We start from the raw sequence: 80,838 nt of genomic DNA, 5'->3' as shown, positions 1-80,838 counted from the left end.
AGCGTAACCGCCGCTTCCGCCGCGTCCCAGCGCCTCAGCAGCGCCGGTGAAGGGGGTTCTAAGTATAACAAACAAATCCCGCAAGCGGAAAATACACAAAAACAGAAGAAATTCTTGAAAAGTTAATTTATCCAAGAATTACAGATAGTTAATTCAGATCAACCAAGCACACTGCCGCCGATAACTATGTAAAGGCAGGTCAGAATTCCCGGTTCAGCGCGTTATGCACATGATTACCCACAGCCTCACGTCCGAGTCAGGCGGAATCGGCCCTGTTGGACCGGAAAGACAGGTTGGGAATCGGCAGGCGCAGGACAAGCAGGGCGATAATGGCAGCCAGGTAAGCAAGCGGCTCGATCTGAAATCCTTTTGCCAGCAAGAGGTAATGCATCGCCCCCAACAATGCGGCCGCGTAAACGAGGTGGTGCAGCTTGCGCCAGCGCGGTCCCAGTCGGCGCACAGACCAGTTGTTGGAGGTCAACGCCAGCGGAAGCAGAAGAAGAAACCCCGCCATGCCGACTGTTATGTACGGGCGTTTGAGGATATCCGCCCAGATCTGGCTGGGAAGCTGCACATCCAGAACCAGCCACACAAGAAGATGCAACGCGACGTATACAAACGTGAGCACCCCGATCGCGCGCCGAAACTTCATCAGGTTGAGGCCGACATGCCGGCGCAGGGGTGTGACCGCCAGACCGGCAATCAGCAACTGAAGGGCCAGTTCCCCATATCTGTGCTCCAACGCCTCAATCGGTTCGACCCCCAAACCACCGGTCAGGCCAAGATAAAACAGCCAGGGGGCGGGCAACGCCCCCAGCAGATAAACGACCCATACCGGAATACGGCGGAGTGTCTGGTTCATCGCCGACATGGTTTTAATAATTCTTGGCCAGATCCATGCCTTCATAAAGGCTGGCGACCTCTTGTTCATAGCCGTTGAACATCAGGGTCGGCTTACGTGACGCGAAAAGCCCGCCCCCGATCTCGCGCTCTGAAGCCTGAGACCAGCGTGGATGGTCCACGTTGGGGTTCACATTACTGTAGAACCCGTATTCGCGTGGATTGGACATGTTCCAGCTGGTGGGCGGTTCATCCTTTGTGAGCGTGATCCGAACAATCGATTTGATCGATTTGAAGCCGTATTTCCAAGGAACGACCAGACGCAAGGGCGCACCGTTCTGGTTGGGAATCGGGCGGTCGTAAATTCCGGTTGCCATGATTGTCAGGGGGTGCATCGCCTCATCCAGGCGCAATCCCTCTCGGTACGGCCAATCGAGAACGGGAAACCGCGTTCCCGGCATTTCATCCGGGCGATAGGCCGTCTCAAAAGCCACATATTTCGCGCCGTCTTGCACGCCCGCCATATTGAGAAGGTCGGCCAGCTCAAATCCGTTCCACGGAATTACCATCGACCAGGCTTCCACACAGCGAAAGCGGTAGATCCGCTCCTCTATCGTCATCTCGGACAGGATGGCCTGAAAATCATAGTCGCCGGGGTGGTCGACCAGACCATCAATTGTGACGCTCCAGGGTTCGGTCACCAGCGTATGAGCATATTTCGCCGGGTCATCTTTTCCGGTCCCGAACTCATAGTAGTTGTTGTAGGTGGTGATCTCTTCCCACGTGTTCGGCTCCAACCCATCCTGTGCTGCCGCCGGTTTGGCCATCGCAGTCAGGCCGACACCAGCCAGGCCGGCCATAACCTGCCGCCGGTTGAGGAACGCCGCCCGGGGGGTGACGTCTGCATGTGTCAAAGTATTGGTCCAGCGATGCGCCATATGGGTCTCCGTCATCTTCAGTGGTCGCTATTGACGTAGTGTGCTGATAGCACAGAGCCATGGAAACAGGCGTAACGATTGAGCGAAGTGATTGTAACGTTCCATTGTAACAGGGAATTCGAGTAACGTTTTCAGCACCGAAAACCATAGACTCGAGAACTTTTGGAGCCCGGCGGAAAACTGCGGTTTTCGTGGATTACCGTCAGAACTCGGGCACAAAACTTTACAACTGCGGGCGCAAGGCTGCACTCTGTCAGATGGGTGCCACGCCAAGCCGAACGCGAGGCAAGGCTGCAACTGCAGCCTTTTGGCCGCAATGGGAGGAAGAAAAATGTGTGATATCTGCGTAATGAATGCCGTCAAAGACAAGATGCTGTCTCGTCGCGGGTTCTTCAAAGCTGCCGCAGCTTCGGGTGTTGCAGCAGCCGCAACCGGAGCCGTCGCGCCGGCAGCACTGGCGGCCGGGCATGGCGGTGTCGAAGATATGACCCACACGCTGAGCCCGGATTTCCCGACATGGGGCGGCGAACCCGGCATTTCGGCCGAGCAGGCTTTCAACTTTGCTGATCACGGCTTCAATCTGTTCAACCTGTCAATCAACGAACATACGGGCACGCATATCGATGCGCCGCTTCACTTTTCGGCGGATGGGACGTCGGTTGATGAAATCCCCGTCACGGATCTGGTCGCCCCCTTATGCGTCGTGGACATCGCCGCCCGAGCGGCCGAGGACGCTGACACGCGCGTCACCCCGGACGATCTGAAAGCCTGGATTGCGGCCAATGGTGATATTCCTGATGGTGCCTGCGTGGCGATGCATTCCGGATGGGCAGGCAAAACCGCCACGGATGAGTTCCGCAATTTCGACGGCGAAGCGCAGCATTACCCGGGCTTCCACGTTGAAGCCGCGGAGATGCTGATGGAGGAGACCGGAGCACGATCAATTGCCGTTGATACCCTGTCCTTGGATCACGGCATGTCCGCAGATTTCGCGACACATTACGCGTGGTTGCCGTCAGGCCGGTTCGGGATCGAATGTCTGGCTGGGCTGGATCGCGTGCCTGCGTCGGGTGCAACGCTGGTGATCGGCGCACCCAAGCACCAAGGCGGCACCGGCGGGCCGGCGCGGATCTTTGCATTGATCTGACAAATGCCCGGGCGGCCGACCAGCGCCCGCCCGGCCATCTTTCCGGTAGGGCCAAACTTCTGCCACAGTTCCAGACCAAGACGTCGTGCATTCTTGATCTGTTCGGGACACCTGCCTTCATGTTGCTTAGACCCCTTGTTGTTTTTTTGTCTTTGCTGTGCGGATCGGCATTGGCTGATGTGCAATCATGCAAAAAGCTGTTTGAGCGCGCGCCGCAGGTCCTGAGCGATCTGAATCAGATCGGGTCTGAAGTTTATGAAGACAGCCATCCGGGCCTCGGCTATTCCGCCACTTTTGCAGACCCATCTTCCAAGATCACGGTTTTCTTCTATGACCATCAACAAAGGGACGTCTCATCTGAAATGGCCCTTGAAAGCTTTAAACAAGCTGCACGCGATATCGCTGCAATAGCTGCGCGGCGCGGTGCCGAGCTTGGTGAAATCAACGCCTATCAGTTGCGTGATCCGTCGCAGGTGTTGCCGTATCGGGCCGAGGCCAAAGCATCAGATGGCCTGTCCGAACTTCTGGCAGTCGGCGTCGTGGACAATTGTATTGTGAAGCTGAGGTTCACGGCCCAGTTTCCAATGGAGAAAGCGCAGGTCTGGATGAAGGTCCTCAGTGATTATCTGAACAAAGGCTATGGAAAACCGACATGAAAAAGGCCCGCCAAAAAAGCGGGCCTTTCAGTTCACGGTGTCAGATCAATGCACCACGGCATCGTCCGGGCGCGGTCGCTCGGAAGTTCCCAAACGATCACCGATGATCAAACCATCTTGCCCGGCGGTGACCGGAACGACGTCACCATCCTTGATTTCCCCGGCCAGCAGAGCTTCGGCCAACGGGTTCTGCAAGGCGCGCTGGATGACGCGTTTCAGCGGGCGGGCACCGAAGACCGGGTCATAGCCTTCATTGGCCAGCCATTCCTTAGCGCTGTCATCCAGGGCCAGCTCGATCTTGCGGGCGGCCAGACGTTTTTGCAGACGTGCCATCTGAATATCGACGATGCCATCCATATCGGCACGCTTGAGGCGGTCAAAGATGATCGTTTCGTCCAAACGGTTCAGGAACTCGGGCCGGAAATGTGCCCGGACTGCATCCATCACGTCGCGCTTGGCCTGTGAACTGTCCGCACCTTCGGGCAGCTGGCTGAGCGCCTGAGACCCAAGGTTCGACGTCAGGATGATCAGCGTCTGTTTGAAGTCCACGGTGCGGCCCTGACCATCGGTCAGAACGCCATCGTCCAGAACCTGCAACAGCACGTTGAAGACATCCGGGTGCGCCTTTTCGACCTCGTCGAACAGCACGACCTGATAGGGCCTGCGCCGCACGGCTTCGGTCAGCACACCGCCTTCGTCATAACCGACATAGCCCGGAGGGGCACCGATCAGACGGGCGACCGCGTGTTTCTCCATGAACTCGGACATATCGATGCGTACCATCGCGTTGTCGTCGTCAAACAGGAAGTTCGCCACGGCCTTGGTCAGTTCGGTCTTACCCACACCGGTGGGCCCGAGGAACAGGAACGAGCCCAGCGGGCGGCCTTCGTCGTTCAGGCCCGCGCGCGCGCGGCGTACGGCATTGGCCACGGCGGTGACCGCCGCATCCTGCCCGATCACGCGGGAATGCAGTTCTTCTTCCATCCGCAGCAGTTTCTCGCGTTCGCCTTCCAGCATTTTGGCGGTCGGGATGCCCGTCCAGCGTTCGACAACGCTGGCGATCTGTTCCGGACGCACCGTTTCCTCGGCCATCATGGCGTTGCTTTCGGCATTCTCGGCCTCGGACAGCTTTTTCTCAAGCTCGGGGATGATGCCATAGGACAGCTCACCCGCCTTGGCGAGGTTGCCTTCGCGCTTGGCGATTTCCAGATCGGCCCGCGCCTTGTCGAGCTGTTCCTTCAAATCCCGCGCGCCAGCCAGCTTGTCGCGTTCGGCCTGCCACTGCGCAGTCATCTCGGCGGATTTTTCCTGAAGTTCTGCTAGATCCTTCTGCAAGGTTTCCAGGCGATCCTTCGATGCCGCATCGTCTTCCAGCTTCAGCGCCTCTTCCTCGATCTGCATTTGCAGAATCTGGCGATCCAGCTGATCGAGTTCCTCAGGCTTGGAATCCACCTCCATCCGCAACCGCGACGCGGCTTCATCGACCAAGTCGATGGCTTTGTCGGGCAGGAACCGGTCGGTGATATAGCGATGCGACAGGGTCGCCGCCGACACCAACGCCGAATCCGAGATGCGCACGCCGTGGTGCAGCTCGTACTTTTCCTTGATGCCGCGCAGAATGCTGATCGTGTCTTCGACCGTCGGTTCCTGAACCATCACCGGCTGGAACCGGCGCGCAAGGGCCGCGTCTTTTTCGACGTATTTGCGATACTCGTCCAGTGTGGTCGCACCGATACAATGCAGCTCACCCCGGGCGAGCGCGGGCTTGATCAGGTTGGCGGCATCCATCGCACCATCCGATTTGCCCGCGCCAACCAGCGTGTGCATCTCGTCGATGAACAGGATGATCTCACCCGCGGCCTCGGTCACCTCGGTCAGAACAGCCTTGAGGCGTTCTTCGAATTCACCACGGTATTTCGCACCGGCAATCAGCGCACCCATGTCGAGCGCAAGCAGCTTCTTGTCCCTCAGCGATTCCGGTACGTCGCCGTTGACGATGCGCAACGCCATGCCCTCGGCAATCGCGGTTTTACCGACGCCAGGTTCCCCTATCAGAACCGGGTTGTTCTTGGTGCGGCGCGACAGAACCTGCATTGAGCGGCGGATTTCCTCATCCCGCCCGATGATCGGGTCAATCTTGCCTTCAGCCGCAGCTTCAGTCAGATCGCGCGCATATTTCTTGAGCGCGTCATAGCCCTCTTCCGCCGACGCTGTGTCAGCAGTGCGACCCTTGCGGATGTCATTGATCGCTTCATTCAGCTTCTGGGCAGATACCGCACCGGCCTCCAAAGCCTCCTTGGCTTTGGATTTCACCATGCACAGCGCCATCAAAACGCGTTCAACGGGCACAAAGCTGTCGCCCGCCTTGGTGGCGATCTTTTCGGCCTCGTCCAGAACCTTGGCCGTCTGGCCGTCCATGTAAATCTGGCCGGCATCACCGCTGACTTTCGGGATCTTGCCCATGGCAGCGTCAAGCGCCTCGACCACGCGGTTCGGCGCGCCGCCCGCGCGTGTGATCAGATTGCTTGCCAGCCCCTGATCGTCATCCATCAGTGCTTTGAGTATATGTGTGGGCTCCAGCCTCTGGTGCCCCTCGCGCAGCGCAATGGTCTGCGCCGCCTGCACGAACCCCCGTGCCCGTTCAGTGAACTTGTTCAAGTCCATGATATTCTCCTTTTCCAAGCGCCCCGTTTTGATGCGCCCGCCTGGCGGCACGCGTCGGTCGAAGCCTCACATTCAATCTGGGAAATACCTTTGCCGGTTCAAGAGGCTAGAGAGTGAAAAAACGCCTCAACCACGCGGAATCGTATAGACAGTGTAGCCCCCGGTTTCGGCCACCTGCTGGGCATCGTTCGTCTCGACCAGCGACTGCGCGGCGGCGCTGCCCGTGGGGCAGGATACAAGATCGGCGGTGTGGTCGAGGAAATTGCCGGTAAAGGTGGTTTCTCCGGTCAACTGGCACCAGTCATCTTCGGACCGATAGCCCCGAACAAGATACAAATCATCATTGGTCGGGGGCGGCGCGGCGCCGGTTTCGGTCTGTGGCGGCGTGTCGTCGCAGGCGGCCAGCGTGGCGACGACGGCCAGCGGAACAAGGTGCTTCATGGTCTGTCCCTTTGATGCAATTTTCGTTTCAGAGTGGCAGCACCATAGCACAGTTGGGACAAAGCGAGGACACCGCTGGCTCCTTTGTCAGCTGTGGGCGTCAACCGCCTTCGATCTGCCGGATCAGCTTTTGCGCCTCGTCATCGCCCTGCTCGGCCGCGAGGCGAAGAAACCTCAGCGCCTCTTCGACATCGCCGATTTCATAGAGCAACCGGCCGAATTTGCGCTGCGATTTCACATCGCCAAGCTTTGCGGCCCTGCCCCAGAACAACACGGTCGCTTCCGTGTCCTGAGGCACACCGTCCCGCCCGTGATAGGTCAAAGACCCGAGATTGTGCAGCGCCACGACATTGTCCTGCTTGGCGGCCTGGAAATAATAATCCAGCGCCTGTTCGATGTCTTTGGAGTAGCCGTTCTCGCCGATCTCGTAGATGTAGCCCAATCGCGCCGCGGCATCGGCGCTGCCGTTTCGGGCCGCCATCTTCAGATAGTCGACCGCGCGCTGCATATCGCGCGGGACATGCGTTCCTTCGCGATAGATTACGCCGAGGTGCAGCAGAGACGGCTCATATCCGAAGAACGCAGCCCTTTCATAATAGTAAAGCGCCTTGTCGATGTCGGGCGCAACACCTTTCCCGTTCTCGAAGCCATACGCGACGTTGTGCATGCCCATCGGCAGAGCGCTTTCTGCAGCCGCCATGTACCAGGCAAACGCGGTCTCGTGGTCCTCGGGAACGATCTCGCCATCACTATAGAGCGAAGCGAGCGTGTTCATCGCCAGCCCGCTGCCCTCCATCGCGGCCAGTTCCGAAAACTCGAGCGCCATTTCCAGCTTGCCGCCCTTCATGAGCGCCCGGCCAAAGGCGGCCACGACCTCGGCATCGACATCCTGGTCTTTCAGCAGCAGATCGGCGCAGATCGCCATCGCATTCTCGGCGTCCATGTCGGCCCATTTCACCCCGTCGAAATAGGGCGACTGCCCCGGAGCGGCAGCGGCCATCAGGCAGTCATACTCTCCGTCCGAATAGTCGGGGTCCTGCGGTGGATCGTCGGGGTTGGGTTCCGGCCGGGGGCGCAGGTCGGAAACCCGCAGGCGCCGTTGCGGTTCCTTGGGGTCGTCGGCCTTTGCCGGCGCAGAGGCCTCGCCGGTCAGCCCGACCAGCAGATCGCGCGCCAGCTGCGAATAGATCGGGCAATCGGCGTAGATCCGTGAAAAACTCTCGATCGCCGTCGCCGACCCGCTGTCCTTGACGTCCGCCCAGACCAGTCGGGCCTCGCCGCAATCCGTTTCATCGGCCCAGACCGCGCCCGCCCCGACCAGAACAGCCGCCGAGGCCACCACACCCAACCGTATCATCCCGTATTTTCCTGCGTCTTTTCTTGTCTCAATGCGTCACACGCTCTACAGAAGCGCCGATCCCGTCAAGCTTGAAAGGTCGATACAATGCTCCAAACCGCCGATGACCGCCTGATCGTCGCCCTCGACGTCCCCAACGCGCTGGAAGGGCTGAAGCTGGCCGAGACGCTAGGCGACGCCGTTTCGTTCTACAAGATCGGCCTGGGCATGCTGACAGGCGGCGGGCTGGCACTGGCCAATGAGCTCAAGCAGGAACACGGCAAGCGCATCTTCCTGGACATGAAGCTGTTCGACATCGGCAACACGGTGGAAAACGCGGTGCGGGGGCTGGCGCAGTTCGATCTGGATTTCCTGACCGTGCATGGCGACCCGCATGTGGTGCGCGCCGCCAAGGAAGGCGCGGCGGGCAAGGATCTGAAAATCCTGGCGGTGACCATCCTGACCTCGCTGAACCGCGACGACCTGGATGCCTGCATGATGAAGGCCGGCGACGTTCAGGACATGGTGGTGGAACGCGCCGCCCACGCCTTCGAGGCCGGGGCCGACGGCGTGATCGCCAGCCCGCAGGAGGCCGCCCTGATCCGCGCCCTGCCCCAGGCGACGGGCCGGCTGATCGTAACCCCCGGCGTGCGTCCGGCAGGCGCGGCACTGGGCGATCAAAAACGTGTGGCCACACCTGCCAGCGCCATCCAGGACGGGGCGGATCATATCGTAGTTGGCCGCCCCATTTATCAGGCCGAAGATCCAAAATCCGCGGCCGCGGCCGTTTTGACCGAGTTAAATTCTCTGAAAACGTGATGAGCAGGATCATCGTTTCAACAGGGATTCACGCTGAAAAAACCGCCGCAACAGGTTGACCTTACGTCAGTTTTTCGCGAATCCGCGCCAAATCGTCCCTGTGCCAGAAAACACACATTCAAAAAGCGAGTTTCTGAAAAGCGCGCCAAACCCTATCTCAACCGGAAAATCTTAGCGATTCTCAACGGGATTTACTCCCCAACGAACCTACTCTTCCTGAGGTTCGTTACTTCCCCCCCGCGAAGCGCGGGGGGTTCTTTTCTCTGAATGATCTTTGATCGATATCACTGGATGATATAAGGGACCCCCAAGACAACTGCGGAACACATGAGGACGCAGATGCCCGGTCTTTGCCGAGATTGCCTGACCCCTTTGACGAACGAACGGCGCTGCACGGCCTGCGGCAGCCCCAGGGTAAAGTCTCATCCCGAACTGTTTGATCTGTCCATCGCACATATGGATTGCGATGCCTTCTATGCTTCGGTGGAAAAGCGGGACAATCCGGAACTGGCAGACAAGCCTGTCATCATCGGCGGCGGCAAACGCGGTGTTGTATCCACGGCATGCTACGTGGCCCGAATTCGCGGTGTGCGATCCGCCATGCCCATGTTCAAAGCGCTGCAACTGTGCCCCGATGCCGTCGTGATCAAACCACGCATGTCCGTGTATGCCCAGGTGTCACGGGACATCCGCGCCATGATGGACGAACTGACACCAGTGGTCGAACCCCTGTCCCTGGACGAAGCTTTCATGGACCTGTCCGGCACCGAACGCCTGCACGGAGCCCCCCCGGCCGTCATGCTGGCGCGCCTGGTCAAACGCATGAAGGATGAACTGGGTGTGACAGGATCCATCGGGCTGAGTCACAATAAGTTTCTGGCCAAGGTTGCCTCGGACCTCGACAAGCCCCGTGGGTTTTCGGTGATCGGCAAGGCCGAGACGGCTGAGTTTCTGAATGACAAACCCGTACGATTGATCTGGGGTATTGGCCCCGCTGCGCAGGAATCTCTGGACCGGGCAGGGATTCGAACCTTCAACGACCTGCTGCGTTGGGATCAGGAGGCTTTGACTGTGCGTTTCGGCTCGATGGGGTATCGCCTGTGGCATTTGGCACGGGGTCAGGACAAACGACGCGTTTCAGCCCATGAACCGATGAAATCCATCAGCAATGAGACCACGTTTTTCGAGGACACCGCCAATATTGATATTCTGGACGGACATTTGTGGCGCATGGCCCTGAAGGTCTCGGACCGGGCCAAGGCCAAGGATCTGGCTGGCCGGGTCGTTACGCTGAAGCTGAAGAAAGCCAATCACAAGATTCTGACACGGCGCGTGTCATTGCGGGACGCAACGCAGATCGCGGACAAAATCTATCGCACCGCAAAAGGGCTTTTCGATCAGGTGGGGGATCAGGGGCCATACCGCCTGTTGGGGTGTGGCCTGTCTGACCTGTGCCCGGCGGATCAGGCTGACATCTCCGGCGACCTGCTTGATCCCGGCGCCGTCCGCAGATCACAGGCCGAGCGGGCCACCGACCAGATCCGCCAGAGATTCGGCCCGGAAGCAATCGTGAAGGGCCGCGCTTTGCGCTAGTTTCATTCCGCCGCCAGACGGAGAGGTTTTGAACCGATTCTGGATATGTCGCGCACCACCTGCCGAAGGAGTTTCGAAAACGTCATGAAATTGGCGTTCGGCGCAATCTTTTCTTCGTCCATATACAAGGCCCGGTCGATTTCAATCTGGATCGCGTGTTGCTGGCGGGTGGGGCGGCCGTAAGTCTGTGTCACATAGGCCCCGGCAAACGGGGCGTTGCGCACCACATTCAGACCTGCCGCAGCAAACGCCGATTCGATGAGGTCCACGATTTCAGACGAGGCCGACGCACCGAACCGATCACCCAGCACGATCTCGGGCCGTTTGTTTCGGGTCGTACCAGCCATGGCCACCGCCTCATGCGGCATGGAGTGGCAATCCACCAGTATGGCCTGGCCGAATTTCTCGTGTGATTCGGCCAGCAGGGATTTCAAACGTGCATGATAGGGGCGCCAATAGGTGTCGATGCGCAGCCGCGCCTCGTCCATGGTCAGCTTGCCGCTGTAGATTGCCCGTCCATTGGCCACAACGCGGGGAATCACACCCAACCCGGATGCGACTCTGGGGTTGTGCCCATGCCTGCGGGCACCGCTGATCAGCGCCGGGTCCAGTTCGTCCAGACTGCGATTCAGGTCCAGATAGGCGCGTGGCATGGTCGCTTTGATCAAAGGCGCGCCATTCTCGGCCGCGGCAGCAAACAATTGATCCACGAAGGCGTCTTCCGAGGATCGAATCACGCTTTGATTCAGAACGGACCGCTTCAAAAACGCTTCGGGATAATTCCGCCCGCTATGAGGAGATGAAAAAACCACGCATGAACTGCGGTTTTCCGGCATATCCAATACAAAGGCTGCGTTCTGCATGATCCCTCCATGTTCGCAATCAACATAGACCGGAAAATAGTTCTACCAAACCCCTTGAACCCCTTTGCGACTCCTTTTATAGACCCCGCTACCGGCGCGGGGTTCCGCGCCCCATTTCGTTATGGGGCTGGGCACGCAAAGGGAAAGTGGGCGGTTAGCTCAGCGGTAGAGCACTTCGTTGACATCGAAGGGGTCACAAGTTCGATCCTTGTACCGCCCACCATGATTTCACTGTTCCGGAGATCCGGGACACCCGAGTAACCCAGGCGCTGGCCACGTCCTTGATGAAGGCGCCGCAGATTGGAGACAGACCATGAAGGTCAAGAACTCGCTCCGCTCGCTCAAGAATCGGCACCGCGACTGCCGTGTTGTGCGTCGCAAAGGCCGCGTCTACGTTATCAACAAGACGCAGCGCAAGTTCAAAGCTCGCCAGGGCTGAGAACAGCAAAACACCGTTTTAGAAAACCGCGCTCTTGAGCGCGGTTTTTTTGTTTTCTGCACCTGTGCGCCCGACGTGCTACCCTTGCTTCGACATTGCGGAGTGTGAAACCCATGCGCGAACACGGCATCGACGTACTGGTGGGAACGACCAAGGGAACGTTCATTATCTCTGGTGATCAGAACAGGTCAGATTGGAAAGTGACGGGCCCGCATTGTGAAGGATGGCCGATCAACCACGTCATCGGCGACAAGGAAACGGGCACGATTTGGGCCGGGGGCGGTGGTGACTGGCATGGCGCCGGAGTCTGGTGTTCCGAAGACGGCGGTGTGACTTGGCAGGTCGCAAAACTCACCAAGGGTCAAATGGACGAGTGGGCCGCCAACGACCAGGATTTTGCCCAGATGATCGGCTGGACCGGAGAACCCGCACCATTCGCCGATGAGTTTTCGCAGGTCTGGTCTTTGCGTTATCAACATGGAACGTTGTACGCAGGCACAAAACCGGCCCGCCTGCTAGCCAGCCACGATAATGGTCGGACATGGGACACGCTTAAGGGCCTGACAAACCACCCCTCGGCACCCGATTGGAATCCCGGCGGTGCGGGGCTGGTCCTGCATACAATCGTGACTGACCCAAATGATTCGAAAAAGCTCTGGGTCGGCATTTCCGCTGCGGGTGTGTTTGCAACCGAGGATGGTGGCGCAAGCTGGGAGCGGCGCAACAGATTGTCCAACGCCGAATCTTGCACGCATCATGATCATCCCGCTGCCCCCAGGGATGGTGAAACCGGTCATTGCGTCCACAACATGGTTCAAGCTCCGGGAACCGCGGATTTGCTGTACCAGCAAAACCATCACGGTGTTTGGCGCTCGGCCGACGGAGGGCGCAGTTGGGATGACATCACCGAAGGCCTGCCATCCACCTTTGGATTTCCGATTCATGTGCACCCACGTGATCCGGACACGATCTGGACATTGCCTTTGAACGGAGACAGCATCGGGCGCTATCCACCGGATGCCGCCGCGGCAGTTTGGAAATCCACAAACGGAGGCGCAACATGGCAAGACCAGCGACGTGGCTTGCCGCAAGAAAGCTGTTTTTTCACTGTTCTGCGACAGGCCATGGCCGGAGACCGCCGAGACCCCGCCGGTATCTATTTCGGGACCAACAGCGGCTCGGTTTTTGCCAGTGTTGATGAAGGGGACACATGGACGGAAGTCGCGCGCCATTTACCCACGATCCTTGCAGTTGAGGTGCTTGATCGTGAGTGATCCAGACACTGCCGTGTGACGCGGATCTTTCCGTTCAACACAACTCGCGCCCGCCCCCAACAAGGCTCGCAAGGGTGCCTGCGCTCATTTGACCGAGTAAATCTGTCGGATTTTCTTGCATCTCGCTGAGAATCGTATAATTGAGCAAATCAGTCGGGTTATCAACCGACGCGAAATTCAATTGTTGGGGCAAACTATGCTGAAATCCACAACCTGCCTGGCCGCCGCTCTGTCGGCATTGATCGCAACATCAGCCGCAGCTGAAGGCGAGCTGAACCTTTATTCGTCGCGCCACTATGACACTGACGAACGTCTTTACACGGACTTCGAAGAAGCGACCGGCATCAAGATCAACCGGATCGAAGGCAAGGCGGATGAATTGATCGCGCGCATGGAAGCCGAAGGCGCGAACTCTCCGGCGGATATCATGCTGACGGTCGACACGTCTCGCCTGGCGCGTGCCAAAGATGCGGGCATTCTGCAAGCCATCGACAGCGAAACCCTGGAGGAGCGCATCCCCGCCAACCTTCAGGACGAAGACAACCAGTGGTTCGGCTTCTCACAGCGCGGTCGGATCATCTTTTACAACAAAGAAAACGTTGCCAATCCGCCGGCCACTTACGCAGACCTCGCCAAGCCGGAATACAAGGGCCTGATCTGCATCCGGTCCTCGACCAACACCTACAACCAGACCCTGCTCGCCTCGATCATCACACATGAAGGTACCGAAGCTGCAAAATCCTGGGCGGAAGGCGTTGTCGCCAACATGGCCCGAGACCCGCAGGGAGGTGACACCGACCAGCTGCGTGGCATCGTTTCGGGTGAATGCGACATCGCTGTATCGAACACCTATTACTATGCACGGGCTATCCGCAAAGACGTCAAAGGCCTGTCCTCTGACCTCGACAAGATCGGCTGGGTCTTCCCCAATCAGGACAGCTATGGTGCGCATATGAACCTGTCGGGCGGTGGCGTCGCGGCACACGCGCCGAACAAGGAAAACGCAATCCTGTTCCTCGAGTATCTGGCAAGCGATCAGGCGCAGAAGTACTTCTCGGCGGGCAATGACGAATTCCCGGCAGTACAGAGTGTTGAGCTGGCGGAATCGGTAAAGGCCCTGGGTGAGTTCAAAGCTGACGACGTGAACCTGTCGGAGGTCGCAAAGAACATCCCGGAAGCACAGAAAATCTTTAACGAAGTCGGCTGGAAATAATCCACCACCTCATCAAGAGCTTGCGAAGGGCGCGGAGTTTCTGCGCCTTTTTCATTTACAAAATCGAATTTTGTATTTAACTTTTCCCCAAATTGAAAATTTTTCTCATTTGTGACCCATGCTCGACAACCTCTCAAACCGCCTTGCCGTCCGTTTGAACGATCTCCGCCACGGGCGCGGGTGGTCCCTGGATCAACTGGCCGCCCACAGCGGAATCAGCCGCGCCACGCTGTCCCGCATGGAGAAAGGAGAGGTCAGCCCCACCGCTGAGAATCTTGGCCGCCTCTGTGCCGCTTATGACCTGCCGATGTCCCGGCTTTTGATGATGGTCGAAGACAGCTTTGACCCCAAGGTGGCGTTTGAACGCCAGACCGAATGGCGTGATCCCGAAACCGGCTTTACCCGCCGTGCAGTTTCACCGCCAGCAAACGGCTTGAACGCCGAGGTCGTGGAATGCCACCTGCCGCGCGATACGGTCATCACTTACGAGGCGCCGCCCAAATCCGGGCAGGAACACCATCTGATCCTGATCGACGGCGCACTGACACTGACAGTTGACGGAACCCCCCATGCGCTGAGCGCCGGAGATTGCCTGCGCTATCACCTGTCGGGCCCAACCCGGTTCGAAACCGGGGCATCTCGCGGTGCGCGTTATCTTTTGGTGCTGATATGATCTCGCGTCTGACCGATCTCGATTTCAGCGCGGCAGTGGATGATCTGGCGGAAATCCTCCACGCCTGTGTGCATGACGGGGCCAGCATAGGCTTTGTCCTTCCGTTTACCGAGAGTGACGCACGAAATTACTGGCTGCAAAATGTTCCGCCTGAGCTGAAATCCGGTGCGTTGGAGCTGTTTGCCCTCCACGACAACGGGCGCATTCAGGGCACGGTGCAACTGATCCCCGCGACCATGCCCAATCAACCGCACCGCGCTGATGTTGCGAAACTTCTGGTGCACCCGAACGCCAGACGGCGCGGTTTTGGCCGCGCCTTGATGGAAGCCCTCTTTCAACGAGCGACAGAGTTGGAGCGCACGATGCTGGTTCTTGATACCCGCAGCACCGATCCTTCTCGATTGCTTTATCTGGACCTGGGGTTTCAGATCGCCGGGGAAATTCCGAACTATTGCCGGAACCCGTTCGAAACCAGACTGGAACCCACGACTTACATGTATAAAGAGCTGTCAGCCTGACGCCAAACAGCGACCGCATGACCGTGGATCATGGATTTTCCCCAGCAGTCCACGCGAAGTCGTGCGAAAGGTCCGGGGCATTCCCATGCCGCGCTTTTTCGCGGCGTGCGCTGCAACCAGGCCTGAACACAGCGGAACTCAATCGCCCGGCCACCTGAAGGGATGACCGGGCAATCAACTTTGTGCCTTGCGTTTAGAAATGCGCTGACTTCGTAACTGCGGGCTTTTCCATCGGAGGCGCAAATTTGGTCAGGTCGATACCTTTCACGGCCGATTTGTATTCCTCGGCGGTCGGCATTCGGCCCAAAACAGCCGACAGCACGACCACCGGGGTCGATGCCAGCAGGGATTCGCCTTTCTTGTCCGCCGCGTCCTCAACAACACGGCCTTGGAACAGTCGTGTGGACGTGGCCAGCACAGTGTCACCCTTTGCCGCTTTCTCCTGGTTGCCCATGCAGAGGTTACATCCCGGACGCTCCAGATACAGGATGTTCTCGTATTCCGTCCGCGCTTTGCTTTTTGGGAACAGATCGTCGAATTCAAAGCCTGAATACTTCTGAAGAATGCTCCACTCGCCTTCTTCTTTCAGCTCATCGATGATGTTGTAGGTGGGCGCAGCAACGACCAGCGGGGCCTTGAATTCTACTGTGCCCTTCTCCTGCTCGATGTTTTTCAGCATCTGCGAGACGATGACCAGATCGCCCTTGTGCACCATGCACGATCCAACAAATCCCAGATCGACCTTCTTTTCCCCTTTGTAGTGGGAAACCGGCCGGATCGTATCGTGGGTGTAACGTTTTGATACATCGGCGTTATTGACATCCGGGTCGGCGATCATGGGTTCGCTGATTTCATCTAGGTCAACCACCAACTCGGCAAAATACTTGGCGTTTTCATCCGGTTTCAGGGCCGGCTTTTCACCCGACTTGATTTCCGCGATCCGAGCGTTGGCCTTGTCGATCAGACCTTGCAGTGTCCGGGCTTCGTTATCCATTCCCTTGTCGATCATGATCTGAATACGGCTTCTCGCGATTTCCAGAGATTCGATCAACGTGTCATCCGCTGAGATGCAGATCGACGCCTTGGCCTTCATCTCGGCCGTCCAGTCAGTAAAGGTGAATGCCTGATCCGCCAGCAATGTGCCGATGTGAACTTCGATGATCCGCCCCTGGAACACGTTGTCGCCGAATTTCTTCAGCATCTGCGCCTGGGTGGCGTGAACCACATCGCGGAAATCCATGTGATCCGCCATCTGGCCCTTGAACGTCACCTTGACGGATTCCGGGATCGGCATGGTAGCTTCGCCAGTGGCCAGCGCCAGTGCAACAGTACCCGAGTCTGCACCAAACGCGACGCCTTTGGACATACGTGTATGCGAGTCGCCACCGATGATGATCGCCCAGTCATCCACGGTGATGTCATTCAGAACCTTGTGGATGACGTCTGTCATCGAGTGATAAACACCTTTGGGGTCACGCGCGGTGATCAGGCCAAAGTTGTTCATGAATTTCATCAGTTTTGGGATATTTGCCTGCGCCTTGGAATCCCAAACCGAAGCAGTATGACAGCCAGACTGATAGGCACCGTCAACCGTGGGCGATATCACTGTCGCCGCCATGGCTTCCAGTTCCTGCGCCGTCATCAGGCCGGTGGTGTCTTGCGAACCGACGATGTTGACCTTCACCCGAACGTCCGAGCCCGCATGCAGAACTTTGCTTTCGGCCACGCCAACCGCGTTTTTGTTGAATATCTTTTCAACCGCCGTCAGGCCCTGCCCTTCATGCGAAATCTCCTTGGACGGCGCGAAAGCGGATTTCACCTCGAGACCGAGCGTCTCGGCCGCGAATGTCTGAAGCTTTTTGCCAAAGACAATGGCATAAGATCCTCCGGCCTTTATGAACTCGGTCTTTTGCGGCGTGAAGGATGATGACAGATCGACCAGCTCTTTGTCGCCTGCGTCATTGTACAGCTTTTTGTCCTTGGTGTTGATGGTCAGTACCGTTCCTGTCTCGACGGAATATTTCTGCTCGAGGATAGGATTGCCGTCATTGTTCAGGATCGGATTGCCGTCGGCATCCACTTTCTTAACCCAGTTCTTGAGATCGATGCCGATCCCGCCGGTGACGCCGACGGTGGTCAGAAAGATCGGTGAAATCCCGTTTGTACCGGCAACAACCGGCGCGATGTTCACGAAAGGAACATAAGGGCTGGCTTGCTTTCCGGTCCACAATGCAACGTTGTTGACACCGGACATGCGCGACGATCCAACGCCCATCGTGCCTTTTTCAGCAACCAGCATGACGCGCTTGTCCGGGTGCTGTTTTTGCAAGTCCTGAATCTCGGCCTGTGCTTCGGGTGAGATCATGCACTTGCCGTGCAATTCACGGTCTGACCTCGAATGCGCCTGATTGCCGGGCGACAGAAGATCGGTCGAAATATCCCCTTCGGCCGCCACATAGGTCACAACCTTGATTTCTTCTTCGATGTCGGGAAGCCGGGTAAAGAACTCGGCCTTGGCATAGCTTTCCAGAATGTCACTGGCAAAGGCGTTCCCGGCCTCAAAGGCTGTTTTCAGACGGTTGGTATCTGCGTCGTACAGGAACACCTGGGTTTTCAGAACTGCCGCCGCTTTCTGCGCAATCTCTGCGTCATCGCCCAGCGCCAGATCAAGCAGAACCTCTACCGATGGGCCGCCCTTCATATGCGACAGCAATTCAAACGCGAAATCCTGCGAGATTTCTTCAACCGTCGCTTCACCCAGGATGATCTCTTTCAGAAAGCGCGCCTTTTCACCTGCGGCGCTGGTTGTGCCCGGAAGCGTGTTGTAGATGAAGTAGTTCAGTGAATCGGCGCGATGAGCGTGACCCGTATCTTTGATCTGCCCGATGATTTCCTGCAAAAGGGCACCGTCTTCGATGGGTTTGGGGTGCAGACCCTGTTCTTTGCGCGTCTCGATTTCGTTCAGGTATTCTGTGTAAAGGCTCATGACGGTTCCGACCATTTAGCTGATGCACCGGGCCACGTGAAAGCCCGGCACCTTGAATTTGTATGCGGCGGTATACCAAAGCGTACCGACGTGCAAGATGCCGATCTGCGACCCAGTGTCCTGCCCTACGGGCGATGCCCGCCGCAATGTCGGGCGGTGCGTCGATGGGAATGTTCGATCCCCTACCCCCCGAAAGCCGCAATAAGCGCTTTCGCCAAGGGCAAAGAAGAATAGCCCACCCGTGAAGGTGTAAGCCCCATCCGCACGACGACCATGTCACGCGACGGGAAAATTCCGATGGACTGACCGTCATGCCCTTGCAACCAAACCGCGTCTTCAAACGGTGGCAGGTCGCCCGGCGATTTCAACCAGAGATGACCCTTGGCATATTCACCGCCAGACGCCGCAACGGGTCCGAACATCCAGTCCACAAAACCTGTGGGCAAAATCTGTGCGCCGTCCCAAACCCCTTTTTGCAGCAGAAACTGGCCATACCTCGCCCAGTCTCGGGCCGTGGCGTACATATAGCTGGATCCGATGAATGTATCGGCGACATCTGTCTCGATGATCGCCGAAGCCATGCCAAGCGGTTCAAAAAGCGCATCCCGAGGATAGCTCAAACCGCCATCGGGCAGCTTGTCCTGCCACACCCGGGACAACACGGTGGACGTGCCGGAGGAATAGTTGAAGTCGGTTCCAATGCCGGCTTCCAGTGCACGGTCGGCAGCGAAACCGGCCATGTCATCGCTGAGATACAGCATCCTGGTCACGTCTGACACGTCTCCGTATTCTTCATTCCATTGCAGACCGCTTGTCATTGCCAGCATGTCCGCAACAGTAATGTCTCGCCTTGCGTCTTCTGCCCATTCGGGAAAACTGTCGACGAGGGTGTCCGATACATTCATCTGACCCGCTTTGATCAACGTTCCGATCAGCCCGGCCGTCACCGTCTTGGTCATGGACCAGCCCAGCAACGGTGTGTCGGCGTCAAACCCTTCCGCATAGCGTTCGGCCACGATACGCCCGCCTTGAACCACCACTACGGCGCGGTATCCTTCGCCAAGCAGCGTATCATCCGACAAGACGGCCTGAAATTTGGAATCATGAGACTGCGCAACGTCGTTTCCGCTTGGCCAAAGCCCTGTCGGCGCGGGCTTGGCAGCCTCAAGCCCTTGCGCACTCAGGGATGTAGCATGCACGTTGGTGCAGCCAAGCCCCTGCCGGAACTGCGACCTGGCGGGCGCGAAGAACCGAAAGAGCCGCGCATGAACAGTCTGCGCCTCTCGATCGACCTCAATCGAAACATGTTTGAGCAGCGGATGCCCCGGGGCCTGCACATCCACCGCAAGGACCTCTTCCGGATCACGTCCGGCAATGAAAACGTTTGAACAGACAATCTTAGCCGAGTAATTCGTGCCCACTTTCAACAAATCGGGCGGGGCGATCAGCAGATAACCAAGCAGCCCCACGATGCCCAGAACCACGACACCTAGACCCGTTTTCAATACCTTACTGAACATCCGCTGACCTGCCCTTTTGCTGTCTTTTCAGCACAGGTTAGATACATCCAGCTCGGTTTTGCCACTATTCCGTTGCGTATTCTTTCGATGCTGATCGCAAACTCGGCGCCTTTCTCGGTGAACTGCTCAAGTCGCCTCGTCGCTTTGATCCGGCGACAACCAAAAGCTTTGCGATTGCCCGGCAAGACGTTGCCAAATCTGTTCACTGAACTCTGGCTTCGCTTCGGTCAAACGGACCATTCTTATTGTCAGCGCCTGCGCAGGCAGAACCTCTTCAACGCTTACAAGCTGCCCCTGAGCAAGCGGCGTGGCGACCAAAGAATAGGGCAACCAGGCAACGCCGATTTCATTCACGGCATATTGCAGCATCGCCAGCGTCAGGGCCGTCTCGGCCTTGGCCACGAGTCTGGTTTCGTCGGGCAAACGCGGTGCAATCAATCGGGAAAACACTTGCCCAAGAAAAACATCAGGCGGGTAGACAATCGCAGAAATAGTCTTGCCATCCAATTCCCCGCGCATTGCCGGTGCGCATACCGGGATCAATGTGTCGGCACCAAGCGTCCTCGCCTCGAACGCACTTTCGAGGTTCTGCACCCCACCGTCCGATGCCGCGTACATGATCGCGAAATCGACTTCTTTCGAGATCAGTTGCAACAGGCATTCGTCCTGATTCCCCGATCGCACCTGAACCGAGATATCGCTGTTTTCGGTCAACATCCGGACCACTTTCGGCGAGACGGTTGTCGTCAACGCATGCTGGCACACGAGCGACAAAGACTGGCTGGCCTGATCGCTTTCTGTTTTCAAACTGTGACGCAGTTTGTGCAGACGCGCGCTCAGCTCGCGCAGTTCAGGTTCCAACGCCTGAACGCCCGGCATTAGGGATACGGGTTTGCGGCGACGATCAAACAGGGTCGCTCCGATACTGCCTTCGATGAGCCGCACCCGACGGGTAAAGGCAGATTGGGTCAGCAGCCGTTTTTCCGCGGCGCGCGTCAGCGATCCGCTGTCCAGCACGGCCAATATGTCATCGATCCATTCCAAACGCATGTGAATCAGATAGCCCAGACCTCACTAATATGCAATTTTTGCAACATACTCACTGAATTTCGAATTGGAAGAGCGGCAACACACAGCGTAAATTGACGAAAATAAATATTAGGAATTGTGACATGCATCTTGCGCGCTTTCCCCGCCTTCACCTCGCCCATCTTCCGACACCGCTTGAACCGATGAAGCGGCTTTCCAAAGAACTGGGGGTGGAAATCTGGATCAAGCGCGACGATTGCACCGGCATGTCAACCGGCGGCAACAAGACCCGCAAGCTGGAATTTCTGATGGCCGAAGCGGAAGCGCAGGGCGCCGACATGGTGATGACGCAAGGTGCCACTCAAACCAACCACGGTCGACAAACCGCAGCGTTTGCCGCCAAGCTGGGCCTTGATTGCCATATTCTTCTGGAAGATCGCACCGGCTATCAAGATGGCAACTACAATACAAATGGCAATGTCCTGCTGGACCACTTGCACGGCGCGACCACCCAGAAGTTTCCCGGGGGTCACGATATGCCGGGCGAAATGGAAAAGGCTGCCGCGAAGAAACGGGCAAAAGGCCGCAATGTCTATGTCATTCCTGGCGGCGGCTCGAACCCGACCGGGGCGCTGGGCTATGTAAACGCGGCCTTTGAACTGTTGGGTCAGGCCAATGACAGCGGATTGCGGATTGACCGGCTGGTACATGCAACCGGGTCGTCCGGTACGCAGGCAGGTTTGGTGACGGGAATGTGCGCCATGAATGCGCAGGTGCCGGTGCTTGGCATCGGGACAAGGGCACCTCGGCCAAAGCAGGAACAGATGGTGTACGACCTCGCCTGCAAGACCGCCGAAAAGCTGGGGTGCGCGGGCGTGGTAAAGCGTGAAGATGTCATGGCCAATACCGACTATGTCGGCGAAGGCTATGGCCTGCCCACTGAAAGCGGCATCGAAGCGATCCAGATGTTTGCCGAATTGGAAGGTATCCTTCTGGATCCCTGCTACTCGGCCAAGGGTGCGGCGGGCCTGATCGATCTGGCGCGCAAAGGCGAATTCAAAGACCAGCGGGTCGTTTTCCTTCACACGGGTGGCGCGGCGGCCTTGGCGGGGTATGACTTTGCCTTCGATCACAAATACCGCTGGGTGAATATCTGAGCAATGACACTGCGCCCCATCGGCATTCTTGGCGGCATGGGCCCTGAGGCAACGATCCTCCTCCAGCGCAAGCTGGTCGAGGCTGTGCCGGTGAGCGACGACCGGGACCACATTCCGCTTTTGATCGACATGAACACTCAGGTCCCGTCACGGATCGCGCATTTGATCGAAGGGGCGGGCGAAGATCCGGGGCCGACACTGGCGGCGATGGCGCGACGTCTTCAGGATGCCGGCGCCGTGGCGCTGGCAATGCCCTGCAACACGGCGCATCACTATGCCAAGGCGATCACCGATGCCGTGACCGTTCCGCTGTTGAACATGGTTGAACTGGCCGCGGATCACGCCGTCGGGACACTCGGGAAGGGTGGGTGCGTTGGTGTGCTCGCTTCTCCGGCGGTGCGCCGTACTTGTCTTTTCGAAACAGCCCTGCACGCGCGCGGGCTGTCAACCGTTTGGCCAACGGATGACAACGCGATGCTGGCGGCGATCCGCGCGATCAAGGTCAACGGCCAAAGCGACAAGGCGCGCGAAACGTTGCGAGCGTCCTCAAGGGCCTTGGTCAAGGCGGGGGCGGGCTTGCAGTTTGTCGCTTGCTCAGAGTTCTCTCTCATTGCCGACAGCGTCGCGGATGACGCCAATGCAGTGGATACGATCGATCTGCTGGTCCGCGCGATCGTCAATTTTTCTCAGACGGGCCGGCATACGAGGTAAAGGCGCATTTTCCGTTCAACGGCCGGTCGGTGCTCCAAAACGAATCCGTCCGGTCACAAACGCTGCCAAAGCTGGTGCGCGATCTGATCCAAGCTGGCCGGATTGGAAAAGGCTGAAATCGTCAACGTTGCACACCATGCATCGTCACCGATCGGCACCAGCAACCCCTGATCCAGCTCCGCCGAGATCGACGTTTCGGGCATCCAGGCAAATCCGCTGCCGGTCATCAATCTTCGCTTGATCGTTTCGACGAGGCTATCGACATATATCGTTTCGGTATTCTGGGGTTTCCGGTCAACGGTGTTTTCAACGACCATGCCCAAGAAGGACGATCGGTCATAGGCCAGATAAGGGATCGGCGGGCCATCCTGCCGGGACAAATCCCAACCCAGTGTCCGAACCGGCTGTGCGGCAGCCACCGGTATCAGACGGTCCTTCAACAGATCCTTACGCTCGAACGCGGTTTCGTCGATCATGGGCGAGACAGTATGGTGATAGTAGCACAGCAGGATATCCACCGCGCCTTCGACCAAAAGATCACAGCAGGTGCTCAGAGAATCGGACAGGACGCGCGTGCGCAATTCCGGGATCTGCTTCTGCAACTCTTCTATGCGGGTCGCCAAAAAATTAACCGCAATGGTGTGCAGAACCGAAAACCGGATGAACCGACTGTCGCCCCGGTCGGCGTCCCGCAGGGATTGGCGGGATTCAGACAGCTGTGAAATTGCCGCCTGGGCAACAGGCAGGAATTGTTTGCCGGCCTCGGTCAATTGCACCGGATAGGTTGCCCGATTGACCAAAGGCAGCCCCACCCAGCTTTCCAACGCTTTGATTCTGCGACTGAATGCGGATTGCGTGATGTTACGTTCATCAGACGCACGGGTGAAGTTCAAGGTCCGGGCGAGGCATTCAAAATCGCGTAACCAATTCAGATCCAATGCGTATCCCCGCTTGTGAAAGAGCATCTTCAGCAAGGATACAGAAAATTATGCAGAAAAAGAATAGTTTGATGAAATGTTCGAATTGGCTCTCGGAAAAGCTCCTGTTCTAGACTTCCGGGCAGGGTCTGGCGGTTGGTCTTGTTTCAGCCTTCCGTCCGAATGTGTCGCCAAAGGCATGTTGGCGCCCCCCTATTGCGCGACGGGAAAATCGAACGACGGAAAGAACGACGCCGAACCACGGCGCAATTCAACAGAGGAGAAGACCATGAGAACCAATCTGAAAAAGCTGGGGATGGCTGCTGTGGTCAGCGTCTGCGCTGTACCGGCTTTCGCAGCCGAAGAGGTGAAAATCGGCGTGCCATCCTGGACCGGTGCACAAGCGATTGCCCATGTGCTGGGCGCGGTAGTGGAAATGCGCATCGGGGGCAAAGTGGAATATGTGCCCGGCAACAACGCCACGATCTTTCAGGCGATGGATCAGGGCAAGGGCGATATCGACGTTCATCCCGACGTTTGGCTGCCCAACCAGGAAAGCTTCACCAAGAAATATGTGGACGAAGCGGGCACCGTCACTCTGTCATCGAACCCCTACGAGGGTAATCAGGGTTTCTGCGTCAGCAAAGACTTTGGTGAAGCCAACAACATCACCGACATCGCCGATCTGGGCCGCCCGGATGTGGCCGCATTGATGGACAGTGACGGCAATGGCAAAGGTGAAATGTGGATTGGCGCGCCAGGTTGGGCTTCGGCCAACGTGAACGAAGTCAAAACCCGCGATTACGGCCTGCTTGATTTCATTGAGCCGATACGCGCCGAGGAAAGCGTGAAAACCGCGCGGATCAAGGACAGCATCGCCAAGGGCGAAGGCTACGCCTTTTATTGCTACAAGCCGCATGCTGTCTGGTACATGTTCGACGTCCAGATGTTGACCGAGCCACAATTCGACCCGGCAAAATACGTGATGGTCCAACCGTCTGATGACCCGGACTGGTACAACAAATCCAATGTTGCGACCAAGGACGCGCTCAAGAACGTGCAGATTGCGTGGTCCAACACGCTGCCAGAGCGTTCTCCGGCGATTGCCGATTTCTTGGCGAATTTCGCATTGACGGCGGATGATGTCAGCGGGTTCGCCTATGAGATCAGCGGCAAGGGCCGCGACCCGGCGGACGTTGCCCGTGAATGGGTCGAAGCAAACCCGGATCGTGTCGACGCCTGGCTGGGTCTCTGATCTTTCGTCCCAAAACAGGGTGGCGGCAATGGACGGCGCCACCCAAATGCGCACCTCTGGGGGACTTATGAGCGACGACACCGTTATTGAAATCTCAAATGTCTGGAAGATTTTCGGGGGCAGGCCCGAGGTGGCGCTGCAGGCAATCCGCGACCGTGGATTGGACAAGGCCCAGGTGCTGGCGGAATACAACTGCGTTGTCGGCGTCGCGGATGTCAGTCTTTCGGTCAACCGGGGCGAGATATTCTGCATCATGGGCCTGTCAGGCAGCGGGAAGTCCACTCTGGTTCGCCATTTCAACCGGCTGTTGGAACCCACCGCAGGCAAGATCGAAATCGAAGGCACTGACGTGATGGCCCTGGGCCCGAAAGAGCTTCAGCAGTTTCGCAACAACAAGATTGGCATGGTGTTTCAGAACTTTGCGCTGATGCCGCATCGGTCTGTGCTGGACAATGTCGCAATGCCGCTGGAGATCCGGCAGGTCAGCAAAAATGAACGCATGCGTCAGGCCGCGGCTATTCTGGATATCGTCGAACTCGGAGCCTGGGGATCGAAATTCGCACACGAGCTGTCCGGGGGTATGCAGCAACGTGTGGGCCTTGCCCGGGCACTGGCAGCGAACCCGGATGTGTTGTTGATGGACGAACCGTTCTCGGCGTTGGACCCGTTGATCCGTCGGCAATTGCAGGATGAGTTCATTCGACTGAGCAAAATCCTGAAAAAGACGACGATCTTCATCACCCATGATTTGGATGAAGCCGTCCGCATCGGGAACCGGATCGCAATCATGCGCGACGGCAAGGTGGTGCAGATCGGGACGGCCGAAGACATCGTCATGAACCCCGCCGACGACTATGTCGCCGATTTCGTGGCGGGTATCTCAAGGCTCAAGGTGGTGCGTGCCCACGCGGTCATGCGGCCCATACCGGAATATGTCGCGACCCACGGTCCTCTGCCCTCGGATGCCCCGCGTGTGAATGAAGGCGAAAACCTGAGCACGCTGATCAATCTGGCAATCGACACCGACAGCGCGATCCTTGTGGAGGACGGCGGCGAGGATGTTGGCGTCATAACCCGTGCCGATCTGTTGCGCACCGTGATCGAAGGAACCGAAGTGTCATGAGGTCTTCAGATGTGAACCCGCTGGAAGATACCGAGAGCGAAGCAGCCCAGGCATATGCCGAAGAGCGGCGCGAAAACATCCGGGCCTTTGTTCGCACCAGCCCCGACTATTACATCCGCAACTTCGACAAGATCGGCGCGTCGTCCCGCTTTACGCCGACTTTCAATCTGATGGCCGGGTTGTTTGGCCCGGTCTGGTTCGGTGCGCGGGGCTTGTGGTCATGGGCGTTGCCATTTCTGATCCTGGAAACAATAGCCTATGTGCAGATCGCGCGCGGGTTGTTCGGCGACCTGGCGGCCGAGGCAATGGAACGCATCGCGTCAATTGAAGGGACGCTTGAGCTGCGCCGTCAGCAGTTGGCCGCTGCCATCGAAAACAACTCGGACAAGATCGATGTCTATCAGCGAACGGTGGACTCGCTCGAGGAAAACATAGGCGGCATCCGCGCCGAAGCCGAAGCAATGGCCGCTGAAGGTCCTTACATTGTTCTGACCGGCCTGATCATTCTGATCATCGTCAAGCTTGTTCAGTCTCAGGTGGCAAATTGGGCGCTCGAGTCGCGTTTCTCGGAATGGCTGTCAGATCGTTTAATCCGATCTGCAATGCCGGTATCGCAGATCGTGTTCAGCGCGATCTTCATGGCGCTGATCGTTGCTGCGGCGATGATGCATTACAGCTTTCCTGGGCGTTTCTCGTTGCTCAGCCATTTCCCGACAGACCCCAATATCCGCCTGACCAGCATCACCTGGGTGGAAGATTTCATCGCCTGGTGCGTGCGCAACAGCGAAGCGTTCTTTGACGGGCTGACATTCGGCATCCGTACCCTGCTGGACGCGCTTGAGGTCATCTTGGTGCAGACGCCTTGGATCGTGATCGCCAGTCTCATCATTCTGCTGACATGGCTGACTGCGGGTGTCAGCACGGCAATCTATTCGGGCGCGTTTCTGGCCTATATGGGGCTGTTGGGCTTTTGGGAGGGCGCAATGACCACGCTGGCCTTGTTGGGGACAGCGGCATGCCTGTCGATTGTCATCGGAATTCCACTGGGCATGTTCGCGGCGCGTCGCCCTCGGTTCTACGCTTTCATCCAGCCGATCATGGATTTCATGCAAACCATGCCCGCCTTTGTTTTCATGGTCCCCGTGATCGCGTTTTTTGGTGTCGGCAAGCCGGCGGCGGTTGTGGTCACGATGATTTTCGGTGGTACGCCCGTGGTGCGCCTGACCGTTCTCGGCTTGCGTGGCGTGCCCGAAAGCGTGCGCGAGGCGGCGATCAGTTTCGGCGCCAACAAATGGTACCTGCTCACCAAAGTCGACTTGCCGCTGGCAAGCCCGTCGATCCGGGCGGGGATCAATCAGACAATCATGTTGTCACTGGCAATGGTTGTTGTTGCGTCTCTGATCGGTGCCAAAGGGCTGGGCGAGGATGTTCTTGAAGCGTTGCAATACGCGAATGTGGGCCAGGGTATTCTTGCGGGGTTCTCAATCCTGTTCTGTGCCATGATCCTCGATCGGATTGTACAGGGCGGCCGGAAATGACACCCATCGTGTTTGTTCACGGGTTCCTGGGCGGCAGTCGGCAATGGCAGCGGCAGGTCGAGGCCCTGAAAGGTTACGATGTCATCACGCTGGATCTGCCGGGTTTTGGCGAAAATGCGCAACGTGACGCGTTTTGCAGCATCTCGGGATTCGCGGACTGGGCTCTGAATGAGCTGACGATGCGCGACATCGAGACATTCCACCTGGTTGGTCACTCGATGGGTGGAATGGTCGCGCAGGAAATGGTTGCCCGTGCGCCCGAGCGTATTGACCGTTTGGTTCTTTATGGCACCGGCTCCGTCGGTGTGCTGCCCGGGCGGTTTGAGACCATCGACACCTCGAAAACCCGTGCCTGTGCAGACGGGCCGAAAGTGACGGCGCGGCGGATTGCGGCAACCTGGTTTCTCGAACGCGAAAATGCTTTGGAATATGAACTTTGCGCCACGATAGCCCAGAAAAGCAACCTGAAGGCCATGCTCGCTGGATTGGATGCGATGCACTCCTGGAGCGGCGCTGAAAACCTGCCGGCAATCAAGACCAAGACGCTGATTATCTGGGGGGATCGTGATCGCACCTACCCATGGAGTCAGACGGAACAGTTGTGGCAATCCATCCCGAATGCAAACCTCGCGGTGATACCAAACTCTGCACATGCGACGCATCTGGAAAAAGCCGAGCTGTTCAACGGGATATTGCGAGACTACTTTGCTGCCTGATGAATTGCGCCAAACAATTGAACCGGTCAGATGTTGCCATTCCGCGGCAAACCGGATGATCGATTTGGTCGAACGCCATGGTCCGTCAGATTAATCCGTTGATCGGCCGGATTTTACATATCAACGCGTCGCCGCAAGACCACCAGTTCCTGGCCTGATATTCGGCAGGGCCTCAAATTGGCATGCGTTCCTGCCCTCACGCTTGAATCGTCGAAAAAGTTTCCTTCGCGCAGTTGTGCACCCAATCCAACGGCACTGCGCAAATCGATCAGATTTGCAAAACACGGACGTCCGGCATGGACCGGATCGTGGCCAGATCTTGCTCGTAAAGCTCTGTGAACGCTTCAACTATATCGGAATTCCAGCCCGGCAAGTCGAGCTCTTCTTCGATCTGCTCCGGTCGGGCGTATTCGTCCAGAATATTTGCCATCTCTTCACGTCGGCGGCCGGGATCGATGGCGTCCCCTTTTCTCACGATGTCCAATACATGACGTTGTCCGGCTTCTGTCAAAAGTGAGGACAGGAATGCAAACTCTTCATGAAGCACAGCCTCATCAGGCAATCCCGCTATGGCGCGGATGATATCGCCCCAGATAAGCGGCGAATTCTCGTGTTCCCACAAGGTGAGCTGAACCTGAGGCGCAAGATCCCGCAGGTCTTCGATCATGCCAAGCCAGCTGAGGCAGCTTAAATCGGTGCTGGCCAGAATGTCCCGCCGATGGTCCTCATGGATCGAGGCCAGAATCTTTGGAATAAAAACCCCGGGGTTCACCAGCCCTGCAAACACTTGAACCTGCACGCCGTCCAGCAGAGTGTCCGCATGGGCCGTTCTATTCCCCGCAAACGGATAGATCTGGCCGTCTTGCAGCGCGGTGCGCCTGGGGCCAAAGAACTTGTCGCTCGACACAACAACGCGGTCCAGATTCTGGTTTCCGGCAACAAGCTCGGACAATCTGTTCCGTGCGTCTGCATCAGATACATCCTGCAAAATCGATTCAGACATCACTTTGACGAATAGCCGGGACCGACGCGGCCCCAGAACCGCAGTTCGGTACTTGGCCAGTACGCTCCTGTTCGCACCAAGCGAGGACATCACCAGCCCTTCATCCGAAAAGGCAACACCGGCGTGGATGGCAACCTGCATTTTTTCCTTTACCCCTTGGCTTTTCTGCATAGCCGCGTCCGTTACCACACGCGAGATATTTGCAACGGATGAATTCAGCGTTTTTTGCACGTTCTCAGGAAATCGGGCAATGTCTAAGTTTGGGCTAAAATTCAGGCTTGCAGTCCACTGCCAGAGGAAGTAATCGACAGCCAGTGCCCCTATAGCTCAGCTGGTAGAGCAACTGATTTGTAATCAGTAGGTCCGCGGTTCGAGTCCGTGTGGGGGCACCACTTGAAATCATTGAAAATGAACAAATAATTTCGCATCGCCGGCGATGTGCGTTTCGAATTTTCAAACGTTTTTCTAACGTTCGCGGTTTCGTTGCCCCGTCGTTTAAACGTGCCGGCGACTCAGTGAAAAATTTCCAGGGTGCGCCAAAATCCCGCTACATCAGGGCTTTAGCGTTCCGCCGTACAGGGGGCATCTTTGCTCAGTAGGTGGGAAAACACGATTCCGTACTCTCAGCCTGTCCAGTCGATTTGACTGGGAGAAGAGAGGTTTCCCTTGCCGTCGGATTTGATCAAGGGCCTCAGCTTCTTGCTCCCTTTTTGTGAAGCGAAAAGGGAATCCCGTCGAGGAATGGGTTCATCTGATCAACGGTAAGCTGCTTGTCGTCACCAACAGTTTGATTGTCGACTATGAGATTTCGGCCGAAACTCTTCTTGATCTCAAGTTCGACGCCAAAGTAATCCGAGCTTTGTCAGCCTTTGGGTCAGCCCCATCATATCTGATCAACGACCAAGAAGACTTTTGTCAGAAGTGGGACGACGGCCAACGGTTTTTCATATCCAGAAAGGGCGCATTGAAACCCACATGGTTTCCCGGATCACCACGCGACTTGGCTGGTCGAAAAAGCGTTGAACGACGACTATGTTCCCAAGAGCCCACGGCGATCCAGAAAGGCAGGAAGCCGCGAAAGAACATCGAACGACGGCGACGATTCTTCACTGATCGAAGATTGATGGATTGGCCGCTTCAGAAAGATCAAGTGGCCTCGGAACAGCCCCGCGCCGAACGTTCAAGAGTCATGGGCGATGCTGCGATCCAGATGTTCGGTCAAGGGACTTCTTTGAGCGTATTTCGACAAGCGCAAAACACGGTCGACGCGGAATACCGACCTTCTCAAAATCGGTATTTGATTGGCAACAAACCAGAAGAACAGACTTTCGGCGCTGATGTTTCGACACCGCCCGGTCCAAAATACAGGTCTCGGAACTTGTTTCGGTTAAGGAAGTCCCGAGATTTATCTGGACGGCGCTCCTGATGGGGTGGACGTCGATGCCCTGGTCAGCACTTTCAGGTCGCACTTGGTCGTCGTGATCTTTTCGGAATGCTCTGCGACAATGCTTGTGATCAATTCTGCGGACAGGGCGCCAATGCGCTTGGCTGGGATGCGAATGGTCGAGAGGGACGGTTCGATTTCGCTTGAGCCTTTGAAATCTCCGATTCCCATGACGGACAGGTCTTCAGGAACACGCACACCGCAGTGTTTTGCTGCGTACAGCACGCCCTGAGCGATAATGTCATTGCCGCATAAAATAGCGGTAGGACGTGGTGAATGATCCAACAAGCTTATGCAGGCGCGTTTGGCTTCCAAAATGCTATAGGGGGCTTCCAGGCGCCATTGTTCGGGAACCTCAATCCGTTCCAATCCCAATTCTTCCAAGGCGCCGTGCAACCGGTCATATGCGCGATCATTCCCGGCAGGGTCGGGAAAGATCAAACCTATGTCGCGGTGTCCCAAATCCAGCAAGTGGCGTGCGGACAAACGGCCAGCTTCAGAATTCTGAACACCCACGCAAGACAATCGCGCTTCATCGTCATAGTTCCAGATTGCAATCGTCGGAACACCCTGTTGTTCGATCAATTGATACGTCGATTCCGAGTGTTCAAGCCCGATAAGCGCAAGCCCGTCAACGCGATGCTCCATCAGTTTGCGCAGCATCTTGTATTCGCGCTCCAGATCGAACCCGTGCGAAGCAATCAACATCGTGAAACCATGCTGGTCCAGCCCATCCGAAAAGGATTGGATCAGTTCAGCGAAGATGGCGTTGTCGATTGTCGGCACCACCAGCCCGACAGTTCCGCTGCGTCGGCCGTGCATGACTTGCGCGGCTCGGTTGCGAATATAACCAAGCTTCTGCACCGCCCGGTCAATCTTTTTCCGAGTCGCCGGCTTGAGCAATTCCGGGTGATTGAAGCTTCTCGAAACCGTCGAGATGGAAACACCGGCAGCCTTTGCGACAGCGACAATATCCGGCTTATCCATATGTTTTTTATTCACAACTTTCATTCGATCGAGGCTATTTATGAAAACATTTGCAAAACTATTTTCATCTCTTAGCCTAAAATGTCAACGCGCAAACAAACACAGGGATGCAACGTGGAATTTCTGTATTACTTCGGAGATGTCTTCACACCGGTCTCGTTCGGGCTGTTGCTCTTGGGAACGATTGGCGGGCTGATTTTGGGGGCAACCCCCGGACTGTCACCCACCATGGCCGTGGCCCTGCTGATCCCATTCACGTTTCATCTGGCACCCGTTCAGGGGCTGATCCTTCTTGGCGCGGCCTATACCTCGACGGTCGCCGGCGGCGCGGTCAGCGCCATCCTTCTGAAAATTCCCGGAGCGCCCGCAAACATCGCCACGACGTTGGATGGGCATACGATGGCCAAGCAGGGCAAGGGCGCACAGGCGTTGCAGCTGAGCTTTCTGGCGTCTGCCGTTGGGGGGGTGATCGGAGTGCTTCTGCTCATCTTCCTGACACCGGTTCTTGCGCAATGGGCGTTGGCCTTTGGACCAAGCCACCTGTTCTGGCTCGCCATCCTGGGCGTAACCGTCATTGGATCGCTGGATAGTGCATCCGTTGTCAAAGGGTTGCTGTCGGGATGCATCGGTCTTTGGCTTGCGACCATTGGGTTCGATGACATCATGGGCGCGCAACGGTTCATCTTCCACCCGGCGCTTGGTGGCGGCATCAACATCATCGCCGCGCTCATCGGGCTTTTTGCAATTCCTCAGGTCCTGACCATGTTCGCCAAGGGCCGCAACACGGCAAATGCCGAAGTGATCGAAGTCGAAAAGCACTCGATCATGGATGCGGTGCGTGAGCTTCTGCGCCGCCCGAGGGCGCTGAGCATCGGCACCATTACCGGCTCGGTCATCGGGCTGATCCCGGGCGTCGGTGGACAGATCGCGGGTTTGGTCGCCTATGACCAGACCAAGAAGTTCAGTCCCGAGCGCGAGAAATTCGGAAAGGGCCACAGCGAAGGCGTGATCGCAGCGGAAAGCGCGAACAACGCCATGGTCGGCCCCAGCCTTGTTCCGCTTTTGACGCTCTCGATCCCGGGGTCGCCGACTGCGGCGGTGCTGCTGGGCGGCCTGTTGATCCACGGGATTTTTCCCGGCACGGACCTTTTCGACAACCACCCGGATGTTGCCTGGACCTTCATAAATTCGATGCTGATCGGGCAGGTGTTGATGTGCATCTTCGGTCTTTATGTCGCGGGCCTTGCCGCCCGGGTGGCGCAGGTACCGCAGAGCGTCATGGCCGCAGTTGTTCTGGGCCTGGCTGTCTTCGGAAGCTATTCGGTACAGTCCAGCATGGGCGACGTCTATGTCATGGCGGCACTTGGCATCATGATGTACTTTCTTGAGCGTTTTGGCTTTTCAGCTGCGCCACTGGTGCTTGGCCTGATCCTTGGCCCGATTGCCGAGGCGAACTTCATTCAAGGTTCGATGATTGCAGGGGCCAGCGAAGGGATGGCCAGCTATTTCCTGACCGGAACGCTGAATATCGTTCTGATCGCAATCGTCATCGCTTCGATCGCCTATTCGGTCTGGATGGAGCTTCGCAATCGTCGCTACACATCAAAAGAGGAGATCATGGCATGAGTTCCGTCAGTCTTCCACGCGCGCAACATATTGTGGCGTCCGGCGTCATTGCTGCCGTCGGGATCTGGGTGGCATGGGTCAGCTATACCCAGCAACCGGCCGAAGCTTTCTTGTTCCCACGCCTGATTTCGACTGTGTTTGTCGTTCTGGCCCTGTGGACGTTTGCCAAGGCGCTTCTGGGCTGGACCAAGGTGGGCAACGGCGTCTCGCGCAAGGATTTCATTTGGCTTCTGCCAGGACTGATTATCGCGCTCATCTACATCTTTTGGGCCGCCAAGGCGCTTGGGTTTTACACCGCCGGAACGATCACATTCTTCTTGCTGCTCAGCTTCTATGACCCTGCACCGCATGGCGAAATCAAAACCTGGACTAGGCGTGTGATCATCACGATCGGGTATTTGGCCGTAATGTATGGGCTCTTCGCCATGCTCCTCAAAGTTTACACGCCACGAGAAGTATTTTTCTGAAAAAGACCGCGCGAAAAGCGGCTTACGCAAATCCAAGGGAGGATCTGAAATGAAACATCTACTGGCAGGCGCTGCACTGGCGCTGATGTCCCTGACCGGTGGCGCGGCCGTCGCGCAGGACTACCCCGAACGCCCGATCATGATGATGGTCAGTTACGGTGCGGGTGGCGCCACCGACTTTCAGGCGCGCATCGTCACCATGACTGCGGGAAATGAAGACGCGCTTGGAATGCCCATCGCGATCATCAACAAGCCGGGGGCCGGTGGCCGTGTCGGCTGGAACTGGTTTGCGACACAGGCCGAGGCTGATGGCTATACGCTGGCGGCTTACAACATCCCGCATTTCATCGCCCAGTCGATCAAGGGCGGCGTTGAATATTCGGCAGACAGCTTTGAGCCCATCGCCAACTGGGGGGCGGATCCTGCGGTATTCGTCGTGGCCAAGGACAGCCCCTTCAATTCCATGCAGGAGGTGGTGAACTATGCCAAGGAAAACCCGGGGAAGCTGACCTTTTCGGGTGCGGGCCTGTTCGTCGGGCACCACATCGCCGCTTTGCAGCTTGAGAAGGAAGCCGGGGTCAAAATGGCGTACATCCCGACCAAGGGCGGCGGTGCGGCGGCCATGAAAGCCGTGATTGCAGGCGACGTCATGGGCGGCGTGAACAACCTGTCCGATGCGTTCCGCGCACAGGAAGCCGGAAATGTCAAAATCCTTGGCGTGTTCGATCTGGAACGCAGCGCGTTCCTGCCGGACGTCCCCACACTGAAAGAGCAAGGCTTTGACATCGACAATGCCAGCGTGAATTTCCGCGGCGTCATGGTCCCCAAGGGCACCCCGCCAGAGGTCATCGACAAACTGGCCGCTACAGTCCCGGAAATGTTCAAAAACGCGCGGGTGGCAGGAAAAATGAAAGCCGGTGGATCACCCATGCACGTCATGTCCCGCGAAGAGGTTCAACAGATGTGGGCCGCACGTCAGGAAACCCTGCAAGAGCTTCTGGCGGGTCTGTAACGATTTGAGCAGTGGCACAGGATGGGGCGGTTTCCGCCCTGTCCCCACCAATAGGAATTCAATGATGAATGCACATGATGACATCGCCCAAGTCAGTTTGATCATGACCCGTGCGCGCACCGCTCAGAAAGAATACGAAACCGGCGCCACCCAGACGCGCTATGACCGCGCAGCAGCTGCCGCCGCCTGGGCGATCATGGAGCCTTCACGCAACAGGGCTTTGGCCGAACTTGCGGTCAAGACGACAGGACTGGGCAACGTGCCGGACAAGGTGATCAAGAACCATCGCAAGACCCTTGGCCTGATGCGCGACATAAAAGACGTCAGAACCCATGGGATCATCCATGAGGATGCAAGTACCGGCATCACCGAGATTGCGCGCCCAATCGGGGTGATTGGCGCCGTGGTGCCGTCGACGAACCCGGCAGCCACACCCGCCAACAACATCATCAACGCGTTGAAATGCGGCAACTCGGTTGTTGTCGCCCCGTCACCCAAAGGCGTTGCAAGCTGCGAGCTGCTTTTGCGTTACATTCATGCCGAGTTCGACAAACTGGGGCTGGATCACGATCTGGTCCAGATGATTCCCCCGCCGGGTTCCAAGGCCAAGACTCAGGCGATGATGGAGCTCTGCGACCGGGTGATCTGCACCGGCAGTCAAAACAATGTGCACCGCGCACAGACATGCGGCACCCCTGCGGTGGCCGTCGGTGCGGGCAATGTCACCGTGATCGTCGATGAGACAGCTGACCTGAAGGCCGCTGCCCGGAAGATCACGGCCTCCAAGACTTTCGACAATGCGACCTCCTGTTCGTCCGAGAACGCAATCATCGCCGTCGACGCAATCTATGATGATTTCGTCGCAGCCCTTGCCGATGAAGGAGGCACATTGGTGAAGGACGAAAACCAGATCGTCTCAAAGCTTTGGCCGGATGGGCATCTGAGCCGCGAAGTGATCGCACAGGACGCCGACAAGATGATCAAGGCACTGGGCATGGTTGGTCAGGTGCCTGAAAACACAAGGTTCCTTGCAGTTGAAACCAAGGGGATCGGTCCGGATCATCCGCTTTCGGGTGAGAAACTAAGCCGCGTGGCTGCGCTCTATCGTGCAAACGATTTCGAGGACGCCCAAGCCATAGCCGCTCAAATCTTGCGGTATCAGGGCGCGGGGCATTCCATCGGGATACACACCGCCGATGATGCCCGTGCGGTGGCGTTGGGTGCCTCGATGCCCACCTGCCGCGTAATCGTCAATCAGGCTCACACCTTTGCGACCGGAGGGTCATTCAACAACGGCATGCCTTTCTCGCTTTCGATGGGGTGTGGCAGCTGGGGTGGCAATGCGATTGATGAGAACCTGCATTGGAAACACTTTGTCCAAAGCACCAAAGTCATCCGTGAAATCCCGGCAATCGAACCTTCCGTCGAAGATATCTTCGCGGATTATTGGGCTGATGCGGGGACATGAGTATGGACGATCAGACGCCCCCAGGAGGGACAATCCGCAGCTGGCTGGACGAACGCGCAAGCACCATCGGTGATCGTGATGCTTATCTGTTTTTCGACGGAGAAGCTGCGCTAACCTGGTCATCCCTGAGGGATCGGGCACGAAAACTGGCCGAAAATCTGACCGCGCAGGGATTGGACAAGGGGGCCAGCGTTGCCATCCTTCAACCAAATGGGCGCGAGGCGATCGAATGCCTTTACGGCGTGCTCTATGGCGGGTTCCGCGCAACGGTCATCAACCTTGTCGCCGGGGACGAGGCCATTGGATATGCGCTGGGCCATTGCGACGCACGAATTGCGTTTGTCGGCGACGCGCAGGCCGATCTGTTCGACAGAGTTCGCCCCAAAGAGATGACGCGGTATTCAGCCTCTCGTTTCGATAAGGCCCCTGATCTCCATGCGCTTGGTCCCGATGACGACGCGCTGCTCATGTATACCTCAGGGACAACCGGTCGCCCGAAGGGGGTCGTGCACAGTCACTTCAGCCTGCTGGCAGGCGGATGGACCCCTACCGTTGCGCACAAGCTGACACCGGCGGATCGTGGTCTTTGCGTGCTTCCGATCTATCACATCAACGGGCTCTGCGTGACCGTGCTGAGCGCGCTTGTTTCCGGCGGTTCCCTGGCCGTGGCCGAAAAGTTTTCAACGCGCAAATTCTGGGACCAGTGCCAGAGCGCCAAAACCACGTGGTTTTCGGTGGTGCCGACCATCATTTCGCACTTGCTGCATTCCGAATTGACACCCGCGCAGGAAACCAGAGCACGCCTTCGTTTCGGCCGCTCGGCATCCTCGCCGCTTGCACCAGATGTACAAACCGCGTTTGAAACCCGTTTTGAAGTCCCCATCGTCGAAACAATGGGCCTGACGGAAACAGCCGCACAGATCTTGTCCAACCCGCTGCCGCCGGGCGTCCGCAAGATTGGGTCGCCGGGCAAAGCTTACGGCAACGAGGCATGTATCCTGTCGGCAGATCTGACCCCCCTGCCGCCAAACACCAAGGGCGAAATCGCCGTACGCGGCCCCAATTTGATGAGAGAATATCTGAAGAACCCGGATGCCACGCGCGCGACATTCACGCCCGATGGCTGGCTGCGCACCGGAGACCTAGGGCATATGGACGAAGACGGGTACTTCTTCGTGACCGGCCGTTTGAAAGAGCTGATCATAAAGGGCGGAGAAAACATCGCCCCTCGTGAAATCGACGAAGCTCTATATTCGCACCCTGACGTGATCGAGGCTGCCGCATTTGCACGCCCTTGCAAAACCTACGGTGAACGCGTCGAGGCCGCCGTCAAATTGCGAACCGGGTCAAGCGTTTCATCCGACCAACTCATCGCGATATGCGTCCAACGGCTGGGTGCCTTCAAATCACCTGATAAGGTGCACTTGTTGCAAGACTTGCCAAAGGGTCCATCTGGAAAGATCCAAAGGATTAAGCTGCCTGTTTTGACACAGTGACCGATTGCAGCCCATAGAGGCCCCGCAAGCAGGCTTGCAATTTCCGATATGCAAACCAGACGGGCGTTCGCAAGGCATTGACCAATAACGGCATTCCCGAGGCTTGGGCCGGAACCAGAGCTTAAAACGATTTGAGCCATTTCATGAAAATTCTCACCGTGACCCTGTCTTGATCGCCGGGGCGGCAGGAGAAGTAGAGCCCACGATCCAATGGAACCCGGCTTTCATCAAGACGATCAACCGACCAAGTTCCAGATCCCACTCTGCCAGAAGATGCCTGGCCAGTGCCTCGCCCTTGGGCGAGTTCTTTGTTTTCCTCAAGCGCCATTCCAGCTTCACACCGAGCTTGCTTCCCATGAAGAACGGCGGGCGATGTACCATCAGGTAGATATCGGGTGGCTTCCCTGTAGCCACTTTTCGATTTGAGCAGGCCCGCCTGCATGACAGTATGGCCGATTCGATGAAGACACGCCAACGCCGAGCCACCCGTTCAAAACCAACCAACTAACCCGCAGAACTATGGGCGGATACCGCAAAACTATGGGGTATCCGCAGTGCTATGCGCGCATCTAAGCATGTGTAGGTCCGCTCATTACGCTGCATTCCCAACATTTATTTCATTGAAGAAAATCTTGGAAGATTGCCCATAACTCTGCGCTTTGTCTATGCATAACTTTGCACGATTTGCCCATAAGTTTGCGTGCCACAGAGAACCCATCGAACAAACCGGCTCCTGTGGCTTAAGGTCGGTGACAAGATCGGCGACGTAACAGAGATCAAACTGATGGAAACACTCATCAAATCGATCAAAAACGAGATGATATGTATTCCAAAGGCCAGCTGCTCAATTCCGAAGTTGTGAACTACTCACGAAAAGTGGATGGTCGGGGGCTATTGGTGCATACGACGGTGGGGATTGGCTACGAGGAGCCTCCCAAGAAAATCAAAGCGATGCTGATTGAGGCGGCACACCGAACGCGAGGGTTGAGAAAGAGCCCAGAGCCATTTTTGCTTTGGACCCAGTTGGCAGATTACGCGATCAACTATGAAATCAACGCGTACACTTCTCGTGGATCGAGTTTACCAAAATTTTGTCGGATCTTCGCGAGAACATTGTCGATGTTTTTAATGAAAACGAAACTCAAATAATGACTCCGTCTTACATCGCTGACCCACCGGAACCCAAAATACCTTCAGCTGCTTGAGTGTGAGCTTGCTCACATATCTGACTAACAACTCGTCAGGGTCATCTATGAAACTTCAAAAACGCAACACCGCCGTCGTCGGATTGGATTGATTGATATTGAGCAATGATTAGAATCAAACAAGAAATCTTCAGAACTCAGCGAGGCTCCGGATGATCAAGTGGGTACTTTCCGCAACTGTAGTGCTTCTGCCTGGGTTTGTTCACGCAGCCGGGATGGAACAGTGGGGTAAGTCCGGCGACTGGGCAATTCTCATCGATCCAGAAAAAGGCAACGGTTGTCTCGCGTGGAGAGCCTTTGAAGACGATATGACAGTAGAAATTGGCGCTGCACCAAACCAGGCTGGCGGCTTTTTTGCCGCCTACAATCCGGCCTGGGTTCAAGTCGAGGACGGTGCGACAGGCATAGTAAGATTTGATTTTGGTGATGCGCAGTTCGAAGGTGAGGCCGTAGGTGTCTACAAGAATGGCGTGCCCGGTGGCTACGCATTTTTCGACAATCCGGCATTTGTAACCGAGTTTGGAAAACGCCAAAGCGTTACGATCATTGGCGAAAGCGGAGCCGAAGTCGAACTCGATTTAAGCGGATCCGCAAAAGCCATTGAGGCCGTTCTGGCGTGTCAGGCGGAGCAGCCAGATCCGCTGAAGAATTAGGTCGCGACCGATTACTGCAATTGGTTGATGTCTGGCACGCAAGGTTGCCTGTTTACTGGCATTGCATCAGCGCCCTCTGGAGCCTTGTTCCTAGACCCACCCACGTCCAGCTTGAACTTCGGTGATGAAAGCTGACCTGTCACATCAAACGGCCAAGCGCTGCGGGAAAGGGGTTTGCCCACGCGCCGTGGCTCCGCTCGTATTGCAATCGTATCGTTCAGCCAGTCCACTTGTCCCCTGGCCACCAACTGAACAGATGCTGTTTCAATGACGATGGAGTTTGAACTGACCCGCCCGGCCTGAATATCAACCGGAGCAACCACGCAAGTGATGTCGGTGTAGCCTTGTCTGAACTCTTCTGAAAACAGCCAAGGGAAAATACCTAGCCCGGCCAACTCAAGAAGACTGGTACTAATGTAACCTTGCGACATCGACAAAGACGCTTTGCCGCGCATGGAGTTGATGAAGGCCTTGCCCGAGGCGGTACTGCCCGAAACGTTGAATTCACCACTCAAACGCCCGTAGGCATCAATTCCAATCCCTAACTCATCAAGGATCTCACCGAACTCCCACCCTGAGGTCGACCCCGACAATGAAAGCCAATCAGGTGAGTCAATCAGATCCATGACCGCCCGCAGGCTGAAGGTTCCGCCGCCATAAGCCATCTGAAGAGGTCCGAAATCCACGATTCCGTCTTTTGCAGACAATTGGCTGGAAACAGATGTTACGCCTTGCTGGCCTACAATCTCTTTGAATTCGATCTGTACCTCGACGCCAGCTTCTCGCAGCACGCGTTGCACATCCAGAAGATCGGCAGGCTTCCCTTTTTCCTTTGGCAACACCAAGGGCTGGACGTTTGTCTCCTTCGACAAAACCAAAGGCTGAACTTCGGCTTCAGGTTCTTTTGGGGTTTCCCCTACCAGGCTTTTCAATTGGTCCAGCACGGCAGTCAGGTTCTTCAGGTCGTTGAGATCGAGCCTCTCGCTGGTAACGTTGCCGCGAACAACAGAAGAGCCATCCGGAAATTTTGCATCGAAAGCCGCTAGAAGCTGCGAGGAGCCAGCTTCGAACTCGATTGCAGCATTAAAGTCCTCGCCCTGCTTTGAGGTTTCAGCATCAATGCCGAGTGCGCCAATTTCGATAGGTTGCAGGTTGAGCGCGTTCAGAAATTGAGCACCATCGCCCACATCCAGGTTCACGTCGAAATCAAGCCCGGCCAGCCCTTTGAGCTCATTGACCGACAACGCAAGGTCGAGCGCCCAAAGATCGGTGTCATAGCTGGTCGCGTTGAACCTATTTAGTGATACCGGGCCTCCCGCATTGGATATGCTGAAGTCCGCCTTAATACCGCCAAACTGGTCGACAAAACCTTCGTCGAGATCGGGCAAAATCAACTTGGCAGGCCCATTCAGCATGCCATCGAAGCTCACGTCCTGAAGCTGAAGCAGGTCGAGTATTTCGCCTTGGGCTTTTAGCACCGGCTCCTCAATTGGGCCGGCTTGCAAGGTAATGCCCAACATCGCGAGGCGGCCATCCGGCATGCGGCGAATGCTCTCAATAGAGGCTGGGCCGATCACGTCCAACCCTTGGTCAAAGGCGTTGGTTTCGAACAGTAGCTTCTCGAATTCGAAGGAGGCGAGGGATCCAACCATATGCATTTCAAAGCCAGTGAACTTCAGATCTTGGATACTCTTTGCTGCTTGAGGCGGCTGCCCCTCTGGGTGAAGGCGCGCATTGAAAAGCAGATCGACGCCTTTAGCTGTATAGAGGTCATCTATCGAACCTTCAGCTTCGAGTTTTTGCCCATCTTCAAGGCTTACGGTTGTAGTAAATGCTTCGATCTTTAGGGCGTCCTGAGACACAAGCTCAGCTTGCAACTGGCCATTACCTTCCAGAACGCGTTCCAATCCCATGACATCGAGAAAGTCACCGAATTCGCCAGTATCCATCTCCAGCACAGCCCGGTAACCGCCACCTTCGTCTTCCGCGAATGGCTCGCCATCGTAGCGGACAGTCATTTCTCCAAAGTTGGCTCTCGTCGTAAACGGCGCGTCATGGGGATAGTCGCCCTTGATTTCAAAACCTTGACCGTTGACCGAGCCGGAACCAGAGACCTTTGTTCTTTTTCCGTTATCTACTTGTTCAAGCGCAAGCGACTGAAGGTCAAACACAAATGAGAAGCCCGAGACCTTGTCGTCGATGTTTAACCCGATTGATGTGAAATTGACGTTCTTGTCGCTGAGAAAAGTAAGAATCCCACTGTTTTCTTTGCCACCAACTTCGGACGTTTCGAGTTCGGCCTCAGCATCCTGATTGTCCTCTGCAAGCGATCCGTTGGTTTGAGGCGTTGGCATTGGTCGGCTTTTTCGCCAGCTTGTTGTCCCATCCGTGGCTGTAAGAAAGTTAGCCTGAAGACCGTCCACCAAAAGGTTGTCAAAGTGCAGACGTCCGTTGGCCAAGGCGGCAACGTCCAGTTCCAGTTCAAGCAGTTTCAATTCTGCAAGAGAGGTCTCTGGCAGTGTCTCGCTCGGGATGACCACGCCGCCGACATAGATGTGGGTAATGCGACCTAGTGCGACGCTCACATCGTCGTTGACCAGAAGCGGCTGCCCAATTTGTTCCGAAAGAGCCTTTTCCACAAGGTTGCGTCGCATATCTGAGAACAACGGCGCAGCAAGTAGCAACCAAACAAAAGCGATTGCTGCAAAAGCGAGTAGCGCAACGAATCCAATTATCCTAAACAGCCAAGTTCTCATTTGCTTCCCTGTGATCGCTTTCATAATTCAGTTTAACCGCAAATCGGAAATCTCCAATCTTTCTGGCAACTAAGGATATAGTGATTGCTATGTCGCGTTGGTTGCGTCCGTAGGATTGCATCCTATTTTCTGAGTTTTGGTGGCCTCTCGCCCAGGTCAGCTCGTTCACAAAGAAAGTCCATGGGTTTGTGCTGTGCTATCGGGAGTGTCCACACTCGCGCCTAGATTTTCCGCCCTTTGATCACACAAACGGGCTGAACGCGTCTGGCAATTTCATCAGCTCTGCCGCGACTTTGTTCCCGATTGCGCAGTGCGGTGTTTTTTCGTTGCTGGCGTTCAGTCGTCCTGACAGATGGAGATAGACTTATAGTGCATAGTGCCGTGGAGGCAGAAAATTCAGGCACTAGTATTTGCGCATGCAACGAACGGCAGCTTCGAATCGCCCCAGTGCGGCATCAAAGTAGACTTCATAAAACTTGAAAAGGGCCGTCCGCGAAACTTTGCAAAGTCTGCTTTCTGCGCGTCGCAGACGTTCGCGAGAATCCAAGCAAAAAGGCCGCATGGAACCCAAGGTTCCTTAGGAAGGCCCTTTGCGTGATCGAGCAACGCAAAGGACCATAACCGCAACGACTAAGCCAAAAACTGATTGAATTCATCGCTAAGGCAGACAATCGCGCAGCGCAAAACTATGGGCAAACTATGCAAACTTATGGGGTGCGCGAAGTGTTATTCGCAAACCTACACATGATCAGAAATCCAGATTCTCAACACTCAAGGCGTTTTTCTGGATGAACTCCCGACGAGGTTCCACGACGTCACCCATCAACTTGGTGAACAGATCATCCGCCTCGACCATGTCATCCACGCGCACTTGCAGCAGCGTCCGCGCATCCGGGTCCAGTGTCGTTTCCCACAGCTGGTCAGGGTTCATCTCACCCAAGCCTTTATAGCGCTGCAAGGACAAGCCCTTTTCACCCTCTTCCAGAATGGCGCGCAACAAGTCCAGCGGACCGTGGATCATCTGGCTGCGATCACGGCGGTTCAAAGTGGCCGGAGAGTTGTAGATCTCTTGCAGGCTCTGCGTAAAGCTGCCGGTCTTGCGCGCCTCGCCCGAGCGCAGCATCGGGCCGTCCAGCGTGCGAACCTCTTCGACACCGCGCAGGATACGGGCCAGCCGGATCCCGTGATCCTGTGTGATACGACCCTGCCAACCGCGTTCGTACTCCAACGCGATCAGATCCAGCCGTGCGGCGACTTTGTCAGCCACACCTTGCAGGTCAGCATCAACAGCGCCAGGCACAAAGGCTCCTGCAACGGCGGCCTGTTCCAGAATATGACGCGGGTAATGCGTTGGAAACGCGTCCAGCACACGTTTCAGCTGACGCGCCTCATCCACCACGCGGGTCAGGTCCTGGCCGATGATTTCCTCACCCGAGCCGAGTTTCAGAACCGCGCCTTCGACGCCCTGATTGATCAGATAGTCATCCAGAGCGGCCTGATCCTTCAGGTAAACCTCTGACTTTCCGCGGGAAACCTTGTACAGCGGCGGTTGCGCGATATAGAGGTACCCGCCCTCGATCAGCTCAGGCATCTGCCGATAGAAGAAGGTCAGCAACAGGGTCCGGATATGCGCGCCGTCCACATCCGCATCGGTCATGATGACGATCTTGTGGTAGCGCAGCTTTTCGATGTTGAACTCATCGCGGCCAATGCCAGTGCCCAGCGCCATGACGAGGTTGCCAATTTCCTGAGACGACAGCATCCGGTCGAACCGGGCGCGTTCGACGTTCAGGATTTTCCCCCGCAAGGGCAGAACCGCCTGCGTTAGACGGTCCCGGCCGGTCTGGGCGGAACCACCAGCCGAGTCACCCTCGACCAGGAAGACTTCGGTTTTCGATGGATCCTTCTCGGAACAATCCTTCAGCTTGCCCGCCAGATAGTTCACATCCATCGCCGTCTTGCGTCGGGTCAGCTCGCGTGCCTTCCGCGCAGCTTCCCGGGCCAACGCAGCCTCGATGATCTTGCCGACGATATTCTTGGCCTCGTTGGGGTTTTCTTCGAACCACTCGGCCAGTTTTTCGTTCATCAGACCTTCGACAGCCGGGCGGACCTCGGAGGAAACCAGCTTGTCCTTGGTCTGGGACGAGAATTTCGGGTCGGGCACTTTCACCGACAATACGCAGGTCAAACCTTCGCGCGCATCATCGCCGGTGAAGCTGACCTTTTCCTTTTTCGCGATCCCGCTGGACTGCGCATAGTTGTTGATCGTCCGGGTCAAAGCCCCCCGGAACCCAGCCACATGGGTCCCGCCGTCGCGCTGCGGAATGTTGTTGGTGAATGGCAGTACAGTTTCGTGGTAGCTGTCATTCCACCACATGGCGATCTCGACACCGATATCGTCGCGCTCACCCTTGATATAGATCGGCTCGGGCATGGCCGGCGTTTTGGATCGGTCGAGGTATTTGACGAACTCCTTTACGCCGCCTTCGTAGAACAGCTCGGTCTCCAGCCGCTCGGCAGGGCGTTCGTCGATCAGGATGATCCGCACGCCCGAGTTCAGGAATGCCAGTTCGCGCAGCCGTTTTTCCAACGTCTCGAACGAGTATTCGAGATTCGAGAACGTGTCGGTCGACGCCAGAAACCGCACTTCGGTTCCCGTACGATCGCCGCATTCGCCGACAACCTTCAGATGCTCTGCTGTTTCACCGCCCTCAAATCGCGCCACGTGCTCTTTGCCCGCGCGCCAAATGCGCAGCTCCAGCCAGTCCGACAGGGCGTTTACTACCGAAACACCCACGCCATGCAGGCCGCCCGACACCTTGTAAGAGTTGCTGTCGAACTTGCCGCCCGCGTGCAGCTGGGTCATGATGACCTCTGCCGCTGAAACGCCTTCTTCCGGGTGGATATCAACCGGAATTCCGCGGCCGTTGTCGCTGACCGAAACGCTGGAATCCGCGTGAATTTTCACGGTCACATGGTCGGCGTGACCCGCCAGCGCTTCGTCAATTCCGTTGTCGACAACCTCATACACCATGTGGTGCAGGCCCGATCCATCATCCGTGTCCCCGATATACATCCCGGGGCGTTTGCGAACGGCCTCTAAACCCTTGAGAACTTTGATTGAATCTGCGCCGTATTCTTGAGGAGCCTGTGCGTCTTCGGACATTCAGTCAGTACCTATATTATTTTGGTACCTTATACGTTTTCTGGTGGGGATTGTCACGCGATCCCCCAATATTTTGTGTGTGCTCAAGTCGTTTTCTGCCCATCTGAATCCACCTCATAACCGGTCGATGTCAGAAGCGATATCCGCCGCGATTTCCAGCGCATCGACGTCCTTGCGTTCGGCCGATAACCGAAGCCCCAGAATGTCCGACTGATACCGGGCCGCCAGCCGATCCGGGTCATGTTCAGGCCGGATTTCACCGGCGGCCTGGGCGCTGCGGAACAGGTCGGCGAAACACGCCTTCATTTCCGCCATGTGACGCGCGGCCTGATCCGCAAGCGCATGATCCTTCGCCTGCAACTCGGCATATGTCTTTGCCAGCATGCAGGCCTTTGCCGGGTTCTCGACCGCTTCGATGACCAGACGTGGTTGCGCCTTGAGCGCCTCCTTCGGCCCCAGTCTTTCAGCAAGGGCTTTCAGGCGCGCCACACCTTCTTGCGTGTAGCTTTCCAGCGTCAACGCATAGAGCGCGTCCTTCGACCCGAAAGCCGCGTAGAAACTGCCGGGTTTCAGCTTCAATTCCCGCTCAAGGTCCTTCAGCGACGTACCAGCCCAACCCTGACGCCAAAAGATGTCACGGGCCTTCTCGATCAACGCGTCGCGATCATATGCGGGTTTGCGGGGCATCGGCATCACCAATTCTTGAACGTTCGCTCAAATATATACTTGAGTGATCACTCAAGAAACCCTAAATACCACCCATCGCGCCAGAAACAGGAGTTCCGACATGGCCACTTTCCCGTCTCATGACATAGAATCCGCACCCGAAGCATCCAAACCACTGTTGGAAAAGTCCCAGACCGCTTTTGGCCGTTTGCCGGGCCTGCACAAGGTGATGGCAGAAAGCCCACAGCACCTTGAAGGCTATCAAGTTCTGCACAGCCTGTTCTTGCAGACCGATTTTGACAACGATGAGAAAACCGTCGTCTGGCAGACCATCAATGTGGAAAACGAATGCCATTACTGCGTGCCCGCGCACACCGGCATCGCAAAGATGATGAAGGTATCAGACGAAATCTCCCAGGCTCTGCGCAATGAAACCCCACTGCCTTCGCCCAAACTCGAAGCGCTGCGCAGCTTCACCCTGCAAGTGATGGAAACCCGTGGCAACCCGACCGAGGAACAGCTTCAGGCGTTCTTCGACGCGGGCTATTCGCATCGCGCGGTTCTGGACGTGGTGCTGGGCCTGGCACAAAAAACCATGTCAAACTACGTCAACCACATGGCCAAAACACCGGTCGATGAAGTCATGCGCGGTTTCCTGTGGGAGCGCAAAGTCAACGAACCGGCCTAAACCGCCACGACCGACCCCTCATCGCCTTCGGTCACGATCAGCGTCTGGGCCCGGTCACTCAACTCCTCAAACAGTTCAGGCCCGGTGCCCGTCATCCAGGCCTGAGCACCCAACGCACAAATCTCGTCATAAAGTGAAGCGCGCCGGCCCGCGTCCAGATGAGCGGCCACCTCATCCAGCAAAACGATCGGTGGCGCACCCACCATTGCAGCCAAAGCTCGGGCATTGGACAGGATCAATGAAACCAGCAGCGCCTTCTGCTCACCGGTCGAACAATCCTTGGCGGGAACACCCTTGGCAGCAAAGACGCCATACAAGTCTGACCGATGCGGCCCAACCAAAGTCCGACCCGCAGCCAAGTCCCTGAACCGGCTTTCATTCAAAGCCTCGCGCAGATCCTCTGCCGTTTCGGGCATCGCGCCTTCGGTTTGCACCAATTCCAACTCGGCAGACGGAAAAGCCGTTTCCGCCTGATCCTGCGCCACCCTCAGATGGCTCAACGCCGCCAATCGCGCTGTGTGGATACGATGCCCCATCTCGGCCAACTGACCCTCAAGCGCAGCATACCAATGCGCGTCCCGAACCTGCTCTTTCAGCAAACGGTTCCGTTCGCGCATCGCTTTTTCGTAAGCCAGCGAGGCCTCTGCATGAGACGGATCAAAACTGAGCGCAATGCGATCAAGAAACCGGCGCCGGCCTTCGGCCCCTTCAATCCACAGGCGGTCCATGGATGGAACCAGCCAGACCACCCGCGCAAGTTTACCCAGATCAATCTGGGTGGCGGATTTTCCGTCAATCCTCACCTGCCGTGCTGCACCACCCTCAGACCAAGTTTCGATTTCGAAATTCTGACCCTGCGATTGCAACAGTCCCGACAGTTTCCAGCCCAACGCCTCGGGCCGCCGCGTCATCTCGGCCGCGCTTGCCCGCCGCATTCCGCGACCGGGTGAAAACAAGGATACCGCTTCCAGAATATTGGTCTTGCCAGCCCCGTTCGGCCCGTGAATCGCCACCGGCCGCCCGTCCAGAGACAACCGCGCCAGCTTGTGAGACCGAAAATGCGAGACCGTAAGCTCGGTCAGGGCCAATCCCATGACCCCTCCCTTCATCTTTTCAAAAATACTCCCGCCGGAGGCATGGCGCGTCCGCGCGATTAGACGCGCATTGGCATGACGACGTAAACCGCGCTCTGATCATTGCCTTCGCGCATCAGGGTCGGATCGCCAGCTGAATTGAACATGAACACCGCATTCTCTCGATCCACCTGAGACGCGATCTCCAGCAGATATTTGGCATTGAACCCGATCTCCAGACGCTCATCACCATAGGCGACGGCCAGTTCTTCCTCGGCGGCGCCACTGTCTGGAGCGTTCACCGACAGGACCAGCTTGTCGCCATCCAGTTGCAGCTTTACCGCACGCGAACGCTCGGAAGACACCGTTGCCACCCGGTCCACGGCCTGTGCGAACTCGGCAGCATCCACTTCCAGCTTGCGCGTATTTCCTTGCGGGATAACGCGCGTGTAGTCGGGAAAGGTTCCGTCGATGACCTTCGAGGTCAGCGTGATATCCGGCGTGGCGAAACGCACCTTGGTTTCGCTGACCGAAACCGCGATATCCATTTCATCATCGTCCAGCAGCTTGCGCAGTTCGCCTACGGTTTTACGCGGGACGATAACGCCCGGCATACCCTCTGCACCATCCGGCAAATCGGCATCGATCCGAGCAAGCCGGTGGCCGTCGGTGGCCACGCAGCGCAGCACCTTGCCGCCATCGGATCCGTCGGCCACATGCATATAGACACCGTTCAGATAATACCGGGTCTCTTCTGTTGAGATTGCGAATTTCGACTTGTCGAACAACCGTCGCAGCAGGGCAGCCGAAGCCGTGAAATTTGATTGATACTCCGACGACGCCATGACCGGGAAATCCTCTTTCGGCAGCGTCGCCAGCGAGAAATTCGACCGACCCGCCTCAACCGTCAGACGCCCTGCCGCGCTGTCCGCGGTCAGCGTGACCAACGCTCCGTCGGGCAGTTTGCGCACGATCTCGTGCAAGGTGGTCGCGGCCACGGTGGTGGCACCGGCTTTCTCGACCTGCGCCGGGGCTTTGTCGACCACTTCGATATCCAGATCGGTCGCGCGAAACAGCGCCTGATCGCCTTCCGCCTCAATCAGGACATTCGCAAGTATGGGAATGGTATTGCGGCGTTCCACTACGGATTGGGCCTGCGAAACGGCCTTGAGAAGGGTGCCGCGTTCGATGCTGATCTTCATACCCTCAATTCCTCTGACTTGCGTACCGACATGGGCGGGACTGGCACGTTAGCGGTTCCACCCTGAGGCACAAGGATTTTTTACGGATTTCTGGGTTGGATTGCGTCCAGCGTCAAGGGCAGCGTGCCTGACAGGCACCAGTTCTGATCCAACCGTGGACTAATGCGCACAAGAAACGCCCCGGACCCAAGGAACCGGGGCGGTTTCCTGCATTAAAGGCGCGGATCAGGCTTCCAGCGACCGGCGCAGCATTTCCACGTCTTCAGCGATCTGACCGTCGGTCAGCTTCAACTCTTCAATGCGCTTGACGCCATGCATGACCGTCGTGTGATCGCGCCCGCCAAAACGGCGGCCAATCTCGGGCAGCGACCGGCTGGTCAACTGCTTGCACAGATACATCGCCACCTGACGCGGACGCGCGTAAGAGCGCAGGCGCTTCGGGCCGATGATGTCAGAAAGCCGGATGTTGTAATACTCGGACACCTTCCGCTGGATCTCTTCAACGGTGATCTTGCGTTCCGAGGCGCGCAGCACATCCGCCAGACAATCCTGCGTCAGTTCCATGTCGATCTCGCGGCCAACCAGCGAGGCAAAAGCGAACAGACGGGTCAGGGCACCTTCCAGCACCCGAACATTGGTCGAGATGCGATGCGCCAGGAATTCCAGAACGCCATCGGCAATCGCCAGGTCCGGATAGGATGAGCTGTATTGCTGCACCTTGTTCTGCAAAATGCCCAGACGCAGTTCATAATCGGTCGGGTGCAGATCAACCACCAGACCACATTGCAGGCGGGATTTCACCCGGTCTTCCAGATCCTTGATCTCACCCGGGGCGCGGTCGGCCGAGATGATGATCTGTTTGTTCTGATCCACCAGCGCGTTGAACGTGTGGAAAAACTCTTCCTGAGTGGAATCCTTGCCGGCGATGAACTGCACGTCGTCAACCATCAAAACGTCAACCGAACGGAACAGGTGTTTGAAATCCATCATCCGACGCTCGCGCAGGGCCTGCACGAACCGGTACATGAACTGTTCCGCTGACAGGTACAGAACGTTGAGTTCCGGATGTTTGGTTTTCAGCTCCCATGCAATGGCGTGCATCAAGTGGGTCTTACCCAGCCCCACGCCGCCGTACAGAACCAGCGGATTGAAGGTCACCGGCCCACCCTCGGATACTCGGCGCGCGGCCGCATGGGCCAGTTCATTGGGCTTGCCGACGACAAAACTGTCAAAGGTAAAGCGGGAATCCAACGGGGCAGCCTGAAGCGATTCCAATGTATCCTGCGCCGGGTCCTCGCTCGGCGCGGCGACAGGTTCAGGCTTTGCCACCGGCGGCGTATCGACAGCTGGCTTAGGCCGTGCAGGCGAGTTTGCAGCGACGCGGAAATCCAGACGCTGCACAGTTTCACCTGCGGTGTTCAGCTCGTATAAAATGAGGTCGGCAAAATTCTGGCTGACGTAATTGCCCATGAAATTGGTCGGCACCGAGAAAACCGCCACGCCGTCCTGAAGCTCCTTGAATTCCAAAGGCTCGATCCAGGTCGTATAATTGTTCCGACCGATGGCCTTCAGCAACTTGTTACGCAGTAGTCCCCATTTTTCTTGTGTCATTAAGCGCCTCACGCATCCCATTCTTATTGGCCTGTCAGCCTTATTCATACGAAGCCGGTTTCCCGGTGTTGTATTCACACGCAATAGGTATCCAATCGCCAAACCAGTCGGCTTGGCGGGACCATCCCGAATAGCCCGGCAACCCCTAATTATGACGCTCAGCAATAACGGAACGTCCCGAAAATCGGGTTGCACGTCGCAATCTCAATTTTTAGACAGGGCCAAGATCACCGGATTTATTCCGGCTTCCATGGCAGATCGGCAGCCTGGCTCAAGCCAGTCGTCGACAATTGTCCCCAGATCGCTCTGATGCCCGTCAGTTCGATCGGGAAAACAGCCTGTCCCCCCAAGCGAGTGAATCGCTGACATCAGTCGTAGCAATTCAGAGAGGGGCGCGGCAACGAAACTCTGATATTGACTCGGGTCTTTGGGCGAAAGAATCTCTCGGTTTTGTGAAGGCGCGGTTTTCTGGCAACACGACAAAAGGCGCCGTGATGCACGACGCCTTTTCAGAATGGTTCAGCCTTTCTGACGTGACCTTGGGTCACCCAAAAGCTTAGCCCAGTGCTTTGACGCGCGCGGACAGGCGCGACATTTTGCGGGCGGCGGTGTTCTTGTGGAAAACACCCTTGGTAACGCCGCGCATCAGCTCGGGCTGAGCCGCACGCAGAGCAGCAGTCGCCGCGTCCTTGTCGCCGGATGCGATCGCTTCTTCGACTTTACGCAGATAGGTGCGGATGCGCGAACGACGCGCTTTGTTGATTGCGAAACGCTTTTCGTTCTGACGCGCGCGTTTTTTTGCCTGAGGCGAGTTTGCCATGTGAATCTGACCTTCGTTAGGTACGTTAATCTAGGGTTGCGCGCCACGGACATATCCGCACCGGATCAGAAATCACGAGTGTGAGTCGGGCCAAGCGGGCCGCACGCGCATGTATAACGGGGGTCTTTAGCCAAGTTCAAAGGGATTGCCAAGTTGATTCTTGGAACCATGGCCAAGAATATGGGGCGGGCTTGAAACACCCGCCTCAGAGGTCCCGCGCTTTACTTGTCGCGGAATTGCGCCGTGCGCTTTTCCAGGAACGCGGCCATGCCTTCCTTCTGATCTTCGGTCGCGAACATCGAATGGAAGACACGACGCTCGAACAACATACCTTCACTCAGCGGAAGCTCGTAGCTGCGGTTCACCGCTTCTTTCGCGGCCATTGCAGTCAATTGCGATTTCTCGGCAATCTTCTGTGCTGCGCTCACGGCTTCTTCGATCAGCTTCTTGGCCGGCACCACCCGGCTGACGAGACCCGCACGCTCGGCTTCGTCGGCATCCATGAAACGCCCGGTCAGGTTCATGTCCATCGATTTGGATTTACCCACGAACCGCGTCAGACGCTGACTTCCACCCAGACCGGCAATGACGCCCAGATTGATCTCGGGCTGGCCGAATTTCGCGGTGTCCGCCGCGATGATGAAATCGCACAGCATGGCAAGTTCACAGCCACCGCCCAGCGCATAGCCCGCAACGGCCGCGATGATCGGCTTGCGAATCGCGGTCACACGATCATTCGCATCGGCAAAAAGGTTGATGTTGTAGACGTCGACAAAACTCATCTCGGACATTTCCTTGATGTCCGCGCCGGCGGCGAAGGCCTTGTCCGATCCGGTTATCACGATGCAGCGCACCTTGTCGTTGCTGTCCGCATCTTCCAGCGCAGTGCAGAGCTCACCCAGCAACTGGGTGTTCAACGCGTTCAACGCATCCGGTCGGTTGAGTTTGATAAGTGCGACGTGGTCTTCGATTTCGACGATGATCGTCTCAAAAGCCATGAGGAGAAAGCTTCCGGTTGTTCCGTTCAGGTACGATTCCTTACCACGCGAAAAACTTGGATCAAGCTATCTTTGGCATTGCGCACAATAGAAGGATGAGCGACCAGACTGGGTGATTCTCTTGATCGGCGCTCCGCACCCTTCGGTCCGGCAGGCCTCGCCCTCGCGGCCATAGACATCAAACTTGTGCTGAAAATATCCAAGTTCTCCATCGGCTTGGCGGAAATCCCGCAGCGAAGACCCACCGGCTTCGATGGCGTCCTGCAACACCTGCCGGATGATCGGAACAAGCGCCGCCACGCGGGGTGCGGAAATCTGTCCGGCTTTGCGACGTGGCGACACTCGGCCGCGATAAAGAGCTTCGCAAACATAGATATTGCCCAGACCGGCAACGATTCCCTGATCCAGCAGGGCGGATTTGACAGGGGTGTTCTTGCCTTTGAACGCCTTGATCAGGTGTTGGTCGTGAAAATCGTTGCCCAAGGGTTCAGGCCCCAGAACCGACAGCAACTTGTGATCTTCGGCGTTGGCCGTTTGCAACAGGTCCATCGCGCCAAACCGGCGGGGATCGTTGAAGGTGATGCGCGCGCCGTTGGCCATATGAAAGACCACATGGTCATGTTTTTGCACGGCGGGATGGTCATGGACGAATTGCCCCAACGGGTCACCCGACACCGTCATCCGCCCCGACATACCCAGGTGGATCAGCAACGTCTCACCGCTGCTGAGATCCGCCAGAATGTATTTCGACCGCCGCCGCAGCCGCTCTACCCGCTGCCCGGTCAGCCGTTCGGCCATACGTTCGGGGAACGGCCAGCGCAGATCGGGGCGGTTCACATCAGCCCGTTCGATCACGACCCCTTCCATGGCAGGACTCAGGCCGCGTCTTACTGTCTCGACCTCAGGTAATTCGGGCATTACAGGGCTCCTAATTCAAAGGGCCGCATTGTGCCCGCCTCTCTTGGCCCTATAACAGAGGCGAAAATCGACAAACGGCAAGGCAAATGTCCGACAACATCGACAAGACCACTCATTTCGGTTTCGAAACCGTCCCCGAGGCCGAAAAGGCAGGGCGCGTACAGGGCGTGTTCAACTCGGTTGCCTCGAAATATGACGTGATGAACGACGTCATGTCGATGGGCATCCACCGGGTCTGGAAGGACGCGATGATGGACTGGCTGGCGCCACGCCCCGGCCAGCGGCTGCTGGACGTGGCCGGTGGCACGGGCGACATCTCGTTCAGGTTCCTCAAGCGCGCGGGTCACGGCCACGCCACGGTCCTGGACCTGACCGAGCCGATGCTGATCGAAGGGCGCCAACGTGCCGAGGCAGATCAGATGTCGGGCAGCCTGAACTGGGTCGTGGGCGATGCCATGGCCCTGCCCTTCGAAGACAATACATTCGATGTTTACACGATCTCGTTCGGCATTCGGAACGTCACCCGCCCGCAAGAAGCTTTGAACGAGGCTTACCGCGTGCTGAAACCCGGCGGCCGCCTGATGGTGCTGGAATTCAGCCAGCTGCCCAATGAGGGGCTGCAGAAGCTCTACGACCTTTACAGCTTCAACGTCATCCCGCGCATGGGAAAACTGATCGCCAATGACTATGACAGCTATCAGTACCTGGTCGAATCGATCCGAAAATTTCCCGATCAGGAAACGTTCCTGAACATGGTTCGCACAGCAGGTTTCGAAAACGCCAAATACCGGAACCTGAGCATGGGTATCGCCGCGCTGCATTCCGGCTGGAAGATCTGACACATGCGTGGTCCCCATAACATCATCCGCCTGATCCGCACAGGCGCCACGCTCGAGCGCACAGGCGCCATGAACGTGGTACTGGATGCGTTCGAAGCCCCGCGCGCCGTACGCATCCTGGCCCACGCATTGGGCAAACCCTTTCAATGGCTTGGCTACAAAGGCGACCCCGGTATGCCACCAGCAACGCGCGCCCTGACGGCGCTTGGCCCCGCCTATATCAAATTCGGGCAAGTGCTTTCGACCCGCCCTGACGTCGTTGGAAATGAACTGGCCGAGCAACTGCGCGTTCTGCAAGACAAGCTGCCCCCTTTCTCCAAAGCCGACGCGATGGCCGAAGTCGAGAAAGAACTGGGTCAGCCGATCTCGGACATGTTCAGCGAATTCAGCGAACCGATTGCCGCAGCCTCGATTGCGCAGGTTCACAAGGCCAAGCTGACCAGCACGGGTGAGGATGTCGCAGTGAAAGTCCTGCGCCCGGGGATCGAACGCGCGTTCCGCAAAGATGTCGATGCGTTCTATTTCGCCGCCGGAATTGTCCAGCTTTTCGCCCCCGGCGCGCGCCGTCTGCGACCGGTGGAGGTGATCGAGCATTTCGACGGTGTAGTGCGCGGCGAACTGGATCTGCGTCTGGAAAGCGCGGCGGCCTCCGAATATGCCGCCAACACCAAGGACGACACCGGCTTCTGGCTGCCGCCCGTTGTGTGGTCACTGTCCGCGCGGCGCGTCATGACGCTCAGCTGGGCGGACGGGATCGCGCTGGGTGACAATGATGCTCTGGATGCCGCAGGTCACAACCGCAATGATCTGGCCGAACGTGTCCTGCGCCTGTTCCTCCTCCATGCGCTGCGCGACGGCTTTTTCCACGCCGACATGCACCAGGGCAACCTCAAGGTCGCCGCGAACGGAGACATCATTGCCTATGACTATGGCATCATGGGGCATATCGATGAATACACGCGCCGGGTCTATGCCGAAATCCTGTTTGGCTTCATCCGCCGCGACTACAAACGTGTGGCCGAGGTGCATTTCGAAGCCGGCTATGTTCCCGCCAACCAGGACGTGGACGAGTTCGCCCGCGCCCTGCGTGCCGTGGGCGAGCCGATCTTCGGCATGGATGCCACGCATATTTCCATGGGGCGGTTGCTGAGCTATCTGTTCGAAGTGACCGAACGGTTCGGGATGGAAACCCGAACCGAGCTGATCCTGCTGCAACGCACCATGGTTGTCGTCGAAGGCGTTGCGCGCTCACTCGACCCTCATATGAACATCTGGGAAGTCGCCCGCCCCGTGGTCGAAGACTACATCAAACAATCCATCGGCCCTCGGGCGGCCCTGCGTGATTTTGGGAAAACCGCAATGGTGCTGGCCCGCTTCGGCCCGCGTCTGCCGGCCCTGGTCGAAAACGCACTGATTGCGCAAACCCAGAAAGACGAACCGCAGACGTCCACCCTGTGGTCCATTGTTCTGCCTGCCACGTTCGGAGCCGCAGCAGGTGCAGCACTGGTCTTGCTGATCAGCGCGCTCAACTAAAACCAACCTACCTGCTTCATCTGGCCAAAAATATCCTCGGGGGGAATCGCGCCTTGCGCGATGGGGGGCAGACAGCCCCCCGCACCACTTGCGGATCAGAGCCGTTCGATGGCGATGGCAATCCCCTGACCGCCCCCGATGCACATGGTGATCAACCCTTTGGACCCACCGGTGCGTTCCAGCTCGTACAGCGCTTTCAGCGTGATGATCGCACCCGTGGCCCCCACCGGATGCCCCAACGCAATCGCACCGCCGTTGGGGTTCACCTTGCTCGCGTCCAATCCAAGCACCTGATTCACGGCCAGAGCCTGCGCGGCGAAGGCTTCATTGCTTTCGATCACGTCGAAATCTTCTGCTGACAAGCCCGTCTTCTTCAACAGGTTTTGCACTGCCGGAACAGGGCCAATGCCCATGACTTCCGGCCGCACGCCTGCATGCGCATAACCAATCACACGCGCCTTCGGTTTCAAACCGGCCCTTTCGGCCGCATCCGCTGTCGCCAGCACCATCGCCGCCGCGCCGTCATTGATGCCCGAGGCATTCCCGGCTGTCACACGCCCGTCCTTCTTGAACACCGGGCGCAGACCGGCCAACGCTTCGGCGGTCGTCGCCTTTGGATGCTCGTCGACTTTGAAATCGACCATGTCCCGCTTGACCTTGACCTGTACCGGAGTGATCTGGCTGTCGAAGTAACCGGCCTCGATCGCCGCCGCCGCACGTGTCTGGCTGTCCAATGCGAACGCATCCATCTGTTCGCGGCTGATCTGATGCTCATCCGCCACGTTTTCGGCCGTCACCCCCATATGTCCGGTGCCAAAGGGGCAGTTCAACGCGCCCAGCATCATGTCCAGCGCGGTGACGTCGCCCATCTTTGCGCCCCAGCGCGCCTGCGGAACGATATAGGGGCTTCGGGACATGCTTTCTGCTCCGCCTGCCACCGCAAAGTCAGCATCGCCCAGCATCAGGGACTGCATGGCTGACACGATCGCCTGCGCGCCGGATCCGCACAGGCGGTTCACGTTCATGGCCGGCGTACCATTGGGAATGCCCGCCTGCATGGCGGCGACGCGCGACAGATACATGTCACGCGGTTCAGTGTTGATCACATGACCGAACACCACATGCCCGATCTGTGCCCCCTCAACCCCCGATCGCTCAAGCGCCGCTTCGGTCGCGACAGTGGCCAGATCAATCGGCGCGGTTGAAGCCAGCGCACCACCAAAGGTGCCAATTGCGGTGCGGGCACCGTCGAGAATAACGATATCGCTCATGAGCTACTCCTCCTGAATTTCGCTGCATTATGCATGCGCAGAATGGCACTGTCGCCCCAGACGTCCCGTCACGGCGGGAATTGACATTGCGTTGCGCAGCCCCCATGGATTCCGTCATGACGGAAGACACAGACGATATCCTGAACCTCCTGCCCGCCCGCCTGAAAGAGGCACGCCGGGCCAAAGGCCTGTCCCTGGAAGCGGTCGCCAATCTCAGCGGTGTGTCCCGGTCCATGGTCAGTCAGATCGAACGCGGCGAAAGCAGCCCGACGATCTCGACCTTGTGGAACCTGACACGCGCCCTGCAGGTGGATTTCGCCGGTCTCTTGGAGGGCACAAAGACCACGGACCAGATCGAGGTGCTCAGAAACTCCGAAGTGCCCAGCATCGACAATATGGGGCAGAACTGCCGAATTCGCATCCTGTCACCGCCGGAAGAGGCCGGGGGTCATGAAGTCTATGATATCGAATTTGACAAGGACGGGGCCCTGAACAGCCAACCCCACGCCCGCGGTGCCCGTGAACAGCTCACCGTGCTGGAAGGCGCGGTCAAAGTCACTTCAGGCAATGCGGTGACCGAGTTGAACCAGGGGGACACGGCCCGATATGCCGCCGACATTGCGCATTCCATCTGTGCCCAAGGGCCAGCCCGAGTATTCCTGATCGTAAAAAACGCCTGACATCCGCGAAATTCCGCCTTCACGGATATTTTTCCTTCATATTGAATTTCCCCCATTTGGGAATTTCATCCGCTATGTTAGATGTGCGACTCAGTTGAACGGAGGTCGCCATGGCAGATATATTCCTGTCCCATATCACGGACACACTTGCGCAGATCGAATCTGAGGGTCTTTACAAACGCGAACGAATGATCACCTCACCTCAGGGCGGTGAGATCACTGTGGGCGGCAAGCAGGTGATCAACCTCTGTGCCAACAACTATCTGGGTCTGGCGGATCACCCGGCGCTGATCGAGGCCGCGACACAAGCGATGGGGCCCAAAGGATTCGGCATGGCGTCGGTTCGGTTCATCTGTGGCACGCAAGACATTCACCGCGAACTGGAACAACGTCTTGCCAATTTCCTGAACAAGGACGACTCCATCCTCTTTGCCGCTTGTTTCGACGCCAATGGCGGGCTGTTTGAACCTCTGCTGGGACCGGAAGACGCCATCATTTCGGACAGCCTGAACCACGCCTCGATCATCGACGGCGTGCGGCTGTGCAAGGCCAAACGCTATCGCTATCTGAACAACGACATGAATGACCTCGAAGCCTGGCTGAAACAGGCGCGCGAAGACGGGGCGCGGCATATCATGATCGCCACCGATGGCGTGTTCTCGATGGACGGCTATCTGGCCAACCTGCCAAAAATCCGGGAACTGGCCGATAAATACGATGCAATTGTCATGGTGGACGATTGCCATGCGACCGGTTTCATGGGGCCGAACGGGGCCGGCACACCCGATCATTTCGGCGTCGATGTGGATATTCTGACGGGAACCTTGGGCAAGGCACTTGGGGGGGCAATCGGCGGCTATATCGCCGGGCCGCAGCCAGTGATCGACCTGCTGCGGCAGCGGGCGCGGCCCTATCTGTTCTCAAACTCGCTGCCGCCCTCGATCGTCGCCGCCGGGTTGGAAGCGATCCGCCTGGTCGAAGAAGGCGACATGCTGCGCGCGCAACTCTTCGGCAACGCCAAATATTGGCGCGCCGGGCTGGAAAAGCTTGGCTTTGACCTGCTGCCCGGGGAACACCCGATCATCCCGGTGATGCTGGGTGAGGCTCAGCTGGCACAGGACATGGCGTCACGGCTGTTCGACGAAGGTGTCTATGTTTCGGGCTTCTTCTTTCCGGTCGTCCCACGCGGGCAAGCGCGGATCAGAACGCAGATGAATGCGGCTCTGACCAGGGATGAACTGGACCGCGCCCTGTCCGCATTTGGCAAGGTCGGCAAAGAGCTGGGGGTCATCGAATGATCCTTCCATCGGTCATCGACGTGATCGGCGACACCCCCATGGTCGAACTGTCGCGCGTGTGTGCCCATCAGAAGCTGAACGGGCGGATCATCGCCAAGCTTGACTATTTGCTGCCGGGGTTTTCGAAAAAGGACCGCGCGGCGAAGTCCATCATCGAAACGGCGCGCGCAGACGGGACTTTGTCACCGGGGCAAACGGTGGTCGAGCTGACCTCGGGCAATATGGGCACCGGGCTGGCCATTGTCTGCGGTATTCTGGGCCATCCTTTCGTGGCTGTCATGAGCGCCGGAAACTCGATCGAACGCGCGCGTATGATGCGGGCCCTGGGGGCCGAAGTTGTCATCGTGCCCCAAGCCCCCGGCAGCAAACCCGGCGAAGTCTCTGGGGCCGATCTTGAACTGGTCGATGTCGAGGCGAAACGCATCACGGCCGCACGCAACGCGTTTCGTGCGGATCAGTTTGGCCATTCGGGAAACCCCAAGGCTCACGAAACCGGGACCGGGCCCGAGATCTGGGCGCAATCCGAAGGCACCGTCACGGCATTCTGCGACTTTGCAGGATCGGGCGGAACGCTTGCCGGAGCGGCAGAGTATCTGAACCGGCACGCCGTGCGGTGCTATGTCGTGGAACCTGCGGGCGCGCGCGCTTTGGCCGGTGAGCCGGTTTCGACCCCGGACCATCCCATTCAGGGAGGCGGTTACGCCATGGGTAATCTGGTGCATTTGAAGGATAGCCGATTGGCCGGACATCTTGCTGTTTCGGGGAAGGCCGCGCGGGATTGCGCCCGACTTCTGGCCCGGACCGAGGGGATATTCGCCGGCTATTCGGCAGGCGCGAATCTTGCCGCGGCGATTGAACTGCTGCGCGGCCCCGAAGAAGGCGGCTGTGTCGCCATCGTCATGTGTGACAGCGGCCTGAAATACCTGTCGACCGATTTGTGGGAGTAAACATATGCGACCCAACACAATGAAAGCTCTGGAAAAATCCAAACCCGAAGAAGGGTTGTGGATGGTGCAGGCCCCGATCCCCGAAATTGGCCCCGATGATGTGCTGATCCGTATCAACAAGACGGGTATCTGCGGCACCGACATCCATATCTGGAACTGGGACGAGTGGGCGTCTCATACCGTGCCGGTTCCGATGATCACTGGCCATGAGTTTGCCGGAGAGATCGTCGAGATCGGGCGCAACGTGACCGGGCTTGAAATCGGCCAGCGATGCTCGGGCGAGGGCCATCTGATCACCACCGACAGCCGCCAGAGCCGCGCCGGAAAGTTTCACCTGGATCCGGGAACCCGGGGCATTGGAGTGAACGAACAGGGCGCATTTGCCGAATACCTGAAACTGCCTGCCTTCAACGTGGTTCCCTTGCCCGACGACATACCGGATGAGATCGGAGCCATCCTCGATCCGCTGGGCAATGCGGTGCATACTGCCCTCAGCTTTGATTTGCTGGGAGAGGACGTTCTGATCACGGGTGCGGGCCCCATCGGTATCATGGCCGCTGCCGTCGCTCGTCACGCGGGTGCACGCAACGTGGTCATCACCGACATCAACGCAGACCGATTGAAACTGGCCGAACATGTGGTTCCTTCGGTGCGGACCGTCGATGTCTCCACCGAGGACTTGCGGGACGTCATCGCCGAGCTTGGGATGAAGGAAGGGTTCGATGTCGGGCTTGAAATGTCCGGCTCGCAAGCCGCCCTGGACCAGATGGTCGAAGCCTTGGTGATGGGTGGAAAGATCGCGTTGCTGGGGATTCCACCGGGCAAATCTCCGGTCGACTGGTCGCGCATCGTGTTCAAGGCGATCACGATCAAGGGGGTCTATGGGCGTGAGATGTTCGAAACGTGGTACAAGATGATCGCCATGCTGCAAAACGGTCTGGATGTGTCCCGCGTGATCACGCATCGCTTTGCGGTTGATGATTTCGCCAAAGGGTTTTCCGCGATGAAATCAGGCCTGTCCGGCAAGGTTGTTCTGGACTGGGCCTAACGCGCTGGAAAGTTGCATGTTCAGCCCCTAGACAGGTGCAGAACTTGCACAAGGGAGGCATGAGATGGGCGAGAACAAAGACGATCGTCTGTTGCAACGGGGGGTCGAAGACACCCTAGTCACTGATTTCGCCGAAACGCACCGCAAAAGCTATGGCGACTTCCTGCAACTGAAGACGCTGCTGAACCTGCAAAAAACCTTTCAGGACCCCGCACAACCTGACGAGATGCTGTTCATCATCATTCATCAGGTCAGTGAGCTGTGGCTGAAACTGATGCATCACCAACTGGTCGAGGTCCGCCGGTTCCTGCAACAAGACGAATTCGGGCCCGCCATGAAAAACCTCGACCGCATCAAGGCCATTCAACGGCAATTGATTGCGGCCTGGGAAACCCTGCTGACCATGACGCCGGCCGACTATATGACGTTTCGGCAGGCCCTCGGCAACTCTTCCGGGTTTCAAAGCTTTGGGTACAGGCAGATCGAGTTCATTCTGGGCAATAAGGATGCCTCGACTCTGAAAGTGCACGAGCATGACCCCGAGGTGATGGAGATGCTGAACGCCGCCCTGACCAAACCGTCCCTGTATGACGAAGTGTTGCACATGCTGGCCCGACAGGGGTTCGACGTTCCAAAGGACTTGATCGAGCGGGACTACTCTGCACCCTATTCCGGTGATCCGCGCGTGGTTCAGATCTGGGTCGACGTGTTCCGCAACACGGACAAATATTGGGATCTGTATGCGCTGGCAGAAAAGCTCATGGATGTGGAAAGCCTGTTTCAACGCTGGCGCTTTGACCACGCCACGGCGGTTGAACGTGTGATCGGAATGCAACCCGGTACCGGAGGTTCCAGCGGCGTGGCTTTCTTGCGAAAAGCACTTGAGTTGCGGTTCTTCCATGACCTCTATGATGTGCGGACAGAACTCATGTACAGCGGGCAGGGCTGAGCCATGCTGTATCGCGGATTTTCACAAGCCGAACTGGAGCGGGAATACTCTCCCAGTTCGATGATCGGTGGCGACTTGACCCCTTATCTGGCCAGCTATCAAACGCTGAGTGCGCAAGCCCGTGCCGAGCTGCCCGTTCAGGCCAACCTGGCCTATGGCGACACCCCGGCCCAGGTGCTGGATTTCTTTCCTGCGAAGGGGGCCGGCGCCCCGTTGCATGTCTTTATTCACGGTGGGTATTGGCAGGATCTCAGCCAGCGCGAATCGGCCATGATGGCCCCGGCGCTGATCGAAGCCGAGCAATCCTTTGCCACCTTGAACTACACGCTCGCCCCGGATGCGCGGCTGGATCAAATGGTCGACGAATGTCGCGACGCCCTTCTGTGGCTTGCGTCACAAGCCGGGGCACTGGGTTTTGACCCGACGCGGATCACCTTGTCAGGGCACAGTGCCGGCGCCCATTTGGCAAGCATGGTCATGGCGACCTCGGCCGGCGCATTGCCCCGCGCCGGGCTGCGTGTGCGTGACGTGCTTCTGATCAGCGGCGTCTACGATCTGGAACCCATCAGTTTGACGTCCGTGAATGATCCTCTGCACCTGACCCCAGTCGAAGTGAACGATCTGTCCCCGATCCGCAACCTGCCCCCACCGGGCCCCCGCTATCATGTTTCAGTGGGGGAACGGGACACCGGCGAATTCATTCGTCAAGGCCGCGACTATGCGGAACGGCTGCGCAAGGCCGGGCACTCGGTCAGCTTTGCCTTGAAACACGGAATGCACCATTTCGACATCATCCTGCATTCCGGAACATTCCTGCCCGACACGTAATGAGGCATTTTTCAAACAAAAACAGCGGCCCGACCGGTGCCGCTGTTTTTTTTGTGTCCATCCCGCTTGGGATCAATCCAGGGTACGGGTAACTTCTTCGCGCTCGAATATCTCGATCACGTCGCCCTGGCGGATATCGTCGTAGTTCTCGAACGCCATACCACATTCCTGACCCGACTGGACCTCGGCCACTTCGTCTTTGAAGCGCTTCAGGGTCTTCAGCGTGCCTTCGTGGATCACCACGTTGTCGCGCAGCAGGCGAACGCCTGCGGAACGGCGGGCAACACCTTCGGTCACCAGACAGCCGGCAACCTTGCCGACACCGGTAACCTTGAAGACTTCGCGGATCTCGGCATAGCCGATGAACTTTTCTCGGATCTCGGCGCTCAGCAGGCCGGATGCGGCCGCTTTCACGTCGTCGACCAGGTCATAGATCACCGAGTAGTAGCGGATCTCGACACCCTTTTGGTTCGCCGTGTTCCGCGCCGATGCGTTGGCACGGACGTTGAAGCCAAAGACCGGCGCGCCGGAAGCCTCCGCCAGACCGACATCCGTTTCGGTGATCGCGCCCACACCCGAGTGCAGAACGCGCACGCGCACTTCTTCGTTGCCGATCTTTTCCATCGCCTGAACGATGGCTTCGGCAGAACCCTGCACATCGGCTTTGACGAGGATCGGCAACTCGGCCACGTTCTCGTCTTCTTTTGCCTTCTGCATCAGCTGCTCAAGGGTGGTTGCGGCACCAGCGGCGGCACGTTTGTCCTTGGCGGCTTGTTCGCGATAAGCGGCGATTTCGCGGGCCTGCGCTTCGGTCTCGGTCACGTTCAGGACGTCACCGGCCTCGGGCGTACCGTTCAGGCCCAGAACCTCGACCGGAACCGATGGGCCAGCTTCCTTGACGCGCTCACCCTTGTCGTTGATCAGCGCGCGGACCTTACCGTACTGCTCACCCACAACGAAGATATCGCCCTGACGCAGTGTGCCGTTCTGAACCAGAACCGTGGCGACCGGGCCACGACCCACGTCCAGCTGCGCCTCGATCACGGCACCTTGGGCGGCGCGGTTCGGGTTTGCCTTCAGTTCCAGAATCTCGGCCTGAAGCGCGATGGCTTCCAGCAATTCGTCCAGACCCTGACCCGTGATTGCGGACACTTCGACATCCTGGACTTCACCGGACATTTTCTCGACGATCACTTCGTGTTGCAGCAGATCGGTGCGGACCTTGTCCGGGTTTGCATCCGGCTTGTCGACCTTGTTGATCGCCACGATCATCGGTACTTCGGCCGCTTTTGCGTGGTTGATCGCTTCGATCGTCTGCGGCATCACCGCGTCGTCAGCCGCGACGACCAGAACCACGATATCCGTGACCTGAGCACCGCGCGAGCGCATCGACGTAAACGCCGCGTGGCCCGGAGTATCCAGGAAGGTCAGCGTGGTGCCGCCATCGGTTTTCACCTGATACGCGCCGATATGTTGGGTGATGCCACCGGCCTCACCCGCCACAACGCGCGCGTCGCGGATTGCGTCCAACAGCGAGGTCTTGCCGTGGTCGACGTGACCCATGATGGTGATGACCGGCGGACGCGGCTGCAGATCGTCTTCGCTGTCTTCGACCTCTTTGATGACGTCTTCAACATCCGAATCGGATACGCGAGTGACCTTGTGGCCAAATTCTTCGATGATCAGTTCCGCGGTGTCTGCGTCGATGGTCTGGTTCTGCGTGACCATCATGCCCATCTGCATCAGCGATTTGACCACGTCAGCCACACGCTCGGCCATACGGTTGGCCAGTTCCGAGACCATGATCGCCTCGGGCAGCTGTACGTCGCGGATCACCTTTTCCCGTTCAACGGCACCGCCCATGGCTTTCTGACGCGCACGCTCCTGCTTGCGCTTCATCGCGGCCATCGAGCGCTGACGGTTGCCCTCGCCACCGGTCGCCTGACCCAGAGTCAGCTTGCCCGAACGGCGGTTGTCGTCGCGACCTTTGCCACGACCACGCTGCTCACGTTCGCGATCCTGTTTGCGCGGCGTGGCTGCCGGCGCAGGTTTGCTGGCCGGGGCGCGAGCCGCTTTGGGCTCTTCAGGTGCGGGCGCGGCAGCGGCGCGTTTGGCGGCTTCTTCCGCCTCTTTGCGCTTGCGCTCTTCTTCCTCAGCCTTCTGACGCGCACGCTCTTCGGCTTCGCGCTGTTCGCGTTCTTTGGCTTCCTGTTCCGCACGGCGGCGGGCGCGCTCTTCTTCGCGCGCCTTTTCAGCAGCCTCGCGCGCCGCGGCCTCTTCGGCCTCACGCGCTTTGGCCGCTTGCAACGCCTTCATGCGGCGCGCCATTTCCGCATCGGAAATGCCCGCAGGACGACGCGACGGATCACCCGAAGGTGCAGCACCGCCACCCGGCTTTGCTGCGCCCGGCTTGGGAACCACCACGCGTTTGCGTTTGGTTTCCACCACGACATTCTTGGTGCGTCCGTGGCTGAAACTCTGTTTCACATTTCCGGGGCGTGCCCCGCCACGAAGACCCAATGTCTTTTTGCCGTCATTATCGCTCATAAAGCTCTTTACCCTTCCGCGCGGCCCCTGCCGCCGTCATCCGTTTCGCGCAAGCCACGCAGGCGCTGCGCTTCCTCTACAACACGTTTGGCGAGTCCGCCAGAGGCCAAGGCCGCATGAATCACCGTTTGGCGCCCAAATGCCTGTCCTAATTCGTCTGCCGTCAGCCAACCTATGTATTTCCCGAAGTGCGGCGTGCTCAGTTTGGACTTGCCGCGCCCCGATCCATCGGCGGCCTGAATCAGCACCTGCGCCTCTTCCCGGTCCAGCCACGTCTTGACCTTTTCATACCCCGCGACCGCGTCGCCGGACTTGCGCGCCAGGCTGAGCAGCTCGACAACGCGGCGCGCGATCTGCTGTTCAACCTTTTCCGCCAGGTCCTTGGGCACAGACACCTGCGCCTTGAACCCCCGCGCAAACAGTTTCTTGCCAACGGCCTTGTCCAGGGCGGCACGATCCGCCGCCACATAGACCCCCCGCCCGGGCAGTTTCGCCGCGACATCCGGAAAAACCTGACCGTCCGGCCCCGCCACAAAGCGGATCAGCCCGTTTTTGGGCTGCACCTCGCCTGTGGCGATACACTTGCGCTCGGGTCCGTCGGACCGATCCTTATGGGCGCCACCGCGACTCATACACGCCACCCGAAGCCCGAGATCAGGCCTCGACCTCCTCGTCTGCTGCATCGCCGTCGACGTCTTCTTCCGCCTGTTCCAGCTCGGCCGGATCAACCCAACCCAGCAGGATACGCGCCGTCATGACCATATCTTGCGCCTCTTCCAGCGTTACGCCGAAAGGCTCCAATACACCGTCATCCTTGACACGCTCACCATCGACGGTCGTCCAGCCACCGGCCAGTTCCCAGTCGGCGCAAGTTGCAAAGTCTTCCAGAGTCTTCACGTCGTCCCTGGCCAGCGCCTCTACCATCTGGGGTGTCAGACCTTCGAATTCAATGAGACTGTCCTCGGCCCCCAATTCACGCGCCGCATCCAGTGCCGCCTTGGCCTGTGCTTCCAGGAATTCGCGGGCGCGGGTTTGCAGTTCCTGCGCGGTACCTTCGTCAACGCCGTCGATGACCAGCAGTTCCTCAATCTCGACATAGGCAACCTCTTCGAGGTTGGTGAAGCCTTCCGAGACCAGCAGCTGAGCAAAGAATTCGTCCAGATCCAGGCTGTCCATGAACAGTTTGGTACGGGCTTCGAATTCCTTCTGACGGCGGGCCGATTCTTCGGCCTCGGTCATGATGTCGATGTCCAGGCCGGTCAGCTGGCTGGCCAGACGCACGTTCTGACCGCGGCGACCGATGGCCAGCGACAGTTGTTCTTCTGGCACGACAACCTCGATCTTGCCGGCTTCTTCGTCCAGAACCACCTTGGAAACCTCGGCAGGCTGCAACGCGTTCACCAGGAAGGTAGGCTGGTCTTCGTTCCACGGGATGATGTCGATCTTTTCACCCTGAAGCTCGTTCACGACCGCCTGAACACGGCTGCCGCGCATACCAACGCAGGCACCGACGGGGTCGATCGAACCATCATAGGAAATCACGGCGATCTTGGCGCGCGAACCGGGGTCACGGGCCACGGCCTTGACCTCGATGATGCCGTCATAGATTTCCGGCACTTCCATCTTGAACAGCTCGGCCATGAATTCCGGCGCTGTGCGCGACAGGAAGATCTGATGGCCACGCACTTCGCGGCGAACCTCTTTGATATAGGCGCGCACCCGGTCATTCGGGCGATAGCTTTCGCGGCCGATCTTGTCGTTGCGGCGCAGAACCGCCTCGGCACCGCCCAGATCGACGATGACATTGCCAAACTCTTCGCGCTTGACCGCACCGTTGATGATGGTACCGGCGCGATCCTTGAATTCTTCGTACTGACGGTCACGCTCGGCTTCGCGCACCTTCTGCAAAATCACCTGCTTGGCGGACTGAGCCGCGATCCGGCCCATCTCAACCGGCGGGACCTCTTCGACGAAGACGTCACCAACCTCGGGCGCTTCCATATACTGCTTGGCCTGCTCGACGGTCATTTCGGCCTGATAGTTCTCAAGCTCCTCATCTTCGACCACGGTACGGACGCGGGTAAAGGTCGCCTTGCCGGTCTTGCGGTCGATCGACACGCGGATGTCCATCTCGGCGCCGTAGCGGCTCTTGGCGGCGCGGGCGAGCGATTCCTCCATCGCTTCGACAACCAGACCGGGGTCGATCATCTTTTCGCGGGCCACGGCCTCGGCGGTCTGCAACAGCTCCAGCTGGTTGGCTGAGGTGATTGCCATCAGTTCGTCTCCTCTTCGGACCCTTCGGTCTCAATCTCGTCGAAAGCGTTTTCGTTCAGGGCACCGGCGTCTTTGCGCTGGCGCAGCATTTCCTTGATCAGGTCATCGGTCAGGACCAGCTTGGCGTCGCTCAGCCAGTCGAATTGCAGACCGATGGTGATGGTTTCATCCCCCTCGGGGATGTTGATCAGAACCTCGTCCCCTTCGATCCCCGCCAATTCGCCCTTGAAGCGTCGGCGGCCGTCAATCAGTTCGGCGGTCTCGATCTTGGCCTCATAGCCTTCGAAGGTCTCGAAATCCTTCAGACGGGTCAGAGGGCGGTCGATACCGGGGCTGGACACCTCAAGCGTATAGGCATCAAGGATTGGGTCCTCGACATCCAGCGTGGCGCTGACCGCGTTGGAAATCTCGGCGCAATCATCCACTTCGATACCGCCATCGGGCTTGTCGGCCATGATCTGAAGCGTAGTCTGCTTGCCGCTCATCAGGCGGATACGGACCAGCTCATACCCCAGATCTTCGATCACGGGCGTGATGATCTCGGCCAGTCGCCGGTCAATGGCAGCTTTTGCTATCAGGTCGTTTGTCATCTGGTACTCTACCCTGTCAGTCGGGCACAAAAAAACGGGCGCGCGGCCCGTCGAATTTTCCGGTGGAGCCTTGGACCAGAAGTCCAACGCGCCGCTGTTGAAACTGCATATACGCAGGATGGCCCGAGTCTGCAACCCCCTGAGGGATTCGCATTCGGATTTACACCATCCACCACCGTTCGGCGATGCGGCCATCGTCCAGCGCACCGTTCCCGGCAATCTGCCGCGGCATCCCGACAGCATCCGATACGGCAAGGGCCATGTCGGCCTCGGACGGGTGGAACCGGACACCGCGCGTGCCTCGCATTCCGGCCCGATCCGGAAGCGCCGCGATATCGACATACCCGTCCCGCAGCGCCTCGGCGCGCACGGCTGGGTCCGGGATTACAATGACTTCAACCGCGTCAGCCCATCCGGCCTGACCATCTTTGTAATGCCCCTCGACACGGCGGCCCAGAAAATGGCGGCCATCTTCTGCCCGTTCGACACGATAGCAGCCGGTGCCGTAGGCTTTGCGCAACGGGGATACGGTTTCACCGGCGCGCGCAACAACAAAGCGGCTGTCGGCCAACAGGAAAGGCAATCCCGGATTTGCCTCGGCAAGTTCAAGCCGCAGGCGGTTGGGGGCAAGCGCCTCGGGCCTTCCGATTTCGGCCAGAACGGCCAGGACATCGGCAATCTGCAAGGGTTCGCCATCGTGAAAGACCGCGTCATCACGCAGATCAAAGTTCCAGACCCGTGCGTCGGCGTCGGTTTGCCAGCCGGTCGCAAGCTCACCGCGCAACGTACCATCCGGGGCGATTTCGGTCATTGTGTCGAAAACGGCCCCACGCGCCACTTGCTCGAGGCTGTCATCGCGCGGAACAGCCAGACGCAATGTCCCGCCTTTCTTGGGCGTACCAGCAAGGGATGCTCCTGTCGCCGCCAGCAATGCGGCAGCGGCACCAGAGGCAAAGAGAGCACGGCGATCGATGCGGGTCATGCGACACCCTCCGCCACACGGTCCATGATTCGCACCAGTTCAGCGCTGATGCCCGGCTCGGACAGGGCGTGCCCCGCCTGACGAACCATTTTCAGTTCGGCATTCGGCCAGCGTTCCGCCAGCGACCAGGCGGCCTGCGGCGGGCAGATCATGTCATAGCGCCCCTGCACGATATGGCCGGGGATATGCGCGATCCGGTCCATCTGATCCAGAATCTGCCCGTCCGTTTCCAGAAACGCCTTGTTGGTGAAATAGTGATTCTCGAGCCGCGCAAAGGTGCGCGCGTATTCGCCGGGGCTTTCGCCAACCGATCCGTTGGTGTGGATCGAGGCCAGCGCGTTTTCCCAATGCGACCAGGCCCGCGCATACAGGATCTCTGTCGCGCGGTCGCCCGAAAACAGGCGTTTGTTATAGGCGGCAATGGTGTCGTCCAGTTCAACCTCGGGCAGCAGCGAGGTGAATTTCTGCCATTGCTCGGGCCAAAACCGCCCGGCGCCACCGCCGTAAAACCAGTCAAGCTCGGCCTGAGTCGCAAGGAACACCCCGCGCAACACCAGTCGACTGACGCGATCGGGATGGGTCTGGGCATAGATCAACGCCAGAGTCGCCCCCCAGCTTCCGCCAAAAGCGATCCATTCTTCGATCTCGAAGAGTTTGCGCAGCCGCTCTATGTCGGCCACCAGATGCCACGTCGTGTTGTCCTCGACCGAGGCGGTGGGGCGCGACCGGCCACATCCGCGCTGGTCAAACAGAAGCACCCTGTAAGCCTGAGGATCGAAGTATCGCCTCATGGCCGGGCTGCACCCCCCACCCGGCCCCCCGTGCAGGATCACGACGGGTATGCCGTCAGGATTTCCGCATTGTTCCACATAAATACGGTGCCCATCGCCCATATCGACCATCCGCTGGTCGAAAGGGTCGATCGGCGGGTACAGATATTGAACTGCGCGCTTTTGGTCCGGGTACTTGTCCATTATGGCCCTATATAGTCCTTAAGCGTAAAAGAGCACACGGAGACAGGAATGCAAGCGCATCCGAACACGGTGGACCCGTCCGAGATCGCAAAATTCGAGGCGATGGCCGCCGAATGGTGGGACCCGCACGGGAAATTCAAACCATTGCACATGCTTAACCCGTGCCGGCTGGACTATATAACGCAGCAGATCGCCGGAGAATTCGATCGCGACCTAAAGTCGCCTGTGCCGTTCGAAGGCCTGCGCCTGCTGGATATCGGCTGCGGCGGCGGGCTGCTGAGCGAACCCATGGCGCGGCTCGGTGCTGAAGTTGTGGGTGCCGACGCCGCCGAGGGCAACCTGCCCGTGGCCCGCATCCATGCCGAGCAATCGGGGCTGCAAATCGATTATCGCCACACAACCGCCGAGGACATGGCTGCAGCAGGCGAACAATTCGACGTGGTGCTGAACATGGAGGTGGTCGAACATGTGGCCGATCCCCTTGGCTTTCTGACCGCATCGCAAGACTTGCTGAAACCGGGTGGCTTGCTGATCTGCTCCACCATCAACCGCAACCCGAAATCCTATGCGATGGCGATTTTCGGGGCCGAGGTCGTCATGCGCTGGCTGCCGCGCGGCACCCATGAATGGAACAAGTTCATCACCCCCGATGAGCTGTTCGACCTGCTGCGCCAAGCCGGGTTGGAATCGGTGGACCGGAAGGGTTTTGTGTTCAACCCGATCCTGTGGAGCTGGTCGATCTCGGACCGGGATTTGAGCGTGAATTATGTGACGGCGAGTGTGAAGCCACAGTAGGGGGTTACTCCCCCTCCAACTGCAACCGCAAATCCCGCAGCACGGGTAACGTGCTGCGCACCCGTTCCAGCCCCAGCTCTCCGACGACACGGTTGATCAGCGGCGCGATCGACGAAATCGCCTGATCCCGCGCACGGCGACCGGCGGGGCTGATCGCGACCATCTTGCGGCGGGCGTCGTCCCAGTCGGGGCGGATGTGGATGTATCCGGCCCATTCCAGCTTGGCCAAGGTGTTGGTCATCGCTCCTCGGGTCACGTGGAATGTGTTGGCCAGTTGCGCCGGGCTACGCTCGTCCCCGACGAAAACCAGATGATTCAGCACAGAGAAATGCGAAATTTCCATACCCTTGGGCAGCACCCGGCTGAGCCGGTTGCGCAACAACTGATCCGCGGTCAGGATCTCGCTGAACAGCGTGACCGCAAGGGCGTTGGTGTCTTCCGTCATTGTTCAGTTCTGTCAGGGTCCAGTGAAAGACCGGATATGTGTCAACGACGGCACGCGGCGGCGTGCCTCTGACACAGAACTATCATCCAAATCGAAAATGTGAATGCCCGGATCGGTACCTGCGTCGATCAGCACCTCTCCCCAAGGGGCGACAACCATGCTGTGCCCATGGGTAAAACGCGTCTTTCCGCGCGTTGATGGGTGTTCCCCCGTTTGCGCGGGGGCCAAGACCCAACAGCCTGTCTCGATCGCCCGGGCCCGCAACAGCGATCCCCAATGCGCGGCGCCCGTAACAGGTGAAAACGCTGCCGGAACGGTCAGGATTCGCGCGCCTGCCTGCGCCAAAGCCACATGCAGGTATGGAAACCGGATGTCATAACAGATGGTCAAACCCACCTTGCCAAAATCGGTTTCGGCTATGACCGCCTTTTCGCCGGGGCGGTAGTTCTTTGATTCGCGAAACGTCTCGGTCTCGGTGACTTGCACGTCGAACATATGAATCTTGTCGTAACGCGCCACGATCTGACCTTGCGGATCGATCATGAAAGACCGGTTGGCAAACCGCCCGTCAGCGTCATGAGTCTTGATCCCCAGTGACCCGATCAACACCCACACGCCCAGTCGGGCGGCCTGTTCCCGCAGGCCGGCCAAGGTGATGTCGTCTTCTTCGTGCTGAAGAACCTCGTTTTGCCGCGTCGTACTGTTTGACACGCAATTCGTGACCTCTGGCGTCAGGATAAACCGCGCACCCTGCCCTGCCGCGTCGGCCGCCATGGCGCGCACCATGTCCAGGTTTTCGACCGGATCATCCGACGAGGTGATTTGCAGCAGCGCGGTCTTCATCAGGCCGCAAGCAGACGGTCAAGCTTGCCTTGCCGCTCCAGCTCGTAAAGGTCGTCGCAGCCGCCCACATGCTGTGTCCCGATGAAAATCTGAGGCACGGTGCGTTTGCCGCCTGCGCGCTGGATCATCTCGGGCTTGCGTTTGGGGTGCATCAGAATGTCAACTTCCTTGAACTCAACGCCTTTCTGCTTCAGCAGACGTTTGGCCGCGTGGCAAAAACCACAGAGCGGCGAGGTATAGATTTCTACGGGCTTCATGTTCCGGTCCCTTTGGGTTTCGTGCGATCTTGGGCGAATTAGGCATCCTTGGCAACGCGCGCCAGTGCCAACACGAAAATATGATTTGCCCCAGCGGCCTGACACGCACGCGTGCACGCCGCCAACGTCGCGCCGGATGTCATCACGTCATCCACCAGCAGGACATCGCGCCCCTTCAAATGCAGTGCCCGCCTTGGGTGGATGTCAATTGCGCCTGCCAAGGCTTCGTCCCTTTCCCGCGCGGTCTTTCCGTCCAGCGCCGGGGTCCGCCGTTTGCGCACTAGCAGATCCGGCACGCAGTCCAACCCGGTTTCTCGCCCAAGGTTGCGTGCCAGCAGCGCAGACTGATTGTATCGCCGTTTCAGCAGGCGTGACCAATGCAACGGCACCGGAGCAATCACCATACGGGGACGCAACAGCTCGCGCCCGGCCTGCGCCATCCAACGCGCAGCGGGGCGGGCCAGTTCGGTACGGTCACCATGTTTCAAAGCCAGAACAAGTGACCGCGCCTTCCCATCATACATCAGCGCAGCGCGGCCCGCGTTCCAGGGCGGAGGGGTTTTCAGACAATCGTCGCACTCGGTCCGGAACCTGTCTGCGCTTCCGATCACGGGCACACCACAGCTTTCGCAAACCGTGCCACCGATGAACGGCGTATCCCGCCAACACGCCCCACACAGGCCGAAATCGGATTCCGTCAGCTCTCCGCAGCCCATGCAACGCGGCGGGTAGATCAGAGCAAGGGCAGTTTGAATCCGCTGCGCAATGCGATACTTGCGACCTATGAAACTGCCCGAGCCCACCGCACCCTCTCTTTTCGACCGTAACGCCATTCTGCATCATCGCGCCCGCGCGAAGGACGACGCCTTGTTCTTGCACCGCGCCGCCATTGATGAGGTTCAGGATCGGCTCTCCATGGTTAACAGAACCTTTACGGCACCTGCGGTTGTGACCCCTTTTCCACAGCTTTGGGCAGACGTTTTTCCGGATGCCGCCATTGTCGCGGATGACGATGTGCTGTCGCTTCAACCCGGTGCGCATGATCTGGTAATTCATGCGATGGCGCTGCATTGCGCCAATGACCCGGTCGGCCAGTTGATTCAATGCAAAAGGGCTTTGAAACCGGATGGGCTGGTTCTTGTTCTATGCCTTGGGGGTGAGACCCTTCACGAATTGCGCGCCGCGCTGGGTCAGGCCGAAATCGAAGTCACGGGCGGGCTCAGCCCCCGAATCGCCCCCATGGCCGAACTGCGCGACCTCGGTGGATTGTTGCAGCGGGCCGGTCTGGCATTGCCAGTGGCCGATGCCGTACCGCTGACGGCAGAATACCGCGATATCTGGCACCTGATGCACGATCTGAGGGACATGGGTGAGACCAACGCTTTGGCTGCCCGGTTGAAATGCCCAACCCGACGCAGAGTGTTCGAAGCCGCACAGCGCGTCTATTCGGATCACTTTTCGACGGAAACAGGCCGCCTTGCCACAACCTTCGAACTGATTTGCCTGACCGGCTGGTCCCCCGATGACAGCCAACCAAAGCCGCTGCGCCCGGGGTCAGCCCAAATGCGCCTGGCAGATGCCCTGCGCACGAAAGAGGGCAAACTGCCGGATTGACGCGCAACCAAATCCCTTTATCTCAGGTCGGAACACGAAAACTCAGGAATGCTCAAATGTTTGATGCCACTCGTCCCGCTCATGCTCCTGCCGACCATCCCAAGGTCAAGATGGGCCGTGTTGGCATTTTGCTGGCCAATCTGGGCACCCCGGACGATTACACCTATTGGCCGATGCGTCGCTATCTGAACGAGTTTCTGTCGGATCAACGGGTCATCGACTATCCGAAATGGAAATGGCAACCGATTCTTCAGGCGATCATCCTCAGCAAACGGCCATTCAGTTCGGGAGAAGCCTACAAATCGATCTGGAATCACGAGAAGGGCGAAAGCCCGCTGATGACGATCACCAAGGACCAGACTGCCAAGCTGCGCGGCGCAATGCAGGATCGGTACGGGGATCAGGTGATGGTCGATTTCTGTATGCGCTACGGCAACCCCTCAACAAAGTCCAAAGTGCGCGAGATGGTTGCCGCGGGCTGTGACCGTGTTCTGTTCTTCCCGCTTTACCCACAATACGCGGGCGCAACCACAGCCACCGCCAATGACCAGTTCTTTCGTGCACTGATGGATGAGGCCTGGCAGCCCGCCACGCGAACCGTACCGGCCTATTTCGACCAACCGGCCTATATCGACGCCCTGGCGCGATCCGTTGAACGTGCTTATGCAGCGGCGGAGACAAAACCCGATATTCTGGTCTGCTCGTATCACGGGATGCCGGAACGGTATCTGCAACAGGGTGACCCCTATCATTGCCAGTGCGCCAAGACGACACGGCTGCTGAAGGAACGGCTGGGATGGTCAGACGATCAACTGGTTTCGACGTTCCAGTCGCGATTCGGCCCCGAGGAATGGCTGAAACCCTATACAGTGGATCATGTGGCGGATTTGGCCAGGCAGGGCAAAAAGAACATAGCAGTCATCGCACCGGCATTCTCGGCCGACTGCATCGAAACGCTGGAAGAGATCAACGAAGAGATCAAGGAAAGCTTCGAAGAAGCAGGCGGCGAAACCTTCACCTATATTCCATGCCTCAATGACGATGCGGCGCACATTGCTGCATTGGGCACGGTGATCGAAGAAAACTTGCGCGGCTGGCTGGACTGACCGGCACAGCCTTGTGAAAACAAAAAAGGCGGTGGATTGCTCCACCGCCTTTTTCATGAATTCCGTGTCGGATTAGCTTGCAGCAACAGCAGCAGCAACAACGACCAGCAGGATCAGCGGCAGCAGGATGCCCTGCGACGAACCCTGAGTTTCTTCTACAACAACAGGTGCTTCAACAACCGGCTCTTCCAGGTTACCAGCATAAGCGGTCGAAGCGGCAGCAGTCAGTGCAGCAGCGAGAACGAGTTTCTTCATATTAACCTCCAGAATTTGCGCAGTTCCAATGCCCGGAACCACACATCTAAGACTTACCTCGTGGTTTTTTCTAATCAGCATTGACGCTGGAATGCAATTGCAACTTGACCGCTAAGCGGGTTCCCACACGAAAATGTCGTCAAATTAGCAACACTTGCGTGCCGACCTTCGCCATCGAGAACAGCTCGGCAATGTCTTCGTTGAACAGACCGATACAGCCATTCGACGACCGACGTCCGATTTTTCGCGTATCGTGCGTTCCGTGAATGCGGTAATACTTCCAGCTCAGGTATAAAGCGTGTGTTCCCAGCGGGTTATCTGGCCCCGGAGGAATATAGTCCGGCCATTCCGGATTTCGTTTTTTCATCGACGGCGTCGGAGACCAGCTGGGCCCTTCGACCTTGCGGATTACGCTGGTACGCCCGCGCCGGGTGAGTTCTTCGGTCAGCGGAACCGACGACGGGTACAATTTGTACACCGCTTGATCATCCGACCAATAATGCAGCGCTCTTGAGACGGTATCGACCAGAATGGCGCCATTTCTGGTGTTCGAGAAATACGGTTGCCAATCCAATGCCCGGAACCCGGATACGTTGCGGCGAACCGCCGGTTCAGTCTCGGGTGCAGGGCGCAGCGGGTCGCCCGGGATATATTGCGCCAGTGCCGGGGTTGCCAGCGTCGCAGTGGCCCCTGCCAGAAATCCCCTGCGTGTGGGCGAATGAATACGCTTTTTGACCATGACAACGGGTCCTGTGTTTAGATGAGGTCTGAAATCTATGACATTCTATTGCCAGAATGCTTCAGTCGCAAATCAAACCGGCAGAATCATGCAAGTTAGGGCCATTGCGCGTTTGCTCAGAGCCTTCAGGCGCGCTATGCCCTGTAAAGACACAATAACCAGGTCGATCATGACGCGTATCGTTTCTTTACTCTTGATTTGCTTTGTCGCGCTGGCGGCATGTACAGACACCGGCACCACGACCATTGGTGCAGACGGTCGCCCGCTGCCCACGGTCTACAAAATTCGCGGCAACCCGGAAAAGTTGCAGTTCCGTATGGTTGATTCGGTCAATGCCCTGCGCCAGGCTCAGGGATTGCAGCCTGTCCAGCTGAACGCGCAGCTGAACGCAGCAGCGGCGACCCATTCCAAGGACATGGCCAGACAGAACCGGCCCTGGCACTTTGGGTCCGACGGTTCCTCGCCGATCGATCGGGCTGCACGGGTCGGATATTTCGGCACGTTCCTCGGTGAAGCCATTTCCGAGACATACGAAACCGAAACCGAAACCCTTGCCGCCTGGATGCAGGAACCCGGACCGCGCGCCGTGATCATGGACCCCAAGGCCACGCAGATGGGGTTCGCCTGGCATCAGGAAAAAGGCGGGAAAATCTGGTGGACGCTGGAAATGGGAACCGGCGGCTGACCCCGATCACCGTTAAAAAAAAGGCCCCCGAAATCCGGGGGCTTTTTTTTCTGATTACGCTGCTTGCATGGATTGCGCTTCAGTCAGGATAGCATAAAGCTTGACCGGATCAGGGTTCGCCCGAAGCTTGGTGCACACCGAGGTGTCCCTCAGCGTGCGTGACACAAGGGCCAGCGCCTTGAGATGATCGACGCCGGCCTCTTCCGGCGCAAAAAGTGCAAAGGCGATGTCCACGGGTTGACGATCAACCGATCCAAAGTCGATGGGCTTTTCCAGCATGACGAATACGCCCGAAACCGAATCCAGCTCGGGCAAACGCGCGTGCGGAAGCGCAACGCCATGCCCCACGCCGGTCGGGCCCAGGCTTTCCCGTTCGAGCAGACAGTCGACGACGGCCTGCGAGTCGAGCCCCAGATTGGCGGCTGCTACATCGCCTATTTCCTGAAACAACCGCTTCTTGCTGGAAGCGGCGGATAGTACACGTACTGCTTCGGGCTTTAGTATGCTCGAAAGCTCCATGATCACGCTCCATGGGCACCGCACCCGCCTCGGCGGGTGCCGCCCCGTATCCTTGCCTGTTAAGGATCAATCCAGCCGATATTACCGTCTTCGCGACGATACACGACGTTCAATCCATCCTTGTTCTCATTTCTGAACACCAGCACCGGGGCACCGGCAAGTTCCATTTGCATCACGGCTTCACCAACGCTCAAAGATGGGATTTTAGTTTCCATCTCAGCCACAATCATGGGCTGTAGCGATTCGGGTTCATCGGCCGTGTCCGATTCGTCAGAGGCGAGGATATAAGAGGACGCCCCAAAGAGTTCAACCGGCTCGGACCGATCCTTGTGGTGGTCCTTCAAACGACGTTTGTAGCGCCGCAGTTGTGTTTCCATTTTGTCGCAGCATGCCTCGAACGCCGCATAAATTTCGGTTGCATGCGCCTTGGCCTGAGCGGTCAGCCCGGTGGACAGGTGCACTGTTGTTTCGCATACATATTCATGCGCTGAACGGGAAAAGACGACGTTGGCGTCGGTAGGCCGCTGGGCATATTTGCCCACAACCTCGCCCAATTCGGTCTGCACGTGAGTCTGAAGCGCCGCACCGATGTCGATCTGTTTTCCGCTGATTTGGTAACGCATGTGATCTCCTTCACAATTCACACCCATTCTGACGTCACGTTACGCGACGAACTTGTTTTTATCGGGTGGGGGGTCGAGACACTTTCCGCGGTTGTCTTAACTCCAGCCCTTCAACGAAGGGACAACGATCTCCAGACTGGAACCGGGTAAATGCCATGGGACAATTGAGGCAAGAGACGACGGAAGAGTCAATCAAAACAGGTGTGTATATACGCGATTTCCGCCATGCATCCGACGCAGACCATAACAAGCCTATGAAATACGGAAGTTTTCGCCAAGATAGACACGGCGGACATTCTCGTTCTCGACGACTTCGTCAGGTGTGCCGGACATCAGAACCTGCCCGTCATGCAGGATATAGGCGCGGTCGACAATTTCCAGCGTTTCCCGCACGTTATGGTCGGTGATCAGAACACCGATCCCCCGTTTTTTAAGGTCGGCAACCAGATGCCGGATATCGCCGACGCTGATCGGATCAACACCCGCAAATGGTTCGTCCAGCAAAAGATATTTCGGGTCTGCGGCCAAACATCGCGCTATCTCAACGCGGCGGCGCTCACCGCCGGAAAGGGCAAGAGCAGGCGCGCGACGCAGATGTTCGATCGAGAAATCCGACAACAGCTCTTCCAGCCGTTCTTTCCGCCTGTGAGCATGAGGAACCGTGATATCCAGTACCGCGGCGATATTGTCCTCGACGCTCATGCCGCGAAAGATCGACATCTCCTGCGGCAGGTAACCGATGCCCATTCGCGCACGCCGGTACATCGGCAAAGTCGTAACATTCTGGCCGTCAATCGTGACTTTGCCGGCCTCTGGGAAAACAAGCCCCGCCACGGAATAAAAGGTCGTGGTCTTACCCGACCCGTTGGGTCCCAACAGGGCAACGACTTCGGACCGGTCCAGTGTCATCGAGACATCGCGGATCACCGTTTTCTTACGGTAGGATTTCCGCAGCTTCTCGATGCGCAGCCCGGAATTGCCTTCGGCCACTGACAGGTCGGGTCGCGCCATCAGTTGTTTCCCTGCTGAAGGATCGTCTTGACGCGCCCGGTCATGGTCGCTGTGCCCGTTGTCAGATTGGCGTTCATCTGGTCGCCGCTGATGATGCTGGGGCCTTGCGTCAGCAGGACATTGCCTTTCATCACGATCACACCGGAATCGATCGTGTATTCCGCCCAATCGCCCTCTGCCGCATCGGGCGGGCTGACCAGAACAACATTCTCGGTGGCTTCCATCCGTTCAATCGCCGAGCGTTCCTCGTTATAGATCACGAGAACCCGTTCAGCAGTCAGCCGCATTTCGCCCTGAATGACGACGACATTTCCGAGGAATTCGGCAGAACCGTCCTCCTGGTTGACGTTCAATGTTTCGGACGTGACCTCGACCGGAAGACTCGGGTCGGCATTTGCAGAACCAAAAGCCACCTGCGCCTCCTGCGCTGTCGCGGTTACGGCACCTGCAAACAGAGCAAGGCACAAAGGAACAAAACGAAAATCGAACACAGGTTATCTTTCTGCTTTTTCAGGCTCGTATACCAGCTTCACGCCGTCTGTAAAAACAATATGGACCGGTCCGTCCTTTTTTTCAGTGCCAAAGGTCATGCGTCCGGCGGAAAAATTGCCGATCGGCCCGGTTCCGTTCACCCGCCCCGGCGTGTCGCCCCGGATTTCGTCCAGCGACGTGTTGAGCAGGTCAGTCGTGACCTGAAGTCCGTCGGCAGTGGTAATCACGACGTCGCCGACAAAAGTTGCCGTGCCCTCATCGGGGCGGATCAAACCTGAATTGGAATCCAGAAATATCGTTCCACCGCTGAGAAGCCCCAGACGGCCCCGAAATTCGGATGCGGTCGGGGTTTCGTCTTCGCCGCCCTGCTTGGCCTGGATGGCTTCGATCTGGACATCTTCGCCTTTGCGGGTTGTCCCTCGATATTTCGGCTGTGTGACCACCTGTTGCGCCAATCGCTCGTCAATGTCTTTTTCGGCGAATGGCACCGATACGTTGGTTTCGATGCTGCGAGACAGCAGGAACACTGTGGACAGCATCAGAATGGCCGCAAGTGGCAACAGAACCTTCAGGAACTGTACCATGCGGGAATACCTGTCCAATTCGACCTCCCTCAGCCCAGACCGACGCGCAAGCAGTCGTGGATATGCAGAAGACCCAGCGCCTGCCCGGATGCAGCCTCGTCGACCACAAACAGCGAAGTGATCTTGCGATCATTCATGATCGCCACCGCCTCTTCGGCCAATGCGTCCGGTGTTATGGTGGTCGGATTGGCGGTCATGACCTGCTCGGTCGTTTTGTCCAGCAGACCGTCCATGTGTCGCCGCAAGTCACCGTCCGTAATGATGCCCGACAAATGCCCCTGCGCATCCGTTACACCGGCCACGCCGAAGCCCTTTTGGCTAATTTCGATCAGCGCGTCGCTCATCGCGGTGTTCGCCGCGACCAGAGGCAGGGCGTCGCCTGTATGCATCAGGTCGCGCACCGTACTCAGCCGCGCACCCAGTTTTCCGCCGGGGTGGAAGGCGCGAAAATCCTCGGGGCGGAAGTCGCGATACTTCATCAGCGC

Annotated in this window: 76 protein-coding genes and 2 tRNA genes (1 of these 78 cut by a window edge); 37 read left to right on the top strand and 41 right to left on the bottom strand. The window is 57.8% G+C overall.

The window, feature by feature from the left end:
• Positions 1-256 precede the first annotated feature (256 nt).
• Entirely contained in the window at positions 257-871 is a 615-nt protein-coding gene (gene msrQ / locus GS605_RS12295) for a protein-methionine-sulfoxide reductase heme-binding subunit MsrQ (protein WP_171724160.1), read from the bottom strand.
• Between the two features lie 4 nt (positions 872-875).
• Positions 876-1,778, bottom strand: a complete 903-nt coding sequence (msrP, locus tag GS605_RS12290; protein WP_171635771.1) for a protein-methionine-sulfoxide reductase catalytic subunit MsrP — start codon at positions 1,776-1,778, stop codon at positions 876-878.
• 331 nt (positions 1,779-2,109) lie between these two features.
• On the opposite strand from msrP, the gene GS605_RS12285 reads away from it, so the two are divergent.
• Together GS605_RS12285 and GS605_RS12280 are read left to right on the top strand one after the other, a co-directional pair.
• A complete protein-coding gene (locus tag GS605_RS12285; RefSeq protein ID WP_171635769.1) occupies positions 2,110-2,925 on the top strand; it encodes a cyclase family protein in 816 nt (271 codons plus the stop codon).
• Between the two features lie 119 nt (positions 2,926-3,044).
• Complete coding sequence (locus GS605_RS12280) at positions 3,045-3,581, top strand: hypothetical protein (protein ID WP_171635767.1); 537 nt, start codon at positions 3,045-3,047, stop codon at positions 3,579-3,581.
• A gap of 45 nt (positions 3,582-3,626) precedes the next feature.
• Here the strand turns inward: GS605_RS12280 and clpB are convergent, their stop codons facing one another.
• The 3 genes from clpB to GS605_RS12265 all read right to left on the bottom strand — a co-directional run bounded on the left by clpB (position 3,627) and on the right by GS605_RS12265 (position 8,043).
• The gene (gene clpB / locus GS605_RS12275) at positions 3,627-6,245 is read right to left on the bottom strand and encodes an ATP-dependent chaperone ClpB (protein WP_171635765.1); all 2,619 of its coding nucleotides are present in this window, start codon (positions 6,243-6,245) and stop codon (positions 3,627-3,629) included.
• 126 nt (positions 6,246-6,371) lie between these two features.
• The gene (locus tag GS605_RS12270; protein WP_171635763.1) at positions 6,372-6,686 is read right to left on the bottom strand and encodes a hypothetical protein; all 315 of its coding nucleotides are present in this window, start codon (positions 6,684-6,686) and stop codon (positions 6,372-6,374) included.
• A gap of 100 nt (positions 6,687-6,786) precedes the next feature.
• Entirely contained in the window at positions 6,787-8,043 is a 1,257-nt protein-coding gene (locus tag GS605_RS12265) for a tetratricopeptide repeat protein (RefSeq protein WP_171724159.1), read from the bottom strand.
• An 87-nt stretch (positions 8,044-8,130) separates the two neighbouring features.
• Here GS605_RS12265 and pyrF point away from each other — a divergent pair, with 87 nt between their 5' ends.
• The gene (gene pyrF / locus GS605_RS12260) at positions 8,131-8,841 is read left to right on the top strand and encodes an orotidine-5'-phosphate decarboxylase (protein ID WP_171724158.1); all 711 of its coding nucleotides are present in this window, start codon (positions 8,131-8,133) and stop codon (positions 8,839-8,841) included.
• Positions 8,842-9,180: 339 nt separating this feature from the next.
• Entirely contained in the window at positions 9,181-10,434 is a 1,254-nt protein-coding gene (locus tag GS605_RS12255; protein WP_171635755.1) for a DNA polymerase IV, read from the top strand.
• 2 nt (positions 10,435-10,436) lie between these two features.
• Here the strand turns inward: GS605_RS12255 and GS605_RS12250 are convergent, their stop codons facing one another.
• Entirely contained in the window at positions 10,437-11,297 is an 861-nt protein-coding gene (locus GS605_RS12250) for an N-formylglutamate amidohydrolase (RefSeq protein WP_171635753.1), read from the bottom strand.
• Between the two features lie 148 nt (positions 11,298-11,445).
• On the opposite strand from GS605_RS12250, the gene GS605_RS12245 reads away from it, so the two are divergent.
• The 6 genes from GS605_RS12245 (at position 11,446) to GS605_RS12220 (ending at position 15,414) form a co-directional block, all read left to right on the top strand.
• A tRNA-Val gene (locus tag GS605_RS12245) sits at positions 11,446-11,520 on the top strand.
• 90 nt (positions 11,521-11,610) lie between these two features.
• On the top strand, positions 11,611-11,736 hold the full coding sequence (gene ykgO, locus GS605_RS12240; RefSeq protein WP_005648635.1) for a type B 50S ribosomal protein L36: 126 nt from the start codon (positions 11,611-11,613) through the stop codon (positions 11,734-11,736).
• Between the two features lie 113 nt (positions 11,737-11,849).
• Positions 11,850-13,010, top strand: coding sequence for a sialidase family protein (locus GS605_RS12235; protein WP_171724157.1), 1,161 nt, complete (start codon positions 11,850-11,852; stop codon positions 13,008-13,010).
• A gap of 196 nt (positions 13,011-13,206) precedes the next feature.
• On the top strand, positions 13,207-14,223 hold the full coding sequence (locus GS605_RS12230) for a Fe(3+) ABC transporter substrate-binding protein (protein WP_171120613.1): 1,017 nt from the start codon (positions 13,207-13,209) through the stop codon (positions 14,221-14,223).
• 118 nt (positions 14,224-14,341) lie between these two features.
• Complete coding sequence (locus GS605_RS12225; RefSeq protein ID WP_171724156.1) at positions 14,342-14,896, top strand: helix-turn-helix domain-containing protein; 555 nt, start codon at positions 14,342-14,344, stop codon at positions 14,894-14,896.
• The gene (locus GS605_RS12220) at positions 14,893-15,414 is read left to right on the top strand and encodes a GNAT family N-acetyltransferase (protein WP_171120616.1); all 522 of its coding nucleotides are present in this window, start codon (positions 14,893-14,895) and stop codon (positions 15,412-15,414) included. The genes GS605_RS12225 and GS605_RS12220 overlap by 4 nt, the downstream gene beginning before the upstream one ends.
• A gap of 193 nt (positions 15,415-15,607) precedes the next feature.
• Here GS605_RS12220 and GS605_RS12215 read toward each other — a convergent pair whose 3' ends face one another.
• The 3 genes from GS605_RS12215 to GS605_RS12205 all read right to left on the bottom strand — a co-directional run bounded on the left by GS605_RS12215 (position 15,608) and on the right by GS605_RS12205 (position 20,970).
• Positions 15,608-18,400, bottom strand: coding sequence for a bifunctional aconitate hydratase 2/2-methylisocitrate dehydratase (locus GS605_RS12215; protein WP_171724155.1), 2,793 nt, complete (start codon positions 18,398-18,400; stop codon positions 15,608-15,610).
• 182 nt (positions 18,401-18,582) lie between these two features.
• The gene (locus GS605_RS12210; protein WP_171724154.1) at positions 18,583-19,920 is read right to left on the bottom strand and encodes a serine hydrolase; all 1,338 of its coding nucleotides are present in this window, start codon (positions 19,918-19,920) and stop codon (positions 18,583-18,585) included.
• 126 nt (positions 19,921-20,046) lie between these two features.
• Entirely contained in the window at positions 20,047-20,970 is a 924-nt protein-coding gene (locus tag GS605_RS12205) for a LysR family transcriptional regulator (protein WP_171724153.1), read from the bottom strand.
• A gap of 122 nt (positions 20,971-21,092) precedes the next feature.
• Between GS605_RS12205 and GS605_RS12200 the strand changes: the two genes are divergently transcribed.
• Both GS605_RS12200 and GS605_RS12195 read left to right on the top strand, forming a co-directional pair.
• Positions 21,093-22,106 (top strand): D-cysteine desulfhydrase, encoded by a 1,014-nt coding sequence (locus GS605_RS12200; RefSeq protein ID WP_171724152.1) that lies wholly within the window; start codon positions 21,093-21,095, stop codon positions 22,104-22,106.
• 3 nt (positions 22,107-22,109) lie between these two features.
• On the top strand, positions 22,110-22,817 hold the full coding sequence (locus GS605_RS12195; protein WP_171724151.1) for an aspartate/glutamate racemase family protein: 708 nt from the start codon (positions 22,110-22,112) through the stop codon (positions 22,815-22,817).
• 53 nt (positions 22,818-22,870) lie between these two features.
• Here GS605_RS12195 and GS605_RS12190 read toward each other — a convergent pair whose 3' ends face one another.
• Positions 22,871-23,755: a LysR family transcriptional regulator gene (locus GS605_RS12190; protein ID WP_171635733.1), complete on the bottom strand. Its 885-nt coding sequence runs from the start codon at positions 23,753-23,755 to the stop codon at positions 22,871-22,873.
• A gap of 268 nt (positions 23,756-24,023) precedes the next feature.
• On the opposite strand from GS605_RS12190, the gene GS605_RS12185 reads away from it, so the two are divergent.
• From GS605_RS12185 to GS605_RS12170, 4 genes are all read left to right on the top strand, one after another.
• Positions 24,024-24,989 (top strand): glycine betaine ABC transporter substrate-binding protein, encoded by a 966-nt coding sequence (locus GS605_RS12185; RefSeq protein WP_171724150.1) that lies wholly within the window; start codon positions 24,024-24,026, stop codon positions 24,987-24,989.
• A gap of 67 nt (positions 24,990-25,056) precedes the next feature.
• Positions 25,057-26,112, top strand: coding sequence for a glycine betaine/L-proline ABC transporter ATP-binding protein (locus tag GS605_RS12180; protein ID WP_171724149.1), 1,056 nt, complete (start codon positions 25,057-25,059; stop codon positions 26,110-26,112).
• Complete coding sequence (locus tag GS605_RS12175; protein WP_171724148.1) at positions 26,109-27,650, top strand: proline/glycine betaine ABC transporter permease; 1,542 nt, start codon at positions 26,109-26,111, stop codon at positions 27,648-27,650. The genes GS605_RS12180 and GS605_RS12175 overlap by 4 nt, the downstream gene beginning before the upstream one ends.
• Positions 27,647-28,366 carry an alpha/beta fold hydrolase gene (locus GS605_RS12170; protein WP_171724147.1) on the top strand — a complete coding sequence of 240 codons (720 nt, stop codon included), beginning with the start codon at positions 27,647-27,649 and terminating at the stop codon, positions 28,364-28,366. Before GS605_RS12175 ends, GS605_RS12170 begins: the two co-directional genes overlap by 4 nt.
• A 268-nt stretch (positions 28,367-28,634) precedes the next feature.
• Here the strand turns inward: GS605_RS12170 and GS605_RS12165 are convergent, their stop codons facing one another.
• Positions 28,635-29,540: a hypothetical protein gene (locus tag GS605_RS12165; protein WP_171724146.1), complete on the bottom strand. Its 906-nt coding sequence runs from the start codon at positions 29,538-29,540 to the stop codon at positions 28,635-28,637.
• A gap of 145 nt (positions 29,541-29,685) precedes the next feature.
• Here GS605_RS12165 and GS605_RS12160 point away from each other — a divergent pair.
• Positions 29,686-29,761, top strand: a tRNA-Thr gene (locus GS605_RS12160).
• Positions 29,762-30,774: 1,013 nt separating this feature from the next.
• Here GS605_RS12160 and GS605_RS12155 read toward each other — a convergent pair.
• Entirely contained in the window at positions 30,775-31,800 is a 1,026-nt protein-coding gene (locus GS605_RS12155) for a LacI family DNA-binding transcriptional regulator (RefSeq protein ID WP_171724145.1), read from the bottom strand.
• 114 nt (positions 31,801-31,914) lie between these two features.
• Between GS605_RS12155 and GS605_RS12150 the strand changes: the two genes are divergently transcribed.
• The 5 genes from GS605_RS12150 (at position 31,915) to GS605_RS12130 (ending at position 37,869) form a co-directional block, all read left to right on the top strand.
• Complete coding sequence (locus tag GS605_RS12150; protein ID WP_171724144.1) at positions 31,915-33,426, top strand: tripartite tricarboxylate transporter permease; 1,512 nt, start codon at positions 31,915-31,917, stop codon at positions 33,424-33,426.
• Positions 33,423-33,893, top strand: a complete 471-nt coding sequence (locus tag GS605_RS12145) for a tripartite tricarboxylate transporter TctB family protein (RefSeq protein ID WP_171635715.1) — start codon at positions 33,423-33,425, stop codon at positions 33,891-33,893. Before GS605_RS12150 ends, GS605_RS12145 begins: the two co-directional genes overlap by 4 nt.
• 49 nt (positions 33,894-33,942) lie before the next feature.
• Positions 33,943-34,905: a tripartite tricarboxylate transporter substrate binding protein gene (locus tag GS605_RS12140; protein WP_171724143.1), complete on the top strand. Its 963-nt coding sequence runs from the start codon at positions 33,943-33,945 to the stop codon at positions 34,903-34,905.
• 64 nt (positions 34,906-34,969) lie between these two features.
• Positions 34,970-36,373 carry an aldehyde dehydrogenase family protein gene (locus tag GS605_RS12135; protein ID WP_171724142.1) on the top strand — a complete coding sequence of 468 codons (1,404 nt, stop codon included), beginning with the start codon at positions 34,970-34,972 and terminating at the stop codon, positions 36,371-36,373.
• The gene (locus GS605_RS12130; protein WP_171635708.1) at positions 36,370-37,869 is read left to right on the top strand and encodes an AMP-binding protein; all 1,500 of its coding nucleotides are present in this window, start codon (positions 36,370-36,372) and stop codon (positions 37,867-37,869) included. Before GS605_RS12135 ends, GS605_RS12130 begins: the two co-directional genes overlap by 4 nt.
• 153 nt (positions 37,870-38,022) lie before the next feature.
• Here GS605_RS12130 and GS605_RS21065 read toward each other — a convergent pair whose 3' ends face one another.
• Positions 38,023-38,250: a hypothetical protein gene (locus tag GS605_RS21065; protein ID WP_245218079.1), complete on the bottom strand. Its 228-nt coding sequence runs from the start codon at positions 38,248-38,250 to the stop codon at positions 38,023-38,025.
• Positions 38,251-38,691: 441 nt separating this feature from the next.
• Here GS605_RS21065 and GS605_RS12120 point away from each other — a divergent pair, with 441 nt between their 5' ends.
• The gene (locus GS605_RS12120) at positions 38,692-39,018 is read left to right on the top strand and encodes a mechanosensitive ion channel domain-containing protein (protein ID WP_253283293.1); all 327 of its coding nucleotides are present in this window, start codon (positions 38,692-38,694) and stop codon (positions 39,016-39,018) included.
• Between the two features lie 208 nt (positions 39,019-39,226).
• Complete coding sequence (locus GS605_RS12115) at positions 39,227-39,727, top strand: hypothetical protein (RefSeq protein ID WP_171724141.1); 501 nt, start codon at positions 39,227-39,229, stop codon at positions 39,725-39,727.
• A gap of 11 nt (positions 39,728-39,738) precedes the next feature.
• On the opposite strand, the gene GS605_RS12110 is transcribed toward GS605_RS12115, so the two are convergent.
• The 3 genes from GS605_RS12110 to GS605_RS12100 form a co-directional block, all read right to left on the bottom strand.
• Positions 39,739-42,507, bottom strand: coding sequence for an AsmA family protein (locus tag GS605_RS12110; protein WP_253283292.1), 2,769 nt, complete (start codon positions 42,505-42,507; stop codon positions 39,739-39,741).
• Positions 42,508-43,231: 724 nt separating this feature from the next.
• Positions 43,232-45,649: a DNA topoisomerase (ATP-hydrolyzing) subunit B gene (gene gyrB, locus GS605_RS12105; protein ID WP_152456615.1), complete on the bottom strand. Its 2,418-nt coding sequence runs from the start codon at positions 45,647-45,649 to the stop codon at positions 43,232-43,234.
• A 114-nt stretch (positions 45,650-45,763) separates the two neighbouring features.
• Entirely contained in the window at positions 45,764-46,336 is a 573-nt protein-coding gene (locus GS605_RS12100; RefSeq protein WP_171724140.1) for a TetR/AcrR family transcriptional regulator, read from the bottom strand.
• Between the two features lie 100 nt (positions 46,337-46,436).
• On the opposite strand from GS605_RS12100, the gene GS605_RS12095 reads away from it, so the two are divergent.
• The gene (locus GS605_RS12095; RefSeq protein ID WP_171724139.1) at positions 46,437-47,003 is read left to right on the top strand and encodes a carboxymuconolactone decarboxylase family protein; all 567 of its coding nucleotides are present in this window, start codon (positions 46,437-46,439) and stop codon (positions 47,001-47,003) included.
• Here GS605_RS12095 and recF read toward each other — a convergent pair.
• The 6 genes from recF to mutM form a co-directional block, all read right to left on the bottom strand.
• Entirely contained in the window at positions 47,000-48,097 is a 1,098-nt protein-coding gene (gene recF / locus GS605_RS12090) for a DNA replication/repair protein RecF (RefSeq protein WP_171724138.1), read from the bottom strand. The two genes, GS605_RS12095 and recF, sit on opposite strands and share 4 nt — an antisense overlap.
• A gap of 59 nt (positions 48,098-48,156) precedes the next feature.
• Positions 48,157-49,278 carry a DNA polymerase III subunit beta gene (gene dnaN, locus GS605_RS12085; protein WP_171617360.1) on the bottom strand — a complete coding sequence of 374 codons (1,122 nt, stop codon included), beginning with the start codon at positions 49,276-49,278 and terminating at the stop codon, positions 48,157-48,159.
• 225 nt (positions 49,279-49,503) lie between these two features.
• Positions 49,504-50,889 (bottom strand): chromosomal replication initiator protein DnaA, encoded by a 1,386-nt coding sequence (dnaA, locus tag GS605_RS12080; RefSeq protein WP_170345655.1) that lies wholly within the window; start codon positions 50,887-50,889, stop codon positions 49,504-49,506.
• Between the two features lie 556 nt (positions 50,890-51,445).
• Entirely contained in the window at positions 51,446-51,709 is a 264-nt protein-coding gene (gene rpsT, locus GS605_RS12075) for a 30S ribosomal protein S20 (RefSeq protein ID WP_170345656.1), read from the bottom strand.
• A 221-nt stretch (positions 51,710-51,930) separates the two neighbouring features.
• Positions 51,931-52,707: an enoyl-CoA hydratase gene (locus GS605_RS12070; RefSeq protein ID WP_117870917.1), complete on the bottom strand. Its 777-nt coding sequence runs from the start codon at positions 52,705-52,707 to the stop codon at positions 51,931-51,933.
• A gap of 66 nt (positions 52,708-52,773) precedes the next feature.
• Entirely contained in the window at positions 52,774-53,625 is an 852-nt protein-coding gene (mutM, locus tag GS605_RS12065) for a bifunctional DNA-formamidopyrimidine glycosylase/DNA-(apurinic or apyrimidinic site) lyase (protein WP_171724137.1), read from the bottom strand.
• Positions 53,626-53,711: 86 nt separating this feature from the next.
• On the opposite strand from mutM, the gene ubiE reads away from it, so the two are divergent.
• Positions 53,712-54,464, top strand: coding sequence for a bifunctional demethylmenaquinone methyltransferase/2-methoxy-6-polyprenyl-1,4-benzoquinol methylase UbiE (gene ubiE, locus GS605_RS12060; protein ID WP_171724136.1), 753 nt, complete (start codon positions 53,712-53,714; stop codon positions 54,462-54,464).
• Positions 54,465-54,467: 3 nt separating this feature from the next.
• Positions 54,468-55,997 carry a 2-polyprenylphenol 6-hydroxylase gene (gene ubiB, locus GS605_RS12055; protein ID WP_171724135.1) on the top strand — a complete coding sequence of 510 codons (1,530 nt, stop codon included), beginning with the start codon at positions 54,468-54,470 and terminating at the stop codon, positions 55,995-55,997.
• 95 nt (positions 55,998-56,092) lie between these two features.
• Here the strand turns inward: ubiB and GS605_RS12050 are convergent, their stop codons facing one another.
• Positions 56,093-57,268: an acetyl-CoA C-acyltransferase family protein gene (locus tag GS605_RS12050; protein ID WP_171724134.1), complete on the bottom strand. Its 1,176-nt coding sequence runs from the start codon at positions 57,266-57,268 to the stop codon at positions 56,093-56,095.
• Between the two features lie 116 nt (positions 57,269-57,384).
• Here GS605_RS12050 and GS605_RS12045 point away from each other — a divergent pair, with 116 nt between their 5' ends.
• The 6 genes from GS605_RS12045 (at position 57,385) to GS605_RS12020 (ending at position 63,018) form a co-directional block, all read left to right on the top strand.
• On the top strand, positions 57,385-57,948 hold the full coding sequence (locus tag GS605_RS12045) for a helix-turn-helix domain-containing protein (protein WP_171635692.1): 564 nt from the start codon (positions 57,385-57,387) through the stop codon (positions 57,946-57,948).
• Positions 57,949-58,058: 110 nt separating this feature from the next.
• Entirely contained in the window at positions 58,059-59,246 is a 1,188-nt protein-coding gene (locus tag GS605_RS12040) for a glycine C-acetyltransferase (protein WP_171635691.1), read from the top strand.
• Positions 59,243-60,193 carry a PLP-dependent cysteine synthase family protein gene (locus tag GS605_RS12035; protein WP_171724133.1) on the top strand — a complete coding sequence of 317 codons (951 nt, stop codon included), beginning with the start codon at positions 59,243-59,245 and terminating at the stop codon, positions 60,191-60,193. The genes GS605_RS12040 and GS605_RS12035 overlap by 4 nt, the downstream gene beginning before the upstream one ends.
• 19 nt (positions 60,194-60,212) lie before the next feature.
• Positions 60,213-61,241, top strand: coding sequence for an L-threonine 3-dehydrogenase (gene tdh / locus GS605_RS12030; RefSeq protein ID WP_171724172.1), 1,029 nt, complete (start codon positions 60,213-60,215; stop codon positions 61,239-61,241).
• Positions 61,242-61,305: 64 nt separating this feature from the next.
• Positions 61,306-62,190, top strand: a complete 885-nt coding sequence (locus GS605_RS12025; RefSeq protein WP_171724132.1) for a tryptophan 2,3-dioxygenase — start codon at positions 61,306-61,308, stop codon at positions 62,188-62,190.
• A gap of 3 nt (positions 62,191-62,193) precedes the next feature.
• Positions 62,194-63,018 (top strand): alpha/beta hydrolase, encoded by an 825-nt coding sequence (locus GS605_RS12020; protein ID WP_171724131.1) that lies wholly within the window; start codon positions 62,194-62,196, stop codon positions 63,016-63,018.
• 72 nt (positions 63,019-63,090) lie between these two features.
• On the opposite strand, the gene infB is transcribed toward GS605_RS12020, so the two are convergent.
• From infB to pip, 6 genes are all read right to left on the bottom strand, one after another.
• A complete protein-coding gene (gene infB / locus GS605_RS12015) occupies positions 63,091-65,565 on the bottom strand; it encodes a translation initiation factor IF-2 (protein ID WP_171724130.1) in 2,475 nt (824 codons plus the stop codon).
• 8 nt (positions 65,566-65,573) lie between these two features.
• Positions 65,574-66,197 carry an RNA-binding protein gene (locus GS605_RS12010; RefSeq protein WP_171635687.1) on the bottom strand — a complete coding sequence of 208 codons (624 nt, stop codon included), beginning with the start codon at positions 66,195-66,197 and terminating at the stop codon, positions 65,574-65,576.
• Positions 66,198-66,219: 22 nt separating this feature from the next.
• Positions 66,220-67,839 (bottom strand): transcription termination factor NusA, encoded by a 1,620-nt coding sequence (nusA, locus tag GS605_RS12005; protein ID WP_171120181.1) that lies wholly within the window; start codon positions 67,837-67,839, stop codon positions 66,220-66,222.
• Entirely contained in the window at positions 67,839-68,429 is a 591-nt protein-coding gene (rimP, locus tag GS605_RS12000; RefSeq protein WP_152459779.1) for a ribosome maturation factor RimP, read from the bottom strand. Before rimP ends, nusA begins: the two co-directional genes overlap by 1 nt.
• A gap of 160 nt (positions 68,430-68,589) precedes the next feature.
• A complete protein-coding gene (locus GS605_RS11995; RefSeq protein ID WP_171635686.1) occupies positions 68,590-69,411 on the bottom strand; it encodes an ABC transporter substrate-binding protein in 822 nt (273 codons plus the stop codon).
• Positions 69,408-70,385 (bottom strand): prolyl aminopeptidase, encoded by a 978-nt coding sequence (gene pip, locus GS605_RS11990; RefSeq protein ID WP_171724129.1) that lies wholly within the window; start codon positions 70,383-70,385, stop codon positions 69,408-69,410. The genes GS605_RS11995 and pip overlap by 4 nt, the downstream gene beginning before the upstream one ends.
• Before the next feature lie 48 nt (positions 70,386-70,433).
• Here pip and ubiG point away from each other — a divergent pair, with 48 nt between their 5' ends.
• Positions 70,434-71,180: a bifunctional 2-polyprenyl-6-hydroxyphenol methylase/3-demethylubiquinol 3-O-methyltransferase UbiG gene (gene ubiG / locus GS605_RS11985; protein WP_171724128.1), complete on the top strand. Its 747-nt coding sequence runs from the start codon at positions 70,434-70,436 to the stop codon at positions 71,178-71,180.
• Between the two features lie 4 nt (positions 71,181-71,184).
• On the opposite strand, the gene GS605_RS11980 is transcribed toward ubiG, so the two are convergent.
• From GS605_RS11980 to GS605_RS11965, 4 genes are read right to left on the bottom strand one after another with little or no spacing between them, the layout of a single operon-like run.
• On the bottom strand, positions 71,185-71,625 hold the full coding sequence (locus GS605_RS11980) for a MarR family winged helix-turn-helix transcriptional regulator (RefSeq protein WP_171724127.1): 441 nt from the start codon (positions 71,623-71,625) through the stop codon (positions 71,185-71,187).
• Positions 71,626-71,637: 12 nt separating this feature from the next.
• A complete protein-coding gene (locus GS605_RS11975) occupies positions 71,638-72,468 on the bottom strand; it encodes a carbon-nitrogen hydrolase family protein (protein ID WP_171724126.1) in 831 nt (276 codons plus the stop codon).
• On the bottom strand, positions 72,468-72,725 hold the full coding sequence (grxC, locus tag GS605_RS11970) for a glutaredoxin 3 (protein WP_152459773.1): 258 nt from the start codon (positions 72,723-72,725) through the stop codon (positions 72,468-72,470). The genes GS605_RS11975 and grxC overlap by 1 nt, the downstream gene beginning before the upstream one ends.
• Before the next feature lie 38 nt (positions 72,726-72,763).
• Positions 72,764-73,558, bottom strand: coding sequence for a ComF family protein (locus GS605_RS11965; protein ID WP_171724125.1), 795 nt, complete (start codon positions 73,556-73,558; stop codon positions 72,764-72,766).
• On the opposite strand from GS605_RS11965, the gene GS605_RS11960 reads away from it, so the two are divergent.
• Both GS605_RS11960 and hemH read left to right on the top strand, forming a co-directional pair.
• A complete protein-coding gene (locus GS605_RS11960) occupies positions 73,509-74,339 on the top strand; it encodes a methyltransferase domain-containing protein (RefSeq protein ID WP_171724124.1) in 831 nt (276 codons plus the stop codon). The genes GS605_RS11965 and GS605_RS11960 overlap by 50 nt on opposite strands.
• A gap of 56 nt (positions 74,340-74,395) precedes the next feature.
• A complete protein-coding gene (gene hemH / locus GS605_RS11955) occupies positions 74,396-75,445 on the top strand; it encodes a ferrochelatase (RefSeq protein ID WP_171724123.1) in 1,050 nt (349 codons plus the stop codon).
• Between the two features lie 72 nt (positions 75,446-75,517).
• Here the strand turns inward: hemH and GS605_RS11950 are convergent, their stop codons facing one another.
• A complete protein-coding gene (locus GS605_RS11950) occupies positions 75,518-75,700 on the bottom strand; it encodes a hypothetical protein (protein WP_117870963.1) in 183 nt (60 codons plus the stop codon).
• Positions 75,701-75,839: 139 nt separating this feature from the next.
• The gene (locus GS605_RS11945; RefSeq protein WP_171635671.1) at positions 75,840-76,439 is read right to left on the bottom strand and encodes a L,D-transpeptidase; all 600 of its coding nucleotides are present in this window, start codon (positions 76,437-76,439) and stop codon (positions 75,840-75,842) included.
• A 169-nt stretch (positions 76,440-76,608) separates the two neighbouring features.
• On the opposite strand from GS605_RS11945, the gene GS605_RS11940 reads away from it, so the two are divergent.
• The gene (locus tag GS605_RS11940; protein WP_171120163.1) at positions 76,609-77,124 is read left to right on the top strand and encodes a CAP domain-containing protein; all 516 of its coding nucleotides are present in this window, start codon (positions 76,609-76,611) and stop codon (positions 77,122-77,124) included.
• 54 nt (positions 77,125-77,178) lie between these two features.
• On the opposite strand, the gene ptsN is transcribed toward GS605_RS11940, so the two are convergent.
• From ptsN to GS605_RS11910, 6 genes are all read right to left on the bottom strand, one after another.
• A complete protein-coding gene (ptsN, locus tag GS605_RS11935) occupies positions 77,179-77,643 on the bottom strand; it encodes a PTS IIA-like nitrogen regulatory protein PtsN (RefSeq protein ID WP_117872900.1) in 465 nt (154 codons plus the stop codon).
• A 59-nt stretch (positions 77,644-77,702) separates the two neighbouring features.
• Positions 77,703-78,266, bottom strand: coding sequence for a ribosome hibernation-promoting factor, HPF/YfiA family (hpf, locus tag GS605_RS11930; protein WP_117870967.1), 564 nt, complete (start codon positions 78,264-78,266; stop codon positions 77,703-77,705).
• Between the two features lie 252 nt (positions 78,267-78,518).
• Positions 78,519-79,277, bottom strand: coding sequence for an LPS export ABC transporter ATP-binding protein (gene lptB / locus GS605_RS11925; RefSeq protein WP_152459766.1), 759 nt, complete (start codon positions 79,275-79,277; stop codon positions 78,519-78,521).
• Positions 79,277-79,768: an LptA/OstA family protein gene (locus GS605_RS11920; RefSeq protein ID WP_371732247.1), complete on the bottom strand. Its 492-nt coding sequence runs from the start codon at positions 79,766-79,768 to the stop codon at positions 79,277-79,279. Before GS605_RS11920 ends, lptB begins: the two co-directional genes overlap by 1 nt.
• Before the next feature lie 3 nt (positions 79,769-79,771).
• Entirely contained in the window at positions 79,772-80,353 is a 582-nt protein-coding gene (gene lptC / locus GS605_RS11915) for an LPS export ABC transporter periplasmic protein LptC (protein ID WP_245218082.1), read from the bottom strand.
• Positions 80,354-80,382: 29 nt separating this feature from the next.
• Positions 80,383-80,838: the 3' end of an SIS domain-containing protein gene (locus GS605_RS11910; RefSeq protein ID WP_171724122.1), read on the bottom strand. The gene runs 513 nt beyond the window's last position; only the last 456 of its 969 coding nucleotides appear in the window; its start codon lies beyond the right edge, outside the window — the gene reads right to left on this strand; its stop codon occupies positions 80,383-80,385.

Source organism: Ruegeria sp. HKCCD7559 (genome assembly GCF_013110575.1).
Taxonomy (GTDB): domain Bacteria; phylum Pseudomonadota; class Alphaproteobacteria; order Rhodobacterales; family Rhodobacteraceae; genus Ruegeria.
Note: the sequence above shows the minus strand (reverse complement) of the source record. Positions and strands in the feature narration are given on the sequence as shown.

Excerpts from the sequence above, each read along its gene's own strand:
- GS605_RS12130 (WP_171635708.1), top strand. The coding sequence starts at position 36,370 with ATGAGTATGGACGATCAGACGCCCCCAGGAGGGACAATCCGCAGCTGG.
- dnaA (WP_170345655.1), bottom strand. The coding sequence starts at position 50,889 with ATGACACAAGAAAAATGGGGACTACTGCGTAACAAGTTGCTGAAGGCC.
- hemH (WP_171724123.1), top strand. The coding sequence starts at position 74,396 with ATGTTTGATGCCACTCGTCCCGCTCATGCTCCTGCCGACCATCCCAAG.
- clpB (WP_171635765.1), bottom strand. The coding sequence starts at position 6,245 with ATGGACTTGAACAAGTTCACTGAACGGGCACGGGGGTTCGTGCAGGCG.
- dnaN (WP_171617360.1), bottom strand. The coding sequence starts at position 49,278 with ATGAAGATCAGCATCGAACGCGGCACCCTTCTCAAGGCCGTTTCGCAG.
- GS605_RS12230 (WP_171120613.1), top strand. The coding sequence starts at position 13,207 with ATGCTGAAATCCACAACCTGCCTGGCCGCCGCTCTGTCGGCATTGATC.
- infB (WP_171724130.1), bottom strand. The coding sequence starts at position 65,565 with ATGAGCGATAATGACGGCAAAAAGACATTGGGTCTTCGTGGCGGGGCA.
- GS605_RS12280 (WP_171635767.1), top strand. The coding sequence starts at position 3,045 with ATGTTGCTTAGACCCCTTGTTGTTTTTTTGTCTTTGCTGTGCGGATCG.
- GS605_RS11940 (WP_171120163.1), top strand. The coding sequence starts at position 76,609 with ATGACGCGTATCGTTTCTTTACTCTTGATTTGCTTTGTCGCGCTGGCG.
- GS605_RS12220 (WP_171120616.1), top strand. The coding sequence starts at position 14,893 with ATGATCTCGCGTCTGACCGATCTCGATTTCAGCGCGGCAGTGGATGAT.
- ptsN (WP_117872900.1), bottom strand. The coding sequence starts at position 77,643 with ATGGAGCTTTCGAGCATACTAAAGCCCGAAGCAGTACGTGTACTATCC.
- hpf (WP_117870967.1), bottom strand. The coding sequence starts at position 78,266 with ATGCGTTACCAAATCAGCGGAAAACAGATCGACATCGGTGCGGCGCTT.
- GS605_RS12250 (WP_171635753.1), bottom strand. The coding sequence starts at position 11,297 with ATGCAGAACGCAGCCTTTGTATTGGATATGCCGGAAAACCGCAGTTCA.
- GS605_RS12180 (WP_171724149.1), top strand. The coding sequence starts at position 25,057 with ATGAGCGACGACACCGTTATTGAAATCTCAAATGTCTGGAAGATTTTC.
- GS605_RS12170 (WP_171724147.1), top strand. The coding sequence starts at position 27,647 with ATGACACCCATCGTGTTTGTTCACGGGTTCCTGGGCGGCAGTCGGCAA.
- GS605_RS12070 (WP_117870917.1), bottom strand. The coding sequence starts at position 52,707 with ATGGCTTTTGAGACGATCATCGTCGAAATCGAAGACCACGTCGCACTT.
- GS605_RS12035 (WP_171724133.1), top strand. The coding sequence starts at position 59,243 with ATGATCCTTCCATCGGTCATCGACGTGATCGGCGACACCCCCATGGTC.
- recF (WP_171724138.1), bottom strand. The coding sequence starts at position 48,097 with ATGGGATTGGCCCTGACCGAGCTTACGGTCTCGCATTTTCGGTCTCAC.
- GS605_RS11950 (WP_117870963.1), bottom strand. The coding sequence starts at position 75,700 with ATGAAGAAACTCGTTCTCGCTGCTGCACTGACTGCTGCCGCTTCGACC.
- GS605_RS11980 (WP_171724127.1), bottom strand. The coding sequence starts at position 71,625 with ATGACGGAAGACACCAACGCCCTTGCGGTCACGCTGTTCAGCGAGATC.
- GS605_RS12225 (WP_171724156.1), top strand. The coding sequence starts at position 14,342 with ATGCTCGACAACCTCTCAAACCGCCTTGCCGTCCGTTTGAACGATCTC.
- GS605_RS12155 (WP_171724145.1), bottom strand. The coding sequence starts at position 31,800 with ATGGATAAGCCGGATATTGTCGCTGTCGCAAAGGCTGCCGGTGTTTCC.
- gyrB (WP_152456615.1), bottom strand. The coding sequence starts at position 45,649 with ATGTCCGAAGACGCACAGGCTCCTCAAGAATACGGCGCAGATTCAATC.
- ykgO (WP_005648635.1), top strand. The coding sequence starts at position 11,611 with ATGAAGGTCAAGAACTCGCTCCGCTCGCTCAAGAATCGGCACCGCGAC.
- GS605_RS12255 (WP_171635755.1), top strand. The coding sequence starts at position 9,181 with ATGCCCGGTCTTTGCCGAGATTGCCTGACCCCTTTGACGAACGAACGG.
- mutM (WP_171724137.1), bottom strand. The coding sequence starts at position 53,625 with ATGCCCGAATTACCTGAGGTCGAGACAGTAAGACGCGGCCTGAGTCCT.
- GS605_RS12235 (WP_171724157.1), top strand. The coding sequence starts at position 11,850 with ATGCGCGAACACGGCATCGACGTACTGGTGGGAACGACCAAGGGAACG.
- GS605_RS12025 (WP_171724132.1), top strand. The coding sequence starts at position 61,306 with ATGGGCGAGAACAAAGACGATCGTCTGTTGCAACGGGGGGTCGAAGAC.
- GS605_RS12135 (WP_171724142.1), top strand. The coding sequence starts at position 34,970 with ATGAATGCACATGATGACATCGCCCAAGTCAGTTTGATCATGACCCGT.
- nusA (WP_171120181.1), bottom strand. The coding sequence starts at position 67,839 with ATGGCAATCACCTCAGCCAACCAGCTGGAGCTGTTGCAGACCGCCGAG.
- rimP (WP_152459779.1), bottom strand. The coding sequence starts at position 68,429 with ATGACAAACGACCTGATAGCAAAAGCTGCCATTGACCGGCGACTGGCC.
- GS605_RS12010 (WP_171635687.1), bottom strand. The coding sequence starts at position 66,197 with ATGAGTCGCGGTGGCGCCCATAAGGATCGGTCCGACGGACCCGAGCGC.
- GS605_RS21065 (WP_245218079.1), bottom strand. The coding sequence starts at position 38,250 with ATGGTACATCGCCCGCCGTTCTTCATGGGAAGCAAGCTCGGTGTGAAG.
- GS605_RS12195 (WP_171724151.1), top strand. The coding sequence starts at position 22,110 with ATGACACTGCGCCCCATCGGCATTCTTGGCGGCATGGGCCCTGAGGCA.
- GS605_RS12145 (WP_171635715.1), top strand. The coding sequence starts at position 33,423 with ATGAGTTCCGTCAGTCTTCCACGCGCGCAACATATTGTGGCGTCCGGC.
- GS605_RS12140 (WP_171724143.1), top strand. The coding sequence starts at position 33,943 with ATGAAACATCTACTGGCAGGCGCTGCACTGGCGCTGATGTCCCTGACC.
- pip (WP_171724129.1), bottom strand. The coding sequence starts at position 70,385 with ATGGACAAGTACCCGGACCAAAAGCGCGCAGTTCAATATCTGTACCCG.
- lptB (WP_152459766.1), bottom strand. The coding sequence starts at position 79,277 with ATGGCGCGACCCGACCTGTCAGTGGCCGAAGGCAATTCCGGGCTGCGC.
- GS605_RS12185 (WP_171724150.1), top strand. The coding sequence starts at position 24,024 with ATGAGAACCAATCTGAAAAAGCTGGGGATGGCTGCTGTGGTCAGCGTC.
- tdh (WP_171724172.1), top strand. The coding sequence starts at position 60,213 with ATGAAAGCTCTGGAAAAATCCAAACCCGAAGAAGGGTTGTGGATGGTG.
- ubiB (WP_171724135.1), top strand. The coding sequence starts at position 54,468 with ATGCGTGGTCCCCATAACATCATCCGCCTGATCCGCACAGGCGCCACG.
- GS605_RS12165 (WP_171724146.1), bottom strand. The coding sequence starts at position 29,540 with ATGCAGAAAAGCCAAGGGGTAAAGGAAAAAATGCAGGTTGCCATCCAC.
- ubiE (WP_171724136.1), top strand. The coding sequence starts at position 53,712 with ATGTCCGACAACATCGACAAGACCACTCATTTCGGTTTCGAAACCGTC.
- GS605_RS12040 (WP_171635691.1), top strand. The coding sequence starts at position 58,059 with ATGGCAGATATATTCCTGTCCCATATCACGGACACACTTGCGCAGATC.
- pyrF (WP_171724158.1), top strand. The coding sequence starts at position 8,131 with ATGCTCCAAACCGCCGATGACCGCCTGATCGTCGCCCTCGACGTCCCC.
- GS605_RS12270 (WP_171635763.1), bottom strand. The coding sequence starts at position 6,686 with ATGAAGCACCTTGTTCCGCTGGCCGTCGTCGCCACGCTGGCCGCCTGC.
- GS605_RS12110 (WP_253283292.1), bottom strand. The coding sequence starts at position 42,507 with ATGAAAGCGATCACAGGGAAGCAAATGAGAACTTGGCTGTTTAGGATA.
- GS605_RS11960 (WP_171724124.1), top strand. The coding sequence starts at position 73,509 with ATGAAACTGCCCGAGCCCACCGCACCCTCTCTTTTCGACCGTAACGCC.
- GS605_RS12210 (WP_171724154.1), bottom strand. The coding sequence starts at position 19,920 with ATGTTCAGTAAGGTATTGAAAACGGGTCTAGGTGTCGTGGTTCTGGGC.
- GS605_RS12215 (WP_171724155.1), bottom strand. The coding sequence starts at position 18,400 with ATGAGCCTTTACACAGAATACCTGAACGAAATCGAGACGCGCAAAGAA.
- GS605_RS11965 (WP_171724125.1), bottom strand. The coding sequence starts at position 73,558 with ATGGCGTTACGGTCGAAAAGAGAGGGTGCGGTGGGCTCGGGCAGTTTC.
- GS605_RS12175 (WP_171724148.1), top strand. The coding sequence starts at position 26,109 with ATGAGGTCTTCAGATGTGAACCCGCTGGAAGATACCGAGAGCGAAGCA.
- GS605_RS12100 (WP_171724140.1), bottom strand. The coding sequence starts at position 46,336 with ATGCCCCGCAAACCCGCATATGATCGCGACGCGTTGATCGAGAAGGCC.
- GS605_RS11945 (WP_171635671.1), bottom strand. The coding sequence starts at position 76,439 with ATGGTCAAAAAGCGTATTCATTCGCCCACACGCAGGGGATTTCTGGCA.
- msrP (WP_171635771.1), bottom strand. The coding sequence starts at position 1,778 with ATGGCGCATCGCTGGACCAATACTTTGACACATGCAGACGTCACCCCC.
- grxC (WP_152459773.1), bottom strand. The coding sequence starts at position 72,725 with ATGAAGCCCGTAGAAATCTATACCTCGCCGCTCTGTGGTTTTTGCCAC.
- GS605_RS12095 (WP_171724139.1), top strand. The coding sequence starts at position 46,437 with ATGGCCACTTTCCCGTCTCATGACATAGAATCCGCACCCGAAGCATCC.
- rpsT (WP_170345656.1), bottom strand. The coding sequence starts at position 51,709 with ATGGCAAACTCGCCTCAGGCAAAAAAACGCGCGCGTCAGAACGAAAAG.
- GS605_RS12200 (WP_171724152.1), top strand. The coding sequence starts at position 21,093 with ATGCATCTTGCGCGCTTTCCCCGCCTTCACCTCGCCCATCTTCCGACA.
- GS605_RS11975 (WP_171724126.1), bottom strand. The coding sequence starts at position 72,468 with ATGAAGACCGCGCTGCTGCAAATCACCTCGTCGGATGATCCGGTCGAA.
- GS605_RS12265 (WP_171724159.1), bottom strand. The coding sequence starts at position 8,043 with ATGATACGGTTGGGTGTGGTGGCCTCGGCGGCTGTTCTGGTCGGGGCG.
- GS605_RS12285 (WP_171635769.1), top strand. The coding sequence starts at position 2,110 with ATGTGTGATATCTGCGTAATGAATGCCGTCAAAGACAAGATGCTGTCT.
- GS605_RS12050 (WP_171724134.1), bottom strand. The coding sequence starts at position 57,268 with ATGAGCGATATCGTTATTCTCGACGGTGCCCGCACCGCAATTGGCACC.
- GS605_RS12205 (WP_171724153.1), bottom strand. The coding sequence starts at position 20,970 with ATGCGTTTGGAATGGATCGATGACATATTGGCCGTGCTGGACAGCGGA.
- GS605_RS12120 (WP_253283293.1), top strand. The coding sequence starts at position 38,692 with ATGTATTCCAAAGGCCAGCTGCTCAATTCCGAAGTTGTGAACTACTCA.
- GS605_RS11995 (WP_171635686.1), bottom strand. The coding sequence starts at position 69,411 with ATGACCCGCATCGATCGCCGTGCTCTCTTTGCCTCTGGTGCCGCTGCC.
- lptC (WP_245218082.1), bottom strand. The coding sequence starts at position 80,353 with ATGGTACAGTTCCTGAAGGTTCTGTTGCCACTTGCGGCCATTCTGATG.
- GS605_RS12020 (WP_171724131.1), top strand. The coding sequence starts at position 62,194 with ATGCTGTATCGCGGATTTTCACAAGCCGAACTGGAGCGGGAATACTCT.
- GS605_RS12045 (WP_171635692.1), top strand. The coding sequence starts at position 57,385 with ATGACGGAAGACACAGACGATATCCTGAACCTCCTGCCCGCCCGCCTG.
- GS605_RS12115 (WP_171724141.1), top strand. The coding sequence starts at position 39,227 with ATGATCAAGTGGGTACTTTCCGCAACTGTAGTGCTTCTGCCTGGGTTT.
- msrQ (WP_171724160.1), bottom strand. The coding sequence starts at position 871 with ATGTCGGCGATGAACCAGACACTCCGCCGTATTCCGGTATGGGTCGTT.
- ubiG (WP_171724128.1), top strand. The coding sequence starts at position 70,434 with ATGCAAGCGCATCCGAACACGGTGGACCCGTCCGAGATCGCAAAATTC.